Consider the following 111307-nt stretch of genomic DNA (forward strand, 5'->3'; position numbering starts at 1 on the left):
CACGAAGGCCGCGTTGCGGCGCGCATCGAAGATCGTCGCCCCGACTTCCTGCTCCGCCTGGTTGTCCATCGACAGGTCGATGCCCTTACGGTCGCGCAACAGGGAGACGGCAACCAGTGAGATGGCCGTCATGCCCAGCAGGTAGGCCGAGACCGCGACGCTGCTGCCGGTGGCGTTGACGAGTGCCTGGGCGATGGTGGGTGCGAAGGCCCCGCCGACGATCGCCCCAAGGGCGTAGGAGATGGAGACTCCGGAGAAGCGGACGCTGGCCGGGAAGATCTCGCTGTACCAGGAGGCCTGCGGGCCGTAGCTGAGCCCCAAGCCGATAGTGAACAGGCCCAGCGCCAGGTAGAGCAGGGGCAGCGAACCGGTGTTGATCATCCAGAACAGCGGGAAGACCATGAGCGCCTGGCAGGTGAAGCCGATCAGATAGGTGCGCTTGCGGCCGATCGCATCGGAGAGGTATCCCGCCAGGAACGTGAAGATGAACCAGGTGGCGGCGGCGAACGTGATCGCCAGCAGCACGTCGGTGCGCTCCAGGCCCACGGCCGGGCCCGAGGCGTAGCTGGGGATGAAACCGCCGGTGGCCATGTAGCCGGCAGCGTTGTTGCCGGCGAAGACCAGTGCGGCGAGGATCACCAGCAGCCAGTGCTTGCGGAAGAGCTCGACGACGGGGACCTTGGTCTGCTGCTTGCGCGCGGCGATCTCCAGGAAGATCGGGGACTCGTCCACGGCGCGGCGCACGACGTAGCCCACCCCGACCAGGACGACGCTGAGCAGGAACGGGATGCGCCAGCCCCAAGCCAGGAAGGCCTCCCCCGGGGAAATCCAACCGGTCATGATCGCGGTGATGCCCGACGCCAGCAGCATGCCCAGCGGGACACCGAGCTGCGGGACCGCGCCAGCACGGCCGCGGCGTTCACGTGGGGCGTGCTCGACGGCCATCAGCACGGCACCGCCCCACTCGCCGCCGGCGGAGATGCCCTGCAGGATGCGCAGCAGCAGCAACAGGATGGGGGCCAACAGGCCTGCGGTCTCGAAGGACGGCAGCACGCCGATCAGGGTGGTGGAGGCACCCATGAGGATGAGCGTGATCACCAGCATCGGGCGGCGGCCGATCTTGTCGCCGAAGTGCCCGGCCAGGAACGCGCCGAGCGGGCGGAATAGGAAGCTGATGCCCACGGAGGCGAAGGCCAGCAGCAGGCCGATCGATTCACCGGCCGGCTCGAAGAACAGGTGGGCGAAGACCAGGCCGGCGGCCGTGGCGTAGATGAAGAAGTCGTACCACTCAATGGTGGTCCCGACCAGCGTGGCCATGGCGACGCGTCGTTGGTTCACCTTGGGCGGCTGGATGGGTGCGGGGACTGGCATGGGTTTCTCCTGGTGGATCCTGAAATGCAGTGAAGCTGCCTACGTGGCCGGGGTCATGGGCCCGTGGTTTGTGTGACGGCGTGACGACGCCGTCAGACGGCGGCCGGCACCAGCGCGGCCCGGGCATGGGCCTTGAGGCTGAATCCCGGGGCGGTCGCCGTTTGCGGATCGGGGCCGATCCCGGCGGCGATGAGCTTGCGGGCGGCGATGTGGTCCGCCGGGGAGTTCACGGATTCGACGGCGACCATCCGGCCTTCCCGGTGGCAGAGCACCGAGAATTTGCCGGAGTCCGGATCGCCGACGACAGTCGCCTCGTCCCCCGGCGCGGACAGCCCGGCAATCTGCAGCCGCACGGCGCCCTGGGTCGACCAGAACCACGCCACGTCGGAGTACTCCGAGACCGCACCGAGGATGGTGGCGGCGGCGTGGCGGGCCTGGTCGGTGGCGTTCTGCACCGATTCCAGCCGGGTGCGCGCCCCGGCGTGCGCGTTGGGGAAGTTCGCGCAGTCCCCGACCGCGAGGATCGACGGATCCGCGGTGCGCAGGGCACCATCGACGACGATCCCGTTGCCGGTCTCCAGCCCGGCGTCGGTTGCCAGCGAGTCATTGGGCACGACGCCGATGCCCACCACCACGAGGTCGGCCGGGTAGCTGGAGCCTGTGGTGGAGACGGCGGCGGCGACGTGTCCGTCGTCGCCTGCGGTGAAGGAGGCGATGCCCTCGCCCAGGCGCAGGTCCACGCCCTGGGCCGCATGGGAGGCGGCGAACCAGTCGCCCATCAGCGGGGTCAGTGCCCGGCCCATCGGCCGGGGCGCGAACTCCAGGACGGTGACGCGGGCGCCGTGGGCGCGGGCGGCCGCGGCGAACTCCAGGCCGATGAACCCGGCCCCGATGACCACGACGTCACGGGCACAGGGCAGCGCGAGGTGCAGCGCCTCGGCGTCGTGCAGGGTCTTCAGCCCGTGGATGCCGGGCAGCTCGGCGCCGGGGCAGGCCAGGGAACGGTTGCGGGCACCGGTGGCGAGCACCAGGTGCTCGTAGGGCACGGCGGTTCCGTCGGCCAGGGCGACGCTGCGCCCGGTGCGGTCGATGGCGGTGGCGGGTGTGCCGGCGCGCAGGGTGATGTCGTGGTCGGCGAGGAAGGCGGGGCCGCGCAGGGGCAGCGGTGCCGCGTCCTTGCCGGGCAGCAGGAAGTCCTTGGACAGCGGTGGACGCTGGTAGGGCGCACCGGTTTCGTCGGCGATGATCGTCACCGGTGCGGTGTAGCCGCCGGCGCGCAGCGAGTCGGCGACCTGCAGGCCGGCCTGGCCGCCGCCGATGATGACCGTTCCGGCCGACGGCGCGCTTTCGCGGGTGGCGTCCATGGCTACACCTGGTCCGAGGGGACGTCGACGGTGATGCCGTCCTGGGCGGTGCCGACGGCGATCTGGCAGCCCAGGCGGGAGCGGTCGGTGCGCTCGGCGGTGGTGCAGTCGAGCATCTCCTCCTCGTCGTCCGAGATCCCGGGCAGGGCGTCGGCGAATTCTGGGCGGACGTAGACGTGGCAGGTGGCGCACATGGCCTGGCCTCCGCATTCGCCGACGATCCCCTCGACGCCGTTGGTCACCGCGGCGCGCATGAGGGTGGTGTCCTGCTCGACGTCGAGCGTGGTTTCCTCGCCCGTGGGTTGGACATAGGTGATGGTGGGCATGCTGGTTCTCCTGGGTGGTGCCGGTGCTGGGGGTTCGGGGACGTCGCGGGGGTCAGTCCCAGAGGACGGGCATCTTGACCAGGCCGCGGAAGACCCAGCCGGCGTTGACCGACGGGCTGTTTGGATCCAGACGCAGGCCGGGCAGTTCGGCGAACACGCGGGGCATGGCGACCTGGGCGACCTGGGCGCGGGCAATCCAGGTGCCGGCGCAGAAGTGCACGCCGCCACCGAAGCCCAGGTGCGGCTTCTTCGGGCGGAAGATGTTGAATTCCTCGGGGTCCTCGAAGACCTCCGGGTCGCGGTTGGCGGCGCCGAGGACGACGCCGAGGCGGTCCCCGCGGTGCAGCTGGATGCCGCCGAGCACGGTGTCGGTGGTCGCCTCGCGCGGGTACATGCCGATGGGGGCGACCCAGCGGACGGATTCCTCGAACGCCTTGGCGTGCAGGGACGGGTCCGCCAGCACGGCGGCCAGCTGGTCGGGATGGTTCAGCAGTGCCCAGACCGTGGTGCCCAGGACGTCGCGGGGTTCGTTCAGGCCGCCGCCGATGGTCATCTTCAGGTTGGCGCGGATGGCCTCGAGCGGGATGGGCATCGAGGCCAGGCCGGAGAGCAGGGACTGGTCGGGGTTCTCGCGCAGGTAGGGCAGCATCTCGTCGATGGCGGTGTCGACCTCGGCGGAGGAGGCCTCGCTCTCGGCCCAGACGGCGTCGTCGTCGGCGTAGTTTCCGGTGCCGTTGATCATGGTCTGGCTCCACCGCTGCATGTCCTGCTGGGAGGCGTTGTGGAAGCCCATGACCAGGCGCAGGTTTTCCGCGGCGTACGGGGCGGCGTAGTCCCAGATGAAGTCGGCGCCCGGGCCCTTGGCCTTCAGCTCGCCCATGAACCGATCGTGGTTGGCCTCGAAGATCCCGGTCCAGTGCTTCTTGATCGTCCCGGGGCGCAGGGTGGAGCCGTAGGAGTCGCGGTCGACCTGGTGCTCGGGGTTGTCCTTGCGCAGCATCGAGTGGCCCATCGCCCGCTTCATCAGCGATTCGCGCTCGTCGGCCGAGAAGGTGGCCTCGTCCTGCTCGATGGCGTGGCAGGCGTCGTAGGTGGTGACCATGAAGCGGTTCACCGCCGGCACCCAGTGGACGGACGCCTCCTCGCGCAGGCGCCGGTAGATGGGGAACGGGTCGCGGGCCAGGTCCTCGATGGTGACCCAGTCGGCGACCGGTGCCTCGCGGGTCTGTTCCGGCGTTCCGGTGGAGTGGCTGGCGGGTACCTGGGACATGAGCTCCTGCAGTTGGGCCGGGTCGGTGGGCAGTTCCCCGGTGAAGGGGCAGCCGGCGGTGGCCGTGGCGTCGTTGCTGGTGGCGGTCATGCTGGCTCCTGGTGGTTCGGGTGGCTGGCTTGTCTTCCAGTGTGAGCGACAGCATATGCACGGTAAAGTGCAATAAAGAGCCCTATATCCACACTTTGACCGAGGTATCAGATGCCCCGCTATACGCTGCGCCAGCTGGAATGTTTCGTCGCCGTGGCCGAGCACGGCAGCATTTCGGGGGCCGCCCAGTCACTGCACCTGTCCGCTTCCGCGGTGGCCGGGGCCGTCAACGAACTCGAGCGCGTCTTCGGTGCCCAGCTCACGGTCCGCCGCAAGGCACACGGGGTCGCGATGACCCCCTCGGGCAGCTACGTCCTGGACCGGGCCCGCGGGCTGCTGCATGCCGCCGAGGACCTGTCCCTGCACGCGGCCGATGCCGGGGGCGAACTGCGTGGCACGCTCATGCTCGGCTGCTACATGACGTTGGCCCCGACCGTGCTGGCGCGCCTCATCGACGAGTACTCGCGGCGCTATCCGCTGGTCGATCTGGACTTCTTCGACGGCTCCCAGCAGGAGGTCCAGGAACGGCTGGTTTCCGGTCGGATCGACCTGGCCATCGCCTACGACCTGTCACTGCCGGCGGGGTTGGAACGGCTCCGGCTCTATGACGCGACACCAAGCCTGGTCCTGGCGGCGGACCACCCACTGGCTGGCCGCGACGCGATCTCGCTGGCCGAACTGGCCGACGAACCGATGATCCTGCTGGATGTGAACCCCAGCCGGGAAAACACGATGATGATGTATTCGACCGCAGGGATCCAGCCCCGCATCCGCTTCCGCACCACCGACTACGAGGTCACCCGCTCACTGGTCGCCCGCGGCATGGGCTACGCGGTCCTGGTCCAGCAACCGGAGAGCGCCCAAAGCTATGAGGGCCGGGAACTGGTGGTCCGGCCGATCCGCCAGGACGTCCGCAGCGTCAACGTCTCTCTGGTGTGGCCGGAGGCGGTGCAGCCATCCCAGTGCACCCGCGCCATGGTCGACTTGGCCGCCGAGCTCTACGCGGACGGGGTGCGCGCCTCCTGAGGCTCGGTAGTTTTCTGGAACGCCAATCCCAGGAAACCGAAGCCGAGGGGCCCCGGACGTCACCCGCCACCGCCCAACAATTCCCGGCGAGCCACGGAGGACCGCTCATTGAGTCCGCAGCAGGTCGCCCCGGAGGCCACCAGGATCCACAGGACCATCAACTAGTTCCTGGCAGCGCTGTCCGGCGTCCCGGCCATGATCCATACGACCCCGCACCCTACGGCCATGGTGAACGCCCCATAGTCGGCCCGAAAGCGGGCGGTGGTTTCCTGTCGGGTCATGATGCGGCGTCCTGTGCCTCAGGTGAGTTGGTCGAGCCGGTCCCAGAATGAAGCCCGCAGGGCCCGCCGGACGACCTGGATGTCGGTCTTCCATTCGCCGATCTGCTGGGCGCAGTCCTTGAGTAGCACCCGGTCGATTTCCGGTGGCAACAGTGGACGGTCCGCCTGCAGCTCCGTCAACTCGCGTTGGGTGGTGTTGGCGTACCAGTTGTCCGCCACGCTGGCCCCGACCACTCCGACGGCGCGCAGCAGCGCGCTGTCCCCCGCCTCGGGGTGGCCCGAGGTGGCGGCGGCGGCGTCATGTCCTGCGGAGTAGACCAGATGCCGGTCCGCGGGCTGGACCTGCGGCAGCTGCCCGGTCATCGACGCCACATGAGCCGGGGACGGTCTGGGGATCGGCCGGGGCTGATGCAGTGGCGAGGGCGTGCCTGCACCCACCAGGGCACCCGGGCCTGACGCCGCCGTGCCCTGCAGGGTGTGCACTCCCGGACCGGGCAGCGGGCCGGTGGTCACCGATCGGGTGAAGGTTGATTCGAGCAGTCCGGCCGGCAGGTCGGTGATGCCGTCCACGCAGAGGGCCAGGTGTTCGGCCACCGACGCCAGCCCGATCCGGGTCTCGGGTTTGCGCAGCCCGATGAGCTTGACCTGCACGCCGAGGTCCTGGGCCTCCTCGACGGCCTCGGCCAGATCGTCGTCGCCGGAGACCAGGTAGACCACGGAGACGGAGCCGCTGCGGGCCAGGCCGACCAGGTCCAGCGCCAGGCGCAGGTCCACGCCCTTCTGCTCACCGCTGTAGGAGATGCGGCCCAGCCTGACCTTCACGCCGTCGACCATGCCGATGCGCTTGTGCTGGTCGGTGAACAGCCCGTCACGGGAGGCGTCGTACCAGTAGGTGCGCAGCAGCGGTAGCCCGCAGTCCTCGCGGGCGACCGCCGCAATGCCCTCGGCCAGCTGCTCGTACGCCACCCGGAAGGCCGAGCGCAGCGATGTGCCGGCGGTGTGCTGCCCGCCGATGGCCAGCAGGAATCCGGCATCCACGAAAATCGCGCTCTGAGTGGTCATGTCCCGAATCCTACGTGGCCCGCCGCCCCGCCGAGGCGCACCCGGCCACCTCAGACGATGCCGGCCAGCAGCACCGACTCCCCGAGCCCGTCCCACCGTCCGGTCAGCTGGCCCTCGTCGCCGTGTGCCGGGCGCGGGGTGAGGTAGACGGCCAGCGTCGGTCCGTCCGTGCCGATGATCACGACGGCGCCGCCATCCGGGGTGTCCTCCGTGGTCGGTTGGGCCGTGGTGACCACCGGTTCGGCGGTGTCCGGATCGCCGAATCCGTGCACGACGACGGTGCTCGGCAACGGTGCCAGGGTCCCGTCCACATCGAGGAACTGGTCGGCACCGGCCTGGCCGCGCAGGATGGTCGAGGCCAGGGCGGCCGCGTAGACGGGGTCGCCGGTTGCATCGTAGACCCAGCGGTGGCCGAGCACCGAGTGCTCCATTTCCGCGGCCAGATGCCGCTCGGCCCCCTCCAGCGGGGCACCCCGATAGGTCAACGGGACCTGCAGGATCCTGCCGTCGGCGCGGCGGACGATGTGCGTTTCGATGCCGACCTGCTCGGCCGGGTCATCGAAGCGGAACGCACCGACCAGCTCGATGTCGTCGTCGGCGGACACCTGCGACCAGGACTGGCTGGCGAGCCAGGTGGTGATGACGTCTCGTATTCCGGGGGTGAGCTCTGCGCGGTAGATGATGGCCATGCGTTCAGCCTATGGCAGCGATGCCATCGGCGGGAGGGGTTGCGGGGGCTGGCGCATGCCTCGAGGCGGCGCCGCTGCATCCGGCGCGTGGACCGCGTGACTGGACCCCTGCATCGCTTGGCTCCCTGCGCCAATCAGTGGAGCCTGCCGTTCGGACCCGGAGGTTCGTCGATACTCCGGCCAGGCAGATCCGCGGATGACTTCGACGAAGTCCCCTCGCTTGAATCCCGGAACGAAATGCTCCAGCACATCGGCCTTGACGTTACCGAACGTCGTCTCCGGACGGTCCTTGAGCCCCTCCGTGAACGCGGCAAGGATCTGATTCTTGAAATCCGGCCGGGGGTGCGCCTCCACGACAAACGCGCGCTGGTCATCGGTGATCGCGTCATAGCCGATGCCCAGCACGTCCAACTCGACGCCGCGCGTGACCAGCGCGATCTCCGGGTCCATATGCAGCGGAATTTCCGGGGTCGTGTGCAAGGCGATCGCCGCCCACACCTTGTTCGCGGCTTCCTCGCCAATGCCGTACTCGCCGAGGAACCGACGCGCCTCATCGGCAGCATCGATCTCGAATCGCTGATCAGTCCGCCGATACTTATCCGTCAGACCGAGATCATGGAACATCGCCCCGACGTACAGCAGTTCGGGATCGTACTCCAGGGCCTGTTCCTGCCCTCGCAACGAACCGAACAGGAACACCCGTCGCGAATGATGGAACACCAGCTCCGGGGCAACATCGCGGACAAGCTCCGTGGCAGCCTTGGCCATCGTGCTGTCCGGAATCGTGATTCCAGCGATCGTCTCAGTCATTGTGCACCCTTCTCGATTCTCGTCATGCCTGTTCCCTTCCCATTCTGGCAAGGTGTCGTAGGGTTGATCCATGTCTATCCTGTCTACTTCCCAACAAATTAGGACATGACCCAGCGAGTAGGCCTCGTGGTTTTCGAGGGGATGACGCTCCTTGACGCCAGTGGCCCCGCCGAGGTGTTCCGTCTGGCCGATCCCTCACACCTCTACTACGAACTCTTCTTCATCTCGCCTTACGGCGGGTCGGTTCGGACCTCATCCGGGATCGAGATCGCTGGGACAACCAAGGCCGCTGACAGCGACCCGGTCGACACACTACTCGTGGCTGGAGGCGAGAAACTCACGGGCCAAAGAATCGACCTCGACCTCCTGTCAGCCGTCTCTGCTCTCGCAGTCCATCCCCGCAGGATCGCATCGGTGTGCACGGGAGCCTTCGTGTTGGCGGAGCTGGGCTACCTTGACAATCGCCGCGCAACGACACACTGGCGACACTGCGACGAGCTCGCCAGCAGGTACCCACGTATTACCGTGGAACCAGACGTCATCCACGTCCGGGACGGCCGCTACATGACATCGGCCGGCATCACCGCCGGCATGGACCTGGCCCTGGCCATCGTCGAGGACGACCTGGGATCAGAGACTGCCCGGAACGTCGCTCGCGAACTCGTGATGTTCATGCAGCGCCCGGGAGGACAAACCCAGTTCTCGACAGCTCTGCACCGACCGCCACCGCAAATCGGACTTCTCCGGAAACTGATGGAATCCGTGATCACCGATCCTGCAGAATCGCACACGGTGACCTCGATGGCATCGGCAATCGGGGTAAGTCCCCGGCACCTGAACCGGGTGTTCCGCTCCGAAACCGGAACCACCCCCGCACGGTGGCTCGAAGAAATCCGTGTCGATGCCGCCCGCACACTCATCTTCGACGGGCACTCCATCACCCGCGTGGCCCAGCTCAGCGGCTTCGGCAGCGACGAAACCCTCAGAAGAGCCTTCGCCAGGCACCTGGGCACCACGCCCACGGCATTTCGGGACCGTTTCTCCACCACCCGAAATGATGCACACCCACAGTCCGATACGGTCTCCCGATCGTCAAGCTGAGCATTCGGCAATGGAAACGACAAAAGCTGGAATCAGCCTCCCTGAGGAGTGGACACCGCCCTCCCAGCGAACTACAGCCTTGAGCCACAGGACGGTAGGGCCCGGGGTCGCCGCGTAGAGGGGGTCGTCGGAGGGACCGTGGACCAGCCCGTGGCCCGGGACCGGGTGCTGCGTCTCCCCACCAAGAGCACGATGCGCAAGCGATGTGCGTCTCGATGCCGGCCTTCGCAGCCAGCTGTCTGCAGGCGGCTGTCTGCAGGCGGCTTCGGTAGTCTCGATCAATGACGAGCATCGACCTTCTGGCCGGCCCCCGCGGCCGCCGGTTCTGCCTGGATGCGGTGACCGCGCTGTCCGAGGAGCTGTGGTCCCAGCACCTCCTGGCCGCGCGGGAGCCCGGCAACATCGGTCTGCGCCGGGAATTCAGTGCCACCATCACCTCCGACGAGACCCTGTCCGCCATCTCCCGCCTCACTGCCGACGATCTGCTAATGGCCCTGGCGAATGCGGTGGACCACGCCGCCTACTGGCAACCGCCCGACGGCCAGGATGAACTCGCCCAGTCGCCGGAGGTCCGGCAGGCCCTGGAGCCCCTTGCCCAGGCTCTGGCCGATCGGATCGGCCGCTCCTGGTGGGACTCCCCCATCGACCCCGGCACCCAACGTTCCGTGCAGTGGATCGATGAGCACAATATGCCGGCACCGCTGCTCACCGGCGCGGCGGGCCGGGTGGACAGGTGGCGCGAACGGACCGTGGAATCGGAGCGTGCCGCCTCCCGTTGGCCGCGCTCGTTGAAGAGGCGCCCCACCAGCTCCTGGTGGTCGACTCCCGCACTGTCGCAACTGGTCCAGACCAGCCGCGCGCTTCCCGGCCTCGGCGCGGCGGGTCTGTTGCTGGTCGAGGACGGTTTGGGGTGGGAACGCGCCCGGGTCTGGCCGTTGGCGCCCGCCGCCGGGGCGCGCGTCCTGGAGATCCAGGGGCCGGACGACTGGGTGGATCTCGTGGAGCGGCATCCCTTGGAGGTCACGCAGACGTGGCGGAAGTCGGCCTACGAGACCACCGGATTCGATGCCACGTGGCTCATCCCCGACTTCGCCGCAGTGGCTCAGGAGTACGACGGCGTCCACCTCACGTCGACCGGCTACCTCGCCAGCGCGGGACGACCGTTGGCCGCCTCCGTCGGCAAGACCCTGCTGGCCGGGTGGGACCCCGACACCACGTATTGGCTCACCGACGTGTTGGGGCACGCCGGCGACCCGGCGGAATGGGAGAACCCTGTGGTGGGCACCACGGCCCAGTGGACCCCTACAGCGAGATGACCGCCTGCACTGGGGCATGGTCGGAGGGATAGCGCCCCTCCCAGGTCCAGACGTTGATGCCGACCTGGTGGACCGCCGCCCCCGGGGTCGTGAGGATCCAGTCGATCCGCCCGCCCGCGTCCACCGGGTCCTCATAGCCGGGGAACGTCCCCCACTCCCGGGAGGCCAACCGCCGCGTCGTTTCCCAGCTGTCGGCGAAGGCGCCCGGCCCCGTCAGTGCCGCATACGCTCCGGAGTCACCGGCGACGGCGTTGAAGTCGCCGGTGACGATGACCGGCAACCCGGCAAACCGCTCGGCCAACGCCACGATGACCGCGGCGCTCTTGACCCGCGCCGGTTCCGATTCATGGTCGAAGTGGGTGTTGATGTGGATGAACACCTTCCCGGTCGTGGTGTCGAGGAACCGCGCCCACACCAGGATCCGGGGGACGTCGTTCCCCCACGTCGCCGACCCGATCTCCCCGGGGGCGTCCGAGAGCCACGTCTGGTCCCACTCGATGAGCGTGAGCCGGCTGGAGTCGTAGAAAATGGACGAGTATTCGCCGAGGTTGCCCCCGTCGCGGCCGTATCCGATCATTTCGTACGACGGGCCGAGCCCCGCGGCGACCGCATCCAGCTGGGTATGCAGCGCCTCCTGGACGCCGAGGACCGTGGGCTGTTCGAGTGCGAGGAGTTCTCGGAGCAGCGGGCGACGGGCCGGCCAGTGGTCCGGATCCCCGGGCCGCGTCCCGTCACGGTCGAACCGGATGTTGTACGACATGACGTGCAGCAGCCGTCCGGCGACGGGCCCGATCATGGCGCCGGGTCCCGTCGTCGGCGGGGCTGCTCCGGCGGACGCAGCGCCGGGCCGTGTCGAGGCCGTCCGGAAGGACAGCGGGCGATCGATCGTGATGCTCATGCGGGCGACTCCTGGGGCATGATGGCGCGGTCACCATCAAGTCTGGCGCGCCGTCGTGAACTCCACATGGCCACCAGATGGCCGGCCAACGCCCAACACGCCAACGGCTGGATGGCCTGCGCGCCCGGCATCATGTCGACGGGGCGGCCGCCAAATCCCGGGCGTAGAAGCCGACCACCTTCCCATACAGCGGCAGCGTGTCCTGCAGCGCGAGCAGGGCAACCGTCAGCGCCTCGGTGGCCCGGCCGGCGTCGTGCAGGGCCAGGGCCAGGAACGCCTCGCGCGCACTGCCCACGGAGGCGTCCGGCTCCATGGCCTCCAGCAGTTCCACGGCCTCAGCCGCCTGCCCGATGTTGCGCAGTGAACTGGCCAGCTGGATCACCGCCTGGGGCCGGCGTATGCCGTCGAGCCCGCCCTCCAGCGCCCTGCGGTACAACGGCACGGCCTGGGCTTCCAGCCCCAGGTAGTCGTGGACCCCGGCCCATTCGAACAGGGCCGCCGGATCGCCGTCGGGCCGCTCGGCCACCAGCGCCGCCATGTCCCGCAACGCCCGATCCGGATCGGCGTCGTCGGCCGCCTCCCAGAACGCCTCGACCCGTTCATCCCACAGCTCATCCATGGGCCCAGCATTGCATGGGGGCATAGAATCACCACACCGAGTCCCGCCATGCCACCCAGGAGGACACCATGCCCGTACCCGACCTCCACCCCGGCGCCCCGTGCTGGATCGACCTGATGACGTCGAACCCCGAGCGCGCCCAGTCCTTCTACGCGACGCTCTTCGGCTGGACCTACGAGGCCGGCGACCAGGAGACCTACGGCGGCTACATCACCGCTTCGAAGGACGGCCGGCCGGTCGCCGGCATCATGAGGAACGACGGCGATGCCGGCTACCCGGACGGATGGTCCACCTACCTGCGGGTCGAGGACATCGACTCGACAGTGGCCGCCGCCCCCGGACATGGCGGCAGGGTGCTCATGGGGCCGATGGACGTCCCGGCGCAGGGGCGCATGGCCGTGCTGCTGGACCCCGCCGGCGCCTCCGTCGGGCTCTGGGAGTTCGGCGGCCACACCGGTTTCCGCCTGCACGGGGAAACGGGGGCTCCCGCCTGGCATGAGCTCCACGCACGCCACTTCGCTGAAACCGTGGCGTTCTACCGGGAGGTCCTCGGCTGGGACGCCTCGATGATGTCCGATACCGATGAGTTCCGCTATGCGACGCTCGGGTCCGGACGGGAGGCCACCGCCGGCATCCTGGACGCCACCGCGTTCCTGCACTCCGGCTACCCCGCTGCCTGGCAGGTCTATTTCCAGGTCGCCGATACCGATCTGGCCGTCACGCAGGCCCCGGGACTCGGCGCCAGCGTCGTCGATGCCGCGCAGGACTCGCCGTTCGGCCGCGTTGCCTCGCTGTCCGATCCGACGGGCGCCTCGTTCAAGGTCATCGAACCACCACGCCGCGGCTAGCTGCCCCGGGGCGGCTCAGTCGCTGTGGCGGCCGTAGCTGAGCAGCATGTTGCCCTTGGACGTCTGCTGGGAATCCTGCAGGACCAGCCGCGTGGTCGGGTCGCCGGTTTCGAACAGGTGCTTTCCCGCCCCCGCGATGACGGGGTGGACCATCAGCAGCAGCGAGTCCAGCAACCCGGCGAACAGCAGCTGCCTCACCACCGAGATGCTCCCGCAGACCGAGATGTCCCCGCCGTCGGACTGGCGCAGATCACGCACGAAGTCCTCCAGCGGGGCCTGGATGAGCGTGGCGTTCTGCCATTCCAGGTCGCCGGTGAGGGTGCGGGAGGCAACGAACTTCTCCACGGGGTTGATGAAGGACGCGAACGGGTCGTCCTTCCCGGCATTCGGCCAGTACCCCGCCCACTCCTCGTAGCTGCGCCGACCCAGCAGAACCGTGTCGGTCTGCGTCATCATGGTGCCCATCCCGGCACCGAGTTCGTCGTCGAAGCTGTCGAACTGCCACAGGTTCGGTGATTCGACGACCCCGTCGACCGATTGGAAAAGTCCCGTCTTGACCTCGCGCATGCTGCCTCCGTTAACAAATCTGGGGTGTGGCCGTTCCTGCTCGATCATCTGCTGCGGAGCCGTGGTCGTCAAGGAGCACGATCTTCGCCATCGCCCCTAGGGTGGTGCACTGGATCACATCACCTACCGGGGAGCACCTTGATGAAACGCGCACCACTGGCGGCGGTAGCCGTCCTTTTGACCGTGGCCACCACCGCCTGCACCGGAGGAGGGACACCAGCTGCGGCACCGGCGTCGTCCCCTGGGCCGGCTGCAAGCCAAGCAGGGGACGACGGCGGCGTTCCCGGCTCCCGCTTGGATTCCATCCACGATGCCGGGGTACTGAAGGTCTGCACCACCGGGGACTACCGTCCGTTCACCTACAAGGACCCGAAGACCGGGAAGTACTCGGGCCTGGACGTGGACATGGCCCGCGATCTGGCGAAGCGCCTGGAGGTGAAGGCGGAGTTCGTGGACACGACGTGGAAGGACCTGATGCCCGACTTCCTGTCCTCCTGCGACATCGCCGTCGGCGGGGTGTCCATCTCGTTGGAGCGGGCGCAGCAGGCGGCCTTCTCCACGGCCACCCTGGATGAGGGCAAGACGCCGATCACCCGCTGTGAGGACGTCGAGAAGTACGACACGATCGCCGAGATCAACCAGCCCGGGGTCCGCTCCATCACGCCCATCGGCGGCACCAACCAGAAGTTCGCAGCGGAGCACTACCCGCGCGGAGAGATCATCGGGTTCCAGGACAACAACACGATCTTCGACCAGATCATCGACGGCAAGGCCGACGTGATGACCACGGACGCCTCGGAGACCCGCTGGGTGGCCAACGAACACCCCGAGCTCTGCGCGGTGCACCCCGACAAGCCATTCAACTACTCGCAGAAGGCCTACCTGCTCCCGCGTGGGGATACCGCGTTCAAGGAGTACGTCGACGCGTGGTTGAACATCGCCGGGCACGATGGGACCACGGCGAAGGCGGAGAAGCCCTGGTTCGGATAGGGCCTCCCCGCCGGCGCAGCTAGTTGGCGAAGACGTCCTGCAGCTTGCCGCGGACGTCCCACAGGGCCACCGAGTCACCGCCGTTGTTCAGGATGGAGGCCGTGCGGCCGTTGTAGTACTTCGTGGCCGTGTTGGTGCCGGGCCCGGTGTAGACGCGCAGTTCGCCGCCCGGCTTGATCGTGTAGCCGCGTCCGGTGGTGAGCGTGTTGTTGGCCGCGTCGCGCAGGACGATCCCCGAGGCGTCGATGGTGCGGCTCGTCGTGTTGCGCAGCAGCACGTGCTCGCCGCTCCCCGGCTGCACGTCATCGCCCGCGGGGTTGTTCACCGAGTCCGCGATCTGGAGTCCCTTGGCCTGCGGGAACGCCGCCTTCCCGGCCTGCAAGCGCACCGCCTGCTGCGGGAAGTCCCCGGTGACCATGTCGACCCCGAGGTCCACCGCAGCGGCGACCGATTCCGGGGAGCTGACCGTGTAGACACCGACATCCAGTCCGGCGGCCCGGACGCTGCCGACCTGGGCGGCGGTCAGTGTGCGGTAGTTGGTGCCCACGGAGTCCACGAACGTGGACCAGTCCTTCAGCGTCGCGGCCTCCGGGATGGCACCGCTGAGCTGCTGGAGTGGGACGTCCGGCGCCAGGGCGGCGAACTCTCGGTTGGACGACGGGTCGAATCCGAGGACGCTGACCTTCCCGGCGGCGACGAGCTTCTTCCAGGCGGGATCCTGGGCCAGCTTGCGGGCCACCAGCTGCTCGACGCCGGGCGAGTTCTTCGGCGACTTGATCTCCAGGTACACCCCGGTCCTGCTGTTGGCGACCTTCGCGATGTCGTCCAGATGCGGGATGCGCTCGCCGGCAAACTTCTTGCCGAAGTAGGAGCCGGCATCGAGGGCACGCAGTTCCTTCCAGGTGAAGGAGGTGATCGGGTCGTCCTCCCGCCCCGGGAAGACCTCCGCCACGTTCGTGGTGCGGGCGGGTGTGTCGTCGTGGAAGAGGAACGGGACCCCGTCCTTGCTCAGCTGCACGTCCGTCTCAATGAAGTCGGCTCCCGAGGCGCGTCCTGCCTTGAACGCGGCAATGGTGTTCTCCGGCGCGGCACCGGCGGCACCGCGGTGTCCGATGAGGACCGGGCCACCCGCCGGCACCTTGGCTGCCGCCGGTTCGACACCCGTGGGTCGGGTCGTCTCCGGAGCCGGCGGGGATGCTGCCGCGGGGCCTGCGGCGACCGAGACGGCCAGGGTGGCGGCGATCAGCGCCGGTGCTGCCAGCATGCGTAGCGGGGTGGTGGTCAAGGCCATGAGGGTGTTCCCTTCGGTGCATGGGTGGTGGTCACCACCCATGCTGTCCAGTCCCGACAACGGTGGAATCAACGACGAGTGAACACGATATGAAGGTCTGCACGCCGTGTTCCCGGGAGGGACGAAGCGCCTCTGGATTCCGGGGATTTTCGGCGTACCCTGAAGGTACAAGAACATCTTGTGGCAGTGACGAGGAGGTCATCATGAGCCTGTTCAGGCGGCACCGTGTGCACGAGAAGATCATTGCGCCGGCGGCCCATGCAGCCAGTTCTGCAGCCGGCAAGAAAACCATGGGTCCGGTGTACAAATACCGAATCAATGAGGAACTGGCCAATAAGATCGCCACCAAGGCCTACGGCCTGGGGCCCGACGGCCGGCCGAATATCCCGCGGATGCCCCTGAGCGGTTAGGCCGGGGCCTCGGCGGCCGCACTCTCATCCACCGACGTTGCCGATGGTGAACGCGGTCAGGAATCCCAGGGACGCGATGAGACCCGTGAGCAGATGGTGTTCTTCGAACGCCTCCGGGATCATCGTGTCCGCGAGCATGGCCAAAATGGCACCTGCGGCCACCGCGGTGATGAAGGCGACGACTTCCGCCGGGGCGTTCTGCAGCGCGGCGTACCCCACCAGGGCGGAGATCCCCGAGATCACCGCGATCCCGCCCCAGACGCCGAACACGTAGCCCGCACTGCGTCCTGCCTTCTTCATGCCGGCCGTGCTGGAGAGCCCCTCGGGGACGTTGGAGATGAACACCGCCGCCAGCATGGCCGGGCTGACGGCGCCGCCACTGACCAGCCCCAGTCCCAGCACCACCGATTCGGGGATCCCGTCGAGTAGTGCGCCGATGGCGATGGCGGTGCCGCTCCCAGGATGCTGTTCCTCGGAGGGCTGTTTGCCGCCGGACCGCTTGCGGTGTTTCGCCCCGCGGCGCTCCAGCAATGCATTGGCCGCGACGTAGACGACGGCACCGGCGAGGAATCCGGCCACCGTCGGCCACAACCCGCCACCATCTGCAGCCTCCGCCACGAGGTCGAAGGAGAGGGCGGAGATCAGGACGCCGGCACCAAAGGACATGATGGAGGAAACGACCTTTGGCGGGATGCTCCAGAGCCAGGACAGGCCGGAGCCCAGGACGAGCGCGCCGCCGGCAATCGTGCCCCACATCAGGGCCTGCAACCACAGGGGCATGTCCACACGCACCTTTCCCATCGAGTACTTCCTTCACGGTAGTACCCCTGGGGTTGGGGGCCCAGAAGCTGCGTCGGTGTCGCGGGTGCCACGCACGCCGCTGACATGTCCTTCGGGGAGCGCAATACTGGAGGGAAGCCACCATCCCACGAAGGAGCATCCATGAAAGCCCTGACCGTCACGCCCGGAACCAAGGATTCGCTGGCGTTGAATGACGTGGACTCGCCCGAACAGGACGAAGGCAGCATCCTGGTCGATGCCCTGTCCATCGGCCTGTGCGGGACCGACCGGGAAATCATCAACGCCGACTACGGGACGGCGCCGGAGGGCAAGGACCTGCTGGTGCTTGGTCACGAGAACCTGGGCAGGGTCAGCGAGGCCCCCGACGATTCCGGGTTCTCCCCCGGCGACCTGGTCGTGGGCATCGTGCGCCGGCCGGACCCCGTCCCCTGCGCCGCCTGCGCAGCCGGGGAGTGGGACATGTGCCTGAACGGGAAGTACAAGGAGCACGGCATCGCCTTGCTCGACGGGTTCGGCCGCGAACAGTGGCGAGGCAACCCCGAGGACATGGTCAAACTCGACGCCGCCCTGGCGGACGTCGGTGTCCTGCTCGAGCCGACGACCATCGTCGCCAAGGCGTGGGAGCAGATCGAGCGCATCGGGGCCCGCGCCTTCTTCGACCCGAAGGTCGTCGCCGTCACCGGCGCCGGACCGGTCGGCCTGCTGGCGGCGCTGCTCGGTGTGCAGCGCGGCTACGAGGTCCACGTGTTCGACCTCGTCAAGGACGGGCCGAAGCCGGGACTGGTGAAGGACCTGGGGGCGACCTTCCATACCGATTCGCTGCCGGATTCCGACCTCGAACCCGACATCATCATCGAGTGCACCGGCGTGCCCTCGGTGATCGTGGACGCGATCGCCAACAACGGCAAGAACGCCATCACCTGTCTGACCGGTGTCTCCAGCAGCGGCAAGCAGACGCCACTGGACGTCGGTGCCATGAACCGGACGGCGGTACTGGAAAACGACGTCGTGTTCGGCACCGTCAACGCCAACCGGCGACACTATGAGCAAGCTGCCGACGCCTTGGCAAAGGCCGACGCCAGCTGGCTGGGGCGCCTGATCAGCCGCCGCGTCCCACTGGACGACTACGCCGCGGCCTTCGAGCACCGCGACGGCGACGTGAAGGTCGTCGTCGACATCGCGAAGTCCTAGGCACTCCCGGACGGGTGGGGCCACGTGCCGATAGCGTGGGAGGCAGACCAGCCGGCCACCGGCCGGACCCGCCATCCCAGGAGCCCCGCATGCAACGCAACCTCCCCCAGTTCGCCGAACTGCGCCCGCTGTTGAAGTTCGAGCGGCCCAGCCTGGACTTCAGGTCCACCCGGCTGGCCCGGGCCGCCGACCTGTGGGACCTGCGGCGGATCGCCCGGCGGCGGACCCCGAAGCCTGCCTTCGACTACGTGGATGGCGGTGCCGGCCGCGAGGTGACGTTGGAGCGCAACCGGCGGGCCTTCGCCGACGTCGAACTGCTGCCCTCCATCCTCGGCGGCCATGCCTCGGTCGACCTGTCCACGACGATCGCCGGAGCCCGGTCGGCGTTGCCGGTGGGCATCGCGCCGACCGGGTTCACCCGGTTCATGCATGCCGAGGGCGAGGAGGCCGGCGTCGGCGCCGCGGCGGCCACCGGCATCCCCTACACGCTCTCGACCATGGGCACCCGGTCCATCGAGGAGGTCGCCGCCTTCCAGCCGAACGCCCGGCGCTGGTTCCAGCTCTACCTCTGGAACGACCACGACGCCTCGCTGGAACTGGTGAACCGTGCGGCGGCCGCCGGCTACGACGCCCTGATGGTCACCGTGGACACCGCCATCGCCGGGCAGCGGCTGCGCGACGTGCGCAATGGGATGACCATCCCGCCGAGGCTGAACCTCAAGACGGTGCTCGACGCCTCCTACCGCCCGGAGTGGTGGTTCAACTTCCTGACGACCGACTCGCTGAAGTTCGCCTCGCTGAGCGGCACCTCGCACGCCCTGCCGGACCTGATCAACTCCATGTTCGACCCCACGCTCTCGCTCGATGACCTGCGGTGGCTGCGCGCGGTCTGGCCGGGCAAGCTCTTCGTCAAGGGCGTGCTCACGGTCGAGGATGCGCGCAAGTCACTCGACGCCGGTGCCGATGGCCTGGTGGTCTCCAACCATGGGGGTCGGCAGCTGGACCAGGTCCCGGCCAGCCTGCATGCGCTGGCGGCCATCCGCGACCAGGTGGGCCCCGACGTCGAACTCATCCTCGATTCGGGCATCATGTCCGGCGGGGACATCGTCGCGGCGCTCTGCGCGGGCGCCGACTTCACCCTGATCGGGCGGGCCTACATGTATGGCCTGATGGCCGGCGGGCAGCAGGGGGTACAGCGTGCGCTGGACATCCTGACCGAGCAGATGCGCGTGGCCACCACGCTGCTGGGGGTCTCCAGCGTCGCCGAGCTCGGCCCGCAACACCTGCGGCTGGACGGCAGGGGCTCGGCGGCCCCGGTGATGGGGCCGGTTACAGCCCGTCCTTGACGGTGAGCACCTTCAGCGCGGCGGCGTCGATCTTCTTCCGGAATGCCGGGTCCGCTGTGGCCTCTGCGACGAGCCCGCTGGCGATGGCCGGGATGGCATCCTGGTTGACGCAGAGCATCATGGTGCCCCCGGCATTGAAGAACTTCTTCGCGCGGGTGGCGTACTTCCAGTCGCGGAACTGGGTGGCGTCGCACATGTCGTCGGAGATGACGATGCCTTCGAAGCCCTGGTCCCCGCGCAGCATGCCGTTGATGATGGTGTCGGAGAAGGCCGCCGGGTTCTTCGCGTCGATCTTCGCGTAGTAGGCGCTGGAAAGCATCACGAAATCGAGGCCGTCGTCGATGCCCTGCTGGAATGGAACCAGCGAGGGGTCGTCGCGGGTCGTGCTCGTGTCGGTGACCCCATGCGAGACGTCGGTGTTGCGGCTGACCTTGCCAAGCCCGGGGTAGTGCTTCATCACCGGGGCGACGCCGGCGGCCTCCATGCCGGCGGCGAAGGCCGAGGAGCCGGCAGCTGCACTTTCCGGGGTGTGGCCGTATTCGCGGCCGAAAGCGCCGATGGGTGCGTTCCCCGTGCCGATCGACGCCGGGACGGTGTCGGCCACCGGTGCCAGGTTGACGTTGATCCCGGTCGCAGCGAGTTCCCTGCCCCAGCCGGTGGCCCGCTGCCGGAGGGTCTGCGGGTCCCACGAGCCCTGGGTGATGCCGGCGGGGATGGTGGAGAATCCCGGGCCCTTGAGGACCTGGACCTGGCCGCCTTCCTGGTCGGTGGAGATGAACTGCCCGATGCCGCCGGTGCTCTGCTTCGAGACCGTCGACTCGATCTCCTGCACCGCTGCGGCCGTCGCGTCCACCCCGGCGGTGCTGCGGCCCTTGAGGAACGTGTTGCCGACGTGTTGCTGTTTCATGATCGCCAGTGCGGGTGCACCGGCGCCGGTGGCGGGCACGCCCATCATGAGGACCTGCCCCACCCGTTGCTCCAGGGTCAGCTTCTCCAGGCGCTGCTGCGCTGCGGATGGCGCCCGGGTGGTCGACGGTTCCCGGCTGCCCTCGGAGGACGACGGCGATGCCGGATTCGCGGTGCCGCTGGCACTGGCGGAGGCGGTACTGCTCGAGGTGCCGCCGGAGGAGCCGGCTCCACTGGTTCCCGCACCCGGGGCGCCCGAGGGCGAGGAGCCCGGCCCCGGCGTCGTGCAGGCGGCCAGCGGCAGGGCCGCGCAGATCAGGACGGCGGTGGCCGCGGTCCTCAAGCGTGTTCTCATCGTGCCCCTTCGGGGTCGGTGGCGGGCGGGCGTGGCGGTTCCCAGTCTAGATTGCGGGCGGCTCACTCCCGGCCCATGCGGGCCAGCCGGGCCCCGAGGTTGCGCAGGACCGGCCGCAACTCCGGAGGTTCGAGCACGGTGGCCTCGTACCCGAGCAGGGCGACGTGGAGCGCCACGAACTCCAGCGAATTGCCGCCCGCGGTGAGGATGCAGGCCTGGTCCCCATCGGCGTCGACGCTGGCCACGGTGGCGGGGATCTGTGCGCGCACGGCGCCGGCAGTGGCCTCGATGCGCACCCGGGCGACGTGCGCATACGGGTTCTGCGAGATCGCTGCCTGGACGAACCCGGCGGGGTCGGGGGCGTCCCGGCGCGTGAACCGGAAGCCCGTGGCGTGCACCGCCCCGATCCGGTCCAGCCGGAACGTGCGCCACGCGTCTCGCTCCAGGTCGAAGGCCATCAGGTACCAGCGCCGTCCTGCCGAGACCAGCCGGTATGGCTCGGCCCGGCGTTCGGCGGGGACGGCGTCGGGACCTGCAGCGGTGTAGCCGAAGGTGACCACCTCGGGGGTCCGGATGGCGTGCGCCAGCTCCAGCAGCCGGGACGACGGCACGATGTCGACGCCTCCGCGCGCGCCGTCGAGGGACAGCGTCGACGTGGCGACGGCCTCCACCGACGCGCGCAACCGGGCGGGCAGCATCTGGTCCAGCTTGGACAGCGCACGCAACGCCGCTTCGCCGACCCCGGCCACGGACCCGCCGGCGGCCAGGCGCAGGCTGACGGCGACGGCGACCGCTTCCCCGTCGTCGAGCAGCAGGGGCGGCAACGCCTTCCCGGCACCGAGCTGGTAGCCGCCGCCGACACCCTGGGTGGCGCGGATCGGATAGCCCAGGCGGCGCAGGCGCTCGACGTCGCGGCGGATGGAGCGCGTCGTGACCCCGAGCTCGGCGGCCAGTTCGCTGCCGGTCCACACCGGTCGGGACTGCAGCAGGTTGAGCAGGCCCAGGACCCGTTCGATCGTTTCGTCCATGGAACCAGCGTCCCACAGGTAGCGGACAGTACCTGTCCTATATCGATTGGAGACTGGTCCCATGAACACACCAGAAAACCAGCCCACGACCGCGCACCGCGTCGATTGGACCCACGAACTCACCGAACAGCTCGCCTGGCATTGGGAGCATCAGCTACGCCCCCGGATGGACGGCCTGACCGACGACGAATACCTGTGGGAGCCGGTCCCCGGGTGCTGGAACGTCCGGCCCCGCGGCCAGGCCGGGCCGGACCTGCCCGGCGCCGTGACCGGGGGCAGCGGCGACCACGTCATCGACTTCGCGTTCCCCGAACCCACGCCTCCCCCGGTCACCACCATCGCCTGGCGCCTGGGGCACCTGGTCGTGGCCGTGTTCGGGATGCGCAACGCCAGCCACTTCGGCGGGCCGGCGGATTCCTACCAGACCCACGACTACCCGGGCACCGCGGCCGGTGCCCTGGCCCAGCTCGACGAGGCCCACTCCCGCTGGATGGCCGGGATCACCGCCCTCGACGACGAGGCCCTGGCCACACCCTGCGGCCCGGCGGAGGGGCCGTTCGGCGACCTGCCGATGGCGACCCTGGTGCTGCACATCCACCGCGAGGTGATCCACCACGGCGCCGAGATCTCCCTGCTGCGCGACCTGTACCTGCACCGCACCCGCTGACCGCACCCCACCCACCCGTTCGAAAGGACCCACCATGCCCGCCATGCCCGGCCCCGTTGCCGACGAGAAGACCGCGCTGCTCGCCTTCCTGGCCCAGCAACGCCAGAACCTGCGCACCACCGCCTTCGGCCTGACCGACGAGCAGGCCCGCAGCGCCCCGACGGTCTCCGCCCTGTCCGTCGGGGCGCTGCTCAAGCACGTCACCGCCTGCGAGGCCAGCTGGGTCGACCGCATCGCCGCCGCCCCGGAACACCCCGCCTCCGACCAGATCCCGTTCGAGGAGGCGGTGGCGACCTACGCCGACCAGTACATGATGACCGCAGGCGACACCCTGGGCGGGCTGGTCGCAGCCCTGGACGCCCAGGAGGCCGCCACGAAGCGGATCGTCGCGGCGGCGACGCTGGACACCCCGGTCCCCGTCCCGCGCAGCGCCCCCTGGTTCCCGCGGGACATCGACGCCTGGTCGGTCCGCTGGGTGCTCGGCCATCTCATCGAGGAGGTCGCCCGGCACGCCGGGCATGCGGACATCATCCGCGAATCCATCGACGGGGCCACCTGGTTCGAGCTGATGGCCGCGGCCGACGGGATGGAGGAGACCCCGTGGCTGAAGCCGTGGGCGCCGGCCGACGCTACGAGTTCGCCAGTGCAGCCAGCACCAGCAGCACGGTGACACCCATGAAGGGCAGGCACAGCAGCACGTTGAGGACCCGGTGCTCGCTGAGGATCGCGACGAACTCGCGCAGGAACGCACTCGGCACGAAGTAACGGGCGGTCGGAGACCCGACCACTTGGGCATCGACGTCGTACTTGCGGGCCAGCAGGGCAGCACGCAGCACGTGGTAGTTGTTCGTGACCACCAGCTGGGATCCGGCACGGCCCGCCTCCTCCTGGACCTGCCGGGAGAAGCGCAGGTTCTCCCGGGTGGTGCGGGCCCGGTTCTCCGGGGCCACATCGGCGGCGGGGACCCCGGCGTGGAGGAGGTAGGCGGCCATGCCCTCGCCTTCGGCCCGGGACTCGTCGACGCCCTGCCCTCCGGAAGGGATCAGCAGCGGCTTCGGTTCGGGGGCGGCCCGGTAGAGGTCCACGGCCTTGTCGAGGCGGCTGGCCAGCAGCGGCGGTACCATCCCGCCGATGAGGCGGGAGCCCAGGATGGTGATGGCCGCCGGGGAGATGTCGTGCTCCATCCGTCCGTAGGCGATCGCATAGGCCAGGAAGACCACGAACACGACCCCGAGGTAGCTGCACAGGAAGAACAGCAGGAACGCGAACCCGATGGCCAGCGGGTTTCCCGAGAACACCAACAGCAGGGCGAACACCGGCAAACCCAGCATCGCGGCCCCCAACAGCAGGGTCAGCAGGTTGCCCAACCGGCGCCCCTCGCTGCGCAGCATGGTGATCCCGTTGGCAATGAGGAACCCGGCCAGCACCAGCACCGCCAGCGGCGCCAACGCCAGGACCGCCAACCAGACGTAGTCGAACGGCGGGAAGACGCGGGCGATCAGCTCCGTCGCCCCGCCGACCGCGAACCAGATGGCGGCGACCAGCACCACCCTGTTGCGCAGCATCCTGCGGTCCTTGCGCCGCAACCAGGCATAAAGTCCGGCGAGCAGGGCGGCCAGGATCATTGATGTCACGAATCAAGCCTACGCAACCGGCACATCTAGACTGGGCGGGTGCAGCAGACCCCCGGCCACGGCCCCACCATCGACTCCCTGTACTACTACCCGATCAAGGGGCTGAGCCCGCAGCGGCTGGACACGGCGCAGCTCACCGCCGGCCACGGTGTCGCGCACGACCGCCGGTACGCGCTCGCCCGCGCCGATGGCCGCTACGTCCCCGGCGCCAGGCAGGACCTGGGCAAACGCGAATTCCACGTCCTGATGCGCGAACCGGCGTTGGCCGGGGTGCCCAGCGAGTACTTCCCGGACACCGACACCGTGGAACTGCGCCCCACCCCCGGCATCGCCACCGCCTTTCCGGCCACGGGGCACGACGGCGGTGCCGAGCACGACGGCGGCCCCCTCCTGCGCGCGGACCTGTCCACCGCTGCGGGCCGGGCAGAGCTGACCGCGTGCATCGCCACGCTGCTGGAACTGCCGGCGGACCGGCAGCCGGTCTTCGCCGAGGAACCCGGACGCCGCTTCCCGGACCTGCTGCGCAGCGACGATCCCGCGGACATGCAGGCCGTCTCGATCATCAACCTGGCCTCGGTGCGCGAGCTGGCCCGTGCCGCCGGGACCGACATCGATCCGCTGCGGTTCCGCGCCAACATCTACCTCGAGGGGCTCGACCCCTTTGTCGAACGCGACTGGCTCGGCAGCGAGTTGGCAGCCGGGGGCGTCCGGCTGGACGTGTTCAAGGAGATCGCCCGGTGCACCGCGACCGAGGTCGGCCTCGATTCGGCGCGGCGGGACCTGCCGGTCCTGACGACGCTCCACGAGGCCTTCGGGCACACCAACATGGGCGTCTACGCGCACGTGCGCACCGCCGGTACCCTGGTGCCCGGCACCGTCGTCGTCCTTCTCGGCTGAGGACGCTATTGGATGCAGACTTGGCGTTCAGCGTTTCCAGAGTTCTTCGTCGAGCCACCCTGCGGCGAGACCCATCGACCCCACGTCGAGGACAACGTTTGCTGGAAAACGACGAAGATGTCCGGCAACGCGCAGGGGCCAGTCACCACCCCGGTTGATGATCTGGAGCAGATATGCCATCACGGCGAGCGCACTGTACGAGCCAAACTGTTTCGGAGCATCCGACTGGCTTAGATGCGCCAGAAGAGGGACTTGTCCAGGTTTTGGTCGTTTTGGTGCAGTGACCAACTTTCGGTTGAAGAACCTGGCGTGGTGGGCAGCGATGTTTCGGACGTAGTTGATCGTGGCAATCCAACTCTCCATCAGGCGTTTCGTCGGAACGCCGAATTCTGTGGCGATCTCCGTCGCAAGGTCATTGCGTAGCCCCGCATAGAGACGGGAAAGCTGGCCGAGTTCAAGCAGTTCCGTCAGCGCCCAGATCGGCATCTGACCGTTGTACTTCAGGCGGAAGTGAGCAACGAATGCCTCATCCGAACTATCGCGCCGCTCTTGGACCCTTGTCAGCCATTCATCCAAGCGACTGGGCACGCGCAGACTGCTGACCGGGTCGCTGCGTGGAGCAGTGAACGACGAGACGAAGGTGGCCGAGTCCTCGTGAGCGAACGCCCCGATTCGTCCGATGGCGTGGCCAATCTGGGTGCGCAATGCGATCTCAATGCGTTCGACGCCATCAAGTACGAGCAGCCGTAAGTCTCGATCAAATTCAAGGAGACGTGCGGCATCCTCGACCGAGCTACCCTGGCGATACGACCCCAGCACACGAGTGCGCTCTCGACCTCCGCCATCGATGTAGGTTTCGGAGGCGCGGAACGGGTAGAGGTAGCCCGTCAGCCGGTAGTAGCCCACGGTCCGGAGCAGGCTCCCGGCCGCAGCACGGTCTGGAATCAAGACTCCGCGGCCGGCAAGTTGGTCGATCTGGTCGTCGATCGGCAGCCACGGCTTTGCGTAGTCCACGACCGGCTCCTCCGAAGAAAGAAAATCGGCCCGAGCCGTGAGGCGAGCGGGCCGATCATGATGAACCCATCCTATCAGGGGCTTTGGCCTTTCATTATGGCTCGGTCCTTAATCGAAGCATTCCCGAACCGGCGCCCAATCGGTCAGTGCCAGCGTCAAAATTGATGGAACACGGGCACCATGGCTTCGGCGCGCCATCGCCACTAGCATCGGGGACAACGCAGCAACCCAGCCCGGACGGAGTCGCACCATGGCCGAGATCCCCACAGCATCCCTACGCACCGGCGCCTACATCGACGGAAGGTTCCTCCCCGCTGCCGACGGGGCGACCTTCGAGTCCCTCGCCCCCGCCACCGGGCGGAAGATCACCGACATCGCCGCCTGCGGTGCCGAGGACGTCGACGCCGCAGTTGTCAGTGCCCGCACCGTCTTCGAGGCCGGGACGTGGAGCCAGGCGGACCCCGCCGAGCGCAAGGCCGTGCTCTTGCGTTTGGCCGACCTCATCGAGGCCGCCACCGACGAGCTCGCGCTGCTCGAATCCGTCGACGCCGGCCGGCCGATCGCCAACTGCCACGAATTCGACCTGCCGGACACCATCGGCACCATCCGCTGGTATGCCGAGGCCGTGGACAAGGTCTTCGGCAAGGTCTCCCCCACCGGCTCCGGGGAGCTGGGGCTGATCGTGCGCGAACCGATCGGCGTGGTCGGCGCCGTGCTGCCGTGGAACTTCCCGGCGGCGATGCTCGCGTGGAAGATGGCGCCCGCCCTGGCCGCGGGGAACTCCCTGGTGGTCAAGCCGCCGGAACTCGCGTCCCTGTCCACGTTGCGGATTGCCGAACTGGCCACCGAGGCCGGGGTGCCCGACGGCGTCTTCAACGTCATCCCCGGGCTGGGGCACATCGCCGGACGGGCGCTGGGGCTGCACCCCGACGTCGACATGATCACGTTCACCGGGTCCACCGAGATCGGCCGCGAATTCCTGCGCTACTCGGCGGACAGCAACCTAAAGAACATCGCCCTGGAGTGCGGCGGCAAGTCCCCGCAGATCGTGCTGGCGGATAACGCAGACCGGCTGCCCGACGTCGCCGACGACCTGGCGGAGGCGGCCTTCTGGGCCTCCGGGCAGAACTGCTCCGCCGGCTCACGGATCCTGGTCCACGAATCGATCCGCTCCGAATTCGTGGACGAGCTTGCCCGCCGGGCGCAGATCCGCACGGTCGGGGACCCCTCATCGCCGGAAACCGTCACCGGCCCGCTCATCGAGGCTTCGGCGCTGGAGCGGGTGCTCGGCTACGTCGACGGCGCCCGGTCCGCCGGCGCCCGGATCGTCACCGGCGGCGAGGCGCTCTTCACCGAAACCGGTGGTTGGTACATCGCCCCCACCGTCATCGACGGCGTCGACCCCGGCATGGACATCGCCCGCGAGGAGGTCTTCGGCCCGGTGGTCGCCGTGATCGGTTTCGACGACGAAGCAGCGGCGCTGCGGATGGCCAACGACACCGAGTACGGGTTGGCCGCGACGATCTGGTCGCGCGACATCGACACGGCGGTTCGGTTGGCGCGCGGCGTCCGCGCGGGCACCGTGGCCATCAACGGCTACAGCGAGGGCAACATCACCACGCCGTTCGGCGGGTACCGGACCTCGGGTTTCGGCGGCAGGGACAACGGGCTGGAGGCCTTCGAGCAGTACACGCAGCTGAAGACCATCTGGCTGACGATCAGGTAGCGGCCACGACGGCCAGCGCCAGCCCGCCCAACACGATCACCGCGCCGGCCGTGGAGAAGACGGCGACGGCGTCGGCGGCGATCCGGCCGCTGGCGATCCCATGGGCCCGCACATGGTATCGGCGGCGCTGCGTGGCGTAGATGGCCAGCGCCCCACCGGCGGCGACGGCCACCAGCAGCAGGATCGGCCACCCGTAGTGCGGCATCCAGCGCAGGAAGACGGCGCTGACCACGAAGAGCGAGAGCGTGGTCCGCCCCCAGGACATGACCGTGCGCTCGGGCTGCAGGCCGGGATCGTCGTGGGCGCGGGTGATGGGCGTGGACATCGGTGGCCTAGCCCGAAACGGCCAGGACAATGACGATGACCGCGGCGGCCAGCGCACCGCCCAGACCCAGGACCGGAATGATCGCCGGGAACGGCAGCGGCCGGTGGTGGCGCATGCTCGTCTCGACCCGCAACCAGCGGAACACGGCCCCGGCGCTGATGAGCAGGCCGATGCAGATCACCATGATCGAGATGGCCTTCCGCAGGTCGGGCGGGAACGCGTCGAAGGCGAAGGCCTCCAGCGCGATGCCCCCGGCCAGGAACGCCAGCGACGTGCGGATCCAGGCCAGGAAGGTGCGCTCGTTGGCGAGGGTGAACCGCGCATCCGGTTCGTCCCCGCCGGGCAGGACCCTTCCCGCCAGCCACCCGCGCTGCGCCGGTTCCTTCTCGTTGCCCGTTTCGGCCACCGTGGTCCTTCCGTCGTCGTTACAACAGCCTATCGAGAGCGCGCTGGCCATCTCACCGCCACTGCGGGATCAGTCCAAATTCCGGCGCGTTCCCTCGCTCGTCAACAAGACGGCAACCATGCCGGCCACCAACACGAGGATCCAGAACACTCCGATCAAACCGAATCCGCCCCCACCAAGAACTACCAAACCTGCGGCGATCATCGGAGTGAAACCAGCTCCGAGCATGGAAGCACCTTGGTAGGCCAGCGAGGCGCCTGTGTACCGGACCCGGGTCGGGAATTGCTCCGCGATGTACGCCCCGATCGGCCCGTAGAGCATGCCTTGAATCACGCCATTTCCCACGACATCGGCGATGGCGAAACCCCACAGCGTGCCGTTGGTCAGGAGGAACAGCAAGGGGTAGGCAAAGACGATTCCGAGGGAGCCGCCGATGAGGAGCATACGATTGCGCCCGATTTTGTCGGACATCCGCGCCGCCCAAAAGGTGACTACCAAGGTAACCACAGCCCCGGCTGCCTTCCAGTTCAGCACGCCGGAACGATCGACGCCGTTTTCCACGGCAACCGCGACACCCCAGACAGTGATGATGCCCTGGCAGCAAAAGAAGCTCATGGTCGCGATCAGCGCGATGAGCACGGCGCGTGGATGGCCGCGCAAAACCTCGATGAGAGGCAGCTTCCGCTTTTCGCCTTCCTGCGCCAGCTTGGCGAACATCGGCGTTTCCTGGACCTTGAGTCGAATCACCAAGCCGACCACGATCAGCACAGCACTGAGCAGGAAGGGAATCCTCCATCCCCACTGCAAAAACTGCGCACCGGTTGCTGCCTACGCCGCTGAGACGACCAGAGTAGCCAGGATGGCGCCCGCTGGCCCGCCCGCATTGGCGAACGAAGTGGCGAAACCCCGCTTGCGCGCCGGGGCGTGCTCCAGTGCCATGAGGGCCGCTCCACCCCATTCCCCGCCGACTGCGATGCCCTGGATGACCCGCAGCAGCATCAACACTATGGGCGCGGCCGCGCCGATCTGCGCTGTGGTGGGCAGCAGCCCGATGAGGACCGTCGATGCGCCCATCATCATCATGGAGAACACCAGCATCTTCTTGCGGCCGATCCGGTCACCGTAGTGTCCGAAGACAATTCCCCCCAGAGGACGGGCAGCGTACCCCACTGCGAGCGTCACGAAGGAGGCTAGAACTGCGATCTCGGGCTCGAGGTTGGCGAAGAAGACCTTGTTGAAAACAACTGCAGCCGCCGTCGCATAGAGAATGAAGTCGTAATACTCGATCGCACTTCCGATAAAGCTTGAGGACAGGATCCGGCGCATGTCCTTGGTGTTCAGCGTTTCTCGACCCGGCTCCGCACCCTTCGTCGGGTCGGTGGCCACTAGCGGTTCTCGGTTCATCATTTGTCCTGGTCTCGGAGAAGGGATGGGGGCGGATACGGCAATGGTGTCGGTGGCCGTCCGTGGTGACAGCTTGCCTACACGGTCGACCGGTCAAGAGTCCGCTGAAACGAGATGACGTCAAGGTCGTCGGGGACGATGAATTCCCCAGAAAAATGCGGTTCAGCCTGCTGCCAGACGTGGTCAGGTGCCGTCCCAGGCACCAAGTGGTGTAGTGCGAGGGCTCGAGCACCTGCTTCCTCCGCGGTTCTGGCCGCGTCCGCCACACTGGTGTGCGACTTGTAGTGGTGGTCTCGGGCAGCCCGCGCTCCGTCATCGGTGGCGTCACCGTAGGTCCGTTCGACGTATCCGAAGTCAATGGCCTCGTGCAGCAGCAAGTCAGTATCGCGGGCAAGGCGGGCCATGTTTGGGGTGAACGCGGTGTCGCCGGAGAAGGTGACCGACCCCTGCGCGGTGTCGAAGCGCAGCCCGAACGCCGGTGCTACCGGAGGGTGCTCCACCAGGATGGCGGACACGGTCACCAGGTCGTCCCGGTAAATCTCGAAAGGCTCCATCTCCGGGGTCGGGTTTTCGTTGGGGTGGTAGCCGATCTCGGCGGGAACGGCGATATCGCTGGCGTCGAACAGCTCGAACGGCGAGGGGCGCAGGCTGTCAAAGATGCGGTCATTCAGATCCGTGGCGTGCGCATTCACCAACATCTCGAACATTTCCCGGGTGCCCGGGGTCGGGTTCGCAGGATTCACGGCCTGTGGCTCTGAAGTGGCCCGCGGCGAGGTTGCCGGGAGCATCCCGCGGTTCCCGGGGCCGATGATCCTTACGGGATCGCCGCGACGGTCCAGCAGCTCATACAGCCCGAAGACTGCCAGGCTGGCCAGATCCACGGTGTGGTCAGAATGCAAGTGCGTCAGGAAGATGCCGCGCAGATTCCTCAACTCGAGGCCCGCTTCGCTTAGACGCCTGCCAACCCCGTGGCCGCAATCAACCAGGTAGATGTTGTCGCCCACGATGACTGCTGTGGCGATCCCGGTGCGGCGGCTGGCTGCCTCCTCGCGCCACCATTTTGGTCCGCCGGCAGTGCCGAGCGTGACAATACGGGGCCTGAGGTCCGATTGGGGGGCGAGCGGTATGGGCGGATACATGGGTCCTCCTGCATGAATTGGCTGGTCCCAGTGTGTCGCGCAACACATAATATGAATAGTCGATTGATTCGATGTCGATCATCAGGAGAACTTATGCCAGAAATGACGCTGCGACAGCTCCAGTACTTCGTGGCCGTTGTCGACACCGGCTCAGTCACCGCAGCCGCCCGTCAGTGCCATGTATCTCAGTCGGCGGCATCCATGGCATTGTCGGAGCTGGAGCGGGGCCTGGCTGCCGACCTGCACTTTCGAACCCGGTCAAAACGTGTCGTACCCACATCTGCGGGCGTCGAGTTCGCCGCCCGTGCCCGCGATATCCTCGCCAGGGTTGCACTCGCGGAAGAAGCCGTGTCGGAGAGCTTCGTCCAGATGAAAGGTCAACTGCGCATTGGCTGCAGCCACACTCTCTCCCCGCGACTCATACCGCCACTGGTGGAACACTTCGCCATCCACCATCCGGGAGTCGACGTGACGTTCCGCGAAGGCGCACCATGGCGGATGCAGCAGGAGGTGACCCACGGTCGCCTGGATATGGCGCTTGTCTATGCTTTGCAGTCCGACCCCGCGATGACTTCGATACCGGTGACGGACGTCCGGTTGCACGTCATGTTGCCTGCAGACCACCCGCTCGCCGGCCGCGACGGCATCTCGTTGCACCAAGTCGTCGACGAGAACGCAATCCTCCTGGCCATCCCCCCAACCGTGGACAGACTTACCGAGATTTTCGACTCCCTCGGCCTGACCCCGAAACTCCGTTGGAGCAGCACCAACGCCGACACCATTCAGTCGATGGTCGCCCGCGGACTGGGCTACTCGCTGTTCAACTCCGTTCCTGCTCGCTGGAGCAGCGTCGATGGTTTAGGGGTTTCCTACGTACCGGTCATTGACGACATCGAGCCGAACGCTATCCATGCCATGCTCGCACCCGCACACCGCGCCCCCCGCCGCGTACTAGCCGCCGTGGATTTCTTGCGCGAATTGGAAGCCATAAATCAGACGTAGGACTCGACGCCCTGCACCTGCCGCGCGTGATGCTCGACCAGGAGGGGCCCGCCACCCAGCTCAAGGCGGCCCGCATCGAGGTCGCGACGATCATCCGCGCTGCCGAGCAGCGTCTACCGCAGTCGTCCAGCCATTACGACGGCGGAGCCCCCTCGCTGTCGGCCTCCGCGGGCCCGGGCCCTTCCCTGCCCGTTCCGCGCCGCTAGGATTCGCCGAAGCCGCCCTCGACGGCGCGCCGGACCACGTCGAGCGCCTGCTGCGCCTCTGGGCCGGAGGCGCTGACGTGAAGTTCGGTGCCTTGACCGGCCCCGAGGGTCATCAGCATCATGACCGACTGCGCGTCGACCCCGTTGATGTCGACCTCGACGTCCAGGGCAGCCAGCTCCGATGCCAGGGCCGCCGCTGGACGGGCGTGCAGACCCAGCGGGTTGACGAGGGTGAACGTCGAGGTCAGCTCAGCCGGAGCCGCGCCGTCCGCTTCCAGGCCGGCAGCCCCCGCGGTGGACGCTCCTGCATCGGACGCCTCCGCGCCCGACGGTCCCGACCGGGCCGACTCGGCGGGGGACCACGCCGTTTGCGCGGCGTGGAGCACGGCCGCCTGGTCTGCCCCGCCTTGGGCCGCAACGGCTGCGGCCACCGCACCCTCGACCAGGGGCGCATCCGCCAACCGGGCCCGGGCGGGACGGTCCTGGAACTCGATGGCGGCCTCGGCCGTCATGACCGCCGATCCGAGGTCGGCCAGGACCACGACCCCGTCGCCGCTGTCCGCCTCGTCCAGTGCCGTCATGATCTTGTCCAGGGAGGTGCCCACGTTCCCGTCGTCCATGCCCCCGGCGGCGACCAGGACCACATCGTGCGCCATCTGGGATGCCAACTCCACCACGCCCGCGGCCAGCTGGGCACTATGGGAGACCACGACCAGGCCGACGGTCATGCGGCATTCCTTGCCGCCGCGTCCGCCGCGGCCCGCAGGATCAGCGCCGAGGACGCGGCCCCTGGGTCGCGATGCCCCACGGCGCGTTCGCCCAGGTAGCTGGCGCGGCCCTTGTGCGCGATCAACGGATCGGTGTCCACGGCCCCGCCCTCGGCAGCGGTGGCCGCGGCCTCCAGGACGGCCAGCACCCCCTGCTCCTGGGCGGCGGCGGCGGCATCCACCGCAGGGGTCCAGGCATCGATCATCGTCTTGTCCCCCGGTGCGGCCTTGCCGCGGGCGACGACACCGTCGCGCGCGCTGGTCAGGGCCGCCACGAGTGCACCGGCGTCGAGGGTCTCGTCCTCGCCCACGGCGCTGGCCGCACGCAGGTAGGCCGTGCCGTACAGCGGGCCCGCCGCCCCGCCGACGGTGGACATCAGGGTCATGGCCGCCACCTTGAAGGCGCTCCCCGGGGTGGGCGGCGCCTCCGCGTCCAGCTTCGCCACCAGGGCCGTGAAGCCACGGTGCAGGTTCTCACCGTGGTCCCCGTCTCCGATGGCCCGGTCCAGTTCGCCGAGCTCGACGCGGTGATCTGCTATCGCGGCAGCGCTGCGTCGCAGCCAGTCGATGGCCCAGTCGGTTCCCAGGGTGTCCGCCATCTACTTGCCCCACCGCAGTGCCGGAGTGAGGACGGGCGCATCCCAGAGCTCGGTCAGCTCGTCGTCGAGCCGCAGGACCGAGATGGAGCAGCCCTGCATGTCCAGGGCGGTGATGTAGTTGCCGACCAGGGACCGGGACACCGCCAGCCCGGCATCCTGCAGGACCTGCACCGCCCGCCGGAAAACGATGTACAACTCACTGGACGGGGTCCCGCCCATGCCGTTGACGAACAGCAGGACCTCCTCCCCCGCCACGGGGTGGAGGTCGGCCAGGATGGGTTCCAGCAGCCGGTCCGTGATGCCGTCCGCCGGTTCCAGGGGAATCCGGTGCCGGCCGGGCTCGCCGTGGATGCCGATGCCGATCTCGATTTCGTCATCGGCCAGCTCGAAGCTCGGGACCCCCGCGTGCGGGACGGTGCAGGCGCTGAGCGCCACCCCCATGCTGCGCACGTTGTCGTTGACGCGGTTGCCGATGGCGGCAACGTCGTCGAGCCCATCCCCCCGCTCGGCCGCGGCCCCGGCGATCTTCTCGACCAGGACCGTGCCACCGACGCCACGCCGCCCTGCCGTGTACAGCGAGTCCTCCACGGCGACGTCGTCGTTGACCAGCACCGTGCGCACCTCGATCCCCTCCGCCTGGCACATCTCGGCGGCGGTCTCGAAATTCAGGACGTCGCCGGTGTAGTTCTTCACGATGTGCACGACGCCGGCACCGGTGTCCGCGGCGCGGGTCGCCGGGATGATGGCGTCGGGGGTGGGCGAGGTGAACACCGGCCCGGGGACCGCGGCGTCCAGCATCCCGTGCCCTACGTACCCGGCATGCAGCGGTTCATGGCCACTGCCACCACCGGAGAGCAGCCCCACCTTGCCCTCCCGCCCCTTCCTGCGGGTGACGAAGAGCGGATCCCGGTGGATGGACACCAGATCGGCGTGTGCCAGCCCGAATCCGTCCACCGACTCCTGGACGACGGCTTGCGGGTCGTTGATGAGCTTTTTCATGTCAGCACACTCCGGGTTCTCGACATTGTGGCGTGGGGGCCGGCGACCTGGCGCCGGGCGCCGGATCCGTCCCTTGCCAGCAGACTACTCGGGCCCCCCGCGCCGGGATAGGGTCGGCCGGAACCGGAGTCCGGCGACGGCATGCCGCAGGAATAATCCCGAGGCCTCAGCGTTAACTTGAGTGAAACCCGCTCAACTCTCTATACTTGAGCGTAAGAAGCTCAAGTTTATTTTGGAGGATCACGTGCCAACGTTCTTCGGTTCCACCGGGTCGGGCAACGGCTCATTTGACGACTTCCTGGCCCGCTATCTGCAGGGCCAGCGGGCCGCGCAAGCCGGCCGCCCCATTGACATCACGCGGCTGCTCAGCCGCCGTACACACGAACTGCTCGCCCAGACGGCCAGCTTCGCGACCGAGCACGGCCATACCGAACTCGATGCCCTGCACCTGCTGCGCGTCATGCTCGAGCAGGAGGGGCCGGCCGCCCAGCTGAAGGCCGCCGGCATCGACGTCGCGGAGATCATCCGCGACGCGGAGCAGCGCCTGCCGCAATCGTCCACCCGGCACGACGGCGGAGCCCCCTCGCTGACGAACTCGGCCCAGCGCGCCCTGCTGGATGCCCGCCAGGTCGCCCGGGCCTTCGGCTCGACCTACATCGATCCCGAGCACCTCTTCGTCGCCTTCGTGCTCAACCAGGACTCCCCCGCCGGGCAGGTGCTGGCCGCCTCGGGCGTCACCCCGGAATCGCTGCAAGACATCGGCGCGGCCGCCGCACAGCAGGCCGCAGCGGACGCGCAACCCCACATGGCCCCGGGGGCCTCCGGCCCCACCTCGGAATCCGAGACCCCCATGCTCGAGACCTACGGCACCGACCTGACCGCGCTCGCGGCCGAGGGCAAGCTGGACCCGGTGATCGGCCGCGAACTCGAGATCGAGCAGACCATCGAGATCCTGGCCCGGCGCACCAAGAACAACCCGGTGCTCATCGGTGAGGCAGGCGTCGGCAAGACCGCCGTCGTCGAGGGACTGGCCCGGGCCCTGGCCGCAGACGAGGTCCCGGCCCAGCTGCATGGCAAGCGGGTCATCTCCCTGGACCTGCCCGGCATGCTCGCCGGCACCCGGTACCGGGGCGACTTCGAGGAACGCCTGACCAAGACCATGGACGAGATCGCCACGCACGCCGGCGAGTACATCGTCTTCATCGACGAGCTGCACACCGTCGTCGGGGCCGGTGGATCCGGCGAGGGTGGCGGCATGGACGCCGGCAACATCCTCAAGCCCCGGCTGGCCCGCGGTGAGCTGCGCCTGATCGGTGCCACCACGTTGGGCGAGTACCGCAAGGTGGAAAAGGATCCGGCCCTGGAGCGCCGTTTCCAGCCCGTCACCGTCGGCGAACCCTCGCAGGAGGACGCCGTCGAGATCCTCGCCGGGCTGCAGGACCGCTACGCCGAACACCACCACGTGACCTACACCGAGGGTGCCCTGCGGGCCGCGGTCGAGCTCTCGGCCCGGTACCTCACCGACCGGTTCCTGCCGGACAAGGCGATCGACCTGATCGACCAGGCGGGCGCCCGGCTGAGCCTGCGCCGCGGGCCGGCTGTCGACGTCGAGGCCCTGCGCGCCGAACTGGCAGGACTGGAGACCCGCAAGAACGAGGCAGTGGCCGCCGAGCGCTTCGAGGAGGCCGGACAGCTGCGCGACGAGATTGCCGGGCTGGTCGAACACCTCGATCAGGTGGCCGCCACGGGCACCGCACCTCGGGCCGCTGCCACCGACGTGGTCGACGAGGAGCAGATCGCCCAGATCATCTCCCGGGCCACGGGCATCCCGGCCTCCCGCCTCACCGAGGGCGACCGTGCCCGGCTCGCCCAACTGGAGGATGACCTGCATTCCCGGGTCATCGGCCAGGACGACGCGGTCTCCGTCATCGCCAAGTCGGTGCGGCGCAACCGCACGGGCATGGGCGACGCCGGCCGGCCGGTGGGCAGCTTCCTCTTCCTGGGCCCCACGGGCGTGGGCAAGACGGAACTGGCCAAATCGCTGGCCGAGTCGCTCTTCGGCAAGGAAGACGCCCTGCTGCGCTTCGACATGAGCGAGTTCGGCGAGCGCCACACGGTCTCGCGGCTGGTCGGTGCCCCTCCAGGCTACGTCGGCTACGGCGAGGCAGGCCAGCTGACGGAGAAGGTGCGGCGCAACCCGTACTCGCTCGTGCTGCTCGACGAGGTGGAGAAGGCACACCCAGACGTGTTCAATCTGCTCCTGCAGGTCCTGGACGACGGCCGGCTCACCGACGGGCAGGGGCGCACGGTCGACTTCCGCAACACGGTCATCATCATGACCAGCAACCTCGGATCGGAGTTCCTGGCCAGCAAGTCCGGTGCCATGGGCTTTACCCCGCAGCAGGCCGGGGACGCCAACGGCTTCGGCTCCGAGAAGGCCCTGCGCGACCGGGTCATGGGCCGGCTGCGCGAGACAATGCGGCCGGAGTTCCTGAACCGCATCGACGAGATCGTGCTCTTCCGAAAGCTGGAGAAGGACGAGCTGCGCCGGATCGTGTCACTGCAGCTGCGCGCCACCGAGGCCCGGTTGGCTGCCCAGGGCATCTCGTTCACCGCCGAGGACAGTGCGGTGGGCTGGATCGCCGAGCGCGGCTACGAGCCCGAGTACGGCGCCCGTCCGCTGCGCCGGGTGATCCAGCGCGAGGTCGACGACGCCATCGCCGACCTGCTGGTCACCGGCGCAGTGCACGACGGCGGCTCGGTCACCGTGGCCGCGGACGGCGACCGGTTGCTGGTTTCCGGCACTGCCGCCAGCGCTCCGCTGGCCGCGTAGCCGGCAGCCCCGCACCGAGGACGCCCCCGCCACCTGCACTGCAGGCGGCGGGGGCGTCTTCACGTTCCTGCCGTTTCGGCTCAGCCGGGGAACGGGGCGTTGGGGATGTCGGGGTTCCCGTCGTCGTCCTTGTCGCCGTAGGCTTCTTCCGCCAATTCGTCTGCCAGTTCGTCGTTTCCCTGCACGGGGATCGAATCGGCGTCCACTTCCGTATCGCCGCCGTCGTCCGCGGCAATGTGTTCGGAGAGCGGCGCACCGGTCTCCGGCTGGCCCTTCTCATCGTCCCGGTGGTCTCCTGCGTTGGTCATCGCACGCTCCTTCGGTTGACTCGTGGTGTGCGGCGCCGCGCGCCGCGAGGGCCCCGGAGGCCCTGTCGCCAGCCTATGCCGCGGCCCGGCCGCCCCCAAGGGATAACGTGCCCGGGACCGGGCGGGAGCTGATGCGGATCCACCGAAGCGTCAGCTGGAAGCGGGGGCTGCAGTCGCTTCCCAGATCGGGATGATCGCCACCGAGCCGACGTTGGGAAGTGTCGAGCGCAGCGCTTCCTCCACGGCGCGGTTTTGTCGGGTCAGTTCCCGAATACTGGAAGTGTCCCCGGCCCCGATGGAGACCTCCACGTGCAGTTGGTGTCCCATCCATCGCATCCTGATCGACGAGCTCGACACCAGGCTCTCGATGGCAGTTTCCGCGCGCTCCATCAATTCGGGGTCGACGCCGTCCATCAGCCGCCTGCCGATGTCCCGGGCGGTGCCCCACAAAAGCACGGCAATGGCGACCGAGATCAGCAACCCGATGATGGGATCGGCCAGCGGGAAGCCAAGCCAGACGCCGGCGACGCCCAGGACGACGGCCAAGGACGTGAATCCATCGGTGCGGGCATGGACGCCGTCAGCGACCAGCGCCGCCGAGCCGATCTGCCGCCCAATGCGGATCCGGTAGATCGCCACGAGCTCGTTGCCGGCGAAACCGATCAGCCCCGCGGCCAACACCCAGCCCAGGTTCTCCAGGGGCTGCGGGGCGAAGAACCTGCGGATCGATTCCACGGCGGCCACTACCGCCGAGAGCGCGATCATCGCGACGATGAACAGCCCCGCCATGTCCTCGGCCCGCCCAAAGCCGAACGTGAACCGTTTCGTGGCGGCCCGACGACCGAGCAGGAACGCGATCCACAACGGAATGGCCGTCAAGGCGTCGGAGAAGTTGTGCACCGTGTCGGCCAGCAATGCCACCGAACCGCTAATCAGGACGATGACGAGCTGGAACACCGCGGTAAGCCCGAGTCCCAGCAGGGAGAGCTTCACCGCACGGATTCCCTTGGCGCTGCTCTGCATCGCATCGTCTATCGAATCCGAAACATCGTGGCTATGCGGCACGAAAAGCCCGTAGAAGAAGCCCTTCAGCCCGGTCGGATGCGAATGCGCGTGGCCGTGCTCATGCCCGTCGTGTTCATGCCCATGGGTGTCGTGGTCCACAGCGTGACCCGTGTGGACTTGGTGGTGTCCTGCGCGTGGTTTCACTGGTCCTGCTGCGCTTCCTCGTGGTGGTGCAGCGGGATACCACCGAGGGCATGCTCCGCCTGGAAGATCGCGTCGGCGACCAGCTGTCGGGAATGCTCGTTGGCCAGCCGATAGAACACCCTCGTCCCGTCCTGCCTGCTGGAGACCATGCGAGTGAGGCGCATTTTCGCGAGGTGCTGCGACACCGCCGCCGGGGACTTGTCCACGATGTCCGCGAGATGGTTCACCGACATTTCCCCCTCCTGCAAGGCGAGGATGATCCGCACACGCGTGGCATCGGCGAGCATCGCGAAGACCTCGACGGCAAGCTCTACGTATTGGCTTTCGGGTTCCCGACCGGAAATCCCAATATCTGCATTCATACGAAGATTATTGCACGATCACCTGGACACGGCGCGACCTCCCCGTCCGGCATCGGGATGCAGACCCGCGCCAGGACGCCGTGATCAGATCGCCCGGAATGCGCATCCAGCACGCAAGGACCCGGCATTCGCCCTCATCGCGAGGCCGCTTCCAGTGATCCGTTGATCTGGCAAACACGCGCGATCAGGCCGTCTGCGGATGTGCCCTGACGCGTGCACATGGCTATCGACGGCCGAGACCGGCAAGCCTGACGATGATTTCCAATCCCTGCGGGCTACCCGGCCAGTGTCGCTCCACGGCCGTGATACCCGCGCGCCGGATGACCGAGCGCAAAACCAGGGCAACGATGAGGACGTCATCCGCGTAGCCGATGACCGGCAGAAAGTCCGGAACCAGATCGACGGGGAACAGCAGATAGACCAGCAAGAGGACAAGTTCGACCCGCACGCGGGCGGGAACGGTCTTGTCGGCCATGAGGTTTCTGACCAGTCGCAGAAGGTCCGGCAACAACCTGAGCGCATCCTTCATCGTCACGGTTTCCGGGTGTTTCCTCGCATATAGCCAAAGGAAAAACAGCAATACCGCATATACCAAGAAGAGCCCCCCGACGATGCCCACCAGCCCCTGCCACCACATACGACTCCTTCGACGGCCCGAACGGACCTGGTTGACTTCCCGGTAGCGCTCCCATCACCCTCGCCGGTTCGGCGGCAGGCCGGCGGGCGGATGACCCCCGGCCCGCACCCTGTGCACCCGGTATTCATGCCAGGTAAGCACGACGATGAATATGTCGAAGACGGTCAACAGGACCATCCCCCAGGAGAAGGCGGTGGAAATCTGGTAGCCCTGATACACGATGAACACCAGCAGGAAGGCGATCATCCATGGATAGGCCCACAACTTGTCCCGGAGCACGGCCCATACGAGGACGACCTTCACCAGCCCGTGCAGCAGCAGGTAGATCGCAGCAAAAATGCTCGCCGATATGGTCAGGGCCCCTGCCGCGTCCCGTAGTGCGTTGGCCACGAGGTCCTGTGGGTCCTCGATGAGTTCGTGCTGGGTAAGCAGCGCGACCAGGGAGCCGATCCGATCCGGCGGGACCAGGAGGAACAAGATCCCGCCCACGAGCTCCAGCAGCCCATCAAGCCCCTTCAGGACCAGGCTGATCCTGAACGTCTTGTCCACCCAGGTACCAGCCAGCAGGTTGACTTTCATGGTCCCTCCCTAAGTAACTGGCGTTACACTGGAAATTGTGACACATAGAGTGAGCTGGGTCCTTATCCTGTTTCAGGTCCCGTCGGAACCCTCCCGTTACCGGGTCGCGGTGTGGCGCCAGCTGCGCCGCACGGGTGCCGTTCCGATATCCCCCGGCGTCTGGGCGTTGCCGGCCGGGCCCGCCTTCGAACCCGGCATGGAGCAGGCTGCGGAGATGTGCCGTGAGGCCGGCGGAACGTTCGCACTCATCGACGCTTCACCCCGCGACAAGGCCTCCGAGAACCTCATCAGCCATGCCTACAGATCCGTGCGCCTCGACGAATGGGCCGAGTTCGTGGCCGACTGCGGAAAATTCGAACAGGAGATCGCCCACGAGATCAAGAAGCAGAAATTCACCTTCGCCGAACTCGAGGAGGAGGAACAAGGCCTGAACCGGTTGCGCCGCTGGTACCGAGACCTGAAGAAGCGCGATGTGCTGGGACTGGCCGAGGCAAAGACTGCAAATGATCGGCTGGGCGACTGCACGAGGGTCCTGGATGACTACGCCGAACGGGTGTATGCCATGGCCCAGGGCCCAATTCCGCCCGGGCCGGGGACCGGGGAGGTCCGCGCCTGACATGGATGGCGCGGTTCCATTCACCCCGGTGACCCGCTTGAACGCCTCGCCGGGATAGCCGGAAAATTGAACGCAACGGTGGACGCGACCAGACTCCGGTGCTGCACTGGGAACATGACCACACACCAGATCGGCTACTTCGTCGGGTCGCTTTCCGCGAACTCGATCAACCGCACCCTGTCACAGGCGCTGATCAAGCTCGCCCCGGACACGCTGGCGTTCCGCGAGATCCCGATCAAGGACCTTCCGCTGTACAACTACGACTTCGACGCGGACTACCCGGCGGAGGGCCGGGCGCTGAAGGACGCCATCGAGTCGGTCGACGGCGTGCTGTTCGTCTCCCCCGAATACAACCGGTCGATTCCGGGCGCACTGAAAAACGCGATCGACTGGGGCTCGCGTCCCTGGGGCACCAACTCCTTCGCCCGCAAGCCGACCGGGATTATCGGCGCCTCCCCCGGGGCCATCGGCACCGCGGTCATGCAATCCAGCATGCGCAGCGTGCTGAGCTTCCTGGACGCGCCTCAACTGAACTCCCCCGAGGCGTACATCAGCTTCAAGCCGGACGTCTTCGGCAAGGACGGCACGGTCAACGACGTCTCCACCGCGGATTTCCTGCGGCACTACATGGACGAGTATGCCGCGTTCGTCCAGCGCGTCCTCGACGTCTCGGCGGAAGGCCACATCGGCGACGCCGGATTCACCTCCGCGTAGCCGACGGCGGCCTCGCGACCCCGTGTGTCGCCCGCGCGGCCACCCGCTTGACGGTAGGTTGCCCCGCGGTGTTGCCTAACAGAGGGGTAAACTGCTGTTCATCCCCCTCATTTCACCTCGGAAGGCCCCCGCCCGTGCCGCTTCGCTCCGTCCCCGCGTGGGCCACGACCGCCGTCCTGGCACTCTGCGGCATGGTGGTCTCCCTCCAACAGACCCTGGTCATCCCGCTGCTGCCCGAGTTTCCCCACATCCTGGGCGTCTCCGCCGACGATTCCTCCTGGCTGGTCACCGCCACCCTGCTCAGCGCGGCGATCTTCACCCCGATCATCTCCCGCATGGCGGACATGTACGGCAAGCGGAAGATGCTGCTGCTGGCGCTGGTCGTCATGACGCTCGGCTCGCTCGTGGCCGCCATCGGCGGCACGTTCCCGGCGTTGATCGCCGGACGGGCGATGCAGGGTTTCGCCTCCTCGCTGATCCCGGTGGGCATCTCCGTGCTGCGAGACGAGCTGCCCAAGGAAAAGGTGGCCTCCGCCGTCGCACTCATGAGCGCCACCCTCGGGATCGGCGGCGCCCTGGGCATGCCGCTCTCCGGGTTGCTCTTCAACGCCTTCGGTTGGGAATCGCTCTTCTGGGTCTCCGCGGCCCTCGGTGCCGTGTTCGTCGTGGGCGTCGTCCTGCTGGTGGAGGAATCCAAGATCACCACACCTGGACGATTCGACATCCTGGGGGCGTTGGTGCTCTCCCTCATCCTCACCGCGGCGCTGCTGGCGGTGTCCAAGGGCGCGAGCTGGGGGTGGTCCAGCCCGCTGGTCCTGGGCCTGTTCGCCCTCGCACTGGCCCTGCTGGCCGGCTGGATCCCCCTGCAGTTGCGCGTCAACCAGCCCATGGTCGACCTGCGCACCTCCGCGAAGCGCCCGGTGCTGCTGACGAACATCTCCTCGTTCTTCGTGTGCGTGGCGATGTTCGTCAACATGCTCGTGACCACCCAGCAGCTGCAGGTCCCCAGCGGCACCGGGTACGCCTTCGGCCTCTCGGTCCTGGTGGCCGGCCTGGCGATGGTGCCGTCCGGGCTGGCCATGGTGGTGCTCGCCCCCGTCGCGGGAGCAATGATCAACCGGTGGGGCGGGAAGGCGGCCCTGGTGTTCGGCACCGCGATCATGGGCGTCACCTATGTGGGGCGGGTCTTCTTCGACAACGCGGTCTGGGAGATCATCGTCGGGGCCACCTTGGTCAACGTCGGCGTCGCCTTCGCCTACGCCGCGATGCCGACGCTGATCATGAGCGCCGTGCCGATCACCGAAACGGCCTCGGCCAACGGCGTGAACGCCCTGGTCCGCTCCATGGGCACCTCGGTGGCCAGCGCCCTCACCGGCCTGATCCTCTCCGCACTGGTCATCCAATACGACGGCGTCCCGGTCCCCTCGCTCAATGCGCTCCACCTCACCTTCTGGCTGGCCGCCGTGGCGGCGGCGATCGGTATCGGCATCGCCTTGTTCATCCCCGGCAGGACCCACACCATCAAGGCGGCCGATGGCGTACAGGAGACGCTCGTGCACGGGCGCCTGACCATGCACGGCAGGACCGGCCTGGCCGCCCCCGCCGTCGTGACGTTCGTCCGGGAGGACGGGGTCCCCGGGGACTGGGCGCGCACCGACCACGACGGGCACTTCACCGCGGCGCTTCCCGGTCCGGGGCGGTACGTGGTGGTGGCCAATGCCGGCGGCTGGGCCCCGCGGTCCCAGTACGTCGAGTTCTCCGGCGGCGAGACCCAACACGACCTGGAGCTACTCGAGCAACTCTCCCTCGAGGGGCTCATCGACCGGGCCGGTTTCCCGGTCGGCGACGCCCTGGTGACCCTGTCGGCCGGGGCCGGCGATTTCGTGGCCGCAACCCGCACCGATGACGCCGGCCGCTATACCCTGGCCCTGCCCCCCTCGGGCACCTACGTCGTCACGGCAGTGGCCCCGGGCGGGGTGGCCACCGCCTCGGTCAAGGCCATCCTGCGGGCCCGCTCCGAGCGGGTCGACATCGGCTTTTCCGAATGACCGGCCCGGACGGCCGCAGCAGGATCCGCGACGCAGCCAATGAACTGTTCGACCTGCGCGGCTACCACGACGTGACGGTGCGCCAGATCGCCGAAGCCGCTGCCGTTTCACCGGGCCTGGTGATCAAGCTCTTTGGCTCCAAGGCCGAGCTCTACAGCACCATCGGGCCCCTCAAGGTCCCTTTCGCGGAGCTGGACCTGCCCCGCGAGCGCCTCGGCCGGGCCCTGGTGCAGCAGATCCTGCACCGCCGCGACGCAGACCTGGCCGAACCGTGGGCGACCCTCATCCCCAAGATCCGGCAGTCCCCCACCCCCGGGGAGACCCGGGAGGTCGAACGGGCCAATTTCCTGGGCGGCGTCGCCGATCTCATCGGTGACACCACCACCGACCTGCGCCACGCCGCCGCTGTGACGTGCCAGCTGGTCGGATTGGCCGAGGGGATCCGTGTGGCGGGGTTCTTCGACCTGGGCCAGATCGGCGCGGACGAGGTCGTGGACCTGTATGCCGGCCCGGTCCAGCGGCAGATCGACCGGGCCGGCCCCGCCGGTTAGTCGAGCTCGTCCGGGTCCACCCCGCCGCGCCCGATGCCCGCATAGACGCCGGGGCGTGCCGAGCGCAGCCAGTAGGCGCCGAGGACGCCCGCGATTCCCGGGACCACGACGATGGCCGGCAGCAGCCAGCTGAGCACCCCGGTTTGCTCGAGCCCGATGAGCACGTCGAAGTTGGCCACGATCAAACCGAACAGCACCGCGAGTGCCACGCCGGCGGCCACGGGTGCCACCGTCGTCGTCCAGGGTCCGTTGCCCGAGGGGGTGCGGCGGAAGAAGCCGACGACGGCGAAGGAGGTCAGCGCCATGAGCAGCACCAGCCCGAAGGCGCCCATGTTGGTCAGCCAGGTGAAAAGCGTCAGGACCGGGAAGAGCGCACCGTATTCGTGCCCGGTCCCGGCGATCGCGAAGACGATGATGACGGCCAGCGCCAGCACCGACTGCACCACTGATCCGGCCACCGGCGCGCCGGAGCGGCGGGAGACCCGCGCCAGGGCGGACGGCAGGACGGACTCGCGGCCCAGGGCGAAGACGTAGCGGGCCACGACGTTGTGGAAGGCCACGAGCGCGGCGAGCAGGCTGGTGATGAACAGCAGGTTGGCCAGGTCCACGAACCAGGTCGCCGCGTGGTCGGCCAGGAAGACGAACATCAGATCGGGGCCGAACTCCTGCGACCGGGCGACGACCTGGCTGTCGCCCTCGGCCACGGCCATGGCCCACGCGGAGAACGCGTAGAAGACGGCGATGATGACGACGGCAATGTAGGTCGCGCGCCGGGCGGTGGTCCGGGGGTCCTTGGTCTCCTCGTTGTAGATGGCCCCGGATTCGAACCCCATGAACGCGGCGATGCTGAACGCCAGGGCGGCGCCAACGCCGGTGGTGAACAGCGAGGCCGGCTCCAGCGAGGCGCCGCTGATGCCCTCGGGGGCGGCGCCGACGGCGAGAACGTCGTAGACGATGACGACGAGGAACTCCAGGGCCACGAGGATGCCCAGTACCTTGGCGGAGAGGTCGACCTTGTTCACCCCGAGGATCGCCACCACCAGCCAGCCGGCCAGCGAGCAGACCCACCAGGGGATCTCGACGCCGGTCAGGTGGGCCAGGAACGAGGAGAGCGCGAAACCAAAGAGCCCGTTGATGCCGATCTGCATGGCGTTGTAGGCCACCAGAGCGACCCAGGCTGAACCGACTCCGGCCGGCTTGCCCAGTCCCCGGGAGATGTAGGCGTAGAAGGCGCCGGCATTGTGGACATGGCGGCTCATGGCCAGGTAGCCGACGGCGAAGAGGATGAGCACGATCCCCAGCACCACGAAGGACAGCGGGATGCCGAGCAGGCTGGTCACCGCATAGTTGCTGGTCACGCCGCCGGCGACCACGGTCAGCGGGGCCGAGGCGGCGATGATCATGAAGACCAGTGCCGGGATCCCGAGCCGGCGCTGGCCCAGCCCGATGGTGGCCGCCGGGGCCGGGCGGACCTGCTCTGACGCGTTGCTGGTGGACACGGTTCCTCCTGGTGGCTGCTCGCCGGATCATGACGTAACCGGCCTTGAGTCAACTGTGCCCCGCGTCACCCCCAGTGCATTTGGCTTTGCGTGTGCGCCTCTTGTCCCCCGGCGCACCCGCGCCTGCCGGTAGCTTTGAGGCTACCGACGGAGTTGCGCACCTCGTACGCCAGAGCACCAGCTTGGCGGCTTCGCGGAAGAGTTCGCCCCACGCTCCACCACGTATGGAGCAGGTCTGGCGGGCGCACAGGTTCAACAACGGGGACCATTTGAGACCACTCCGCCCCGCCCATGTTGGAAGATGAGCCATGAGCATTTGGATGTTCCTAGCGGACAGAGACGTACTCGAACTATTTCTAAAATGGTCAGGTGTAGCTCTTGCCCTAATGGGTACCATCATTACGTCACCGTCTGGCTTCAAAATGCTGTGGAGCGGGATCTTCAACAAATCGGCCGCGATCTGGAAGCTTGTTCGCACGCATTGGCCGTTCGACCGTGAAACGCCACCAATGAAAGAAGTCCACATCACGGCCAATTTCACAGGTGACGTAAATTTGTCTGGCTACATGTATGGCTATTCATCTGAGGGAAGTGTTGAGGAACGGCTTCGGCAGCTAAAAGATCACCTAGACGGCCTCGAAGTGAGGACGCGAGATTCACTGAATGAAGTTCGACGGCAAATTAGTAGTCATGGTGAAGAAATCCGGCGCACCAGGGAATTGGTTTCGGCCTTGGAAGCTACCGTCATTTCGAGATTTGAAGACCGCGAAAGAACAGCCGCCAAGCTCCAGGCAGAGGGGTTCCCCGTCATTGCCGTAGGCATAGTTCTCAGCGGCGTTCCGAGGGAACTCGCCGCCGTTCCGCTGCTCGGATGGGCCGGATTGGCGATAGGTCTAGCAATCGTATCCGTCGTATTATTCGGGCTCGCTCGACGGAAATTCAGCAGCAATGGAGTGGAGAACTTGTAGCCGTATTTGCCAGTACTGTCGCAGCGTTATTGACCGGTAACGTTGCAGAGGTGAAGAGCGAACCCGAGCAGATCATCCATGTCAGCGCCGTCGTTCTGCGCAACGCCGCCGGCGAGGTGCTCACCGTGCGCAAAAGGGGGACGGAACGATTCATGTTCCCCGGCGGCAAGCCCGAGGCCGGGGAGACCCCGGCGGAGACCGCGTTGCGCGAGTGCGCCGAGGAGATCGGCATCGAGCTGGCGCCGGAGGGGTTGCGGGAGATCGGCACCTTCCGGTGCGCTGCCGCCAACGAGCCGGGCTTCGAGCTGGAGGCGGCGGTCTTCGAGCACCCCGCGCAGGTCACGCCGGAGCCGGCCGCGGAGATCGCCGAGCTGCGCTGGCTAGACCCCACGGTGGCGCTGCCCGTCGATCTGGCCCCGCTGCTGGCCGAGCACGTCCTGCCCGCCATCGCCGGACGGAAACGGCCCCTGCCGGGCAACGTCGTCGTCTTCACCGGCTCCAGGACCGGCGACGGGAAGGCCTACCGGCAGGCGGCCGACCGGCTCGGCGCGGGCCTGGCCCGCCGCGGCGTCGGGATCGTCTACGGCGGCGGCCGCGTCGGGCTCATGGGCCGGGTCGCCGATGCCGCGCTCGGTGCCGGCGGCCGGGTCTGCGGGGTCATCACCCAGGCGCTCGTCGATGGGGAGACCGCGCATACCGGGCTGACCGGCCTGGAGATCGTGACGACCATGCACGAACGCAAGGAGCGGATGGCGGCGCTCGGGGACGCATTCGTTGCCCTCCCCGGAGGCGCGGGAACCCTCGAGGAGTTCTTCGAGGCCTGGACGTGGCAGCATCTGGGCATCCATGCCAAGTCGGTCGCGCTCTTCAACGTCGACGGGTTCTGGGATCCGCTCCTGGCGATGATCGACCAGATGGTCGAGCGCGGGTTCCTCGCCTCCACGTACCGGGACGCGCTGATCGTCAGCGTTGATGCGGACGAGTTGCTCGAGCGCATGTCCACCTGGACGCCCCCGGAGCGGAAGTGGAGGAAGTAGCGCCGTGGCCGCCCGATCCGCTCAGGCGGCGGCGCGCAGGGAGCTGGGGGCGTAGCCGTAGGCGGCCCGGAAGACCCGGCTGAAGTGCGCTGCATCCGGAAGCCCGCTGCGGGCACCGATGGTCCCGACGGGCAGCCCGGACAGCAGCGGGTCCAGCAGTTCGCGGTGGGCGTTCTCCAGGCGCCGGCCGCGGATCCAGGCGGCGACGGTCGTCCCGGTGGGTTCGAAGAGCTTGTGCAGGGTCCGCGCCGAGATGAAGTGCGCCGCGGCGATGCCGCCCGGCCCCAGGGCGGGGTCGGCAAGGTGCTGTTCGATATGGCCCTTGATCCGCTGGAGCTGCAACGCCTGCTCGAAGCCCTGGAGCCGCGATCCGCTGTGCACTTCGGCCGCGAGGATGGTCCCAAGCAGGTCGACGGCGTTGCGGGCGAGCCGGTAGCCGATGGCCTCGTCGACCGTGGGCAGGACGTCGCCGATCCGGGCGATGCAAGACACCAGGGCACCGGCGACCGGATCGTCCGCGCCCAGGCGCTGCGCGGTCAACATCGACAGGTCCACGTCCTCCAGTCCGATGAGTCGTTTGGGGAACATCAGCACCAGCGTGGAGAACTCCTCGTGGAAGCTCAGCGTGTAGGGGCGCTGGGTGTCGTAGATGGCCAGGTCACCCGGAGCCAGGACCGCTTCCCTGCCGTCCTGGACCAGGAACCCCTGTCCGCTCAGTTGCAGGCTGACCTTGTAGTAGCCGGTGCCGCCATCGTTGATGAGCGCGGGGGTGCGCCGGACGCGGTGGGCCATGGCGTCGACCTCGACGACCGCGAGGTCGTGCAGTTCGCGGCCGGAGACCTGACCGGCAAACGGGCCGGGCCCTACGGGGTCCGCCTCCAGGGGGACGAACGACGCGGACACGATCTCACGCCAGCGGTCGAAGTCTTCCGCACGCTGGGCCGTGGGGTGAAGCGGCGCGACCGTCATGATGCTCCTGTCGCTCGGTGATGGGTGTCACATTGATGTCAAGGTACGCTCTTGCCGACCAAAAGTCACTATTATTCTCCGATCGTCGAAAAATCATTCAGGCGGATAGCAGGGCCAATTGGGCATCGAGCTGGCGGCGCAGCTGGGCGGGCGCGGCGTGCGCGGGGTCCAGCGTCGCGGTCACCTGCGCGCCGAGCAGGAAGGTCAGCAGCACCTCCACTAACGCTGCGACGGCAACCTCGGGGGGCACCTCCCCTGCCCGCTGTGCCTGCTGGAGCCAGCCGGTCATCCACTCGCGCCACACGGCCATCGAGCCGTCATTCAAATCCGCCTTCACCCGGTCGTGGATGGCCACATGCCAGAAGGGCAGCACAATGCGCGCCTCGTCGATCCGGGTGGCGTCCAGCGGCAGCACCTCGCAGCAGAACGCCCGCAATGCGGCCAACCCACCCAGCCCGTCGGCGGCAGTGCGGACCCGCTCGTTGGTCCGCGCGAACACGTACTCGAACGTGGCCTGGACCAATTCGTTCTTCGTCGGAAAGTAGGGCTTCAGGGCGCCGTTGGCGAACCCCGCCTCCTCGGCGATCTCGCGCATGGTCGCCCGTTCCAGCCCGAGCCGCGCGATGATCCGCCACGTCGCCTCGACCAGTTCGATCCGCCGTCGGTCATGATCGACGATCTTGGGCACCCGGGTCCACCTTCCGCTCGCCCCCGGCGGCCCGGGGGTCTTGCCACCAGCCTATGCGACACGTATTCTCTACAGTCATAGAAAAAAGAAGTGATCCGCCCCACGTTCGGTCGCGGCGCTTCCCAGCGAAAGGCACCCCATGAGCCCGTCCTGCCACGACACCGCGACCACCACCACGACGACCACCCCGGCAGGTGCCCACACCCTGCCGACGCCCGCGGAGATCACTGCGGTGGTGTCGATCCTCCGCGAGGCCGGATACTTCCCCGACTCGTCCCGCCTTGCCTACCTCGGCCTCGTGGACCCGCCCCGCGACCGGGCGGATGACGCCGACGTCGAGAGGATCTTCCGCGTCTTCACCCTCGATACCGCAGGCGGTCCGGCCCGCGACGTGGCGGTCAGCGCCACCGCCAACACCGTCCTGACGGCAACGGAGCTGGACACCGCCGAAACGGGCGAGCTGCCGGTGCTGGAGGAGGAGTTCGAGGTCGTGGAGCAGATCCTGGCCACCCATCCCGAATGGCTCGCAGCGCTGGACAAGCGCGGGCTCGACGTGGAGAAGGTCCGCGTCGCCCCGCTCTCGGCCGGCGTCTTCGAATATCCCGAAGAGGCGGGCCGGCGCATCCTGCGGGGCCTGGCTTTCGTCCAGGACCACCCGGAGGACTCCGCCTGGGCCCACCCGGTCGACGGTCTTCTCGCCTACGTGGATGTCACCAACAAGACGGTGGACCAGGTACTGGACCTCGGCGTCGTCCCCGTCCCGGCCGAGCACGGCAACTACACCGACCCGGAACTGACCGGCCCGGTGCGGACCACGCAGAAGCCCATCGAGATCACGCAGCCCGAGGGGCCGAGCTTCACCGTCACCGGCGGCAACCACGTCGAGTGGGAGAAGTGGAGCCTGGACATCGGCTTCGATGTGCGCGAGGGCCTGGTCCTGCACAACATCGGCTTCGCGGACGGCGGACGGACCCGGCGCATCCTCAACCGCGCCTCCATCGCCGAAATGGTCGTGCCCTACGGCGACCCGTCCCCGGTGCGCAGTTGGCAGAACTACTTTGACACCGGCGAATACCTGGTCGGCCAATTCGCGAACTCGCTGGAGCTGGGCTGCGACTGCCTGGGCGAGATCCACTACATCTCCCCCACCGTCTCCGACGCACTGGGCAACCCGCGCACCATCGCCAACGGGATCTGCATGCACGAGGAGGACGCCTCCATCCTGGCCAAGCACTCGGATTTGTGGAGCGGGATCAACTACACCCGGCGCAACCGCCGCCTGGTCATCTCGTTCTTCACCACCGTGGGCAACTACGACTACGGCTTCTACTGGTACCTCTACCTGGACGGGACGATCGAGTTCGAGGCCAAGGCCACCGGTGTCGTGTTCACCAGCGCGCACCCCGGTGGCGACTACCCGTACGCCTCCGAGATGGCTCCCGGTCTCGGCGCCCCGTTCCACCAGCACCTCTTCGGTGCACGCCTGGACTTCGCCCTCGACGGCGGCCCCAGCCGGGTGGCCGAGGAGGACGCGGTCCGCGTGCCCATGGGTCCGGAAAACCCGCGTGGCAATGCGTTCACCCGCCGCCGCACCGTCCTGGCCACCGAATCCCGGGCGGCCCGCGACGCCAAGCCTGAGGTCGCCCGCACCTGGATCGTGCAGAACCCGCAGGCCACCAACCGCCTGGGCGAACCGGTCGGCTACAAGCTCCACCCCCAGGGACAGCCGACCCTTTTGGCGGACGAGGGCTCCTCGATCCACCGTCGGGCGACCTTTGCCTCCAAGGCCCTCTGGGTCACCCGGCACGACGAGTCCCAGCGCTACCCGACGGGCGACTTCGTCAACCAGCACCCCGGCGGCGCCGGAATCCCCGCGTGGATCGAGGCGGACCGGGACATCGACGGCCAGGACGTCGTCGTGTGGCACACCTTCGGGCTCACGCACTTCCCGCGCACCGAGGACTGGCCGATCATGCCGGTGGACTCGGTGGGCTTCAAGCTGCGGCCCGAGGGCTTCTTCGACCGCTCCCCCGTCCTCGACGTCCCGGCCCCCGCACCGGGCAGCTCCTGCCACCGGTAAGCCGATGACCGCCTCGGCGTTGCCGGTGCGCGTCCCGTCGCCGGCGCGCCCGGCGGGTCGTTCCGGACACCGGCCGACCCGCACACCGGGGCGCAGCGCCGGCCTGGCAGCCGCGGTCCTGACCGCCGGCTCGCTGGTGGTCCACCTACTGATGATCGCGGGCGGCGGCCACGGCGTGGCCCTGGGCATCCTGCTGGCGGTCATGGCCCTGTCCTGCGCGGGGTGTGCCATCCACGCCGTGCTCCGCCCGGGCTGCCGGGGCTCCCTCGCCCTGGTGGGCATGTCGATCGGGATGGCCCTGCTCCACGCCGTCATGGCGCTGGGCCTGCCCGGCGGGTCGGGGATGCACGCCATGCACGACGGCGGCAGCCACCTCGCAGGATCCGGATCGGGTCCCGCGGGGGCCGGGCCTGCGGGGTTGATGCTCCTGGTCATCGTGCTGGAGCTGGCCGTGGCCTGGCTCGCGGCCTACGGGGTGCACCGTGCCCGCAGCGGTGCCGCGCGTGGGAGGATGCGGGCATGAGCACCCGCCTGGTCCTGATCGCCGATACCCATCTGCCCAAGCGCGCCCGCGGGCTCCATCCGGACCTGTGGCGCGAACTCGAGACGGCCGACGTCGTCTTCCATGCCGGCGACTGGGTCGAACCAGCCCTGCTGGACGAACTGGAAACCCGTTGCCGACGGCTCGTCGGGGTGTGGGGCAACAACGACGGCGACGAGCTGCGCTCCCGGCTGCCGGAGATCGCCCGGGTCGAGATCGAGGGCATCCGCTTCGCGATGACCCACGAGACCGGTGCGGCGGCGGGGCGGGAAGCGCGCAGCGCCGCCCGGTTCCGCGATGCGGATGTGCTGGTCTTCGGGCACAGCCACATCCCCTGGGACACGACGGCCGATAGCGGACTGCGCCTGCTGAACCCCGGTTCGCCGACGGACCGGCGGCGCCAGCCCGTATGCACCTACATGACGGCCGTGGCCGAGGACGGTGTGCTGCGAGACGTCGAGGTGGTTCCCGTCGACCGGCTCACCGCTTGAGGATCGCCTACTTCTTGCGCCCGATGAGGAAGTAGACGATGGGCCCGCCGTAGTTCAGGAAGCTGACGGCGAACCAGAGGGGCTTTGGCCCCTTCACCTGGGCCGCAGGCCGCTGCTTCAGGTCCTTCAGCGCCGCGCCCTGCAGGGCCACCTGGGCGGCGCCCAGGATCATGACGATGATCTTGCCCCTGGTGCCGAGATCCTTGAAGCTCTTTTTCGCTGCCATGTCGTCCCCTATTCGCTGGTTGGTGCCCATAGCCTAGACCGGCGACCACATCCCGGTCAGCACGTGGGTCACCCAGTCCGGCGTAGCCTGTCCCCATGTACGTAGAAATCACCAGCACCCACCAAGCCACCGTCCATGAGCTGGACAACCTGCGCGAGCTGGAGGTGCGGACCCACGACGCCACCCGCGAGGACACCGATGCGACGCTGGTGGCCGCCGGCCTCGGCTCCGTGGCCGCCGACCACGCCTGGTTGGCGGTGACGGCGCTGCGGGAAGCCGGGGCCGGCCGCGGCGACACCTGGGAAAAGGGGTTTGCCGACATGGTCGAATATGCCGGATCCCACGGATGGCTCTCCGAGGACGGCCTGTTGGTCAGGGCGCACCTCAACGAGGACTGACGCCGACCGGACGATAGCCGGCGACCGGTCTCAGCGCAGCGGGTTGAAGTGGCGCATCAGCGGCGATGCCGGCTGCCCGGTCATTTCGGCGGCGAGCATCTTTCCCGTGAGCGGCCCCAGGGCGACGCCCCACATGCCGTGGCCACCGGCAACGTGGACACGCGATGACTTCGTGGCCCCGATCAGCGGCAGCCCGTCGGCAGTGCAGGGCCGGGCCCCGACCCATTCCTCCTGCCGGTCCTCCCAGTCGATGCCGGTGAACATCGGCGAGGCGGCCTTGATGATCGCCTGGATGCGGCGGGGGTCCAGCGGCGCGTCGGCATTGCGGAATTCCATCATGCCGGCGACGCGGAAGCGGTCCCCGAGCGGGGTGCAGGCCACGCGCTGGGCCGGGAAGTAGATCGGGTGCGTCGGCATGGCCTCGGGTTTGACGGTGAAACTGTAGCCGCGGCCGGCCTGGACGACCTGGCGGACGCCGAAGCGGCGGGCCAGGCTGCCCAGCCAGGCACCGGTGGCCAGGACGACGGCGTCGGCCGCGAGGCTGCGCCCGCTGGAACCGGTGACGGTGACCCCCTGGTCACCTTCCTCCACGTTGGTCACGCTGAAGCCGCTGATGATCTCCCCGCCGCGTGCCCGGACGGAGTCGGCCAGTGATTCCACGAAGTTCGGCGGGTTGATGAAACGCTGGCCGTGGATCTTCACCCCCGCGACGACGTCGGGGCCCAGGGTCGGCTCGAGGCCGCGGATCTCCGCGCCGGACATGAGGTCGAAGTCGACGGTCCCGCCGGCCTGCCGGATGCCCTCGAATTCGTGGACGAGTCCTTCGCGGTCCTTGTCGCTGGCGAAGCCGGCCAGGAAGGGCTCGGCAGGTTTCGTCGGTTCGGAGACGGAGTTCGTCCCCTCGGTGATCTCGGCAAAGGCATCCAGGCCGGTGGAGCCGATCTCGCTGAACACCTTCATGGCCTCGCGCCACTTCCCGGGGGTGCAATGCCGGGCGAACCCGGCCAGGAAACGCAGCAACGACGGGTCGGTGGTCGGCGGGATGTAGAGCGGGGAGCCGGGGTTGAACATGGCCTTGAGCCCATAGGTCAGCACCGACGGCTCGCTCAGCGGCAGCGTCAGGGCCGGGGTGAGCCAACCGGCGTTGCCCCAGGAGGATCCGGCGGAGACGCCGGTCCGGTCGACGACGCTCACGCGCGTGCCCTGCTCCTGGAGGTACCAGGCGGTCGACAGGCCGACGATGCCCGCCCCGACGATGACGACGTGTTCCGGCTTCTGCATGCCCATGGTGTCCTCCCTGAGATTGTTCCAAGCTCTCCCGCCACCCTGCCCGAGCCCGCAGGGAACCTCAACCCATCGGCGGTTTTCGGCGGGATTCGGGGGTGACGCCCGACACCCGCCGCAGAAAGATCGGAATTCCCCCGAAACACCGCCGGAAGTTCGGCTCTTGACGCACCCCGCGCGGTTCCCTAGGCTCGGTGTCCATCTGCAGCGTGCAGAACCTGGATCAGCAGACAGGCACCACTGAGCTGGCTTCATCAAGCCGGCCAGCCCCTGGTCCGGCCCGAAGTCCACCTTCGAGCAAAGGTCATGCCATGCACGCCACCGCCAACCGGCTCTGGGTCAAGAACCCGCTGTCAGCCTTCACCGCCAACGAACTCGATGCCTCCGGCGGCCTCGTCATCCAGGACGGCGTCATCGCCGAGGTCTTGGCGGCCGGCCAGCAGCCGGCGAGACCGTGCGACGAGGTCTTCGACGCCTCCCGGCACGTCCTGCTCCCGGGACTGGTCAACGCGCACCACCACTTCTACCAAACCCTCACCCGCGCCTGGGGTCCCGTGGCCAGTGCCGAGCTCTTCCCCTGGCTGGTCAACCTCTATCCCGTCTGGGCCCGGCTCACCCCCCGCGACCTGGAGCTGGCCACGACCGTGGCCCTCGCCGAGCTGCTGCTCAGCGGCTGCACGACAGCGGCCGACCACCACTACCTCTTCCCCGCCGGGCTCGAGGAAGCCGTCGACGTCGAGGTCTCGGTCATCCGTTCGCTGGGCATGCGCGGCATGCTCACGCGCGGGTCGATGACCTTGGGAGAGGACGACGGCGGGTTGCCCCCGCGGCAGACCGTGCAGGACCCCGCGGCCATCCTGGAGGACAGCAACCGGCTCATCGACCGGTACCACGAACGCGGGGACGGGGCGATGATCAACATCGGGCTGGCCCCCTGTTCGCCGTTCTCCGTCACCCGCTCGCTGATGGCCGAGACGGCCGCGCTGGCCGCCTCCCGCGACGTCCGCCTGCACACCCACCTCGCCGAGACCCTGGACGAGGAGGAGTTCTGCCGAAAGATGTTCGGCCTGCGCCCGGTCGACTACCTCGAGGACGTCGGCTGGCTGACCGACCGGACCTGGCTGGCCCATGGCATCCACTTCAGCGACGAGGAGATCACCCGCCTCGGTGCCGCGGGAACCGCCGTCGCGCACTGCCCGACGTCGAACATGCGCCTGGGCTCCGGCATGGCCCGGGCCCTGGAACTCGAGGCGGCCGGGGCTCCGGTCGGGCTCGGCGTCGACGGTTCGGCCTCGAACGACGCCTCGAACATGATCCTGGAGGCACGCCAGGCGCTGTACCTGCAAAGGCTGCGCTACGGGGCGGCGGCCGTGACGCCCGAGATGGCCCTGGGCTGGGCGACCCGGGGTTCGGCGCGTGCCCTGGGCCGCAGCGACATCGGCGAGCTCCGGCCCGGCAAGCAGGCGGATCTGGCCCTGTTCACCGTCGATGCACTGCGCTTTTCGGGCAGCCACGATCCGGTGGCCGCCCTGCTCCTGTGCGGGGCCGACCGTGCGGACCGCGTGATGGTCGGCGGCCGGTGGCGGGTGGTCGACGGGAACATCCCCGGCCTGGACCTCGAAGCCCTGGTCGCCGAGCACAGCGCAGCCGCCCGCCGTCTCGTCCTTTCCTCTTGACGCCCTCTTGACAGAGTCGATGTGATCCAGTTCACTTTCATGAATAACGAGATCTTGTTTCCGACATACGAAATTATCGATGTCGGCGGACAGGGGGGCTCCGCACGCCGGGGTCTGGGGTCCTCGCCACTCCCCCCGCCAGATATCGGCTCAAGAGGTGACCATCATGAACAAGAAAGCAACCCGCGCGAGGAAGATCGCCCGGCCCGAAGACGAACGCCTGCCGCTGGGCAGCACCTTCGCCTACGGATTCCAGCATGTGTTGACGATGTACGGGGGCATCATCGCCCCACCGCTCATCGTGGGATCCGCGGCGGGCATGAGCTCCTCGGACATCGGCGTGCTCATCGCCGCCTGCCTGTTCGTCGGGGGCCTGGCCACACTGCTCCAGACCATCGGCATCCCGTTCTTCGGCTCGCAGCTGCCGCTGGTCCAGGGCGTCTCCTTCGCCGGCGTCGCCACCATGACGGCGATCATCGGCGGCGGCGGGGGCATCCAGTCGGTCTTCGGCGCCGTGATCGTCGCCTCGCTGATCGGCCTGCTCATCACCCCGGTCTTCTCCAAGGTCATCCGGTTCTTCCCACCGGTGGTCAACGGTGTGGTCATCACCACCATCGGCCTGACGCTGATGCCCGTGGCCGCGAACTGGGCGATGGGCGGCAACGCCAAGGCCGAGGACTACGGGTCGGTGGCCAACATCGGGCTGGCCGGCATCACGCTGCTCGTCGTCCTGCTGCTGAGCAAACTGGGCAACGCCACCATCTCCCGGCTGTCGATCCTCCTGGCCATCGTGATCGGCACGCTCGTCGCCGCGGCACTGGGGATGGCCGACTTCTCCAAGGTCGGCCAGGGCGCGGTCTTCGCCTTCCCGACGCCCTTCGCGTTCGGGCCGCCGACGTTCGAACTGGCCGCCATCATCTCCATGGTGATCGTCATCCTGGTGACGTTGACCGAGACGACGGCGGACATCCTCGCCGTCGGCGAAATCGTGGACACCAAGGTCGATGCCAAGCGCATCGGCAACGGCCTGCGCGCCGACATGCTCTCCAGCGCCATCTCGCCGCTGTTCAATTCCTTCACGCAAAGCGCCTTCGCACAGAACGTCGGCCTGGTGGCCATCACCGGGATCAAAAGCCGCTTCGTGGTAAGCGCCGGCGGCCTCATCCTCGTCATCCTGGGCCTGTTGCCCATCCTCGGACGCGTGGTCGCCGCCGTGCCGACCTCGGTTCTCGGCGGTGCCGGGATCGTGCTCTTCGGCACTGTCGCCGCCAGCGGCATCCGCACCCTGGCGCAGGTGGAGTACAAGAACAACATGAACCTGGTCATCGTCGCGACGTCACTGGGCTTCGGCATGATCCCGATTGCCGCACCGACCTTCTACAACCAGTTCCCGTCCTGGTTCCAGACGATCTTCCACTCCGGCATCAGCTCGGCGGCGGTCATGGCCATCCTGATGAACATCCTGTTCAACCACATCAAGGCCGGCACCCCCGACGAGCCGTCGGTCTTCGCCAAGGCACCTGCCCGGGCGGCCAGCGAGGACGACTTCGACGGGCGGGCCGCCGGCGTCGACTGACGGACGGCCCGCTGGCACCACGGTGCCCACGGCCCCGGTCTTGACCCGGGCCCGTGGGCACCGCATCGTGGGACCATGGCCACCGAATCAGACGTCCGCGCCCTGTGCCTGGCCCTTCCCGGGGTGATCGAACGGCCCAGCTGGAGCCGCCCCGCGTGGTTCGCCCGCACCCTGATGGCCCGCATGTGGGACGACACGGTGCTGACCGTGAAGACCACCGAGCGCGAGGCGCTGGCGGCCACGGACTCCGGCACCTACTACTGGACGCCACACCACCAGGGATCCCCACAGCTGGTCCTGGTCCGGCTCGAGCGCGTCGAGGACACGGAGCTGCGCGAGCTGCTGGCCGAATCGCACCGGCTGGCCGGCGGGTAGCGACTCAGCTACTTTGGGCCTGCAGGAACTCGTAGACCTCGGTCTCGTCCACGCCCGGGAACGCCCCCGAGGGCATGGCGGCGAGCAGGTGCGAGTTGGCCCGCGCCGCCGGCCAGGCCTGGCCGGCCCACATCCGGGACAGGTTGTCCGGCGGACGCTTGCAGCAGGTCTCGTCCGGGCAGCGCGATTTCGAGCGTTCGGTGGTGTCCCGGCCGCGGAACCACTTCACGTGCTCGTAGGGGACGCCGATGCTCAGCGAGTACGTACCCGAGGAGTGGCGTTCGGTCCGGGCCGTGCACCAGTAGGTGCCGACCACCGTGTCGGTGTACTGCTCGTAGGCCCGGAACTTGTCGGGGACCTCGAAGACCTCGCGGCTGGTCCAGTACCTGCAGATGGTCTGCCCCTCGATGGCCCCGGTGTGGTCGGCGGGAAAGTTCACGCCGTCGTTCTCATAGGCCTTGTGCAGGATGCCTGACTCGTGCACCTTCTGGAAGTGGCAGGTGATGCCCAGGTGCTCGGTCGCCAGGTTGGTGAAACGGTGGGCCGCGGATTCGTAGGAGACGGCGTAGGCGTCGCGCAGGTCCTCGATTGCCAGCGACTTGTTCTTCTTCGCCTCTTCGAGGAACTGCACCGTCGTCTTCTGCGGCATGAGCAGCGCCGCGGCGAAGTAGTTGGTGTAGACGCGTTGGCGCAGGAATTCGCTGTAGTCACGCGGCGCCTCGTGCCCCAACACGTAGTGGCCGAGCGCCTGCAGGAGGACCGAGCGGGCGTCGTGCTCGCTGCGTGAGCCCTGCACCAGATAAATTTGGCGGTTCTTCAAATCCGTCACCGACCGGGTCGAATGCGGCAGGTTGCCGACGAAGCGCAGCCCGAATCCGAGGTGTTCGGCCAGGTCCGCGGCCACATGGTGGGACAGCGGGCCGGAGGTGTGACCGACGGCGTCGAGCAGGTCCTGTGCCTGCTTCTCCAGCTCCGGGTAGTGGTTGTTGAGCTCGCGCATCTCGGTGCGGATCTCCGTGTTCGCCCGGCGGGCCTCCTCCGGGGTGGCCGACTGCTGTTCGAGGCGCCGCTCCAGCTCGTGTTGGAGGCCGACCAGCGATTCGAGGACATCCATTGGCAACCGCGAGGAGACGCGGACTTTCGGCAACCCGAGCGACCCGTATAGGGGCCCGCGCTGCGCCTTCTCCAGCTCGATCTCCAGGGCGGCCCGGCGGCTGGGCGGCTCGGCCCCGAGCAGGTCGTCGACCCCGGTGTCCAGGGCGCCGGCGAGCTGCTTGAGCAGGGATACCTTGGGCTCGCGCTTGCCGTTCTCGATGAGGCTCAATTGCGACGGCGCAACCCCGACGAGTTCGCCCAAGGCGCCCAGGGTGAGGGACTTCGCCTTGCGCAGGTGGCGCACCCTCCGCCCGAGGGCGATCGAGTCGAGTTCGGCGTCGAGTTCCGCCGCGTTGCCGTCCGGGGATGTTCCGCCGACCGGCCGGTTCCATGTGGGAGTCGTCACTTCTTGAGGATAACGGAAGAAGTGCAAATCTTTCCAGCAAACCCCCCTAGATAACCCCTTGCGAATCGCGAAAAGTAATGACTACGCAGAAAAACACCGAAACACCATCGGCGAACCAGAGGAGAACGACATGACGCAGAACCAGCAGACCGCCGCGGAACGCGAGCAGGCACTGGAACTCGAGTGGAGCGCCAACCCCCGCTGGGAAGGCATCACCCGCGAGTACACGGCCGCCGAGGTCGTCCGCCTGCAGGGCCGCGTCGTCGAGGAGAACACGCTGGCCCGCCGCGGTTCCGAGAAGCTCTGGAACCAGCTGACCGCCGAAGCCAAGACCGGCGCCTACACGAACTCGCTCGGAGCGCTGACCGGCAACCAGGCCGTGCAGCAGGTCAAGGCCGGGCTGCGCGCCATCTACCTTTCCGGCTGGCAGGTCGCCGCCGACGCCAACCTTTCCGGGCAGACCTACCCGGACCAGTCGCTCTACCCGGCCAACTCGGTGCCGCAGGTGGTGCGCCGCATCAACAACGCGTTGCAGCGTGCCGACCAGATCGAGTTCTCCGAGGGCATCCAGTCGGTCGAGGACTGGCTGGTGCCGATCGTCGCCGACGCCGAGGCCGGCTTCGGTGGCCCGCTGAACGCCTTCGAGCTGATGAAGTCCATGGTCACCGCCGGCGCCTCGGGCGTGCACTGGGAAGACCAGCTCGCCTCGGAGAAGAAGTGCGGCCACCTCGGCGGCAAGGTCCTCATCCCGACCGGCCAGCACATCCGCACGCTGAACGCTGCCCGCCTCGCGGCCGACGTCATGAACACCCCGTCCGTGATCATCGCCCGCACCGATGCGGAGGCGGCTACCCTGATCACCTCCGACGTCGACGAGCGCGATTCCGAGTTCATCACGGGCGAGCGCACCGCCGAGGGTTTCTACAAGGTCCGCAACGGGATCGAACCGTGCATCGCCCGGGCCAAGGCCTACGCCCCCTACTCCGACCTCATCTGGATGGAGACCGGGACCCCGGACCTGGAGCTGGCCCGCAAGTTCGCCGAGGCGGTCAAGGCCGAGCACCCGGACCAGATGCTCGCCTACAACTGCTCGCCGTCGTTCAACTGGAAGAAGCACCTCGACGATGCCACGATCGCCAAGTTCCAGCGCGAACTCGGCGCCATGGGCTTCACCTTCCAGTTCATCACCCTCGCCGGATTCCACGCCCTGAACCACTCGATGTTCGACCTGGCCTCCGGCTACGCCGAGAAGGGCATGAGCGCCTACGTCGAGCTGCAGGAGCGCGAGTTCGCCTCCGAGGCCGCCGGCTACACCGCCACCAAGCACCAGCGTGAGGTCGGTACCGGCTACTTCGACCAGATCGCCACGACGCTGAACCCCAACGCGTCCACCCTGGCCCTGGCAGGCTCCACCGAGGCCGGCCAGTTCCACTAAACAGACCACGACGGCGGTGCCTCCTGCCCCCTTGGAGGCACCGCCGTCGTACCTCACATTTTTGAAGGAGATCCGCCATGAACGACCCCATCACCCTGAACGGCATCACGCTGAACGCTTCGCCGGTCCGCCGGCAGGAGCAGATCCTCACCCCCCAGGCCATGGACTTCCTGGCGAAGCTCCACGCCGAGTTCGAGCCGCGCCGCCACCAGCTGCTGGCCGCCCGCGACGTCCGCCGACGCGACATCGCCGCCGGTGAGGACCCCCGCTTCCTGGAGGAGACCCGCCACATCCGCGAGGACGACTCCTGGCGCGTCGCCCCGGTGGCCCCTGGGCTGGAGGACCGCCGCGTGGAGATCACCGGGCCAACCGACCGCAAGATGGCCATCAACGCGCTGAATTCGGGCGCGAAGGTGTGGCTGGCGGACCTCGAGGACGCCTCGACCCCGACCTGGCAGAACGTCATCGGCGGGCAGCTGAACCTGCGCGCCGTGCTGGACGGCGAGATCGACTTCACCTCACCGGAGGGCAAGGAGTACCGCGTCACCGGGAAGACGCTCACCGAGCTGCCGACCATCGTGGTCCGCCCCCGCGGTCTGCACCTGCCGGAGAAGCACCTGACGATCAACGGCAAGTCGACCTCCGGCTCGCTGGTCGATTTCGGGCTCTACTTCTTCCACAACGCGCAGCGCCTGATCGCCGCCGGCCGCGGCCCGTACTTCTACCTGCCGAAGATCGAGAACCACCAGGAGGCACGCTTCTGGAACGACGTGTTCGTCTTCGCGCAGGATGCGGTGGGCATCGAGCGCGGCACCATCCGGGCGACGGTGCTCATCGAGACCATCACCGCGGCGTTCGAGCTGGAGGAGATCCTCTACGAACTGCGCGAGCACTCGGCCGGGCTGAACGCCGGACGCTGGGACTACATCTTCTCGGTCATCAAGAACTTCAGGACCCGCGGGCCGCGGTTCGTGCTGCCGGACCGGGCGATGGTGACCATGACGGCGCCGTTCATGCGCTCCTACACCGAGCAGCTGGTGCGGGCCTGCCACCGCCGCGGCGCGATGGCGATCGGCGGCATGAGCGCCTTCATCCCCAACCGCCGCGACGAGGCGGTCAACGCAGTGGCGTTCGAGAAGGTCCGCGCCGACAAAACCCGCGAGGCCTCCGACGGCTTCGACGGTTCCTGGGTAGCGCACCCGGACCTGGTTCCGGTGGCCCGGGAGGTCTTCGACGAGACCCTCGGGGGCAAGCCCAACCAGCTGGACCGCCAGCGCGAGGACGTCGTCCCCGATGACCGCGGGTTGCTGGACATCGCGGGCACCCAGGGCCTGATCACCGAGAACGGTGTGCGCATGAACGTCGAGATCGGGATCCGCTACATCGAGTCCTGGCTGCGCGGCAACGGCGCGGTGGCCCTGCAGAACCTGATGGAGGACGCGGCGACCGCCGAAATCTCCCGCTCACAGATCTGGCAGTGGATCCACCAGGGTGCGGTCACCGACGAGGGCGAGCTCATCACCACCGAGTTCGTGGAGGAGATCGTGGACGACGAGTTCGCCAGGATGGAGCGCTTCGAGGGCGACCGGTTCGCCGACGCCCGCGAGATCTTCGACGAATGCGCCCTGCGCGAGGCCTACCCCGCGTTCCTCACGGTTCCGGCCTACACCCGGTTCCTGTGCCAGTCGAAGGCCAAGGCCACCATCGACGCCTAACCGACCACCGCCCGCCCCGCGACGTTTCCCCTCCATTGGACCCGGCTCCGGCCGGCGCGGGGCGGGCGGTCCCCACACGACGACGGACCCCATTTGGCAGAGCTGCCGGGGTCCGTCGTTCATTTAATGACCGGGGTCTTTCCCGATGTCGTGTTCGATGGGGACATTTTGACCGGCTCCCCGCCTGGGGCACGGCGAACGCTGCGCCATCGGCCACGAAGACGCTCCGGTTAGCTGTCTGGGGTCCAGTTTCTGCGCAGGATATCCGCGGCTTCCCCAGCATCGGTCAAGGCTTCTCCCAAGAACCCCGAAAGTCCGTTCCTGAGGGGAAAAAGGGTTGTTATGTTTCTTGAAGCGCGGTGAATACGCCCACGAGGTACACCCGCAAAACCACCACACAACTTCCCTCAGGAGCACCCCATGCTGTCCATCTACGCCACCCTCCAGACCCTCGGCTTCAAGATCAAGAACCGTCTCCAGAAGGACGAAACCGGAGCCACCGCCGTTGAGTACGGCATCATGGTCGGCCTCATCGCCGTCGCCATCATCGCCACCGTCGCCCTCCTGGGCCCGAAGCTGAACGAGATGTTCAACAACGTCCTCACCGAGCTCAACGGCTCCACGACGACCACGCCGTAGTCCTGCCCATATCTGGACGGTGGCGGCAAGGAAGCAAGCGGCCGCCGCCGTCCAGACGCGTTTCACCCCCCGGGGCAACCCATCCCCAGTCGACGCAGGAAGGACGAAGCATGGATCGGAAGAACGAACGCGGCGCCGCTGCTGTTGAGTTCGCCATCGTCCTGCCCGTTCTGCTCTTGATTCTGATGGGCATCATCGAATTTGGCCACGCATACAACGCCCAGCTGACCCTGACCCAGGCTGCCCGCGAAGGCGTGCGGGTCATGGCCATCTCCAACAACCCGTCGGCAGCCCGCACAGCGACCAAGAACGCTGCCCGGACCCTGTACCCCACGCTCACGGATTCAAATGTCGCGATCTCACCATCAGCATGCGTGCCGGGTACCACGGCCACCATCACCATCACGTACCCCGCGGCCACGATCACCGGCATCGTCGGACCCATCACCCTGACCGGCAAGGGCACCATGCGATGCGGCGGCTGATTCACTCGGGCGACGACGAACGCGGAGCCGTGAGCGTAATAGCCGCTCTCCTGCTGGTGGCCCTGCTCGGATTCACGGCAATCGTCGTAGATGCCGGAATGCTCTACGCCGAAAAGGCTCAATTGCAGAACGGTGCCGACGCCGCCGCGTTGGCCGTGGCTCAGGAATGCGCCCGTAACCTCGCCTCCTCAGCTTGCTCCACCACTTCCCCACTGGCCGGTAGCTTCGCCAACGCCAACGCCAACGATGGTCTCAGCAACGTCCAGTCCATCGCCTTGGAAAAGGCCGCGGGCAACGTCACGGTGACCACCGGCGCCCAGGAAGCGGGAGGCGAATCGAACCGCATCTCATTGTCCTTCGCACGCATTCTGGGCATCGATTCCGCCGAGGTCGGGACCAGCGCGAGCGCCCAATGGGGAAGCCCCATTGCCGGCCGCACTGTCTTTCCTGCCGCGTTCTCGATTTGCCAGGTTGAGGGCCAGGTCGACGGCGGCCTGCAGCGTCTTGGTCTGCATGGCGGATCGTATGCCAATCCCAGTTGCAATTACGGACCCTCTGGCACAACAGTGGCGGGTGGCTTCGGCTGGCTTGCCCAAGACGCGGGGCAATGTGGCGGATACATCGACCTGGCCACCCAAGAGGGCGGCAGCGCCCCGGGCAACAGCGAACCACCCAACTGCACCGCCGTGTTCAACCAGTGGATTTCCGAACTCACCGCAGGTCGGCACCCCACCGTGCTGCTGCCGGTTTTCGACCGCGTTACCGGGACCGGATCCGGCGCAGTCTATGGGCTCAAGGCATTCGCTGCGTTCGAGGTCGCCGGCTGGAAGTTCACCGGCGGCTCCAGCGCCCCCGCAGTGTTCCACAACACCTCAACCGACGTCGGCACCCAGGCGTGCACCGGCGACTGCCGCGGCATTATCGGCCGCTTCGTTCGCTACGTTTCCCTCGATGAGGGCTACACCTTGGGCCCGGTCGACGCCTATGGTGCCACCGTCGTCCGCATGACCCACTAGGAGAATCCTTGAAATCCCGACTCTTGGGCGGTGTTGCCGCCATCGTCCTCGCCCTGATAGGCGCCATCCTCGTCTTCTCCTACGCAGCGAATGCCGATGCACGCGCCATGGCCGGCCAGCAACCCACCGACGTCCTGGTGGTTCGCAAGGCGGTCCCCGCCGGAACGGACGTGAATCAATTGTCCGAATCCGTTGTTCTCGAAAAGCGTCCGTCTGGCTCTGTCCCGACTGGGGCCCTCTCAACCCTCGACACCTCCACGGGCAAGGTCACCGCGACGGGCTTGGTTCCAGGCGAAGCGCTGGTTGCGCAGCGTCTGGTGGACCCTGAGACCCTGCAGATCCCCGGTTCGATTCCCATCCCCAAGGGAATGCAGGAAGTGACGATCGCCCTAGAGCCCCAACGCGTGGTCGGCGGCCGAATCGCCGCCGGGAGCACGGTCGGCGTCTTCGTCACGTTCGGCGCCGAAAAGCTTAAGTATATAAAAACGCCCACCACCACGACCGGACGGGTTTTCCATAAGATGCTCGTGACGTCTCTCCAGCGGGCGGACGCGACCGTCGACCCGGCCGAGGGAAACAAGGCCCTGCCAGCCGGTTCCATGCTGGTCACCCTTGCCGTGGACGATTCTTCCGCCGCCAAGATCATCTTTTCAGCCGAAAACGGCAACATCTGGCTCACCAACGAGCCGAAGGACGCCACGGAAGACAACCCGCCGAAGCCCATCCGCATCACCGAGGTGTACCCGTGAGCCGCTTCGTTCTGATTACCCCCGATGCGCGATTCGATCACCTGCTCCGGACGGCCGTCGCCGCAAGCATGCACGGCGAGGTCCGCTCGTTCCTCACCTCCGCCTTGCCAGAGGATCCCCAGCAACTTCTGGCAGGACTCGCCGTCCCACCGGAAGTCTTGGTCCTCGGTCCCGAGGTTCCCGTGGACGAGGCCCTGCGGCTCGCCACGGTCTTCGACGTGCAGTTCCCCGAGATCAGCATCATCCTTGCCGGCGAATACGAGCCGGAACTCGTTGTGCAAGCCATGCGCGCCGGCATCCGCGACGTGCTCAGCCCCACCGCGGAACTCGCGCAGGTCACCGCCGTCCTTGAGCGCGCTTGCCAGGCCCACTCGGCTCGTCGTCGTACGCGGCAGCCGATGGACGAGCAGCCCGCGAACAAGGGCCTGGTCATCGGGGTCTTCTCCCCCAAAGGCGGTGTCGGAAAGACGACCGTAGCGACGAACATCGCAGTCGGCTTGGGAAAGATCGCGCCCATGGGCGTGGTCATCGTTGATCTGGACCTGCAGTTCGGGGATGTGGCCTCGGCTTTGTCCCTGGATCCCGAGCACACGGTCATGGACGCGGTTTCGCCCACGGCCAGTCGCGACACCCTGGTCCTGAAGGCCTTCTTGAGCGTGCATCCAGCAGGCTTCTACGCGCTGTGCGCGCCGACGAGCCCCTCCGAAGCGGACCACATCACGGTCGAGCAAGTCGGGCGGCTACTCGATCAACTGGCCGGCGAATTCCAGTACGTCATTGTGGACAGCGCGCCCGGTCTGCCTGAGGTGGGGCTGACCGCCATGGAACGCTGCACCGACGCGGTATGGGTGACCGGCATGGACGTGCCCAGCGTGCGCGGTCTGCGATCCGGTTTGGATGTGCTCAAGAAGTTGGACATCCTGCCCGAAACCCGTCATGTCGTGGTAAATATGGCAGATCCCAAGGCAGGGCTGTCCATCCAGGACATCGAAGCCTCCATCGGAGCCCCGGTCGATGTCAGCATCCCGCGCTCGCGTTCCGTTGCATTCTCGACCAACCGGGGGATCCCCGTGCTGCAACAAGCGAAGAACGACCGCGCCGTGAAGGGCTACCGACAACTTCTACAGCGCTTCGACCCTAAATGGCGCGCTCAACCTGCCCGCAAACTCCACAGAAGGGTGGTGCTCCGATGAAACTCTCCGAACGGCTTGCTGCCGCCGAAAACGGCAAGCACCAACTGACGCCGGCGCCGCCGGTGGCATCCCCGACCGTCTACCCCACTCCTTCCCCCGAATCCGGGAGCCAGGGCTCCAGCGCTTTATCCTCGACGCGTTTGCTCGCCGAAGTAGATGTACCGGCTGGAACCGAGACCGAAGCCGTCACCCCGGGTTTCCCGGAAAGTCCACGAACACCCGTACCGGCCCCCCCGCCAGCAGCCAGCATCTACTCCCCCACGCCCGCTGCACGCACCACGACGGTAATGAGCCCGGTTCAGCAGCCTGTGGACGCGTTGGGCGCCCTCAAGGAACGTGCCGCCACCGCGCTCTTCGACCGTCTTGGCGCCCGGTTCAACGACTCCACTCTCACCGATGCGGACCTCCGGACCAGTGCCCGAGAGGAGTTGGCACAGGTCATCGATGAGGAACGGGTTCCTCTTTCACCAGCCGAACGCTCCCGTCTCATTAGCGATGTGGCCAACGACGTGCTCGGCTACGGGCCGCTGCAGCAATACCTCGACGACGACGACGTCACCGAGATCATGGTCAACCGCATGGACCGCATCTACGTCGAGCGAAAGGGCAAGCTGGTCCTCACCGACTCACGGTTCAGTTCCGAGGAGCACCTGCGCAAGGTGATCGAGCGCATCGTCTCCAAGGTAGGCCGTCGCATCGACGAGTCCTCCCCCTTGGTCGATGCTCGTCTCGAAGACGGGTCCCGTGTCAATGCCGTCATTCCGCCACTGGCCGTAGGCGGTTCCTCGCTGACGATCCGCAAGTTCAGCAAGGTCCCCCTCACCGTTCGTGACCTGATCGGGTTCGGAACACTGACTCCCGAAATGGCTGAACTACTCCAGGCCTGCGTCAAGGCGAAGCTGAACATCATTGTTTCCGGTGGTACCGGCACCGGCAAGACAACGCTCCTCAATGTGCTTTCTTCCTACCTGCCCCAGACCGACAGGATCGTCACCATCGAGGACGCGGTCGAACTCCAAATCCAACAGGATCACGTCGTCCGGCTTGAAAGCCGGCCGCCCAACACGGAAGGAAAGGGCGAAGTCACCATCCGCGAACTGCTGCGCAACTCACTGCGCATGCGCCCGGACCGGATTGTGGTCGGAGAGGTCCGCGGCGGGGAATCGCTGGACATGCTCCAGGCCATGAACACCGGCCACGACGGTTCGCTCTCGACCGTGCACTCGAACTCCCCCCGCGACGCCATCGCCCGCCTGGAGACCTTGGTCCTGATGGCCGGCATGGACTTGCCATTGCGTGCCATCCGCGAGCAAATTGCCTCCGCCGTACACCTGATCATCCAGATCTCCCGGTTGCGCGACGGTACCCGGCGGATCACCCACGTCACCGAGGTCCAGGGCATGGAGGGCGACATCGTCACCCTCCAGGACGCCTTCGTCTTTGATTTCGCCGCCGGCGTGGACGATTCCGGACGCTTTTTGGGCAAGCCAATCCCCACCGGCATCCGGCCCGGCTTCATCGACCGGTTTGAGGACATGGGCATCCACATCTCCCCCGCTGTCTTCGCCGCCCGCACCTTCAACGGCGCGAGAGCCTAGGACGGAACATGGAACTTTTGATCGGCCTGCTCTGCGTCCTCCTCGCCCTGGGTCTGCTGCTGGGCGTTTCCCTGCGTCCGAACCACCGGCTTCCACTTGAGCGCCGCCGGCCCATCAACAGCGCTGCTCCCACGCAACTGTCCAAGCTGGCAGGCGGAGCCACCGGCGGCCTCGACCGCTTCCTCGGCCGCCACCCAATCCGCTTGTTCAATGACGAGGCCCTCGAAAGTGCCGGACTCAAGTTTCGCCAAAGCGACTTCCTGATCCTGATGACGGCCTTCGGTCTCGTCGGCATGGTTCTCGGCCTGGTGGTGTCGGGCCTTGGGTTGGGCGTTCTCATGTTCATCCTCGTCCCCGTCTGCGGCTACTTGTTCCTCCAGCGTCGAGCCGCGAAACGTCGACGGGAATTCGAAGAACAGCTCGTGGACACCCTGCAGCTCCTCTCCGGCAGCCTGCGCGCCGGACACAGCATCCTGCGCGCCCTGGATGCGGCGGCATCCGAGTCCCAGGCACCCACCTCCGAGGAGATGCGGCGCGTCGTCTCGGAGACAAGCCTGGGACGGGATCTGCTCTCCTCGCTCAATGACACCGCGTCACGCATGCACAGCGAGGATTTCACCTGGATCTCCCAGGCCATACAGATCAACCGCGAAGTCGGCGGCAACCTGGCCGAAGTCCTCGACCAGGTCAACGGGACCATCCGCGAACGCAGCGAGATCAAGGGCCACATCGCCTCCCTCGCCGCCGAAGGCAAGTTCTCCGCCTACATCCTCATGGCCATGCCGGTGGGCATCATCGCCATGCTCATGCTCATCAGCCCGGGTTACATGACGCCGTTGTTCACGCAGCCGCTTGGCTTGCTGATGATCGGAGTCTCCGTGGTGCTCATGGCCATTGGCGGGCTATGGATGCGCAAAATCATCGACCTGAAGTTCTGAGGACCCGACCATGCCCCTGATAGTCACAGCCGGCACACTGCTGGTCGGCCTTGCACTGCTTTACATCGGACTCGCCTTGTTCTCCGCCGACCGCCACGGCCAGGCCGCCATCCGGGCCAACCTGCGCCGCGGCCAGGACCAGGAAGAATCCACCGCCCGACCCGGCACCGGATTACTGGTCCAGATCGGCCGACGCCTGACCCCCGAGGCGTATATCCGCAGGCTCGACCGGTTGCTCTCCCTATCCGGGCGTCCGGCCTCGATGCCCTTGGACCGCCTGCTGGCCATGAAACCGGCCCTGGCCCTGGTCGGCGCGTTCATCGGGATCCTGTTCGCCCTGAACCCGCACCCGATCATGAAACTTCTGGCTATCGTGCTCTTTACAGCCGCATACTTCATCCCGGACCTGTTGCTGATCAGCAATGGCCAAAAACGGCAACAGGAGCTCCAACTCGAACTTCCCAACACCCTGGACCAGATGCTGATCAGCGTCGAAGCGGGGCTCGGATTCGAGGGAGCCGTTGCCCGTGCCGGCGAAAACGGCAAGGGCCCCATGGCGCAGGAGCTGATCCGCACGCTTCAGGACATGCAAGTCGGCAGGTCCCGCCGCGAGGCCTATACAGCGCTCACCCACCGGACCAACATCCCCGAGCTGCGCAGCTTCGTGCAGGCAGTGGTCCAGGCGGACACCTACGGTATCGCCATCAGCCAGGTCCTCCGCGTACAGGCGAAGGTGATGCGCGTGAAGCGCCGCCAGCGTGCGGAGGAGAAGGCCATGAAGCTGCCGGTCATGATCCTGTTTCCCCTGCTCTTCTTCATCTTCCCGGTCCTTTTCATCGCGATCCTCGGCCCGGCCGTCATCAATGCCATTGCGACGTTCAGCGGATCGTGATGCCAACTGAAACCGGCAACCTACCGGGTTCGCTCTTTCCGAAGTGCGGCCAACACCTCGCTTTACCTACCGTTGACATGCCTCTTCGGTGCGGGCAGCGCAGGGTTTGCACAAGTTGCCATACAAACCTCCAATTTTCACGAACTGAGAAGTAACCTAAACACATGAACCCGCCGCCCACCGCTCCACTCGAGGATCCGCCGGTCCCCGAGACAGCAATCGCCAGAGAAGATCCGCACATGTATTCCATGCCTTCCCCGGAAGAGCCGCCTCTGGTGGACTTGGCGATACTCCACGATCTCGAGCAGCAGCTCGACGGCCGATCCGCCGTCTTGGACTTCGTCGGGGACTTCGCGAGTCTCTGGGCCGCCCGGTACACCCGCGTGGCCGAAGCCTTGAGCACCGGGGACGACGAAGCGGCGCTGGACGCACTGCTCAGCCTGAAGGCCTCGGCATCAATGGTCGGCGCAATCCGGCTGGCGGGTCGAGCCGAGGAAATCGAAAGCGCCATGAAGCGAGGCGACGTCGGCGACGGAAAGACCTTCCTGCCCGCGTTGTCGACGTGCGGACAGCTCACCCTGCACGCTCTCGAGAAGCTCTACGTCAGGCCTTCCGAAGCCGATTGACGCGACCGATATTCACTCGCCCTCAGCCACCGGAGTCAGCCGGTAGCCGACACCGCGCACGGTCATGATCCACCGCGGGTTCTTGGAGTCCTCCTCCAATTTGCGGCGTAGATTGCCGATATGGACCTCGATGGCCCGCTGGTCGAAGTCACTGACATAGCTGTCGGTCTGCTGACCTCCGCCCCGGACAACACGCACGAGTTCTGCCTTCGTGCGGACCGCGCCAGCGCTGCGCATGAGCTCGTGCAGCAGCTCGAATTCACTCCTAGTGAGCGTCAGCATGTCGCCCTCGAGTGTCACCACACGCGAATCGGCATCAAGCACCAAACCGTCATGGTGCAGGATCGCGCGTTTACTCCTCGGCACCGTACTCTCTGACTGCGCCACGTCCGGACGTGGCGCAGTCCGTTGGGCGCGAGGGCGCCGAAGCAGTGCCGCGACGCGTGCTCTCAGCTCGCGGGGGCGAAACGGTTTCGTCAAATAGTCGTCCGCGCCGATCTGCAAAGCCATGAGCGTATCCGTTTCCTCGGCACGAGCAGTCAGCATGATCACGTAGCAGTCGGTGGCGGCACGAATCTGTCGCAGAACCTCATGGCCGTCGATATCCGGCAGGCCCACATCCAACGTCACCACATCCGGGCCCACTTCACGCACCAGGTCCACGCCCTCGTGGCCGGTGGCCGCGGTGCTCACATCGAATCCGGATTGCTGCAGGACGGCGATCAGCAGGTTCCGCACATCGGCGTCGTCTTCGATGACGACAACTGCCCCCTGGCTGGCCATCTTCTCCCTAGCTCACTCTGGTGCCGGCTATGAAACCCGACCATTTCGTGCACCGCGCTACATAACGGGCACCTTTTTAGACTATAAGGCGGACGCGTGTTACCCAATAGAGTACGTCGTTGACGCGATTCCGGATATTGCGGCCAAATCGATGCCGGTTCGTGCAGTATGGGAACATGCCATTTTCGCGGGGGGGCGTGCACACCGAGCCTGGGCCCCAGGCGCCAACAGTTGAAACACTGCAGCCGACCAGGTTGCTGTTCCACCTGGGTAACCTCGGGCCGAGGGCCCGTATCGGCCTATGCCATCTCCCGCTCACGGTGGTCCTCGCGGTCCTGGCGTTATCCGTTCACTCACAGTGGTCCACGCTCGGTGGCAACGGCATGATTCGCCTCGGCATCATCACCTACGTGCTGTTGGCGGCCAGCTGTTGGGTGGTGCCATGGGAGCGTCTGCCGGACACGGCTTCACTCATCATTCCGATCGGCGACCTGGTCACCCTGGGGCTGCTGAACAGCGGCACCTCGGAACACGTCGACGGACTCGCCGTTCTGGCGGTCTTCCCCGTCATCTGGCTCTCCGTATCCGGCATGCCCTGGTGGTTGTCAGCACTGGTCAGTTTTATGGGTCCCTTGCTGGTCGTCAGGGCGGGCGCCCCCTTCTCGCGCCAGGAACCGGACATGCAGCTGACTGGGACCTTCCTGCTGCCCGCGATGTTTCTGGCGGTGTCGCTTGCCATCCGCTCGATCACCGGAAACGTCGCCGTGCAGCAGCGAAAACTCGCCAAAAAAGACAGAGAACTCCGGGCGCTTCTCCTCTCCAGTAACCAACGAGAACGGCTGCTCGAAGCCATATTGGACGCGGTCGACGTCGGCATTGTCGCCGTCGACGCCCAGGGCACGTCGATCCTCGCCAACGAGCGGATGAAGCAGTTGATCCACGCGCCCCCGCACGAACCCTTTTCCGGCCAGGACGTGGTGCTGTGCGGGCAAGATCGCAGGACAGCCCTCGAACCCGACAAGCACCCGATCCAGCGGGCAGTGGATGGCGAGGAATTCGGCGACTACGTGGTGTGGGCCGGCGAAGTCGACGGGCAGCGGGCGTACTCCACCGCCGCCCGGAGCATGCGCGACGGGTCCGGCGCATTCGGTGGTGCGGTCATCGCCTTCAGCGAGGTGACCGCCCTGTATGAGGCCGTCATGGCGAAGGACGACCTCGTCGCCAACGTCTCCCACGATCTGCGCTCCCCGTTGACGTCCATCTTGGGCAACCTCGATCTGGTTCTCGAGGAACTGGACTCCGACCCCGGCGCGCCCCTGGAAAGCGTGGCCCACTACCTGCGCTACTCCCACGGGAGTGCCGAACGGCTCCTGGAACTGGTTTCGGATCTCCTGCTCTCGGCGTCGGTTGCCACCAACATCCACCCCCGCCAGACCGACGTGTCAGGACTCATCGAATCGTGCCTGGGACCCCTCGGTTCCCAGGCGCGGGCACGGCAACTGTCCCTTGTCACCGATGTTCCCTCGCCCTTATGGGCCCACGTGGATCCGCTGCGGATCGCCCAGGTGCTGGAGAACCTCGTTTCGAATGCCATCAAGTATTCGACGGATGGCGGCGAAGTTGTCGTTACGGCAACTTCGAATGGACAGGAAGCGACGATCACGGTCCGCGACTCGGGCGTGGGGATGTCCCCGCAGGACGCTTCCCGGGCCTTCGACAAGTTCTTCCGGAGCGACGCAGTGCGCGACACTGCCATCCCCGGGACAGGGTTGGGCCTTTCCATCGCGAAGGCGATCGTGGACCGGCACAGGGGACGCCTCCTCTGCAGAACGGTGTTGGGCAAGGGAACCAGCATGGAATTGGTACTGCCCGTCGACCCCACGGCCTGACGCGAACGGCCATGTGCGAACGCGTCTAGATGTCGTCCTCGTAGGCCGGGCCGCCCTCGCCCTCCCAGGTCTCCAGCCGGCGGACCTTGGCGGCGTTGAACTTGCGGCGGACCCCGTATCCTCCGTGTTCGTCGTCGGTGATGAAGGCGACGCCGAAGTGCTCGAGGGCCGCCAGCAGGCGATCAGCCTGTTCGGCGGTCAGTGGCTGGTTGCCCTTTTCGAAGGACCTGACCTGATGCTTCTCCAAGGCGGCCTCCCGGGCAATGACCTTGGACGAGACCTGGGTCAGCGCGCGGGCTGCACGCGCCAGGTCGGGGGCGAGGACCATCTGCGATTTCGTCATGTCCCGATCGTCCCAGAGTTCCGCCGGGAGTCCAGCCGACAATCCGCTGGACTAGCATGGCTGGAGCGTCCGGAATGTCCGGGGCACGGAATCCCCGGGGGTGGCAGGTGGAGCTCGACGCCGGCACCCGCGTCGCCGGTTCCCGGCTCGCCTGGGCCGTGACCCATGGGCTCTCCCCCGCACTGCTGGTCAGCGTCTACCTGCTGCTGCTGCCGTGGCGCGCCCCGGCGACCAGCTGGCTGCAGGGCCTCGTCGCCACCGTGTTCGTCACCGGGCTACCGTGGCTCTTCCTGGTGTGGATGAAACGGCGCGGACACGTCACCGACCTCCACGTCCGGGAACGGGGCCAACGCTGGCCGGTCTTTGCCTTCGCCGCGGCATCGCTGCTCGTCGGCTTCGGTGCCGAGCTGCTGCTCCAGGCACCAACTGCGGTGTTCAGGGCCATGGCACTGATCCTGGCCGGGCTACTGATCTGCGCGGTCGTCAATCTGCACTGGAAGCTCTCCGTCCACACCGCTGTGGCTGCCTTCATCTGGCTCAGCGTCTTCGCTCCCCTCCCCGGGGGATCGGCCGCCGCACTCATCCTGACCCTGCTCGTGGGCTGGTCCCGCATCGAGGTCCGCCACCATACGCCGACCCAGGTGCTGTCCGGCGCCCTGGTCGGCTGCCTCCTTTATGGGGGCGGCCTGTTGCTGTCCTGAGCTGTTGCCTCGATAGGCTGGCGGAGCACGACGACGTCGCGGGCATCGCGGCGCGCGCAACAATGTGGGAAGGAACCACCATGGCACTGCGCGTCCTGGTCCCTTCGGCCGAGTTGGCCGAGGCCATCGCCGGCCCCGGGGTCGAAGCCATCGTCTGGCATATCGATGAGGGTCGGCTGCCGGTTCCCGACGCCGACGTCCTCATCACCGAACGGCCCCGCCAACATGAACACCGGCCGCGGATCGGGCAGGTCAACGGTCTGCGCCACGTTCACCTGCTCTCCCTCGGATACGAGTGGGTGCTGGACCACCTGCCGCCCGGTGTTGCTGTGAGCAATTCGCGCGGGGCCGTCGAGGACGCGACGGCAGAGCACGGTCTCGCCCTGATCCTGGCGTCCCTCCGTGCCCTGCCGACCGCCGCGGAACTGCAGCGCCGGCGCCACTGGGCACCGTTGTGGACGACCTCGCTTCACGGATCGACCGTCGTGGTCCTGGGCCATGGCGGAGTCGGCCGGGAGGTGGTTTCCCGATTGGAGCCCTTCCGCCCGGCAGCGATCCTCCCGGTGGCCTCCCGAGCGCGGACCACTGATGCCGGGGTACACGTCCACGCGCTGGACGAGCTGCCCGCATTGCTGCCCCGTGCCGACGTCGTGGTTGTGACACTCCCGCATACGCCGGCCACCGAGCATCTCGTGGATGCGGCATTCCTGGCCCGCATGGGGGACGGCGCCCTGCTGGTCAATATCGGGCGCGGTGCCGTTGTCGACTCCGATGCACTCGTCGCCGAGCTGGGTGCCGGTCGACTGCGCGCGGCCCTCGACGTCACCGATCCCGAGCCGCTTCCCTCCGACCATCCGTTGTGGGCGGCACCCGGGTGCCTGATCACGCCTCACATCGCCGGCAACACGGACGAATTCGTCCGTCTGGCTACTTGGATCGCCGCGGAACAGGTCCGTCGCCTGGCTACCGGTCGGGAGGCCCTGCACCGCGTGGTGTGAGCCGGGCCGGTCCCCTTGCGGCGAGCAGCAGCACCACGGCGATCAATGTACCGATCGTCGCGGCGTCACCGTGGATATCGCCTCCCACCAACAGGACCACGATCGCCAGCAGGCCAATCGCTCCGGACACCCGCGGCGCGATGGCCCTTCTGGCCACGGTCACCAAGGTGGCCCAAGGGCGGAACGGGGGCCGAGGGACCCGCGCCTGCCCGAACTGCCACGCGACAGAGGCGGCGCACAACACCACGAGGTACAAAACAATGGACCGTACCGGGGACAGGGGACCAGTCTCGCACCCGGACCCGTCGTGGGACAGACCTGTCCAACGGCGCGGCAGCGACCTACCCTGAAGCCCATGGACATGAAACTCGAACTCGTCCCCGTTCCGGTCAGCGACGTCGACCGGGCCAAGGACTTCTACGTCACCCAGGTCGGCTTCATCGCCGACCATGACCACCAGGTCACCCCCCACCTGCGCTTCGTCCAGCTCACCCCGCCCGGGTCGGCCTGCTCGGTGGCCATCGGAACCGGCACCAATGAGATGGAACCCGGTTCGCAGAAGGGGCTGCAAATGGTCATCGCCAACGCCGACGCCGCCCGGGATGAGCTGCGTTCACGTGGTGTGGAGGCCAGCGACGTGGACGAGCAGCCGTGGGGCCGCTTCGTCTACTTCGCCGACCCCGATGGCAATACCTGGGCGTTGCAGCAGGTGCCACCCCGGAGCTGACGCCTGCACCAGCGGCCGGACTCACAGTACGCTGGGAGCCATGGAGAACATCACGCTCGAACCTGGCGACCAGGTCGTCTTCACCTCGCTCGAAACGATCGACAAGGAAGACCTGGCCCAGGCGGTCACCGCCGCCGGCTACGTCGTCGGCCCCGGGGTGTCCAAGAAGACCAGCCTGCTGGTGGCCGGGGACCCCAGCGTGGAGTCGACGAAGGCCCGCAAGGCGCGCGACTACGGCATTCCCGTCATCGGCGAGCGCGACTTCGTCGACAAGTTCCTCGACGGTGCCATGCCCGTCCCCACCGCGGCCGGGGCCCACGAACTCTCCGCACCTACATCCCTGGACGACCTGCCCGGCGATGCGAAGCGCGACCTGCCTGCCGTGAAGCTCGCCTGCGGGGCGCTGCGCGAGGACCTGGCCGTCCAGGCCCTGGTCAAGACACCCGAGGCCGGAACGTTCGTCGTCCGCGGGCCGGCCCACTATTCGGCGCTGGGTGAAGCGTGGATGGTCGGGGGCATCGCCGTCGCCGGCTCCGCCAAGGTGCCCGACAAGGTGGTCCGCGCCCTGGGGCTGGCCGGTGGCGAGGAGTCCGCGCCACAGGAGGGCCTCGTGCGGCTGGATGTCAACCACCCCGTCTATGGGGAATTCAGTGTCTATGGACCGGTCCGCCACCAGGTCGGCCTGGACCTGGTGGGCCCGTGGATCCGTGGGGGCGTCCACAGCAGGGATTGACCGGGCCACGGTCCGTGATGCCGCCCACTGGCGGCATCGCCCGGGAATACGCGGGACGACGACGGTTGTTGCATCAGGCAACCCACAACGTCAGGAGCCCCCACCCATGGACATGTTCCACCCCCTCACCCTCGGTGACCTCGAGCTGGCCAACCGGCTGGTCATGGCCCCGCTAACCCGCTCCCGTTCCGCCCTGGACGGTGTCCCGACGGACGACGTCGTCGAGTACTACCGCCAACGCGCCTCGATGGGCCTGATCGTCAGCGAAGGCGTCTACCCCAGCACCACCGGCCAGGGCTTCGTCCGTCAGCCGGGACTGGCCACGGCGGATCAGATTGCCGGATGGAAGCGCGTCACCGACGCCGTCCACGCCGAGGGCGGGCTGATCGTCGCCCAGGTCATGCACGCCGGCCGGGTCACCCACCCCGAGACCACCGGCCAGTCCCACGTCGTCGCCCCGAGCGCCATCGCAGTGGACGGAGTCTCCCGCACCTACACGGGCAAGCACCCCTACCCGGTCCCCCACGCCCTGGAGGCCGACGAGCTTCCCGGCATCGTCGAGGAGTTCGTCCAGGGCTCCCGCAACGCCATCGAGGCGGGATTCGACGGTGTCGAACTGCACGGCGCCAACGGCTACCTGCTGCACGAGTTCCTCGCCCCCAGCTCGAACGTGCGCACCGACGTCTACGGCGGGTCCCCCGAGAACCGCGCCCGCTTCGTCATCGAGGTCGCCACCGCGGTCGCCGACGCGATCGGCGCCGGACGCACCGGGCTGCGCATCTCCCCCGAGCACAACGTCCAGAGCACGGTGGAAACCGATCCCGCCGACGTCGCCGCCACCTACGGTGCCCTCGTGGACGGAATCGCCCCGTTGGGCCTGGCCGCCCTGAGCATCCTGCACGCCGACCCGTCCGGGACCCTGGTGCAGGACCTGCGCACGCGCTTCGGCGGCCCGGTCCTGCTCAACACCGGCTTCCAGACGGTCACCACCTACGACGACGCCGCGGCAGTGGCCGCCAACGGCTGGGGCGACGCGGTGGTCGTGGGCCGCCCGGTCATCGCCAACCCGGACCTGGTGCGCCGCTGGCAGGAGGGCCTTCCGCTGAACGACCCGGACTCCTCCACCTTCTACACCGAGGGCCCGGCCGGCTATATCGACTACCCGTTCTGGCAGAACTGACCCGGGAATACCGACCGGCGGGGAGAGGTTGAACATTGCATGACTTCTCCCCGCCTTTCCGTTGACATCTGGTCCGACATCGCGTGCCCCTGGTGCTTCATCGGCAAACGCCGCTTCGAATCCGCCCTGGGCACCCTGGAGTTCCGCGACCAGGTCGACATCACCTGGCACAGCTACCAGCTGGACCCTGCGCTGCCCGGGCACTACGACGGCACCGAGGCCGAGTACCTGGCCCAGATGAAGGGGATGGACCCGGCCCAGGTCACCCAGATGCTCTCCCATGTCACCACGCAGGCCGCCGGCGAGGGCCTGGACTACGACTTCGACGCGCTGCGCCCGGCGAATTCGCTGACCGCGCACCGCCTCCTGCACCTGGCCGCCGAACACGGTGTGGCCGGCGAACTGAAGGAACTGCTGCTCTCCGCGCACTTCGAGCAGGGCCTGGACATCGGCGCGGCCGACGTCTTGCGCTCCCTCGGTGCCCGGGCCGGCTTGCCCGGCGACGCCGTCGTGCAGGTCCTGGAGTCCGAGCAGTACCGCGACGAGGTCGAGGCCGATTTCTCCCAGGCCCGCGCCCTGGGCATCACCGGGGTCCCGTTCTTCGTGCTGGACATGAAATACGGCATTTCCGGCGCCCAGCCCGCCGAACACTTCGCCGAGGCGCTGACCACCGCCTGGCAGGAGAAAGCCCCCTTGACCATGGTCAATGCGGGAAATGACGGCGGTGCCACCGCTGGCGCCAATGGCCCGGTGTGTGGCCCGGAGGGCTGCAACTAGGCGGCTGCCGGGTAGCTGCACTAACGGCCCTGCCGCCGGGGACCCTGACGTAGCTCCGGGGCCCGACGGCTCCTACGTGGTGACCGCCCCCGTCGCCGGGCGGTCACTGCAGTTGGCCTTCGCCGCCGCGGGTATCGATGCCGGGTCGACGAGTTGGTTCTCGATGCCGATCGCGGCGACGAGGGACCCCACGGCAAAGCACGCTGCGGTGACGACAACGGCCACATGGAAACCCGGCGTGGCAATGCTCGCGCCGGTGATCGTTCCGAGGAAGGCAATCGCGATAAGGCCGGAGATCCGCGCGACGGCGTTGTTGATCGCGGAGCCGATGCCCGCCTCGGCGAGGGGCACCGACCCGAGGACTGCCGTGGTCAACGGGGTCACCGTGATCGACAGGCCGATGCCGTAGACCAGAAGGCCCGGCAACACCTGCCACGCGAACGTGAATTCCGAGGACGTGGCCAGCATCAACAGGAATCCGACGGCGGCAACTGCCGGGCCGAACGCCATGAAGAACCTGGGACCGTGTTTGCCGGCCAGCCCGCCGAAAACCCGTGAGAGCAACAGCGAGGTGACGGCTACCGGAAGTGTCGCCAATCCTGCCAGCGTTGCGCCGAATCCGGCCACTTCCTGCAAGTACAGGACCACGACGAGGGGGCCCAGCGACACGCCCGCGTAGATGGCGGCCGTGGCCAGGTTGCCGTTGCGGAAGTTTCGGATGCGGAACAGCAACATGGGCAGCATGGGGGTCGGTGCCCGTCTCTCCCACCAGATGAAGGCGACAAGGCAGCCAAGGCCCACGGCCAGCGTCGTGAACACGGCCGGATGCCCCCAGCCCAGGTTCTGCTGCTCGATCAGCGCATAGACGGCACCCGCAAGCCCGCATGCCGTGAGTGCCGCCCCGATGACGTCAATCGGGGCTCCGGTGGCCAGCCCCCGTCCCCGGGCGTGACGCGTCAGCACCAGGGCAAGCAGGATGGGCAGCACGTTGATGCCGAAGATGAACCGCCAGCCCAGCGAATCAACCAGGATCCCGCCAAGCAGCGGGGCGACGATGAAGGCCGTGCTGGTCCACGCCGTCCACGTGCCGATGGCCGCCCCTCGGCGTTCGCCGGGGAACGCGGCGCTGATCAAGGCCAGCGATCCCGGCACCAGCAGGGCGGCCCCCAAGCCCTGCACGACCCTAGATCCGATCAGCACACCGGTTATTGGCGCCAGGGCACAGGCGACGGAGCCGATCCCGAAGAGCACGAGGCCAACGCGCAGGACGCGGACGTGGCCGAATGAGTCCGCGAGCGAACCGGCGAGGAGAATGAACGATCCGAGCGTGAGGAGGTACGCATCGAGAATCCACTGCTGCGTACCGACGCCTCCGCCCAGTTCTGCGGAAATGGAAGGAAGGGCAATCGTGACGATCGAGCCATCCAGAAAGGCGATGAAGGAGGCCAGGATCGCGACAACCAGGGTGGTCCCCGGGGAGATGTTCTCCCCGCCCCCTCTGGTGGAACTGGGACCCACGGCGGGCTCGCCTCCCTTCGGCAACCACTTGATCCGGCGCGGGGGGAACCGTGTCGGGAACCCGCAAGGAAACCCCCCGGACCAGCTGGCGTCTGGAGCGGACCCGTTGCGGGGCGACGCATCGATGGTGGACAGAGCATAGGACCGCCGCCGCGACGACGCAAGGGCGAAATGTGGATGCCGCCCGCCATCGAGTCAAAGGCATCCGTCTTCGCCGTGAAGACCCGCGGGTGTCGTCTCGGCTACGCGCTGCATCGACTACTTCCCGTCGTCGCCCCTGACCGACGACGACGACGCCGCGGCCTTCGAGGAGGCAGCCGCCTTCTTGGCGTCGGCGCGGGCTGCCTTCACGGCGATCGGGCAGCTGAGCTTGCCGCTCTGCGTCTTGGCCTTTCCCTTCGGCAAGACCTTCTTGATCTGGTACTTCTCCCCGATGATCAAATCGACGGTGTCGGCGTTGCGCTTGGCATCCTTCACGTACTCGGTGCCGGGGATCTGGCGCTGCACCGTCAGGGCCTTCGAACGCCCCGACGTACCGGAGACCACGGCGGCGACGATCTTTGAGTTGTTCAACTTCGCGTTGCCGACCTCCCCGATCCGGAAGCCGCGCTGCTTGAGGACCTGGGCGGTGGCACCGGCAAGCCCTGGGGTCTTCGTCCCGTTGAGCACGTTCACCGTGACGTCCTTCGGCTGGGCGTACTTCAACACCTCCTGCGGGCAGACCGCGGCGACCGGGTCATGGGACGGAGCAGCCGCCACCGGAGTGGGCTGGGGTTCCAGCGCCGGGATGACCACCTGCCGCGTCTTGACCAGATAAGCGAAGACCAACGCGGTGATGAGCAGCGCGGCCAACAGTCCCAGCACGATGCCGTGCAGCAGCCGGCGCCGGTAGTAGCGCGGGTTGTCCACGTGCTCGGGATCGTCGTCGGTGAACCCCTCGGCGAGGTCGTCCTCGGTGACGATGCGGTGCCCGTGCCAGTCCTCGGGGTCGCGGTCCTGCGGCACTGGTTCAGTCCTCCAATACTAGGACGCGGGCGTGCATCACCGAACGCTGGTGCAGCGCGGTCCGCACCGCGCGGTGCAGGCCATCCTCGAGATACAGGGTGCCCCGCCACTGCACCACATGGGGGAAGAGGTCCCCGAAGAAGGTGGAGTCCTCGGCCAACAGGGCCGCGAGATCCAAGGTGGTCTTGGTCGTCACCAGTTCATCGAGGCGTACCTGGCGCGGGGCGACATCGGCCCAGTCCCGGGGCGTCACGAGGCTGTGGTCGGGGTACGGGCGGGATTCGCCGACTGCTTTGAAGATCACCGCTCCAGCTTAGGGAACGCCGGGGCAAGTTGTAACGGCGACCTGCCGGGGCAACCCGTCAACCCAGAAGTCAAGGGTTCCGAAATACGGGGAAATGTGACGGAACCGGGCGTAACGATTGCTGTTCAAGCACGGCAAAACGGGCCTAACGTTACGTACATGACTATTGTGCGAACCTCCGTTCCGGTCCTGGACTTCTCTACGGCACGCAGTGCAGACGGCAGCTTCAATCCGGACTTCATCGACGTCGTGCGCGACGCGGCGCACAACGTCGGCTTCTTCCAGCTCACCGATTTCGGTGCCGCCGCCGGGCAGGCCCAGGAACTACTGGACACGATGGACGCCTTCTTCAAGCTGCCGCTCGAGGAGCGGCTGAAGCTGGACAATCGCACCTCCGCGCAGTTCCGCGGCTACACCCGGCTGGGCAAGGAGATGACCCAGGGCCGCGCCGATTCGCGCGAACAGATCGACTACGGCCCCGAGCGCCAGGCACTGGACTCCTACCCTGCCGACCGCCCCTATCTGAACCTGCAGGGTCCGAACCAGTGGCCGGAATCCTTCCCCGAGCTCGAACGTGTGGCCATGGCCTGGGCCGGGTTGATGTCCCGCGTGGGCACCGAGCTGCTGGCGGCCATTTCCGTGTCGCTCGGCCTGCCCGAGGACTACTTCGACGAGCCCTTCGAGGCCGCCCCGGCATGGATGGGGAAGCTGGTGCACTACGTCGGCGGCCAGGTCCCCGAGGCCGGCACCCAGGGCGTGGGCCTGCACGCCGACTACGGCTTCGTGACCCTGCTGCTGCAGGACCTCGTCGGCGGGCTCGAGGTCAAGCCCTACGGCCAGGATGACTGGATCACCGTCGAGCCGATCTCCGGTGCCCTGGTGGTCAACCTGGGCGAGATGCTCGAGGTCGCCACCAACGGCTACCTGATGGCCACCATCCACCGCGTCACGGCCCCGCCGGCCGGCGTCGACCGCTACTCGGTACCGTTCTTCTGGTCCCCCCGACTGGACTCGGTCATCAACACGGTCCCGCTGCCGGCCGAGCTGGCGGCCGCCGCCCGCGGCGTCTCCGACGATCCGTCCAACCCGATGCTCTCCTCCTACGGCGCCAACGTCCTCAAGGGCTGGCTGCGCGCCCACCCCGAGACCGCGCGGATCCATTACCCGGAGCTGGCCAAGTAGAGCTGGCCAAGCAGCACCAGCACGACGCCGGCACCGCCCCGGTCGCGACGCCCACCGGGCGCCGTGGCCGGGGCGGTCCCATCCCACCTTGCCCCGCATTAGAACATGTGTTCTAATCAATCGCATGAGGTGGAGCTCGCAGAACGTGGACACGGCGGCCCCCTCCGACGCGCCGACGCCGGAGCTGTTCGGCGTGCGCGGGCTGGTCCGGACCGTGCGCACCCCCGAATTCGCGGGCATGGCCTTCCATGAGGTGCTGGCCAAGTCCGCGCTGAACAAGGTCCCCGCCTCCAGCAACATGCCGTTCAGCTGGACCGTCAACCCCTTCCGCGGCTGTTCGCACGCCTGCGTCTACTGCTTCGCCCGCAACACGCACCGCTACCTGGACCTGGATGCCGGCGCAGATTTCGATTCGCAGGTCATCGTCAAGGTCAACATCGCCGACGTGCTGCGCGCCGAGGTCGCCAAACCGCGGTGGGGACACGAGCTGGTCGCCCTGGGCACCAACACCGACCCGTACCAACGCGCCGAGGGCCGCTACTCGCTGATGCCCGGCATCATCTCCGCGCTGGCCGAGCACGGCACCCCGATGTCCATCCTGACCAAGGGCACGCTGCTGCGCCGCGACCTTCCGCTCCTTCAGCAGGCAGCCACGCAGGTGCCGGTCGACATCTCCATGTCGATCGCCATCTTCGACGATGACTTGCAACAACGCGTCGAACCCGGCACCCCCACCACCGCGGCCCGCCTGGCCACCGTCCGCGCGGCGGCCGACCGCGGCTTCAACGTCACCGCCTTCCTCATGCCGATCCTGCCGTATCTCACGGACTCGACCGAACACCTGGATGCGGCGTTGGCGGGGCTCCAGGAAGCGGGCGCCTCCAGCGTCATCTACGGCGCACTGCACCTGCGTCCCGGTGCCCGCGAATGGTTCCTGGCCTGGATCGACCGTGAATACCCGCATCTGGGCAGCGCCTACCGGTCGATGTACGCCCGCTCCTCCTACGCGCCCGTCGATTACCGGGCCTGGCTGGCCCGGCGGATCAAGCCGTTGCTGCGCCGCCACGGCCTCGATGCCCGGCCGGACGGGGATATACCGGCGTCCCGGCGCCTCACCGGCGGCAGCACCCAGCAGCGTTCGGGCATCCACGGGCGGGAGACTTTCGCACCGGCCGCCGCGCAGGGGCTGGAGCCGCAGCCGACGCTGTTCTGACGCACGTCATAAGGTGGTGACATGACGGGTATCACGGCCAAGGGCGCGACCACCATCCGCGGAGCAGTTCTCGAGACGATCGGCGCGGGGCAACCATTCGCCGACTCCACTCCACTGCGTGTCCAGGAACTCGCCCTGGACGCCCCCGGGCCGGGCGAGATCCGCATCAGGATCGAGGCGGCCGGCGTCTGCCACTCGGACCTGTCGGTCGTGGACGGGAACCGGGTCCGCCCGGTGCCGATGCTCCTGGGCCACGAGGCGGCCGGGATCATCGAGGAACTCGGCGAGGGGGTGGACGACCTCGACATCGGCCAAAGGGTGGTCATGGTCTTCCTTCCCCGCTGCGGTCAATGCCCGGAATGCTCCACAGATGGCCGGTTGCCCTGCTCGGCCGGGAGCGCGTCCAACAACGCCGGAGAACTGCTCGGTGGCGGCCGCCGACTCAGTCGCGGGCCGGCCGCGGATGGCGAGCCGGTCCACCATCATCTGGGGGTTTCCGGATTCGCGACGGGTGCCGTCGTGGACCGCCGCTCGGTGGTTCCGGTCGATACCGACGTCCCACCCGACATCGCCGCGGTCCTGGGTTGCGCGGTGCTCACCGGCGGCGGTGCAGTGCTCAATGCGGCCCGCCCGGGGCCCGCGGACGACATCATCGTCGTCGGCCTCGGCGGCGTCGGCATGGCCGCGCTCATGGTGGCCCGGGCCGTCACGTCCGGGCGGGTGACCGGCATCGACCAGCAGCCGGACAAGCTCAAGTTGGCACTGGAGCTCGGGGCCGATGAGGCACTGACCCCGGACCAGGCCACCAAGAACGGCCTGTCTGCCACCTACGTCATCGAGGCTGCCGGGCACCCGGTCGCCTTCGAAACCGCAGTAGGGCTCACCGGCCCCGGTGGCACGACGGTCACGGTCGGCCTCCCGGCACCCGACGCCGTCTCCCGGATCAGCCCGCTGGGGCTGACGGCCCAGGCCCGGTCGATCATCGGGTCCTATCTCGGCTCAGCGGTCCCGGCTCGCGACATCCCGCGCTTCGTCGAACTCTGGCGCGCCGGGAAGCTGCCGCTGGAACGACTCATCACCCGGCATATCCAGCTGGAGGACATCAACGAGGCGATGGACGAGCTCGCCGCCGGGCGGGCAGTCCGGCAGGTCATCGACTTCCGGAACTAGCGGCCGCAGCAATCCGGTCGACGGCCTCGATGACCATCCCGGGCGCACACGCCAGGTTCATGCGGGCGAATCCGGCGCCCTGGGAGCCGAAGTCCAGGCCGCTGACCAGGGCGACACGGGCCTGCTCGAGAGCGCGGACGGCTGGATCATCGCCCCAGCCCAGGGCACGCAGGTCCAGCCAGGCCAGGTAGGACGCCGCGGGGCGGCGCCAACGCACGGCCGGGAGCTTTTCGGCCAGCTGGGCATCCAGCAAGTCGACGTTTGATTCGATGGCGGCGATGGTCGAGGACAGCCACTCCCGGCTGGCACCGAAACCCTCCCGGGTGGCGATGAGGCCGAACAGGCCCGTCCGGCCCTTGACCTCCTCGGGCAGCGAGCGGATCAGCGCAGCCATCGGTTCGGACGCCGTGGCGAACATGGCCGTCTTCAGTCCGGCCAGGTTGAACGCCTTGCTACCGGATTCGGCGGCGATGCCATGTTCACGGGCCTTGTCGGAGACGCTCAGGTAGGGGGTGAAGCGCGTCCCGGCATGTGTCAGCGGTGCGTGGATCTCGTCGCTGACGACGAATGCCCCGTGGCGGGCCACCACGTGGGAGAGGCGGGTCAACGTGGCACGGTCGTGGACGAGCCCGACGGGGTTGTGTGGATTGCACAGCAGCACGGCCCTCGCCCCGGCGGCCAGCGCCCGGTCGATCCCGTCCAGGTCGAGGTGGTAGGCATGAGCCCCATCGAGCAGGGGGACCTCGACGACGCTGCCCCCGGCCTCGGGGATCAGGTCGAAGAACGGCGGGTAGACCGGAGGGGTGATGACCACTCCGTCGCCCGGCGAGATCAACCGGCGCAGCGACTCGACGATGACGACGCTGACATCCGTGGTGTAGGCCATCCGCTCCGGCGACGGGGACCAGCCCCAGGTGTCGGCCGCGAAGCCGGCGAAGGCCGTCGCGGCCCGGGTGTCCTGCGGGTTGACGTAGCCGGTATCCCCCGTGTCGATTGCCTCGCGGAGGGCCGCCGTGATGGCCGGGGCCAGCCCGTAGTCCATCTCCGCCACGAACAACGGCAGCACGTCCGCGGGGTATTCCGTCCATTTCTCACTGGTGCGGCGGCGCAGCACCTCGATCGGGTCGGCGGGGGTGTTCATCATGGCCGGGACTCCTCCCTGGTCGGGGGTGGCCTACAGGGCCGCGCGCACCGCGTCGACGAGTTCGTCGGAGAGCGGTTCCACGGCGGAGCGGAACCGCCCCAGGATCTGGCCGTCGCGGCCGACGAGGAACTTCTCGAAGTTCCAGGCAACGTCCTGGACGGATCCCGTCGGGTACGCGGTGAGTTCGCGGTAGAGCGGGTGCGCTGCGGCACCGTTGACATCGGCCTTGCGGGCCAGCGGGAACGTCACCCCGTAGTTGGCCTGGCAGAACTGCCCGATCTCCGCATCGGTCCCGGGCTCCTGCCCCTTGAACTGGTTGCAGGGGACCCCGAGCACCGTCAGGCCCTGCCCCTGGTAGGACGTATGCAGTTCCTCCAGTCCGGCATATTGGGGCGTGAACCCGCACTGGGAGGCAACGTTGACGACCAGGACGACCTGGCCGCCGAAGGCCTCACCGAACGTGGTCGCGGTTCCGTCATTGAGGGTGAGCGGTATGTCCTGCAGGGTGGAAAGGGCGTTGCCCATGGTGGCCTTCCTTCGCTGGATGTCGGTCACGGCCAGTCTAGCCACGTCGCCCCACGGCCCCGACGGGATCAGCGGGCGGCGAACCGGTTGACGCGGCGCACCGTATCCGGGTGCGCCGACAGTGCCGCGATGGACGCCGATTCATCCCGAAGATGCGCCGCATACCCCTCGACCATGCCCGCCCGGAGCAGCCGTTTGGTGGGAGCCAGGACCTGCGCGGCCCCCTGGAGGAACGCGTCTTCGGCCACGGCGAGCTCCCCGTCGAAAACGGCAGTCGGGGCGGATGCGTTCGCCAGGCCCCAGGCCACTGCCTCATTGCCCGAGAGCCGGCGTCCACCCAGCGTCATTTCCACCGCCCGCGGGTGGCCGAGCAACCGGGGCAGCAGGTAGGACACCCCGGTGTCGGGTGTCAATCCGATGCCGCCATATGCGGCCAGCAGGGTGGCTTCCTCCGCGACCAGCACCCAGTCGGAATTGAGCACCAGGCCCAGCCCGGCCCCGGCGGCGGCGCCGTTGACCCCGGCCACCACCAGCAACCGGGACGTGACCAGTGCCAGCGCCAGCCCGTGGGCCGCGTCGGCGAGCGCGGCGAGGTAGGCCGGCCGTTGTTCCGGTGGATGTTCGGCAATGCTCCGCACGTCCCCGCCACCGCAGAAGAACCGCCCGGTCCCGGTCAGCGTCAACACGTGCACTTCGGGGTCGGCCTCCGCGGCACGGAGGGCCGCCAACGCATCGCACGCCATCTGCAGGTTCAGGGCGTTGCCCTCCTCCGCCCGGTCCAGGACCAGCCGGACGACACCGGGGCGTCGTTCGGTGCGGATCACCGTCGAGACCGCGTCTGGCTCCACGCTCACTCCTGACCGCCGGTTCGTTCTGCCCGCAGCTCCCGTTTGAGGAGCTTGCCCGACTGGTTGCGTGGCAACTCGGCGACGAAGTCCACGCGTTTGGGGACCTTGTAGTCGGCGATCCGGGACTTGACGTGAGCGCGCACGCCTTCCGCAGTCAGGGAGGCGCCTTCCTTGAGGACGACGACGGCGGTGATCGCCTCGATCCACCGCTCGTCGGAGACACCCACGACCGCGACTTCGGCGACCTCGGCGAGCTCGTAGATGCAGTCCTCCACCTCGCGGGGTGCGACCAGTATCCCCCCGGTATTGATGACGTCCTTGATCCGGTCGACGACCTGGATGTAGCCCTGCGCATCGCGGGTGACCTGGTCCCCGGAGCGGAACCATCCGTCGGCGAAGGCATCGGCCGTCGCGTCCGGCTTGTCCCAGTAGCCGGACATCAACTGGGGCGACCGGTACTGGATCTCCCCCGGTTCGCCGGGGCCCGCGAGGGCCCCCTCGGCGGTGATGACACGTGCCTCGACGTTGTAGACCGGCAACCCGCATGAGGCGGGACGGGCCTCGTGGTCTTCCGGGCGCAGGACGGTGCAGAGCGGACCGAGTTCGGATTGCCCGAAGCAGTTGTAGAAGCCGATCGCCGGATAGCGGGAGCGCAGCCGCTGCAGCACCGTCACCGGCATGATGGAGGCCCCGTACTGGGCCTTGGACAGTGACGAGAGGTCGCGGCTCTCCATCGCGGGGTGGTTGCTCAGCGGAACCCAGACGGTGGGTGCCAGGAACAGCGACCCGATGTGATCCTCCTCCACCAGGCGCAGGATTTCCGCGATATCCGGTCGGGCGATCAGTCGCACGGTGGCCCCGAGCGACAGGTAGGGAAGCAGGAAGACGTGCATCGCCGCCGAGTGGTAGAGCGGCATCGCCACGAGGGGACGGTCCTCTGCCGTGAAGTCCAGTGCAATGACGGATGAGACGTATTCGGCGACCAGCGCCTCGTGGGTCATCATCGCGCCCTTGGGGGCGGAGGTGGTGCCGGAGGTGTACAGCAGCTGGAGGAGGTCACCACCGGTGACCACGACGTCGGTCGGGGCGGAATCGGCAGCGGTGTCCAGCGCGGTCTCCAGCACCGATGGCGGCCCCGCGTCCGGTTCGGGAAGCATCGGCCAGACATCGTGGACCTCCGGTGCCCTGCCGGCGCTCCGGATCTGGTCGACCAGCGGCCGCAGCGCGGGATCGACCACGATCAGGCCGGCCCCGGAGTCCTCCAGCACGTAGCCCAGCTCGTCGCCCTTGAGTGCGAAGTTCACCGGGACATGGACGAGGCCGGCTTCGGCGCAGGCCAGATACAGGATGGCGTAGGCATCCGAGTTGGCACCGTAGGCGGCGATACGGGATCCCTCGGGCAGGCCGTGCGACAGCAGCCGGCGGGCCACCCGGTGGACGGCTGCCTCCAGCTCGGTGTAGGTCCATTGCCGGTCCTCGAAGCGGATGGCGGTCGCCTGGCCGTTGCGCGAAACGGAACGGCGCAGGACGGAGCCGATGGTGTTCTCCCGGCCGGCCGCCATGGGACCACTGACAGGGGTGCCATCGGCAGGCGTGGATGGTGCAGTCATGGTGGTGTTCCTCCTGCGCAACGTGCCCTCCAGCGCCGTTCGACGCGGCATATGGCTTCAGCCACACTCTAGGAGAGCCCCGCGCCCGTTCGCTACCCCTCCCCGCCTGCCGGCGGGCAGAGCCGAAGTGGCGCCATCGTTGCCTTTGACTGGTCCTGAATTTCCCGACGGTGGTGTCGGCACAGCCGGTCCCGCAGAGATGGAGGCGGGCAGGATTTTCCGCAGTCCCGACTCTGGCGCGCTTGGTCGCCCCGGCACCGCGGGTTGGAGGACATCAACGACACAACGGGCGGGCAGGCCACCGGTCAGCGACGGCTGGACGATCCGGCACCAGAAGCCCCCAGATCCGGGCAACATGGGTCCGTGCGGCCCCATCGGGCGACAATCTGATCACGGTTTCGGCCCCGGGGGCGAAGTAGGCGAGGTTTTCTGATACGAATCTTAAGTACGAATGAGTGTTACATCACAATATTCATGCGTCGTGCGGCGGAACCTGCGCAACGAGGCAACAACAAGGGAGTTCACACCATGACCAAATCGAAGCGTGTTCTACGCGCGGCCTTGGCCACCGCAGGAATCGGTGCACTATCGCTCACCGCGTGCACCGGGCCCGTCGAGAGTTCCTCCGACGGCGGCAGCGGTGACAGCGGCCCGACAGTGACCGTTGGAACGACCGACAAGATCGTTTCACTGGACCCGGCCGGTGCCTACGACAACGGTTCGCTCACGGTCATGACCCAGATCTACCCCTTCCTGCTCAACTCCAAGCCCGGCAGCGCCGAGCCGGTGCCGGGCATTGCGACCTCGGCTGAATTCACCTCGCCGAAGGAATTCACGGTCAAGCTCAAGGACGGCCTGACGTTCGCCAACGGCCACGACCTCACCTCGTCCGACGTGAAGTTCAGTTTCGACCGCGTCGTGTCCATCGCCGATCCGCAGGGCCCCGCGGCGCTGCTGGGCAACCTGGACAAGGTCGAGACGCCGGACGATTCCACCGTGGTGTTCCACCTGAAGGCCGGCAACGACCAGACCTTCCTCGGCGTGCTCACCAGTGCGGCAGCACCCATAGTGGACGAGGAGGTCTTCTCTCCCGACAAGGTCACCGCAGACAGCAAGATCGTGGCGGGCAAGGCATTCGCCGGCCAGTACGAGATCACCAACTACACGAAGAACGAACTGGTGACCTATCAGGCGTTCGACGGCTACAAGGGCCTGCTGGGCAAGCCCGCGTCCGAGACCGTGAACTACAAGTACTACACCAGCGCCAATAACCTGAAGCTCGACGTCCAGCAGGGCAACATCGACGTTGCCTTTCGCAGCCTCTCCGCGACCGACATCGCGGACCTGGAAAAGGACGACAACGTCAAGGTCCTCAAGGGCCCCGGCGGCGAACTGCGCTACATCGTCTTCAACTTCAACACCATGCCGTACGGCACCAAGACCTCGCAGGACGATTCTGACAAGGCGCTGGCCGTCCGCCAGGCCATGGCGGATTCCATCGACCGCCAGGCCATCGCCACGCAGGTCTACAAGGACACCTACACCCCGGTGTATTCCTTCGTCCCCTCCGGCCTGCCAGGTGCGACCGAGCCGTTGAAGGAGATGTACGGCGACGGCCAGGGCGGACCGGATGCCGATCGGGCCAAGAAGCGCCTTGAAGAGGCCGGCGTCGATACGCCCGTGTCGCTGAACATCCAGTACAACGCCGACCACTACGGGCCGTCCTCCGGCGAGGAGTACGCCATGGTGAAGTCGCAGCTCGAGGACACCGGGCTGTTCAAGGTCAATCTGCAGTCCACCGAATGGGTCCAGTACAACAAGGACCGGACCCAGGACGTCTACCCGATCTACCAGCTCGGCTGGTTCCCGGACTACTCGGACGCAGACAACTACCTGACGCCGTTCTTCGCACCGGGCAACTTCCTGGCCAACCACTACGAGGACAAGAAGGTCTCCTCGCTGATCGCGGAACAGCAGGTGACGACCGACAAGCAAAAGCGCCAGGACCTGATCGGCGAGATCCAGTCCGAGGTCGCCCAGGACCTGTCGACCCTGCCGATCCTGCAGGGGTCGACGGTGGCGATCGCCGGCAAGGATATCGAGGGCGTCAAAAGCACCCTGGATCCGTCCTACAAGTTCCGGATCGGTGTGATCTCCAAGAAGTAGCACACGGGTCCAGGGGGTGGGGCGGTCATCACAATACGTGTCCGTCCCACCCCGCTTGCCGTCCAGAGCCGGGATCCGCTGGATCCGGGACACACGAGTTTAGGTAGACATGACAGTTGTAAGCGACACGGAACCGGGCGGGGCCGCCCCGGTACTGGAAAAGAAACCCAAGAGCCAAGGGCTCGGCCTGGCCCGCTATCTGGTCATCCGATTCCTGTTGATCATCCCCACGATCTTCATCCTGATCAGCCTGGTCTTCTTCCTGATGCGGATCACCGGCGACCCGATCAGCGCCGCGCTGGGCGGCCGCCTGCCGCCGGAACAGCTGGCCGAGCGCATCCACGCGGCCGGATATGACCGGCCCGTCATCGTCCAGTACTTCGACTACCTCGGCAACATCCTGCACGGGAACTTCGGAACCACGCTGTCCGACAACCGGCCCGTGACCGAGATCCTGGCCCAATATGGCACCGCCACTTTGGAACTGGTCATCTACGCGCTGATCGTGGCCTTCATCGTGGGTGTCCCCTTCGGCATGATTGCCGCCTACAAGCGGGACCGGCTTCCGGACGCCTTCATGCGCTTCTTCGCCATCCTCTGCTATGCCACGCCCGTCTTCTTCGCCGGCCTGCTGCTGAAGTTGATCTTCTCCGTTTGGCTCGGCTGGCTCCCGGTCGCGGGACGGACCAACTACGTGCCTGAGCTCTCGAACCTGCGCGCCCCCTCCGGCATCTACCTGCTCGACGCGCTGCGGGCCGGGAATCTGACAATCGCCCTGGATGTCCTGCAGCACGCCGTGCTGCCGGCGATCGCCCTCGGACTGCTGATCGGCGGGGTGTTCCTCCGCCTGGTCCGCACCAACCTCATCGGCACGCTGGGATCCGACTTCGTCGAGGCCGGCCGTTCCCGCGGTGTCAGTGAGTACCGTCTGGTCACCAAGCACGCCTACAAGCCCGCCTTGATCCCGATCGTCACCGTCATGGGATTGCAGATCGCCATGACCCTCGGCGGTGCCATCCTGACCGAGACCACGTTCGGCTGGAAGGGACTGGGCTTCATGCTCGCCGAATACCTCACGGCCCGCGACTTCGTCGCGGTCCAGGGCATCGTGATGCTCATGGCCGTGATCGTGGCCTTGACCAACTTCCTGGTGGATGTCATCGCCGCCCTCATCGACCCGAGAGTGAGGTACTGACCATGACCTCCACCACCATGGCGCCCACCCCGCAGTCCGTCCGGCAACCCCGGTGGCAGCGACTGCCCATCATCTCGCACCTGCGCAAGAGCGTCGGGCTGCAGCGCACGATGCTGGTCATCGGCCTCGTCCTGTCGGGGCTCTTCTTCCTGACCGCGATTTTCGCGCCCCTGATCGCCCCCTACGGCTACGCGCAGGCCGCCGATGAGGCCGGCCGCTTCGGATCCCAGATGGCTCCGTCCGCAGCCCACATCTGGGGAACGACCGTGGGCGGATACGACGTCTTCTCCCGCGTGGTGTGGGGAGCCCAGACGGCGGCACTGGTCATCATCCTGGGTGTCCTCCTGTCGATCTTCGCCGGGGTGATCCTGGGGCTGGTTTCCGGCTACCTCGGCGGTTGGGTCGACCGCGTGCTCGTGGTGGTCGCCGATGCGATCTATGCCTTCCCAGCACTGCTGCTGGCCATCGTGATGTCGATCGTGATCAGCGGCGGGCAATCCAGCCTGTTCGGCGGGATCATGGCGGCAGCCATCTCGATCACCGTGGTCTTCATCCCCCAGTACTTCCGGGTGGCCCGCGCCGAAACGATCCGCCTCAAGGCCGAACCATTCGTGGAATCGGCCAAGGTGATCGGTACCTCGAACGTCCGCATCATCGCGCGGCACGTCTTTCCCAATGCGACCCGCACGATGCCGTTGATCTTCACCCTCAACGCCGCCGAATCCATCCTGACCCTCGCCGGTCTGGGCTTCCTCGGCTTCGGCATCGAACCCACCTCGGCCTCCGAATGGGGATACGACTTGAACAAGGCCCTCTCCGATGCCACCAGCGGCATCTGGTGGACCGGGCTCTTCCCCGGCCTCGCCATCGTGTTGACGGTGCTCGGCCTGACCCTCGTGGGTGAGTCCATGAACGACCTGAACGACCCGCGGCTGCGCGGCCGGCGCCGTGCCGGACGGAACAAGCCCCGCGGCGGCAACGTGCCGACCGCGGCCGATGTTGATGGAACCGGAATGGAGGCGGCCAAATGAGCCACGCAACTGAGCCCGGAACCCCCCGGGGAACGGCAACCGGAACCGGCTCCGGGCCCGTCCTGTCCATCTCCGGATTGGAGGTGACCTTCGCGACCGACGGTGGCGACGTCCACGCCGTCAACGACGTGAGCCTGGATGTCGCCCCCGGCGAGGTCGTCGCGATCGTCGGCGAATCCGGTTCGGGCAAGACGGTCACCGCCAAGACGATCCTGGGGCTATTGCCCGAAACAGCGACCAGCTCGGGCGTCGTGCTGGTCAACGGCGCCGATGTCATCTCGGTCAGCCCCGGCCAGCTGCGGGCACTGCGCGGCCGCGACGTCGCCATGGTGTTCCAGGAACCCTCCACCGCGTTGAACCCGGTCCACACGGTCGGATGGCAGATCGCCGAGGGGATCCGCGCCCACGCCGGCTCCGGTACCCGGGTCTCGCGGAAGGAAGCCAAGGCCCGCGCCATCGAGGCGTTGTCCAAGGTCGGCATCCCGGATCCGGAACGGCGCGTGGACTACTACCCCCACCAGTTCTCCGGCGGGCAGAAGCAGCGCGTGGTTATTGCAGCGGCCCTGGCCTTGAATCCCGGGCTGATCGTGGCCGATGAACCGACCACGGCCCTCGATGTCACCGTCCAGGCCGAGATCCTGGATCTGCTCCGCGAACTGCAGACCCGCGACGGGACCTCGATCGTGCTCATCACCCACAACATGGGCGTCGTCGCCGATCTGGCGGACCGGGTGGTGGTGATGTACCGCGGAGACGTGGTGGAAGAGGCACCGGTGGCGGAGCTGTTCGCCAACCCCCGGCAGGAGTACACCCGCGAACTGCTCGGTGCGGTGCCGCATCTGGGCCGCAACTCGGCCTCCGCCGGTCTGCTGGAACGCGCCCACGCCGACGCCGAGGTCCTGGTCCGTGCGACGGACCTCGACGTCGAATTCCCCGGCGGCATCGGCAAGTCCAGCTTCCACGCGGTCGACAAGGTCTCGTTCCAGATTTCCGCCGGCGAGGTCTACGGGCTGGTCGGCGAATCCGGATCTGGTAAGACGACGATCGGACGCTCCATTGCGGGTCTGAACAAGATCACCGGCGGCAGCCTGGAGGTCCTGGGCTACGAGATGCGCGATTTCCGCGAGCGCACCTTTAAGCCGCTGCGTAAGGACATCGGCTTCGTCTTCCAGGATCCTGCCGCCTCGTTCAACCCGCACCTGACCATCGGCGAGTGCGTGGCCGAGCCGTTATGGGTCCACGAGGCGACCACTTCCGCCAAGGCCCGCGCGCGGGTGCGGGAGTTGATGGATGCGGTCCAGCTTCCGGGCCGGTTCGTCGACCGCTATCCACATGAGCTCTCGGGCGGACAGCGGCAACGGGCCAGCCTGGCCCGGGCCCTGGCGCTGAACCCGAAGTTGCTGGTCGCCGACGAGCCGACCAGCGCGCTGGACGTGTCCGTGCAGGCCACCGTGTTGGAACTGTTCAAGGAGATCCAGCGGGAATATGGCTTCGCGGCCCTGTTCATCAGCCATGACCTGGCGGTCGTCGACATGCTCGCGGACTGGGTCGGCGTCCTCTACCGGGGCAAGCTGGTCGAGGAGGGCATCGGCAACCAGATCATGGGCAACCCCCAACATGATTACACCCGGCGCCTGATCGCCTCGCTGCCGGTCCCGGATCCGGCCGAGCAGGCACGACGCCGGGCCGCCAACCGCGACCTGCTACGGGGCTGACCCGCAGTTCGCAATTTTCGCCCGACAGCAGGCCCCCGGAGCACTCCGGGGGCCTGCTGTATGTCGGGCTATCCCTTGGCGGCCGCGGGGATCCGGCCACCGGCCAGCACCATCGCGACCTGCCGCTCGGAGAGTTTGTGCCGCAGCGTGACGTCCTTTCCTCCCAGGGTGGCGGAGATGTCGTTACCTGAGGTGAGCTGTCCATGCACCCCGCTGATGACCAGCCGCGCTCCCGGGGCACCGTCGTCGTAATCGGCGGGATCGCTGAATTCCAGGGCGAGGATGCCGAAGTTGGCCAGGTTCTGCCAGTGGATGCGGGCGAAGGACTTCGCGACCACGACCCGCAGGCCGAGGTAGCGCGGGGCAATGACCGCGTGTTCGCGCGAGGATCCCTGGCCGTAGTTCTCCCCGGCGACGACGGCGTGGCCCCCCTCCGCGTCCTTCGCATGGGCCGGGTACTCGGCGTCGATGCGGGTGAAGCTGAACTCGGCGATCTTGGGGATGTTGCTGCGGAACGGCAGCACGCGCGAGCCGGCCGGCATGATCTCGTCGGTGGAGACGTTGTCGTCCATCTGGAGCAGGATGGGCAGGTCCAGGTCGTCGGCGATCGCGTCGAAATCGGGCAGGGATGAGATGTTGGATCCCTTGACCAGTTCGACGGCGGAGGCCTCCTCCGGCGCCAGCGGTGGTTGGAGCATGTCGGTGTGCTGGCTGAACGTCTTCGGCAGGTCGGGGCGTGGATAGGCAAGGCCGAGGTCGCGGCCCAGATCGCGCGGGTCGGTGATCTTGCCGGTCAGGGCGGCCGCCGCAGCGGTTTCCGGGGAGCACAGCCAGACGGCATCCTCCTCCGTCCCGGAGCGGCCGGGGAAGTTCCGGGGCATGGTGCGCAGGCTGTTCCGGCCCGTTGCGGGAGCCTGCCCCATGCCGATGCAGCCCATGCAGCCCGATTGGTGGATGCGGGCGCCGGCGCCGACCAGGCTGCTCAGCCAGCCGCCGGCGATGAGGTCGGCCAGGACTTCGCGGGACGTGGGGTTCACGTCGACGGAGACCTGCGGGTGGGCCTGGCGTCCGGACAGGATGTCGGCGAAGACGGCGAAGTCGCGCAGGCCGGGGTTCGCGGAGGAACCGACGACCACCTGGAAGACCTCCTCGCCGGCGGCTTCGGCCACGGTGACCACGTTGCCGGGCGAGGACGGCTTGGCGATGAGCGGTTCGAGCGTGGAGAGGTCGATGGAGTCGGTGACGTCGTAGGTGGCCCCGGCATCGGCGGTCAGCTCCGTGAAGTCATCGGCGCGTCCGACGGCCGCGAGGTAGTCGCGCACCGCGTCGTCTGCGGGAAACACGGTGGTGGTGGCACCGAGTTCGGCACCCATGTTCGCGATGACGTGCCGGTCCATCGCCGTCAGGCCCTCCAGCCCGGGGCCGTGGTATTCGATGATCCGGCCGACACCGCCCTTCACGCCGTGCCGGCGCAGCATCTCCAGGATCACGTCCTTCGCCGACACCCAATCGGGCAACGTGCCGGTCAGCTCGATGCCCCAGATCTCCGGCATGGTGACATACAGCGGTTCGCCGGCCATCGCCATGGCCACCTCGAGCCCTCCGACGCCGACGGCCAGCATGCCGATCGCCCCGGCAGCACAGGTGTGTGAGTCGGAGCCCACCATGGTCGCCCCGGGCTTGCCGAACCGCGACTGGTGGACCGGGTGGGACACCCCGTTGCCCGCCTTGGAGTACCAGAGGCCGAACCGCTGGGCCGCCGATTGCAGGAACAGGTGGTCTTCGGGGTTCTTCTCATCGGTCTGCAGCAGGTTGTGGTCGACGTACTGGGCCGAAACCTCGGTCTTCACCCGGTCCAGGCCCATCGCCTCGAGCTCCAGCATGACCATGGTGCCCGTGGCGTCCTGCGTCAACGTCTGGTCGATGGCGATGCCGACTTCGGTGCCGGGCGTCATCTCCCCCTCCACGAGGTGCGAGGCGATCAACTGCTCGGCGACGTTGCGTGCTGGCGTTTGGGTGGGCTGCGTGGTCATGGTGGTTCCCCTCCGGCTGGCGGTCCGCCACCGGGCCGGCTGCGGACCCAAGACCATGCTAGGCACAAAGTGCGGAAGCAAACAGGGGTGGTGCCGGGCAGACAAAAGCGGCTCCGACGTCGTTCCCTGTCGGAGCCGCTTTTGTATCCGCGGAGGATGGGGGATTTGAACCCCCGAGGGCGTGAACCCAACACGCGTTCCAGGCGTGCGCCATAGGCCGCTAGGCGAATCCTCCAGATTGCCCAAAAGAGCAGGTTCCAGCGTACCGGACAATTCCCCATAGGCCGAATCGGGCCGCTCCCGGCCCCATCCCCCGGCGGCACGGGGCCGTCAGGCCAGGGGGGTGACAGGTGCCGGAGCGGCCGTCCTCCTCACCACCACCGCCTGCAGCGTCATCGCCCTGCCCACCGCGGGACGCTCCACGCCCACACTCCCGAACCCCAAAAGTGGCTGAAGGAGTGAGAAGCGACCGCACCGGGGAGGGCAAGCGGCGGACAGGACACACCCTGATGTCAGGTAGACTATTCGTCGGCCCCTCATGTGGTGTCATCCCGCCGAACTCCCCCAGGACCGGAAGGTAGCAAGGGTAGGCGGGCTCTGGCAGGTGCATGAGGGGTCTTTACTTTTCCCGCACGCCCACCCGCATCGCCCCCGGCTACCCGGCCGCGGGCCCGCCCGGCTCCCATAACTGGACGACGTTCCCCTCCGGATCCGCCAGGCTGGCGAAACGGCCCATCGCATACGCCTCCGGGTCGACCTCGACCGCGATGCCGGCATCCCGCAACTGTTCGACCATGGCCGTCAGGTCGCGGACCCTGAAATTGATCGACCAGGACCGGGACGCATCGCCCAACAGGGTCGTTTCCCGGCCCATCGGGGCAAACGCCGTGGTTCCGGCCTCCTGCGTCCACGGCTCGTCGTCCATCGTCTGCGGCACGCGGTCGACGCCGAGCATGGTCGCATACCACCCGGCCAGTCCCTCGGGATCCTCGGCGCGGAAGAAGAACCCGCCGATCCCTGTCACCCGTTCCATGAGCATCCACCTTTCCTCGCGCAGATCCTGCCACGCCCACCCCTCCCCCACAAGGCCTGGGCGCCCGCCGGCCAATGGCCGCTGTGCCGTAATCTGGGACGGGTCCCGGGCACGGAGGGGCCACCACGAACCACCATCTGCCAGGAGGCCACCATGGGCGCCGGACGCTATGCCCCCAGCCCGTCCGGCGAGCTGCATCTGGGCAACCTGCGCACCGCCCTGCTGGCCTGGCTCTTCGCCCGTTCCACGGGCCGCGGCTTCCTGGTGCGCGTCGAGGACCTGGACCGTGCCCGCGCCGGTGCCGAAGCGGTCCAGCTGGCCGATCTGCGCGCCATCGGCCTGGACTGGGACGGCCCGGTGGTCCGCCAGACCGGGCGCACCGCCGGCTACCGCGCGGCCATCGCCATGCTGGACGGGGCCGGATTGCTCTACGAGTGCTTCTGCACGCGCCGCGACATCGCCGAGGCACCCTCGGCACCGCATGCCGCCCCCGGAGCCTATCCGGGCACCTGCCGGGACCTCAGTGAGGTCGAACGCTCCCGGCGACGGGCCGGACGCCCGGCGGCGCTGCGCCTGCGGACCGACATCGCCGAGTTCACCATCACGGACGTGCTGCACGGGCGCTACACCGGAGTTGTCGACGACTTCGTGGTGGTGCGCAACGACGGCGTGCCGGCCTACAACCTCGCCGTCGTCGTCGACGACGCCCTGCAGGGAATCGACCAGGTCGTCCGCGGCGATGACCTGCTGCCCTCCACCCCGCGGCAGGCCCATCTGGCCACCGTGCTGGCCGGTCTGGCGGCGGTCCCGGGCGCCGGCTCCGACGTCGCGCTCCCGCAGTACGCCCATGTCCCCCTGGTGCTCAACGAGGAGGGGAAACGGCTGGCCAAACGCGACGGATCCGTCACACTCGCCCGGCTGCGCCACGACGGCGTCACCGCCGGACACGTGCGCTCCGTGCTGCTGGAGTCGGTGGGCCTTCCCGGTGGGGGGTTGGCCCAGGCGCTGGAGGCGTTCGACCCCGCACTGCTGCCCCGCGAACCGTGGGTCTTCGCCGGGTTCCCCGCGACCGCCGGAGGGATGCAATGAGCCCCGCCGACCGGATAGGCTTCAGGGCGTGAGTACAGCCCTTTACCGTCGCTATCGTCCGGACACCTTCGCGGACGTGATCGGGCAGGAGCATGTCACCACTCCCCTGATGGCGGCCCTGTCCAAGAACCGGGTCAACCACGCCTATCTTTTTTCCGGCCCGCGCGGCTGCGGCAAGACCACGTCGGCCCGCATCCTGGCGCGCTGCCTGAACTGCGCCCAGGGCCCGACGGCGATCCCCTGCGGGCAATGCGACAGCTGCCTCGAACTGGCCACCGGCGGCTCGGGGTCGCTGGACGTCATCGAGATCGACGCGGCCTCCCACGGCGGTGTCGACGACGCCCGCGACCTGCGCGAACGCGCCACCTTCGCCCCGGTCCGCGACCGCTACAAGATCTTCATCATCGACGAGGCCCACATGGTCACCTCCGCCGGGTTCAACGCCCTGTTGAAGATCGTCGAGGAGCCGCCGGAACACATCAAGTTCATCTTCGCGACCACGGAGCCGGACAAGGTCATCGGCACCATCCGCTCGCGCACCCACCATTACCCGTTCCGGCTCGTCCCGCCCGAACCCCTGATGGCCTACCTCGAACGCCTCTGCGCTCAGGAAAACGTCCACGTCGCCCCGGGCGTGCTCTCGCTGGTCATCCGCGCGGGGGAAGGCTCGGTCCGCGATTCGCTCTCGGTGCTGGATCAGCTCATCGCCGGTGCCGGCCCCGACGGGCTGGACTACGAGCTCGCCGTCTCCCTGCTCGGCTACACGCACGCCTCCCTGCTGGACGACGTCGTCGATGCGATGGCCGCCCAGGACGCCGCCACCGTCTTCTCTGCGGTCGACCGGGTCATCCAGACCGGACACGATCCGCGCCGTTTCGTCGAGGACCTGCTCGAGCGCTTCCGCGACCTGATCATCGTCAAGGCCATGCCCGAAAGCGCCGCCCAGGTCATCCGCGGCCTGCCCGAGGACCAGCTGCACCGCATGAACCAGCAGGCCTCGCTGCTCGGCCACGCCGAACTCAGCCGCAGCGCCGACGTCACCAACCAGGCGCTCACCGAGATGACCGGTGCCACCAGCCCCCGCCTGCACCTGGAACTGCTCTGCGCCCGGCTGCTGCTCCCGACCTCCGACACCACCGAACGCGGCGTCAACGCCCGGGTGGACCGCATCGAACGCCGGCTCAGCTACGCCGGCGACGTCCCCGAGGTCCCCGCCGGATCACCCGCGGCGGAAGCCGGCAGCACGGCCATTCCAGTGCACGACGGCGGTGCCTCCCCGGTTGCCACTGGCTTTGAATCCGCGGCCGGTCCCCAGGGCGCCGCCGCGGTGCGTGAGGCCCTCCGGACCGCCCGCGGCAAGGACCAGCCGGCCGAGGCCGCACCGGCCGCCGCACGTACGGCCCCGGTCGCCCCCGTGGCATCCACGGCCGAGGCCACCCCGGAGCCTGCACCGGCACCGAACTTGCCGGCCGCATCTGACGCACCGGATACCTCCGATACCTCCGACGAGCCCACCACTCCGGGCACCGGCGATGAACGCTGGACCTCCGACGGTCCGGGCCCCACGGCACCGGACACCCCGGCGACGGCTCCCCCGGAAGCGGCACCCGCTGCGGCGGAACCCCGCCCTGCTGCATCCGAAACCTCACCCGAGTGGGGTGGGACGTGGGGGCCGGTCGACGACGCCCCGACACCGTCGTCAGCTGGCCCGGCTCCGGTGACCGCCGAGACCGCCTCCGGTCAACCGCAAACACCCGATGCCTCTGCTGCTCCGTCGTCCCCGGCCGCTTCACCTCAGACGCAGGCACCTGCCGCCGCCGGCCCTGCGGGCGAAACGCCACACGACGCCGCGCCCGCCGCAGTGCACTCGGGTGCCGCCGGCACGGTCGAGATGTTCCGGCGGGCCTGGCCGGAAATCATGGATGCCCTCCGTGAGGAAAAGAAGTTCGTCTGGCTGACGATCCAGCCCCATGCCTCCCTGGCCGGGTACGACGGCCGAACGCTGACGGTGGCATTTGCCAACCCGGGCCCCATGAAGGCCTTCTCCGCCAAGCAAGACAACATCGAGCTGCTCCAACGCAGCATCAACAAGATCCTGGGGCTCACCCCGGAGATCGTCATCACTGCCGGGGGTTCCGCTCCGGCGGGTGGTTCTGGCCCAAAAGTTGAGCGCCGGCCAGCGCCGGCGTCCCGCGGTCCGGTAGCGCAGCCCCGCGCCCAGGGCGAGCCCCAGCGCCCGGCCTCCGGCCCCGCCTCGGGTGCCCGGACCGAACACGATGAACCGGACAATGCTGCCGCGCCGCGCCCCGCCGGCAGTGCCGACGCCGCCGCGCAACCGGACGCCGCGCAACCGGCTGCCGTACAACCGGACCACGCATCTGCTGCAGCGCCGGCCCCGGCCACCACCCCAGCGAAGCGCGGCCTGGAATCCCCGGACTCGGAGCCGGCAACCCCGGGACCACCCAAATCGTCTCCACCGCCAGTTGCAGCGGCGCAGCCCACCGCCCCCCGTCCCGAGCCCGGTGGCCCGGCAGCCACGGGCCCGGCGGCCGCCCTGCGGCAACGGCGAGCCACGACGCCGCCTACCCAGACGAACCGTGGTTCTGCTGGCCCCGACCAACCCGAGGAACCCACCGACTTCGGCCCCGAGCCCGAAGACGACGGCGGCTACGACTGGGGCAGCGACACGGTGCCGGTTGCACCGTGGGATGCGCCGTCGGCCCCGCAGCCAACCCCGCCCCCGGCACGGGAGCCGCCCACCCGCGGTGGCACCGACCCGGAGGGTGAGACGTGGCAACGGCCCGCCGGGCCAGCCCCCGTGGAACCTGCCGATCCCGCGCGTCGTGTTGCCGCCGCAGCCGAGCGCCCGGCCGCCCCGGCAGCTCCTGCTCCCTCCGCTCCCGCTGCGCCCGCTGCGCCCGCGCCGGGCAATGCCGCCGCACCAGCCCCGGGAGATGTTGCAGCGCCGTCGTCCGCCCCCTCCCCGACGCCCCCACCGGTGGAGGCGCCAGCCGCGACCCCGGGCAAGCCGATGAGCCGGTACCAGCAGTTGTTGAACCAGGCACAAGCCAAGGAGGCTCACGGCACCGGATCCACCACCGGCACCCGGCCGGGCGGCGGGGCAGCGCCACGCGGCGGCCCGGTGGACGTAGAATCGAAGTACGTTGAGGACATTCCCAGCGATGATGACGTCTCCATCGAGGAATCCGGGGTGGTCGGCCGATCGGCAATCGAGCGGCTGCTCAACGGCCGCCTGATCGAGGAGCGCAACCACGACGGGACCCCGGTCATCTAGGTTCCCCGCGGGACCGTCATCCGACTTTTGCAGTGTGAGGTTTCGTGTACGAAGGTGCAGTCCAAGAGCTGATCGACGAGTTCGGTCGGCTGCCCGGCATCGGCCCCAAATCCGCCCAGCGGATCGCCTTCCACATCCTGGAGGCCGACCGCGAGGACATGAACCGGCTGGCCGATGCCATCCGCGCGGTCAAGGACAAGGTGAAGTTCTGCTCGGTGTGCTTCAACGTCACCGAGGACGAGACCTGCAGCATCTGCCGGGATCCCCGCCGGGACGAGACGATCCTGTGCGTGGTCGAGGAGTCCAAGGACGTCATGGCCGTCGAACGCACCCGGTCCTTCCGCGGCAAATACCACGTGCTTGGCGGCTCCATCAATCCGATTGCCGGCGTCGGACCCGACCAGTTGCACATCCGCGAATTGTTGGGCCGCCTGCACGACGACAAGATCTCCGAGGTCATCATCGCCACCGACCCGAACCTGGAGGGCGAGGCGACGGCGACCTACCTGGCCCGCATGCTCTCCACCATCGGCATCAAGATCTCCCGACTGGCTTCCGGTTTGCCGGTCGGCGGGGACCTGGAGTATGCCGACGAGGTCACCCTGGGGCGGGCCTTCGAGGGCCGCCGCGTCATGTCCTGACGGACGGCTGTTCTGGCGGTCAGCCCCGGAACTGCTCGGCGATCCCCTGCAGGCTGGCGCGGTAACCATCCCAGTAGCCCGCATCACCCGGCGGAAGGTTGTCATTGCCGTTGGAGAGCCCCGCCGCCCCGTCGATGGCCTCGCGGACGATGTCCGCATGGCCGGCATGACGGGCGGTCTCGGCGATCATGTGGACCAGCAGCCGTTGCAGGTTCGTGTGTCCGCGTTCCGGGCCCCACCAGGGAACGAACCCCTCCGCGTCCAAATCGAGGGCCCCGATCGTCTCGTCGGCATGCTGGCAAGCCCGCCGGTAGAAGCCGAGGACCCATTCGGCGCTCTGGTCAACCGTGGCGAACATGTCGGCGTTGTCCTCCGAACCCTCCTCCGTCCACGGCATCGGTTCCGGTGCGGGCCGGCCGAAGACGTCACCGAAGTAGCCGTACTCCACACTGGCCAGATGCTTGACCAACCCCAGGAGGTTGGTCCCGGTTCCGGTCAGGGGACGGCGAAGATCGTACTCGTCCAGCCCTTCCAGTTTCCAGAGCAGCGCATCACGTTGGTTCTGCAGGTAGCGGGTGAGGACTTCCTTCGGTGTCAGCATGGGATTCAGCGTAGGACGCGGACCCGCGTCCGTCACCCCTCCGGCTGCCGACCACGAGGTCAGGAGCCGATCGACCCCCACTGCCGGTCGCCCTCGCTGATGTCGACGACGGCGGTGGCAACTGGTCCGGGCGGTCGGCCGGTCAGCCGGCCGACGGTGTCGGCAAAATGTGCTTCGAGTTGGGCCACTGCCGCCTCCCCGTCACCGGCGATGACGAGGTCCAGGCGCTCGCGGTGCACGGCATGGACGTCGGTACGTACGATGTAGCCTTTCGGATGTCCAAGGCTGGCCAACCGGGTTTCCATGACCAGCGAGGACATGTAGCGGCACAGGCGCAGGTTTCCCGCGGCCCGCACGATTTCGAAGTGCAGCTCCAGATCCGTGTTGCCGATCGTCCGAGGGGTTTCCGCGGCGACGGTCTGTCCCCCCAACCCCTCCAGACGATCCAACAGCTTACTGGCGGGGACCAACCGGCGCCGACGTTCCCCGGCGATCCGCAATCCCGCCAGGATGCGGAGGGCAGCAGCTTCGACGACGAGCCGGGTGGCATACAAGTTCTCGAGGTCCTCGATGCGTACCGTGGCCACGCGCAGTCCCTGGCCCTGACGCGCCACCAGGAGACCGTCCTGGACCAACCGCTGGGCAGATTCCCGGAGCGAGCCGCGGCTGACGCCGAGTTGTTCCGCAATGAGCGCCTCATGGAGTTGGGCACCAGGGAGGATGAGTCCCTCGTAGATCGCCTTGCGCAATTGGTCGGTGATCAGATCGACCGTCGAGGAGCGCTGGACACGGGCCATGCTCGGTGCCTTCGATGGCTGGGCCGTGGGCATGGGGACTCCGTTCTGGGGACATGTGACACACGGATCCTCCGACAGGAATTGCGCTCGAAGGCCGTTGCTGATCGATCGTAACTTAATCGTGACGATGCCTTGCAGGGCACATCGCACCCTGCAAGCGTCGGTCAAAGCGTCAATAAACCCCGCCAAATCAGGGATCGGACGGATTAATATTGATAATTGTCGACAATCCGATATCCGGAACGTTGGATTGTCAATTGACCCTTTCATGACTAGCGTGATTTACACCACTCTGCACCATCCGGTCGGGTTTACCCGACGCTGGCGGCGCCGCCCTGGGGGGAGGCTCGGCCAGTCCGGAACCCGTCACCTGAAAAGGGGTACACCATGACACGCACTTTCCGTCGACGTTCACTGCTGGCATCCGGCGCCATCCTCGCCTCGCTCTCACTCGCCCTCAGCGGTTGCGGAGGCTCCACGACGACAGAGGGCGACGGCGGTGGCGGCTCCGGTACGGCACAGGCCGGCGAGGGGCACCTGCAGTCCCTGAAGGACAAGGGCTCGATCACCGTCGCCATCGCGGGCGAGGCCCCCTACTCGTACGAGAAGGACGGCAAGGCCACCGGCGCGACCATCGCCCTGGCCAAGAAGATCTACGGTGACATGGGCATCAAGGACGTCAAGACCGTCCTGGTCGACTGGAACAGCCTGATCCCGGGTCTGACCGCCGGCCGCTTCGATGCCGTCAGCGCGGGCATGTCCATCCTGCCGGATCGTTGCGCGAACGCCGACTTCGCCGATCCAGCGATCATGTACACCACCGCGCTGATGGTCCAGAAGGGCAACCCCAAGGGGCTGACCGACCTCGACTCCGTGAAGAAGAAGGAAGACGGCGGCGAGGACATCAAGCTTGCCGTCCTGGCTGGCGGCATCGAGGCCGGCTACGCCAAGTCACTGGGCCTCAAGGTCCAGTCCGTCCCCGACGCGCAGACCGGGATGGACACCGTGAACAACGGCCGTGCCGACGCCTTCGCCATGACGGCGATCTCGCTGAACTTCATGGCCGACCAGAACCCCGATGCCAAGGTCGACGTCACCGACGCCTTCGTGCAAAGCATCGACGGCGTGCCGCAGGTCGGTGCCGGCACCGCTGTCTTCGCCCAGGGCGACGAGGAACTGCGCAAGGCCTACAACGAGGGGCTGGACAAGATCACCTCATCGGAGAAGTCCTACCTCGACGTGGTCGGCGAATACGGCTTCACCGCAGAGAACCTGCCGCCCCAGGACCTGACCACCGAGGAACTCTGCAAGGGCGCTCCGGCCAAGTAGCAGGAGGGTAGCCGGGGATCGCCTTCCGGCTGCTGCACGAGGGTGGCCCCGACCTCATCCGGGCCGGGGCCACCGCATCAACCGGCTACTGCCGATCCACCTGAACAGCTGAAGGAGTCCATCCTCCGTGGACCAGAAACTAGCGGCGCTTGGTGAAGCCCTCCCCCGTCTCCTCGACGGCCTGTGGGTGACCGTCGAGCTCACCGTCCTCGGCGGCCTCGCCGCCTTCATCCTCGCCGTCATCCTTGGCCTCGCCGCGGCCCACCCAAGTCGCCTGGCGCGGTTCCCGGCACGCATCGTCGTCGAGTTCTTCCGCGGCACCTCGCTCGTGGTCCAGCTGTTCTGGCTGTTCTTCGTCCTGCCGCTGCTCGGCGTCAACATGCATCCCCTGGTCGTGGGCGTCCTCGCGCTGGGCCTGAACTACGGGGCCTACGGGGCGGAAGTGGTCCGCGGATCCATCAACTCCGTGCCCACCGGGCAGTGGGAAGCCACCACGGCGCTGAGCCTAGGCCCGGTCCAGCGGATGTACCGGATCATCTTCCCGCAGGCCTGGGCGCTGATGATCCCCTCGCTGTCCAACCTGCTCATCCACCTGATGAAGGGCACGGCCATCGTCAGCTTCATCACCATCGCCGACTTCACCTACCACCTGGACCAGCTCAAGCGCGTCACGGACACCATCTTCGCCTATGGAGTGGTCGGCCTCCTGAGCTACTTCATCATCGCCCTGATCCTCACGTTCCTGATGAACGCACTGGAGAACCGGGCCAAGCGCAAGCTCGGCCAGGGCCTCACGCTGCGAAAGGTCCTCTCGCCCGCGCCCACGCCAACCACCAGGACCGGAGGGGCAGTATGATCCCCGCCGCCTTCGAATGGCACTCGGAAACCGTCTGGGAAGTCCTGCCCACCCTGTTGGAGCAGTTCCTGAAGGTCACCCTCGTGGTCACCGTGCTCTCGACGCTGATCGCCGCGGTCCTGGGCCTGGTCATCGCCATGGTGATGCGCATCAGCCCGCGCCCGGTCGCCGAAACCGTGAAATGGATCGCCAACTTCATCCGCATGACCCCGATCGTGGTCCAGCTGCTGTTCGCCTACTACACGTTCCTGTCACTGGACGCCCTGACCATCGGCGTGATCATCTTCGGCATCCACTACTCCACCTACATGTCCGAGGTCTACCGGGCAGGCATCGACGCCGTGCCGAAGGGGCAATGGGAGGCAACGACGGCCTTGTCGATGTCCACCCGCCGCACCTGGACCGCCGTCATCATCCCGCAGGCCCTACGCGCCACCATCCCCGCCCTGGGCAACTATGCGGTCTCCATGTTCAAGGACACCCCCTTCCTGTTGGTCATCGGTGTCGTCGAAATGGTCAACGCTGGTCTGATCTACGGCGGAAACACCTATCGGTACATCGAACCGCTGACCCTGGTGGGCGTCATCTTCCTGCTGGCCAGCTACCCCACTTCACTCCTCATCGGCAGATTGGAAAAGCGCCTTGCCTTCAACACCTGATACCGCAGTTGACGCCGGCACGCGGGGCAACCGCGCCGCCGCCCCGGTGATCGAGTTCCGCGACGTCGACAAGGCGTTCGGCGACAACGTGGTGCTCCACGACCTGAACTTCAGTGTTGCCAAGGGCGACCGGGTCACCCTCATCGGCCCCTCCGGGTCCGGCAAGACCACGATCCTGCGCCTGGTCATGACGCTGGAGGAGGCCACCGGCGGATACATCTTCGTCAACGGGGAGCCACTCACCCACGAGGAACGCAACGGCAAGCGGGTCGAACGCAGCAAGAAGGAGCAGAAGCGGATCCGCCAGCGGATCGGCATGGTCTTCCAGCAGTTCAACCTCTTCCCGAACATGACGGTGCTGGAGAACATCATCGAGGCGCCGGTGCACGTACTTGGCCAGTCGAAGTCCGAAGCCAGCGCCAAGGCCAAGGAGCTGTTGGAAAAGGTCGGGCTCTCCGACAAGGCCGACGCGCATCCGACTTCCCTCTCCGGTGGCCAGCAGCAGCGTGTGGCGATCGCCCGTGCGCTGGCCATGGACCCCGAGATCCTTCTGCTTGACGAGGTCACCAGTGCACTCGACCCGGAGATCGTCGGCGAAGTCCTGGGGATCCTGCGCAACATCGCAGATACCACCGACATCACGATGCTGATCGTCACCCACGAGATGCAGTTCGCCCGTGACGTCTCCAACCGGGTGCTGATGTTCGACGGCGGGAAGATCGTCGAGGAGGCCGCACCGGACGTCATGTTCAGCAGCCCCAAACACCAGCGCACCAAGGACTTCCTGCACGCAGTGCTCGGCGACGCCGACGGAACGATCGGCACCCATTAGACGCGCGTGGGCCGCTCCCCGGGGGGAGGTGGCGGCCCACGCGTCTTCACCGCGCGAACACCCCGGCGTTCAGGCGATCCGGGTCCCCCGCGGAAGGCTCCGGACGGGGGTCCGCAGCCGCCGCCGGCCCAACAGCAGCAGCAGCGCCGCCAGGCAGAGCTGCACCAGCAAACCCAACGGCCACAGCGGGGTCCCCGCCGGGCCGGTCTCTGCCGACACCGCCACGTCTTGTTTCCTGCCGTCCAGGCAGGGGGCCTCCCCGGGCAGGCCGGCCTGAGACCCACGGACCCCCTCGCTCAGGGAGTGCATGACGCCCGAGTCCGCCTGCGGCCGGGTGGATGCGCGGGTCGGCACCCCGTCGGCGATGACCACGAAGGGGTTGGCCGCCAGCAGCCACGTGATCCGTTCGGTGTGGAAGATGCTGGTCTGGTAGGTATCCGGTCCGCAGACGTAGGCGTTGGGGTCCCGAACGTAGGAGTCCGCTTCCTGCTGGATCTTCGCGAAGTACGCCTCCTGGTCCTCGATGACCTGCCCCTGCGCGTCGACCGCCTCGCCGGCGCCGTTGTACTGGACCTTCGACCATGGATCATCAGGCCAGACCTGGGCGGAGACCGTGACCTGCTCCTCGACCAGCTGGAAGGACAATCCGTAGGCGATGGCCGTTCCCAGGGCCAGCAGGGCGACCAGCAGATAGGTGGACACCACGGCGAAGAGCGGCCGCCCGGCCCGGGCGGAGACCCCGACGCCGATGGCGCAGACAACACCCAATTCGACGGCGGTCATCAGCAGGAAGACGGGTACCGCCGGAAGGTAGACGTCTCCATAGGTCACGGCCCAGACGATCATCGGCAGGGATACCACCAGGAACGCCAATGAGGAGACCCACGCGGCCAGCCATTTGCCCGCCAGGATCTGGCCGGGTGTCAGCAACGTGTTCTGCAGGACGGCCAATGTCCCGGCAGACCGGTCGCCACTGACCGTATTGGCCGACAGCGCCGGGCCGACCAGGAGCCCGAAGAACAGTACGAACGCGATGACCAACTCGAACATGACCTGTCCGACGCCGCTGCCGGCAACGAATCCGACATCGCCGGAGTCCGGCGCCCAGGCCCCGGCGGTCAACGCGGCCAACGCCGCCACCACGCCGATGACCACGAACCAGACAGCCAGCAGGATGTACCAGCCGCGTGTCCGCAGGCGCTGTCGCGTCTCCATCCGGAAGACCGTGCCGATACCGGAGAAGTAGCCCAGTGTTGGCCGGGTCGGGGCCGTCGTCGTGCTCATCGCGTGCCACCTGGCTCGTCCGTATCGACTGGTTCGAGACTGCTCACATACGATTCCTCCAACGCACCGGCGCTGGGTCCGAAGGCGGTGACCGGCACGCCAGCCAGCACCAGGCGGCGCAGCAGCCCAGCCGCGGCGGGCTCCGAGTCCAGGCGCACCACCGTGGGCTTGCGGCGGTGCCCGTCGGCCACGACCGCATCCACACCGGCGGCGGAGAGCTCGGCGGCCAGGGCTGCCGGGTCGGATGACTGGATGGAATAGCGGCGCTGCCGGGCGCCGGCGTCGTCGACGGTCAACGCGCGGACACTGCGGCCACCGGCGATGAACACCGCGCGGTCGGCCATCTCGTCGAGTTCGGCCAGCACATGGGAGCTGACCACGACGGCCTTACCCCGGCCAGCCAGGTCGCGGAGCAGGTTGCGCAGGTCGATCCGCGCCCCGGGGTCCAGGCCGGAGGCGGGCTCATCGAGCAGCAGGACCTGCGGGTCGTTGACGAGCGCCCGGGCCAGCGAGAGGCGTTGCTGTTGTCCGCGGGAGAGCACCCGGGCCGGGCGGGTGGCGAAGGGTACGAGCATCACGAGCTCCAGCAGCTCGTCGGCGCGGGCCACGGCCGCCGCCTTGGACGCCCCGTACAGCCGGCCCATCATCGTCAGGATCTCGTGGGCGGTCAGCTCCTCCCACACGCCGAGGGTGTCCGGCATCCAGCCCAGCTGCGCCCTGGCCCCGCGGGGATCGGCGGCCGGGTCGATGCCGCAGATCCTGATGCTTCCGGCGTCGGGGGCCAGCAGCGAGGCGAGCATGAGCAGCAGCGTCGTCTTGCCCGATCCGTTGGGTCCAATCAGCGCGGTGACTTCCCCGGGCCGGGCGGTGAAGTCGATGGCCTCCACCGCGTGGACCGTCCCGAAGGA

General features: G+C 67.6%; 108 protein-coding genes, 1 tRNA gene, 1 other RNA gene and 1 pseudogene (2 of these 111 only partly in view). 61 read left to right on the forward strand and 50 right to left on the reverse strand.

Features of this window, described 5'->3' with window-relative positions:
* The 4 genes from AC1MEQ_RS09285 to AC1MEQ_RS09300 all read right to left on the reverse strand — a co-directional run.
* Window positions 1–1371 carry the 5' portion of an MFS transporter gene (locus tag AC1MEQ_RS09285; protein ID WP_479795983.1) on the reverse strand. The gene continues 42 nt to the left of window position 1, outside the view, so only the first 1371 of its 1413 coding nucleotides appear in the window; the start codon lies at window positions 1369–1371; its stop codon lies off the left edge, out of view.
* 92 nt (window positions 1372–1463) lie between these two features.
* On the reverse strand, window positions 1464–2735 hold the full coding sequence (locus tag AC1MEQ_RS09290) for an NAD(P)/FAD-dependent oxidoreductase (RefSeq protein WP_479790081.1): 1272 nt from the start codon (window positions 2733–2735) through the stop codon (window positions 1464–1466).
* Between the two features lie 2 nt (window positions 2736–2737).
* Window positions 2738–3061: a 2Fe-2S iron-sulfur cluster-binding protein gene (locus AC1MEQ_RS09295; RefSeq protein WP_479790083.1), complete on the reverse strand. Its 324-nt coding sequence runs from the start codon at window positions 3059–3061 to the stop codon at window positions 2738–2740.
* Between the two features lie 52 nt (window positions 3062–3113).
* Window positions 3114–4421 carry a cytochrome P450 gene (locus AC1MEQ_RS09300; RefSeq protein WP_479790084.1) on the reverse strand — a complete coding sequence of 436 codons (1308 nt, stop codon included), beginning with the start codon at window positions 4419–4421 and terminating at the stop codon, window positions 3114–3116.
* Window positions 4422–4532: 111 nt separating this feature from the next.
* On the opposite strand from AC1MEQ_RS09300, the gene AC1MEQ_RS09305 reads away from it, so the two are divergent.
* The gene (locus AC1MEQ_RS09305; RefSeq protein WP_479790086.1) at window positions 4533–5447 is read left to right on the forward strand and encodes a LysR family transcriptional regulator; all 915 of its coding nucleotides are present in this window, start codon (window positions 4533–4535) and stop codon (window positions 5445–5447) included.
* Between the two features lie 299 nt (window positions 5448–5746).
* On the opposite strand, the gene AC1MEQ_RS09310 is transcribed toward AC1MEQ_RS09305, so the two are convergent.
* Genes AC1MEQ_RS09310 through AC1MEQ_RS09320 form a run of 3 tightly spaced genes read right to left on the reverse strand, consistent with a single transcriptional unit; the run spans window position 5747 to window position 8289 of the window.
* Window positions 5747–6790, reverse strand: a complete 1044-nt coding sequence (locus tag AC1MEQ_RS09310; protein WP_479790088.1) for an NYN domain-containing protein — start codon at window positions 6788–6790, stop codon at window positions 5747–5749.
* Window positions 6791–6840: 50 nt separating this feature from the next.
* Window positions 6841–7479, reverse strand: coding sequence for a CG0192-related protein (locus tag AC1MEQ_RS09315; protein WP_479790090.1), 639 nt, complete (start codon window positions 7477–7479; stop codon window positions 6841–6843).
* 9 nt (window positions 7480–7488) lie between these two features.
* Window positions 7489–8289, reverse strand: a complete 801-nt coding sequence (locus tag AC1MEQ_RS09320; RefSeq protein ID WP_479790091.1) for an HD domain-containing protein — start codon at window positions 8287–8289, stop codon at window positions 7489–7491.
* A gap of 105 nt (window positions 8290–8394) precedes the next feature.
* Between AC1MEQ_RS09320 and AC1MEQ_RS09325 the strand changes: the two genes are divergently transcribed.
* On the forward strand, window positions 8395–9390 hold the full coding sequence (locus AC1MEQ_RS09325; RefSeq protein ID WP_479790093.1) for a GlxA family transcriptional regulator: 996 nt from the start codon (window positions 8395–8397) through the stop codon (window positions 9388–9390).
* A 281-nt stretch (window positions 9391–9671) separates the two neighbouring features.
* Complete coding sequence (locus AC1MEQ_RS09330) at window positions 9672–10706, forward strand: hypothetical protein (RefSeq protein WP_479790095.1); 1035 nt, start codon at window positions 9672–9674, stop codon at window positions 10704–10706.
* On the opposite strand, the gene AC1MEQ_RS09335 is transcribed toward AC1MEQ_RS09330, so the two are convergent.
* Window positions 10693–11604, reverse strand: a complete 912-nt coding sequence (locus AC1MEQ_RS09335) for an endonuclease/exonuclease/phosphatase family protein (protein WP_479790097.1) — start codon at window positions 11602–11604, stop codon at window positions 10693–10695. The two genes, AC1MEQ_RS09330 and AC1MEQ_RS09335, sit on opposite strands and share 14 nt — an antisense overlap.
* Before the next feature lie 130 nt (window positions 11605–11734).
* Window positions 11735–12223 (reverse strand): tetratricopeptide repeat protein, encoded by a 489-nt coding sequence (locus AC1MEQ_RS09340; protein WP_479790099.1) that lies wholly within the window; start codon window positions 12221–12223, stop codon window positions 11735–11737.
* Between the two features lie 68 nt (window positions 12224–12291).
* Here AC1MEQ_RS09340 and AC1MEQ_RS09345 point away from each other — a divergent pair, with 68 nt between their 5' ends.
* Window positions 12292–13071: a VOC family protein gene (locus AC1MEQ_RS09345; RefSeq protein ID WP_479790101.1), complete on the forward strand. Its 780-nt coding sequence runs from the start codon at window positions 12292–12294 to the stop codon at window positions 13069–13071.
* Window positions 13072–13086: 15 nt separating this feature from the next.
* On the opposite strand, the gene AC1MEQ_RS09350 is transcribed toward AC1MEQ_RS09345, so the two are convergent.
* Complete coding sequence (locus tag AC1MEQ_RS09350) at window positions 13087–13638, reverse strand: dihydrofolate reductase family protein (RefSeq protein WP_479790103.1); 552 nt, start codon at window positions 13636–13638, stop codon at window positions 13087–13089.
* A 141-nt stretch (window positions 13639–13779) separates the two neighbouring features.
* On the opposite strand from AC1MEQ_RS09350, the gene AC1MEQ_RS09355 reads away from it, so the two are divergent.
* On the forward strand, window positions 13780–14628 hold the full coding sequence (locus tag AC1MEQ_RS09355) for a transporter substrate-binding domain-containing protein (RefSeq protein WP_479790105.1): 849 nt from the start codon (window positions 13780–13782) through the stop codon (window positions 14626–14628).
* Window positions 14629–14647: 19 nt separating this feature from the next.
* On the opposite strand, the gene AC1MEQ_RS09360 is transcribed toward AC1MEQ_RS09355, so the two are convergent.
* Complete coding sequence (locus tag AC1MEQ_RS09360) at window positions 14648–15919, reverse strand: glycerophosphodiester phosphodiesterase family protein (protein WP_479790107.1); 1272 nt, start codon at window positions 15917–15919, stop codon at window positions 14648–14650.
* Window positions 15920–16122: 203 nt separating this feature from the next.
* Between AC1MEQ_RS09360 and AC1MEQ_RS09365 the strand changes: the two genes are divergently transcribed.
* Window positions 16123–16329, forward strand: a complete 207-nt coding sequence (locus AC1MEQ_RS09365; RefSeq protein WP_479790109.1) for a hypothetical protein — start codon at window positions 16123–16125, stop codon at window positions 16327–16329.
* A gap of 24 nt (window positions 16330–16353) precedes the next feature.
* On the opposite strand, the gene AC1MEQ_RS09370 is transcribed toward AC1MEQ_RS09365, so the two are convergent.
* Entirely contained in the window at window positions 16354–17109 is a 756-nt protein-coding gene (locus AC1MEQ_RS09370; protein WP_479796098.1) for a ZIP family metal transporter, read from the reverse strand.
* Window positions 17110–17271: 162 nt separating this feature from the next.
* Here AC1MEQ_RS09370 and AC1MEQ_RS09375 point away from each other — a divergent pair, with 162 nt between their 5' ends.
* A complete protein-coding gene (locus tag AC1MEQ_RS09375) occupies window positions 17272–18321 on the forward strand; it encodes a glucose 1-dehydrogenase (RefSeq protein WP_479790111.1) in 1050 nt (349 codons plus the stop codon).
* 89 nt (window positions 18322–18410) lie between these two features.
* A complete protein-coding gene (locus tag AC1MEQ_RS09380) occupies window positions 18411–19667 on the forward strand; it encodes an alpha-hydroxy acid oxidase (RefSeq protein WP_479790113.1) in 1257 nt (418 codons plus the stop codon).
* Here AC1MEQ_RS09380 and AC1MEQ_RS09385 read toward each other — a convergent pair.
* Together AC1MEQ_RS09385 and AC1MEQ_RS09390 are read right to left on the reverse strand one after the other, a co-directional pair.
* Window positions 19651–20928, reverse strand: coding sequence for a glycoside hydrolase family 3 N-terminal domain-containing protein (locus AC1MEQ_RS09385; protein WP_479790115.1), 1278 nt, complete (start codon window positions 20926–20928; stop codon window positions 19651–19653). The genes AC1MEQ_RS09380 and AC1MEQ_RS09385 overlap by 17 nt on opposite strands.
* Before the next feature lie 62 nt (window positions 20929–20990).
* Window positions 20991–21956 carry a helix-turn-helix transcriptional regulator gene (locus tag AC1MEQ_RS09390; RefSeq protein WP_479790118.1) on the reverse strand — a complete coding sequence of 322 codons (966 nt, stop codon included), beginning with the start codon at window positions 21954–21956 and terminating at the stop codon, window positions 20991–20993.
* 61 nt (window positions 21957–22017) lie between these two features.
* Between AC1MEQ_RS09390 and AC1MEQ_RS09395 the strand changes: the two genes are divergently transcribed.
* Both AC1MEQ_RS09395 and AC1MEQ_RS09400 read left to right on the forward strand, forming a co-directional pair.
* Complete coding sequence (locus AC1MEQ_RS09395) at window positions 22018–22623, forward strand: DinB family protein (RefSeq protein WP_479790120.1); 606 nt, start codon at window positions 22018–22020, stop codon at window positions 22621–22623.
* 34 nt (window positions 22624–22657) lie between these two features.
* Window positions 22658–23293: a DinB family protein gene (locus AC1MEQ_RS09400; protein WP_479790122.1), complete on the forward strand. Its 636-nt coding sequence runs from the start codon at window positions 22658–22660 to the stop codon at window positions 23291–23293.
* Here AC1MEQ_RS09400 and AC1MEQ_RS09405 read toward each other — a convergent pair.
* Complete coding sequence (locus tag AC1MEQ_RS09405) at window positions 23253–24248, reverse strand: YdcF family protein (protein WP_479796099.1); 996 nt, start codon at window positions 24246–24248, stop codon at window positions 23253–23255. The genes AC1MEQ_RS09400 and AC1MEQ_RS09405 overlap by 41 nt on opposite strands.
* 48 nt (window positions 24249–24296) lie before the next feature.
* Between AC1MEQ_RS09405 and AC1MEQ_RS09410 the strand changes: the two genes are divergently transcribed.
* Window positions 24297–25154, forward strand: a complete 858-nt coding sequence (locus tag AC1MEQ_RS09410; RefSeq protein ID WP_479790124.1) for an MOSC domain-containing protein — start codon at window positions 24297–24299, stop codon at window positions 25152–25154.
* 27 nt (window positions 25155–25181) lie between these two features.
* On the opposite strand, the gene AC1MEQ_RS09415 is transcribed toward AC1MEQ_RS09410, so the two are convergent.
* The gene (locus tag AC1MEQ_RS09415) at window positions 25182–26168 is read right to left on the reverse strand and encodes an Abi family protein (protein ID WP_479790126.1); all 987 of its coding nucleotides are present in this window, start codon (window positions 26166–26168) and stop codon (window positions 25182–25184) included.
* 250 nt (window positions 26169–26418) lie between these two features.
* Between AC1MEQ_RS09415 and AC1MEQ_RS09420 the strand changes: the two genes are divergently transcribed.
* Window positions 26419–27894 carry an aldehyde dehydrogenase gene (locus tag AC1MEQ_RS09420; protein ID WP_479790128.1) on the forward strand — a complete coding sequence of 492 codons (1476 nt, stop codon included), beginning with the start codon at window positions 26419–26421 and terminating at the stop codon, window positions 27892–27894.
* Here the strand turns inward: AC1MEQ_RS09420 and AC1MEQ_RS09425 are convergent.
* From AC1MEQ_RS09425 to AC1MEQ_RS09440, 4 genes and pseudogenes are all read right to left on the reverse strand, one after another.
* Window positions 27887–28219: a DUF202 domain-containing protein gene (locus AC1MEQ_RS09425; protein WP_479790129.1), complete on the reverse strand. Its 333-nt coding sequence runs from the start codon at window positions 28217–28219 to the stop codon at window positions 27887–27889. The two genes, AC1MEQ_RS09420 and AC1MEQ_RS09425, sit on opposite strands and share 8 nt — an antisense overlap.
* 7 nt (window positions 28220–28226) lie before the next feature.
* Entirely contained in the window at window positions 28227–28625 is a 399-nt protein-coding gene (locus AC1MEQ_RS09430) for a YidH family protein (protein ID WP_479790131.1), read from the reverse strand.
* 69 nt (window positions 28626–28694) lie between these two features.
* Window positions 28695–30032, reverse strand: a pseudogene (locus AC1MEQ_RS09435) (MFS transporter).
* 74 nt (window positions 30033–30106) lie between these two features.
* Window positions 30107–31168, reverse strand: a complete 1062-nt coding sequence (locus tag AC1MEQ_RS09440) for an MBL fold metallo-hydrolase (RefSeq protein WP_479790133.1) — start codon at window positions 31166–31168, stop codon at window positions 30107–30109.
* A gap of 93 nt (window positions 31169–31261) precedes the next feature.
* Between AC1MEQ_RS09440 and AC1MEQ_RS09445 the strand changes: the two genes are divergently transcribed.
* Window positions 31262–32170: a LysR family transcriptional regulator gene (locus AC1MEQ_RS09445; RefSeq protein WP_479790135.1), complete on the forward strand. Its 909-nt coding sequence runs from the start codon at window positions 31262–31264 to the stop codon at window positions 32168–32170.
* A 26-nt stretch (window positions 32171–32196) separates the two neighbouring features.
* Entirely contained in the window at window positions 32197–32376 is a 180-nt protein-coding gene (locus tag AC1MEQ_RS09450; protein ID WP_479790137.1) for a hypothetical protein, read from the forward strand.
* On the opposite strand, the gene dhaM is transcribed toward AC1MEQ_RS09450, so the two are convergent.
* Genes dhaM through dhaK form a run of 3 tightly spaced genes read right to left on the reverse strand, consistent with a single transcriptional unit; the run spans window position 32373 to window position 34741 of the window.
* Window positions 32373–33104 (reverse strand): dihydroxyacetone kinase phosphoryl donor subunit DhaM, encoded by a 732-nt coding sequence (dhaM, locus tag AC1MEQ_RS09455; protein ID WP_479790139.1) that lies wholly within the window; start codon window positions 33102–33104, stop codon window positions 32373–32375. The genes AC1MEQ_RS09450 and dhaM overlap by 4 nt on opposite strands.
* Complete coding sequence (dhaL, locus tag AC1MEQ_RS09460; RefSeq protein ID WP_479790142.1) at window positions 33101–33742, reverse strand: dihydroxyacetone kinase subunit DhaL; 642 nt, start codon at window positions 33740–33742, stop codon at window positions 33101–33103. The genes dhaM and dhaL overlap by 4 nt, the downstream gene beginning before the upstream one ends.
* Window positions 33743–34741, reverse strand: a complete 999-nt coding sequence (gene dhaK, locus AC1MEQ_RS09465) for a dihydroxyacetone kinase subunit DhaK (protein ID WP_479790144.1) — start codon at window positions 34739–34741, stop codon at window positions 33743–33745. It lies immediately after the preceding gene.
* 244 nt (window positions 34742–34985) lie between these two features.
* Between dhaK and AC1MEQ_RS09470 the strand changes: the two genes are divergently transcribed.
* Window positions 34986–37574, forward strand: coding sequence for an ATP-dependent Clp protease ATP-binding subunit (locus AC1MEQ_RS09470; protein WP_479790146.1), 2589 nt, complete (start codon window positions 34986–34988; stop codon window positions 37572–37574).
* 80 nt (window positions 37575–37654) lie between these two features.
* Here AC1MEQ_RS09470 and AC1MEQ_RS09475 read toward each other — a convergent pair whose 3' ends face one another.
* The 5 genes from AC1MEQ_RS09475 to AC1MEQ_RS09495 form a co-directional block, all read right to left on the reverse strand.
* The gene (locus AC1MEQ_RS09475) at window positions 37655–37882 is read right to left on the reverse strand and encodes a hypothetical protein (RefSeq protein WP_479790148.1); all 228 of its coding nucleotides are present in this window, start codon (window positions 37880–37882) and stop codon (window positions 37655–37657) included.
* Between the two features lie 150 nt (window positions 37883–38032).
* On the reverse strand, window positions 38033–39046 hold the full coding sequence (locus AC1MEQ_RS09480) for a cation diffusion facilitator family transporter (RefSeq protein WP_479790150.1): 1014 nt from the start codon (window positions 39044–39046) through the stop codon (window positions 38033–38035).
* A gap of 41 nt (window positions 39047–39087) precedes the next feature.
* Window positions 39088–39453, reverse strand: coding sequence for an ArsR/SmtB family transcription factor (locus AC1MEQ_RS09485; protein ID WP_479790152.1), 366 nt, complete (start codon window positions 39451–39453; stop codon window positions 39088–39090).
* A gap of 223 nt (window positions 39454–39676) precedes the next feature.
* Window positions 39677–40090 carry a YkvA family protein gene (locus tag AC1MEQ_RS09490; protein WP_479790153.1) on the reverse strand — a complete coding sequence of 138 codons (414 nt, stop codon included), beginning with the start codon at window positions 40088–40090 and terminating at the stop codon, window positions 39677–39679.
* A 54-nt stretch (window positions 40091–40144) separates the two neighbouring features.
* The gene (locus AC1MEQ_RS09495; RefSeq protein ID WP_479790155.1) at window positions 40145–40669 is read right to left on the reverse strand and encodes a DUF2127 domain-containing protein; all 525 of its coding nucleotides are present in this window, start codon (window positions 40667–40669) and stop codon (window positions 40145–40147) included.
* Window positions 40670–40706: 37 nt separating this feature from the next.
* On the opposite strand from AC1MEQ_RS09495, the gene AC1MEQ_RS09500 reads away from it, so the two are divergent.
* From AC1MEQ_RS09500 to AC1MEQ_RS09515, 4 genes are all read left to right on the forward strand, one after another.
* Window positions 40707–41285, forward strand: a complete 579-nt coding sequence (locus AC1MEQ_RS09500) for a Chromate resistance protein ChrB (protein ID WP_479790157.1) — start codon at window positions 40707–40709, stop codon at window positions 41283–41285.
* Between the two features lie 114 nt (window positions 41286–41399).
* Window positions 41400–41999: an NADPH-dependent FMN reductase gene (locus AC1MEQ_RS09505; protein WP_479790159.1), complete on the forward strand. Its 600-nt coding sequence runs from the start codon at window positions 41400–41402 to the stop codon at window positions 41997–41999.
* Between the two features lie 134 nt (window positions 42000–42133).
* Entirely contained in the window at window positions 42134–44047 is a 1914-nt protein-coding gene (locus AC1MEQ_RS09510) for an MFS transporter (protein ID WP_479790161.1), read from the forward strand.
* Entirely contained in the window at window positions 44044–44598 is a 555-nt protein-coding gene (locus AC1MEQ_RS09515; RefSeq protein ID WP_479790163.1) for a TetR/AcrR family transcriptional regulator, read from the forward strand. The genes AC1MEQ_RS09510 and AC1MEQ_RS09515 overlap by 4 nt, the downstream gene beginning before the upstream one ends.
* On the opposite strand, the gene AC1MEQ_RS09520 is transcribed toward AC1MEQ_RS09515, so the two are convergent.
* A complete protein-coding gene (locus AC1MEQ_RS09520) occupies window positions 44595–46001 on the reverse strand; it encodes an APC family permease (RefSeq protein ID WP_479796100.1) in 1407 nt (468 codons plus the stop codon). The genes AC1MEQ_RS09515 and AC1MEQ_RS09520 overlap by 4 nt on opposite strands.
* Window positions 46002–46405: 404 nt before the next feature.
* Here AC1MEQ_RS09520 and AC1MEQ_RS09525 point away from each other — a divergent pair, with 404 nt between their 5' ends.
* Entirely contained in the window at window positions 46406–47065 is a 660-nt protein-coding gene (locus AC1MEQ_RS09525) for a hypothetical protein (RefSeq protein WP_479790165.1), read from the forward strand.
* 50 nt (window positions 47066–47115) lie between these two features.
* Window positions 47116–48102 (forward strand): TIGR00730 family Rossman fold protein, encoded by a 987-nt coding sequence (locus AC1MEQ_RS09530; protein ID WP_479790167.1) that lies wholly within the window; start codon window positions 47116–47118, stop codon window positions 48100–48102.
* A 21-nt stretch (window positions 48103–48123) separates the two neighbouring features.
* Here the strand turns inward: AC1MEQ_RS09530 and AC1MEQ_RS09535 are convergent, their stop codons facing one another.
* Together AC1MEQ_RS09535 and AC1MEQ_RS09540 are read right to left on the reverse strand one after the other, a co-directional pair.
* Window positions 48124–49071 carry an AraC-like ligand-binding domain-containing protein gene (locus AC1MEQ_RS09535; RefSeq protein ID WP_479790169.1) on the reverse strand — a complete coding sequence of 316 codons (948 nt, stop codon included), beginning with the start codon at window positions 49069–49071 and terminating at the stop codon, window positions 48124–48126.
* Between the two features lie 97 nt (window positions 49072–49168).
* Window positions 49169–49759, reverse strand: a complete 591-nt coding sequence (locus tag AC1MEQ_RS09540; protein WP_479790171.1) for a TetR/AcrR family transcriptional regulator — start codon at window positions 49757–49759, stop codon at window positions 49169–49171.
* 139 nt (window positions 49760–49898) lie between these two features.
* Between AC1MEQ_RS09540 and AC1MEQ_RS09545 the strand changes: the two genes are divergently transcribed.
* Genes AC1MEQ_RS09545 through AC1MEQ_RS09555 form a run of 3 tightly spaced genes read left to right on the forward strand, consistent with a single transcriptional unit; the run spans window position 49899 to window position 52871 of the window.
* Window positions 49899–51839 carry a primary-amine oxidase gene (locus AC1MEQ_RS09545; protein ID WP_479790173.1) on the forward strand — a complete coding sequence of 647 codons (1941 nt, stop codon included), beginning with the start codon at window positions 49899–49901 and terminating at the stop codon, window positions 51837–51839.
* Between the two features lie 4 nt (window positions 51840–51843).
* A complete protein-coding gene (locus tag AC1MEQ_RS09550) occupies window positions 51844–52362 on the forward strand; it encodes a hypothetical protein (protein ID WP_479790175.1) in 519 nt (172 codons plus the stop codon).
* Window positions 52359–52871, forward strand: coding sequence for a metallophosphoesterase family protein (locus AC1MEQ_RS09555; protein WP_479790177.1), 513 nt, complete (start codon window positions 52359–52361; stop codon window positions 52869–52871). Before AC1MEQ_RS09550 ends, AC1MEQ_RS09555 begins: the two co-directional genes overlap by 4 nt.
* Before the next feature lie 7 nt (window positions 52872–52878).
* On the opposite strand, the gene AC1MEQ_RS09560 is transcribed toward AC1MEQ_RS09555, so the two are convergent.
* Complete coding sequence (locus AC1MEQ_RS09560) at window positions 52879–53097, reverse strand: hypothetical protein (RefSeq protein ID WP_479790178.1); 219 nt, start codon at window positions 53095–53097, stop codon at window positions 52879–52881.
* Between the two features lie 95 nt (window positions 53098–53192).
* On the opposite strand from AC1MEQ_RS09560, the gene AC1MEQ_RS09565 reads away from it, so the two are divergent.
* Complete coding sequence (locus tag AC1MEQ_RS09565) at window positions 53193–53495, forward strand: hypothetical protein (RefSeq protein ID WP_479790180.1); 303 nt, start codon at window positions 53193–53195, stop codon at window positions 53493–53495.
* A 30-nt stretch (window positions 53496–53525) separates the two neighbouring features.
* Here the strand turns inward: AC1MEQ_RS09565 and AC1MEQ_RS09570 are convergent, their stop codons facing one another.
* Entirely contained in the window at window positions 53526–54782 is a 1257-nt protein-coding gene (locus tag AC1MEQ_RS09570; protein WP_479790182.1) for an NAD(P)/FAD-dependent oxidoreductase, read from the reverse strand.
* Between the two features lie 308 nt (window positions 54783–55090).
* Here AC1MEQ_RS09570 and AC1MEQ_RS09575 point away from each other — a divergent pair, with 308 nt between their 5' ends.
* From AC1MEQ_RS09575 to AC1MEQ_RS09585, 3 genes are all read left to right on the forward strand, one after another.
* Window positions 55091–56455, forward strand: a complete 1365-nt coding sequence (locus AC1MEQ_RS09575) for an 8-oxoguanine deaminase (protein ID WP_479790184.1) — start codon at window positions 55091–55093, stop codon at window positions 56453–56455.
* Window positions 56456–56621: 166 nt separating this feature from the next.
* Window positions 56622–58031, forward strand: a complete 1410-nt coding sequence (locus AC1MEQ_RS09580) for a nucleobase:cation symporter-2 family protein (protein WP_479790185.1) — start codon at window positions 56622–56624, stop codon at window positions 58029–58031.
* 75 nt (window positions 58032–58106) lie between these two features.
* Window positions 58107–58406, forward strand: a complete 300-nt coding sequence (locus tag AC1MEQ_RS09585; RefSeq protein ID WP_479790187.1) for an MmcQ/YjbR family DNA-binding protein — start codon at window positions 58107–58109, stop codon at window positions 58404–58406.
* Between the two features lie 4 nt (window positions 58407–58410).
* On the opposite strand, the gene AC1MEQ_RS09590 is transcribed toward AC1MEQ_RS09585, so the two are convergent.
* Window positions 58411–59934, reverse strand: coding sequence for a helix-turn-helix domain-containing protein (locus AC1MEQ_RS09590; protein WP_479790188.1), 1524 nt, complete (start codon window positions 59932–59934; stop codon window positions 58411–58413).
* Window positions 59935–60037: 103 nt separating this feature from the next.
* On the opposite strand from AC1MEQ_RS09590, the gene aceA reads away from it, so the two are divergent.
* The 11 genes from aceA (at window position 60038) to AC1MEQ_RS09645 (ending at window position 71193) form a co-directional block, all read left to right on the forward strand.
* Window positions 60038–61342 carry an isocitrate lyase gene (aceA, locus tag AC1MEQ_RS09595; RefSeq protein WP_479790190.1) on the forward strand — a complete coding sequence of 435 codons (1305 nt, stop codon included), beginning with the start codon at window positions 60038–60040 and terminating at the stop codon, window positions 61340–61342.
* Window positions 61343–61419: 77 nt separating this feature from the next.
* Window positions 61420–63057 (forward strand): malate synthase A, encoded by a 1638-nt coding sequence (gene aceB / locus AC1MEQ_RS09600; RefSeq protein WP_479790192.1) that lies wholly within the window; start codon window positions 61420–61422, stop codon window positions 63055–63057.
* 420 nt (window positions 63058–63477) lie between these two features.
* A complete protein-coding gene (locus AC1MEQ_RS09605) occupies window positions 63478–63696 on the forward strand; it encodes a Flp family type IVb pilin (protein WP_479790194.1) in 219 nt (72 codons plus the stop codon).
* A 110-nt stretch (window positions 63697–63806) separates the two neighbouring features.
* Window positions 63807–64181, forward strand: coding sequence for a TadE/TadG family type IV pilus assembly protein (locus tag AC1MEQ_RS09610; protein ID WP_479790196.1), 375 nt, complete (start codon window positions 63807–63809; stop codon window positions 64179–64181).
* A gap of 29 nt (window positions 64182–64210) precedes the next feature.
* Complete coding sequence (locus tag AC1MEQ_RS09615; RefSeq protein WP_479790198.1) at window positions 64211–65197, forward strand: pilus assembly protein TadG-related protein; 987 nt, start codon at window positions 64211–64213, stop codon at window positions 65195–65197.
* A 23-nt stretch (window positions 65198–65220) separates the two neighbouring features.
* On the forward strand, window positions 65221–65946 hold the full coding sequence (gene cpaB, locus AC1MEQ_RS09620; protein WP_479790200.1) for a Flp pilus assembly protein CpaB: 726 nt from the start codon (window positions 65221–65223) through the stop codon (window positions 65944–65946).
* Window positions 65943–67139 carry a CpaE/TadZ family protein gene (locus tag AC1MEQ_RS09625; RefSeq protein ID WP_479790202.1) on the forward strand — a complete coding sequence of 399 codons (1197 nt, stop codon included), beginning with the start codon at window positions 65943–65945 and terminating at the stop codon, window positions 67137–67139. Before cpaB ends, AC1MEQ_RS09625 begins: the two co-directional genes overlap by 4 nt.
* 287 nt (window positions 67140–67426) lie before the next feature.
* Window positions 67427–68737, forward strand: a complete 1311-nt coding sequence (locus tag AC1MEQ_RS09630) for a TadA family conjugal transfer-associated ATPase (RefSeq protein ID WP_479796101.1) — start codon at window positions 67427–67429, stop codon at window positions 68735–68737.
* An 8-nt stretch (window positions 68738–68745) separates the two neighbouring features.
* On the forward strand, window positions 68746–69675 hold the full coding sequence (locus AC1MEQ_RS09635; protein WP_479790204.1) for a type II secretion system F family protein: 930 nt from the start codon (window positions 68746–68748) through the stop codon (window positions 69673–69675).
* Between the two features lie 10 nt (window positions 69676–69685).
* Window positions 69686–70567: a type II secretion system F family protein gene (locus AC1MEQ_RS09640; RefSeq protein WP_479790206.1), complete on the forward strand. Its 882-nt coding sequence runs from the start codon at window positions 69686–69688 to the stop codon at window positions 70565–70567.
* A gap of 164 nt (window positions 70568–70731) precedes the next feature.
* Window positions 70732–71193 (forward strand): Hpt domain-containing protein, encoded by a 462-nt coding sequence (locus AC1MEQ_RS09645; RefSeq protein ID WP_479790208.1) that lies wholly within the window; start codon window positions 70732–70734, stop codon window positions 71191–71193.
* A gap of 12 nt (window positions 71194–71205) precedes the next feature.
* Here AC1MEQ_RS09645 and AC1MEQ_RS09650 read toward each other — a convergent pair whose 3' ends face one another.
* On the reverse strand, window positions 71206–71976 hold the full coding sequence (locus tag AC1MEQ_RS09650) for a response regulator transcription factor (RefSeq protein WP_479790211.1): 771 nt from the start codon (window positions 71974–71976) through the stop codon (window positions 71206–71208).
* Between the two features lie 383 nt (window positions 71977–72359).
* Between AC1MEQ_RS09650 and AC1MEQ_RS09655 the strand changes: the two genes are divergently transcribed.
* Window positions 72360–73865, forward strand: a complete 1506-nt coding sequence (locus tag AC1MEQ_RS09655) for a sensor histidine kinase (protein ID WP_479790213.1) — start codon at window positions 72360–72362, stop codon at window positions 73863–73865.
* 25 nt (window positions 73866–73890) lie between these two features.
* Here the strand turns inward: AC1MEQ_RS09655 and AC1MEQ_RS09660 are convergent, their stop codons facing one another.
* Window positions 73891–74208 carry an XRE family transcriptional regulator gene (locus tag AC1MEQ_RS09660; protein ID WP_479790215.1) on the reverse strand — a complete coding sequence of 106 codons (318 nt, stop codon included), beginning with the start codon at window positions 74206–74208 and terminating at the stop codon, window positions 73891–73893.
* A 74-nt stretch (window positions 74209–74282) separates the two neighbouring features.
* On the opposite strand from AC1MEQ_RS09660, the gene AC1MEQ_RS09665 reads away from it, so the two are divergent.
* From AC1MEQ_RS09665 to AC1MEQ_RS09690, 6 genes are all read left to right on the forward strand, one after another.
* Window positions 74283–74909, forward strand: a complete 627-nt coding sequence (locus AC1MEQ_RS09665) for a phosphatase PAP2 family protein (protein WP_479790217.1) — start codon at window positions 74283–74285, stop codon at window positions 74907–74909.
* 80 nt (window positions 74910–74989) lie between these two features.
* Window positions 74990–75907 (forward strand): NAD(P)-dependent oxidoreductase, encoded by a 918-nt coding sequence (locus AC1MEQ_RS09670; RefSeq protein WP_479790219.1) that lies wholly within the window; start codon window positions 74990–74992, stop codon window positions 75905–75907.
* 355 nt (window positions 75908–76262) lie between these two features.
* On the forward strand, window positions 76263–76634 hold the full coding sequence (locus tag AC1MEQ_RS09675; RefSeq protein WP_479790221.1) for a VOC family protein: 372 nt from the start codon (window positions 76263–76265) through the stop codon (window positions 76632–76634).
* 40 nt (window positions 76635–76674) lie between these two features.
* Window positions 76675–77367, forward strand: a complete 693-nt coding sequence (locus AC1MEQ_RS09680; RefSeq protein WP_479790223.1) for a BRCT domain-containing protein — start codon at window positions 76675–76677, stop codon at window positions 77365–77367.
* Between the two features lie 106 nt (window positions 77368–77473).
* Window positions 77474–78547, forward strand: a complete 1074-nt coding sequence (locus tag AC1MEQ_RS09685) for an alkene reductase (RefSeq protein ID WP_479790225.1) — start codon at window positions 77474–77476, stop codon at window positions 78545–78547.
* A 39-nt stretch (window positions 78548–78586) separates the two neighbouring features.
* Window positions 78587–79324 (forward strand): DsbA family oxidoreductase, encoded by a 738-nt coding sequence (locus AC1MEQ_RS09690; RefSeq protein ID WP_479790227.1) that lies wholly within the window; start codon window positions 78587–78589, stop codon window positions 79322–79324.
* Window positions 79325–79396: 72 nt separating this feature from the next.
* Here AC1MEQ_RS09690 and AC1MEQ_RS09695 read toward each other — a convergent pair whose 3' ends face one another.
* The 3 genes from AC1MEQ_RS09695 to AC1MEQ_RS09705 form a co-directional block, all read right to left on the reverse strand.
* On the reverse strand, window positions 79397–80842 hold the full coding sequence (locus AC1MEQ_RS09695) for an MFS transporter (protein WP_479790229.1): 1446 nt from the start codon (window positions 80840–80842) through the stop codon (window positions 79397–79399).
* Between the two features lie 258 nt (window positions 80843–81100).
* Window positions 81101–81847, reverse strand: coding sequence for a LytR C-terminal domain-containing protein (locus AC1MEQ_RS09700; protein ID WP_479790231.1), 747 nt, complete (start codon window positions 81845–81847; stop codon window positions 81101–81103).
* A 4-nt stretch (window positions 81848–81851) separates the two neighbouring features.
* A complete protein-coding gene (locus tag AC1MEQ_RS09705; protein WP_479790233.1) occupies window positions 81852–82151 on the reverse strand; it encodes a type II toxin-antitoxin system VapB family antitoxin in 300 nt (99 codons plus the stop codon).
* A gap of 159 nt (window positions 82152–82310) precedes the next feature.
* On the opposite strand from AC1MEQ_RS09705, the gene AC1MEQ_RS09710 reads away from it, so the two are divergent.
* From AC1MEQ_RS09710 to AC1MEQ_RS09720, 3 genes are all read left to right on the forward strand, one after another.
* A complete protein-coding gene (locus AC1MEQ_RS09710) occupies window positions 82311–83333 on the forward strand; it encodes an isopenicillin N synthase family dioxygenase (RefSeq protein ID WP_479790235.1) in 1023 nt (340 codons plus the stop codon).
* A gap of 124 nt (window positions 83334–83457) precedes the next feature.
* Complete coding sequence (locus AC1MEQ_RS09715; RefSeq protein ID WP_479790237.1) at window positions 83458–84546, forward strand: Rv2578c family radical SAM protein; 1089 nt, start codon at window positions 83458–83460, stop codon at window positions 84544–84546.
* 21 nt (window positions 84547–84567) lie between these two features.
* On the forward strand, window positions 84568–85716 hold the full coding sequence (locus AC1MEQ_RS09720; RefSeq protein ID WP_479790239.1) for an alcohol dehydrogenase catalytic domain-containing protein: 1149 nt from the start codon (window positions 84568–84570) through the stop codon (window positions 85714–85716).
* On the opposite strand, the gene AC1MEQ_RS09725 is transcribed toward AC1MEQ_RS09720, so the two are convergent.
* The 4 genes from AC1MEQ_RS09725 to AC1MEQ_RS09740 all read right to left on the reverse strand — a co-directional run bounded on the left by AC1MEQ_RS09725 (window position 85697) and on the right by AC1MEQ_RS09740 (window position 89795).
* Window positions 85697–86860 (reverse strand): MalY/PatB family protein, encoded by a 1164-nt coding sequence (locus tag AC1MEQ_RS09725; protein WP_479790241.1) that lies wholly within the window; start codon window positions 86858–86860, stop codon window positions 85697–85699. The two genes, AC1MEQ_RS09720 and AC1MEQ_RS09725, sit on opposite strands and share 20 nt — an antisense overlap.
* A gap of 30 nt (window positions 86861–86890) precedes the next feature.
* Complete coding sequence (locus AC1MEQ_RS09730; protein ID WP_479796102.1) at window positions 86891–87385, reverse strand: glutathione peroxidase; 495 nt, start codon at window positions 87383–87385, stop codon at window positions 86891–86893.
* 68 nt (window positions 87386–87453) lie between these two features.
* A complete protein-coding gene (locus AC1MEQ_RS09735; protein ID WP_479790242.1) occupies window positions 87454–88233 on the reverse strand; it encodes an enoyl-CoA hydratase/isomerase family protein in 780 nt (259 codons plus the stop codon).
* A 2-nt stretch (window positions 88234–88235) separates the two neighbouring features.
* Window positions 88236–89795, reverse strand: coding sequence for a fatty acyl-CoA synthetase (locus tag AC1MEQ_RS09740; protein WP_479796103.1), 1560 nt, complete (start codon window positions 89793–89795; stop codon window positions 88236–88238).
* Window positions 89796–90371: 576 nt separating this feature from the next.
* Here AC1MEQ_RS09740 and AC1MEQ_RS09745 point away from each other — a divergent pair.
* The 4 genes from AC1MEQ_RS09745 to AC1MEQ_RS09760 all read left to right on the forward strand — a co-directional run bounded on the left by AC1MEQ_RS09745 (window position 90372) and on the right by AC1MEQ_RS09760 (window position 95950).
* Window positions 90372–92009 carry an ABC transporter substrate-binding protein gene (locus AC1MEQ_RS09745; protein ID WP_479790244.1) on the forward strand — a complete coding sequence of 546 codons (1638 nt, stop codon included), beginning with the start codon at window positions 90372–90374 and terminating at the stop codon, window positions 92007–92009.
* A 109-nt stretch (window positions 92010–92118) separates the two neighbouring features.
* Window positions 92119–93204 carry an ABC transporter permease gene (locus tag AC1MEQ_RS09750; RefSeq protein WP_479790245.1) on the forward strand — a complete coding sequence of 362 codons (1086 nt, stop codon included), beginning with the start codon at window positions 92119–92121 and terminating at the stop codon, window positions 93202–93204.
* 2 nt (window positions 93205–93206) lie between these two features.
* Window positions 93207–94235 carry an ABC transporter permease gene (locus AC1MEQ_RS09755; protein ID WP_479790247.1) on the forward strand — a complete coding sequence of 343 codons (1029 nt, stop codon included), beginning with the start codon at window positions 93207–93209 and terminating at the stop codon, window positions 94233–94235.
* A complete protein-coding gene (locus tag AC1MEQ_RS09760) occupies window positions 94232–95950 on the forward strand; it encodes an ABC transporter ATP-binding protein (RefSeq protein WP_479790249.1) in 1719 nt (572 codons plus the stop codon). Before AC1MEQ_RS09755 ends, AC1MEQ_RS09760 begins: the two co-directional genes overlap by 4 nt.
* A 68-nt stretch (window positions 95951–96018) precedes the next feature.
* Here the strand turns inward: AC1MEQ_RS09760 and AC1MEQ_RS09765 are convergent, their stop codons facing one another.
* A complete protein-coding gene (locus AC1MEQ_RS09765; RefSeq protein ID WP_479790251.1) occupies window positions 96019–97983 on the reverse strand; it encodes an aconitate hydratase in 1965 nt (654 codons plus the stop codon).
* Between the two features lie 150 nt (window positions 97984–98133).
* Window positions 98134–98218, reverse strand: a tRNA-Ser gene (locus AC1MEQ_RS09770).
* 292 nt (window positions 98219–98510) lie between these two features.
* Between AC1MEQ_RS09770 and ffs the strand changes: the two genes are divergently transcribed.
* Window positions 98511–98607, forward strand: an RNA gene (gene ffs / locus AC1MEQ_RS09775) — signal recognition particle sRNA small type.
* A 31-nt stretch (window positions 98608–98638) separates the two neighbouring features.
* Here the strand turns inward: ffs and AC1MEQ_RS09780 are convergent.
* Window positions 98639–99016, reverse strand: a complete 378-nt coding sequence (locus tag AC1MEQ_RS09780; RefSeq protein WP_479790253.1) for a VOC family protein — start codon at window positions 99014–99016, stop codon at window positions 98639–98641.
* A gap of 153 nt (window positions 99017–99169) precedes the next feature.
* Here AC1MEQ_RS09780 and gluQRS point away from each other — a divergent pair, with 153 nt between their 5' ends.
* Genes gluQRS through recR form a run of 3 tightly spaced genes read left to right on the forward strand, consistent with a single transcriptional unit; the run spans window position 99170 to window position 104041 of the window.
* Window positions 99170–100105, forward strand: a complete 936-nt coding sequence (gene gluQRS / locus AC1MEQ_RS09785) for a tRNA glutamyl-Q(34) synthetase GluQRS (protein ID WP_479790255.1) — start codon at window positions 99170–99172, stop codon at window positions 100103–100105.
* A gap of 28 nt (window positions 100106–100133) precedes the next feature.
* Window positions 100134–103400, forward strand: coding sequence for a DNA polymerase III subunit gamma and tau (locus tag AC1MEQ_RS09790; RefSeq protein ID WP_479790256.1), 3267 nt, complete (start codon window positions 100134–100136; stop codon window positions 103398–103400).
* A 44-nt stretch (window positions 103401–103444) separates the two neighbouring features.
* Window positions 103445–104041: a recombination mediator RecR gene (gene recR / locus AC1MEQ_RS09795; RefSeq protein ID WP_479790258.1), complete on the forward strand. Its 597-nt coding sequence runs from the start codon at window positions 103445–103447 to the stop codon at window positions 104039–104041.
* Between the two features lie 19 nt (window positions 104042–104060).
* Here the strand turns inward: recR and AC1MEQ_RS09800 are convergent, their stop codons facing one another.
* Together AC1MEQ_RS09800 and AC1MEQ_RS09805 are read right to left on the reverse strand one after the other, a co-directional pair.
* A complete protein-coding gene (locus tag AC1MEQ_RS09800) occupies window positions 104061–104642 on the reverse strand; it encodes a DinB family protein (protein ID WP_479790260.1) in 582 nt (193 codons plus the stop codon).
* Window positions 104643–104701: 59 nt separating this feature from the next.
* Complete coding sequence (locus AC1MEQ_RS09805; protein WP_479790262.1) at window positions 104702–105439, reverse strand: GntR family transcriptional regulator; 738 nt, start codon at window positions 105437–105439, stop codon at window positions 104702–104704.
* Between the two features lie 387 nt (window positions 105440–105826).
* Between AC1MEQ_RS09805 and ehuB the strand changes: the two genes are divergently transcribed.
* The 4 genes from ehuB to ehuA all read left to right on the forward strand — a co-directional run bounded on the left by ehuB (window position 105827) and on the right by ehuA (window position 109115).
* Window positions 105827–106768: an ectoine/hydroxyectoine ABC transporter substrate-binding protein EhuB gene (ehuB, locus tag AC1MEQ_RS09810; protein WP_479790263.1), complete on the forward strand. Its 942-nt coding sequence runs from the start codon at window positions 105827–105829 to the stop codon at window positions 106766–106768.
* 127 nt (window positions 106769–106895) lie between these two features.
* Window positions 106896–107624 (forward strand): ectoine/hydroxyectoine ABC transporter permease subunit EhuC, encoded by a 729-nt coding sequence (ehuC, locus tag AC1MEQ_RS09815; protein ID WP_479790265.1) that lies wholly within the window; start codon window positions 106896–106898, stop codon window positions 107622–107624.
* Entirely contained in the window at window positions 107621–108283 is a 663-nt protein-coding gene (gene ehuD / locus AC1MEQ_RS09820; protein ID WP_479790267.1) for an ectoine/hydroxyectoine ABC transporter permease subunit EhuD, read from the forward strand. Before ehuC ends, ehuD begins: the two co-directional genes overlap by 4 nt.
* 46 nt (window positions 108284–108329) lie before the next feature.
* Window positions 108330–109115 (forward strand): ectoine/hydroxyectoine ABC transporter ATP-binding protein EhuA, encoded by a 786-nt coding sequence (ehuA, locus tag AC1MEQ_RS09825; protein ID WP_479796104.1) that lies wholly within the window; start codon window positions 108330–108332, stop codon window positions 109113–109115.
* Window positions 109116–109184: 69 nt separating this feature from the next.
* Here the strand turns inward: ehuA and AC1MEQ_RS09830 are convergent, their stop codons facing one another.
* Both AC1MEQ_RS09830 and AC1MEQ_RS09835 read right to left on the reverse strand, forming a co-directional pair.
* A complete protein-coding gene (locus AC1MEQ_RS09830) occupies window positions 109185–110399 on the reverse strand; it encodes an ABC transporter permease (protein ID WP_479790269.1) in 1215 nt (404 codons plus the stop codon).
* Window positions 110396–111307, reverse strand: the 3' portion of a protein-coding gene (locus AC1MEQ_RS09835) for an ABC transporter ATP-binding protein (RefSeq protein ID WP_479790271.1). 90 nt of this gene lie beyond the right edge of the window; the window shows 912 of its 1002 coding nt (coding positions 91–1002); its start codon lies off the right edge, out of view; the stop codon is at window positions 110396–110398. The genes AC1MEQ_RS09830 and AC1MEQ_RS09835 overlap by 4 nt, the downstream gene beginning before the upstream one ends.

It is taken from the genome of Arthrobacter sp. ASL1, from assembly GCF_056680475.1.

Bases quoted from the DNA above. Each gene is read 5' to 3' on its own strand.
- AC1MEQ_RS09325 (WP_479790093.1), top strand. From the start codon at position 8,395: ATGACCCAGCGAGTAGGCCTCGTGGTTTTCGAGGGGATGACGCTCCTT.
- AC1MEQ_RS09535 (WP_479790169.1), bottom strand. From the start codon at position 49,071: ATGACGGTCGCGCCGCTTCACCCCACGGCCCAGCGTGCGGAAGACTTC.
- AC1MEQ_RS09680 (WP_479790223.1), top strand. From the start codon at position 76,675: ATGGAGAACATCACGCTCGAACCTGGCGACCAGGTCGTCTTCACCTCG.
- AC1MEQ_RS09365 (WP_479790109.1), top strand. From the start codon at position 16,123: ATGAGCCTGTTCAGGCGGCACCGTGTGCACGAGAAGATCATTGCGCCG.
- AC1MEQ_RS09740 (WP_479796103.1), bottom strand. From the start codon at position 89,795: ATGGCGGCCGGCCGGGAGAACACCATCGGCTCCGTCCTGCGCCGTTCC.
- AC1MEQ_RS09385 (WP_479790115.1), bottom strand. From the start codon at position 20,928: ATGAGAACACGCTTGAGGACCGCGGCCACCGCCGTCCTGATCTGCGCG.
- AC1MEQ_RS09305 (WP_479790086.1), top strand. From the start codon at position 4,533: ATGCCCCGCTATACGCTGCGCCAGCTGGAATGTTTCGTCGCCGTGGCC.
- AC1MEQ_RS09380 (WP_479790113.1), top strand. From the start codon at position 18,411: ATGCAACGCAACCTCCCCCAGTTCGCCGAACTGCGCCCGCTGTTGAAG.
- AC1MEQ_RS09655 (WP_479790213.1), top strand. From the start codon at position 72,360: ATGATTCGCCTCGGCATCATCACCTACGTGCTGTTGGCGGCCAGCTGT.
- AC1MEQ_RS09750 (WP_479790245.1), top strand. From the start codon at position 92,119: ATGACAGTTGTAAGCGACACGGAACCGGGCGGGGCCGCCCCGGTACTG.
- aceA (WP_479790190.1), top strand. From the start codon at position 60,038: ATGACGCAGAACCAGCAGACCGCCGCGGAACGCGAGCAGGCACTGGAA.
- dhaL (WP_479790142.1), bottom strand. From the start codon at position 33,742: ATGGCGGACACCCTGGGAACCGACTGGGCCATCGACTGGCTGCGACGC.
- aceB (WP_479790192.1), top strand. From the start codon at position 61,420: ATGAACGACCCCATCACCCTGAACGGCATCACGCTGAACGCTTCGCCG.
- AC1MEQ_RS09725 (WP_479790241.1), bottom strand. From the start codon at position 86,860: ATGATGAACACCCCCGCCGACCCGATCGAGGTGCTGCGCCGCCGCACC.
- AC1MEQ_RS09745 (WP_479790244.1), top strand. From the start codon at position 90,372: ATGACCAAATCGAAGCGTGTTCTACGCGCGGCCTTGGCCACCGCAGGA.
- AC1MEQ_RS09665 (WP_479790217.1), top strand. From the start codon at position 74,283: ATGTCCGGGGCACGGAATCCCCGGGGGTGGCAGGTGGAGCTCGACGCC.
- AC1MEQ_RS09550 (WP_479790175.1), top strand. From the start codon at position 51,844: ATGACCGCCTCGGCGTTGCCGGTGCGCGTCCCGTCGCCGGCGCGCCCG.
- dhaM (WP_479790139.1), bottom strand. From the start codon at position 33,104: ATGACCGTCGGCCTGGTCGTGGTCTCCCATAGTGCCCAGCTGGCCGCG.
- AC1MEQ_RS09670 (WP_479790219.1), top strand. From the start codon at position 74,990: ATGGCACTGCGCGTCCTGGTCCCTTCGGCCGAGTTGGCCGAGGCCATC.
- AC1MEQ_RS09290 (WP_479790081.1), bottom strand. From the start codon at position 2,735: ATGGACGCCACCCGCGAAAGCGCGCCGTCGGCCGGAACGGTCATCATC.
- AC1MEQ_RS09350 (WP_479790103.1), bottom strand. From the start codon at position 13,638: ATGCGCGAGGTCAAGACGGGACTTTTCCAATCGGTCGACGGGGTCGTC.
- dhaK (WP_479790144.1), bottom strand. From the start codon at position 34,741: ATGAAAAAGCTCATCAACGACCCGCAAGCCGTCGTCCAGGAGTCGGTG.
- AC1MEQ_RS09360 (WP_479790107.1), bottom strand. From the start codon at position 15,919: ATGGCCTTGACCACCACCCCGCTACGCATGCTGGCAGCACCGGCGCTG.
- AC1MEQ_RS09355 (WP_479790105.1), top strand. From the start codon at position 13,780: ATGAAACGCGCACCACTGGCGGCGGTAGCCGTCCTTTTGACCGTGGCC.
- AC1MEQ_RS09420 (WP_479790128.1), top strand. From the start codon at position 26,419: ATGGCCGAGATCCCCACAGCATCCCTACGCACCGGCGCCTACATCGAC.
- AC1MEQ_RS09295 (WP_479790083.1), bottom strand. From the start codon at position 3,061: ATGCCCACCATCACCTATGTCCAACCCACGGGCGAGGAAACCACGCTC.
- AC1MEQ_RS09330 (WP_479790095.1), top strand. From the start codon at position 9,672: ATGACGAGCATCGACCTTCTGGCCGGCCCCCGCGGCCGCCGGTTCTGC.
- AC1MEQ_RS09475 (WP_479790148.1), bottom strand. From the start codon at position 37,882: ATGACCAACGCAGGAGACCACCGGGACGATGAGAAGGGCCAGCCGGAG.
- AC1MEQ_RS09555 (WP_479790177.1), top strand. From the start codon at position 52,359: ATGAGCACCCGCCTGGTCCTGATCGCCGATACCCATCTGCCCAAGCGC.
- AC1MEQ_RS09830 (WP_479790269.1), bottom strand. From the start codon at position 110,399: ATGAGCACGACGACGGCCCCGACCCGGCCAACACTGGGCTACTTCTCC.
- AC1MEQ_RS09520 (WP_479796100.1), bottom strand. From the start codon at position 46,001: ATGATCATCGCCGCCTCGGCCCCGCTGACCGTGGTCGCCGGCGGCGTG.
- AC1MEQ_RS09315 (WP_479790090.1), bottom strand. From the start codon at position 7,479: ATGGCCATCATCTACCGCGCAGAGCTCACCCCCGGAATACGAGACGTC.
- AC1MEQ_RS09345 (WP_479790101.1), top strand. From the start codon at position 12,292: ATGCCCGTACCCGACCTCCACCCCGGCGCCCCGTGCTGGATCGACCTG.
- AC1MEQ_RS09375 (WP_479790111.1), top strand. From the start codon at position 17,272: ATGAAAGCCCTGACCGTCACGCCCGGAACCAAGGATTCGCTGGCGTTG.
- AC1MEQ_RS09780 (WP_479790253.1), bottom strand. From the start codon at position 99,016: ATGGAACGGGTGACAGGGATCGGCGGGTTCTTCTTCCGCGCCGAGGAT.
- AC1MEQ_RS09715 (WP_479790237.1), top strand. From the start codon at position 83,458: ATGAGGTGGAGCTCGCAGAACGTGGACACGGCGGCCCCCTCCGACGCG.
- AC1MEQ_RS09440 (WP_479790133.1), bottom strand. From the start codon at position 31,168: ATGTATCCGCCCATACCGCTCGCCCCCCAATCGGACCTCAGGCCCCGT.
- AC1MEQ_RS09650 (WP_479790211.1), bottom strand. From the start codon at position 71,976: ATGGCCAGCCAGGGGGCAGTTGTCGTCATCGAAGACGACGCCGATGTG.
- AC1MEQ_RS09485 (WP_479790152.1), bottom strand. From the start codon at position 39,453: ATGAATGCAGATATTGGGATTTCCGGTCGGGAACCCGAAAGCCAATAC.
- AC1MEQ_RS09720 (WP_479790239.1), top strand. From the start codon at position 84,568: ATGACGGGTATCACGGCCAAGGGCGCGACCACCATCCGCGGAGCAGTT.
- AC1MEQ_RS09675 (WP_479790221.1), top strand. From the start codon at position 76,263: ATGGACATGAAACTCGAACTCGTCCCCGTTCCGGTCAGCGACGTCGAC.
- AC1MEQ_RS09505 (WP_479790159.1), top strand. From the start codon at position 41,400: ATGACCACACACCAGATCGGCTACTTCGTCGGGTCGCTTTCCGCGAAC.
- AC1MEQ_RS09340 (WP_479790099.1), bottom strand. From the start codon at position 12,223: ATGGATGAGCTGTGGGATGAACGGGTCGAGGCGTTCTGGGAGGCGGCC.
- AC1MEQ_RS09765 (WP_479790251.1), bottom strand. From the start codon at position 97,983: ATGACCACGCAGCCCACCCAAACGCCAGCACGCAACGTCGCCGAGCAG.
- AC1MEQ_RS09640 (WP_479790206.1), top strand. From the start codon at position 69,686: ATGCCCCTGATAGTCACAGCCGGCACACTGCTGGTCGGCCTTGCACTG.
- AC1MEQ_RS09635 (WP_479790204.1), top strand. From the start codon at position 68,746: ATGGAACTTTTGATCGGCCTGCTCTGCGTCCTCCTCGCCCTGGGTCTG.
- AC1MEQ_RS09760 (WP_479790249.1), top strand. From the start codon at position 94,232: ATGAGCCACGCAACTGAGCCCGGAACCCCCCGGGGAACGGCAACCGGA.
- AC1MEQ_RS09310 (WP_479790088.1), bottom strand. From the start codon at position 6,790: ATGACCACTCAGAGCGCGATTTTCGTGGATGCCGGATTCCTGCTGGCC.
- AC1MEQ_RS09395 (WP_479790120.1), top strand. From the start codon at position 22,018: ATGAACACACCAGAAAACCAGCCCACGACCGCGCACCGCGTCGATTGG.
- AC1MEQ_RS09690 (WP_479790227.1), top strand. From the start codon at position 78,587: ATGACTTCTCCCCGCCTTTCCGTTGACATCTGGTCCGACATCGCGTGC.
- AC1MEQ_RS09335 (WP_479790097.1), bottom strand. From the start codon at position 11,604: ATGAGCATCACGATCGATCGCCCGCTGTCCTTCCGGACGGCCTCGACA.
- AC1MEQ_RS09490 (WP_479790153.1), bottom strand. From the start codon at position 40,090: ATGTGGTGGCAGGGGCTGGTGGGCATCGTCGGGGGGCTCTTCTTGGTA.
- ehuD (WP_479790267.1), top strand. From the start codon at position 107,621: ATGATCCCCGCCGCCTTCGAATGGCACTCGGAAACCGTCTGGGAAGTC.
- AC1MEQ_RS09755 (WP_479790247.1), top strand. From the start codon at position 93,207: ATGACCTCCACCACCATGGCGCCCACCCCGCAGTCCGTCCGGCAACCC.
- AC1MEQ_RS09685 (WP_479790225.1), top strand. From the start codon at position 77,474: ATGGACATGTTCCACCCCCTCACCCTCGGTGACCTCGAGCTGGCCAAC.
- AC1MEQ_RS09630 (WP_479796101.1), top strand. From the start codon at position 67,427: ATGAGCCCGGTTCAGCAGCCTGTGGACGCGTTGGGCGCCCTCAAGGAA.
- AC1MEQ_RS09370 (WP_479796098.1), bottom strand. From the start codon at position 17,109: ATGCCCCTGTGGTTGCAGGCCCTGATGTGGGGCACGATTGCCGGCGGC.
- AC1MEQ_RS09545 (WP_479790173.1), top strand. From the start codon at position 49,899: ATGAGCCCGTCCTGCCACGACACCGCGACCACCACCACGACGACCACC.
- AC1MEQ_RS09300 (WP_479790084.1), bottom strand. From the start codon at position 4,421: ATGACCGCCACCAGCAACGACGCCACGGCCACCGCCGGCTGCCCCTTC.
- ehuB (WP_479790263.1), top strand. From the start codon at position 105,827: ATGACACGCACTTTCCGTCGACGTTCACTGCTGGCATCCGGCGCCATC.
- AC1MEQ_RS09405 (WP_479796099.1), bottom strand. From the start codon at position 24,248: ATGATCCTGGCCGCCCTGCTCGCCGGACTTTATGCCTGGTTGCGGCGC.
- AC1MEQ_RS09425 (WP_479790129.1), bottom strand. From the start codon at position 28,219: ATGTCCACGCCCATCACCCGCGCCCACGACGATCCCGGCCTGCAGCCC.
- AC1MEQ_RS09575 (WP_479790184.1), top strand. From the start codon at position 55,091: ATGCACGCCACCGCCAACCGGCTCTGGGTCAAGAACCCGCTGTCAGCC.
- AC1MEQ_RS09565 (WP_479790180.1), top strand. From the start codon at position 53,193: ATGTACGTAGAAATCACCAGCACCCACCAAGCCACCGTCCATGAGCTG.
- AC1MEQ_RS09710 (WP_479790235.1), top strand. From the start codon at position 82,311: ATGACTATTGTGCGAACCTCCGTTCCGGTCCTGGACTTCTCTACGGCA.
- AC1MEQ_RS09660 (WP_479790215.1), bottom strand. From the start codon at position 74,208: ATGACGAAATCGCAGATGGTCCTCGCCCCCGACCTGGCGCGTGCAGCC.
- AC1MEQ_RS09585 (WP_479790187.1), top strand. From the start codon at position 58,107: ATGGCCACCGAATCAGACGTCCGCGCCCTGTGCCTGGCCCTTCCCGGG.
- AC1MEQ_RS09645 (WP_479790208.1), top strand. From the start codon at position 70,732: ATGAACCCGCCGCCCACCGCTCCACTCGAGGATCCGCCGGTCCCCGAG.
- AC1MEQ_RS09570 (WP_479790182.1), bottom strand. From the start codon at position 54,782: ATGGGCATGCAGAAGCCGGAACACGTCGTCATCGTCGGGGCGGGCATC.
- AC1MEQ_RS09560 (WP_479790178.1), bottom strand. From the start codon at position 53,097: ATGGCAGCGAAAAAGAGCTTCAAGGATCTCGGCACCAGGGGCAAGATC.
- AC1MEQ_RS09495 (WP_479790155.1), bottom strand. From the start codon at position 40,669: ATGAAAGTCAACCTGCTGGCTGGTACCTGGGTGGACAAGACGTTCAGG.
- AC1MEQ_RS09390 (WP_479790118.1), bottom strand. From the start codon at position 21,956: ATGGACGAAACGATCGAACGGGTCCTGGGCCTGCTCAACCTGCTGCAG.
- AC1MEQ_RS09605 (WP_479790194.1), top strand. From the start codon at position 63,478: ATGCTGTCCATCTACGCCACCCTCCAGACCCTCGGCTTCAAGATCAAG.
- AC1MEQ_RS09800 (WP_479790260.1), bottom strand. From the start codon at position 104,642: ATGCTGACACCGAAGGAAGTCCTCACCCGCTACCTGCAGAACCAACGT.
- AC1MEQ_RS09515 (WP_479790163.1), top strand. From the start codon at position 44,044: ATGACCGGCCCGGACGGCCGCAGCAGGATCCGCGACGCAGCCAATGAA.
- AC1MEQ_RS09610 (WP_479790196.1), top strand. From the start codon at position 63,807: ATGGATCGGAAGAACGAACGCGGCGCCGCTGCTGTTGAGTTCGCCATC.
- AC1MEQ_RS09805 (WP_479790262.1), bottom strand. From the start codon at position 105,439: ATGGCCCGTGTCCAGCGCTCCTCGACGGTCGATCTGATCACCGACCAA.
- AC1MEQ_RS09400 (WP_479790122.1), top strand. From the start codon at position 22,658: ATGCCCGCCATGCCCGGCCCCGTTGCCGACGAGAAGACCGCGCTGCTC.
- AC1MEQ_RS09445 (WP_479790135.1), top strand. From the start codon at position 31,262: ATGCCAGAAATGACGCTGCGACAGCTCCAGTACTTCGTGGCCGTTGTC.
- AC1MEQ_RS09320 (WP_479790091.1), bottom strand. From the start codon at position 8,289: ATGACTGAGACGATCGCTGGAATCACGATTCCGGACAGCACGATGGCC.
- AC1MEQ_RS09580 (WP_479790185.1), top strand. From the start codon at position 56,622: ATGAACAAGAAAGCAACCCGCGCGAGGAAGATCGCCCGGCCCGAAGAC.
- AC1MEQ_RS09730 (WP_479796102.1), bottom strand. From the start codon at position 87,385: ATGGGCAACGCCCTTTCCACCCTGCAGGACATACCGCTCACCCTCAAT.
- gluQRS (WP_479790255.1), top strand. From the start codon at position 99,170: ATGGGCGCCGGACGCTATGCCCCCAGCCCGTCCGGCGAGCTGCATCTG.
- AC1MEQ_RS09525 (WP_479790165.1), top strand. From the start codon at position 46,406: ATGAGCATTTGGATGTTCCTAGCGGACAGAGACGTACTCGAACTATTT.